Source organism: Arthrobacter sp. 10T44, from assembly GCF_056393885.1.
The window spans coordinates 397662-510077 of sequence record NZ_JBFTGT010000001.1; the positions used below are offsets into that span (position 1 = coordinate 397662).

At 68.3% G+C, this 112416-nt stretch carries 109 protein-coding genes and 4 tRNA genes (2 of these 113 running past the window's edge); 44 read left to right on the forward strand and 69 right to left on the reverse strand.

Annotation, left to right across the window (positions count from 1 at the left end):
- Positions 1–929 carry the 3' portion of an acetyl-CoA C-acetyltransferase gene (locus AC1DBL_RS01820; RefSeq protein WP_476892118.1) on the forward strand. 271 nt of this gene lie to the left of the window's left edge, so 929 of the gene's 1200 nt are visible here — the last part of the coding sequence; the start codon falls outside the window, past its left edge; its stop codon occupies positions 927–929.
- Positions 929–1441 carry an aminoacyl-tRNA deacylase gene (locus AC1DBL_RS01825; RefSeq protein WP_441417030.1) on the forward strand — a complete coding sequence of 171 codons (513 nt, stop codon included), beginning with the start codon at positions 929–931 and terminating at the stop codon, positions 1439–1441. The genes AC1DBL_RS01820 and AC1DBL_RS01825 overlap by 1 nt, the downstream gene beginning before the upstream one ends.
- A gap of 108 nt (positions 1442–1549) precedes the next feature.
- Here AC1DBL_RS01825 and AC1DBL_RS01830 read toward each other — a convergent pair whose 3' ends face one another.
- The 10 genes from AC1DBL_RS01830 to AC1DBL_RS01875 form a co-directional block, all read right to left on the reverse strand.
- On the reverse strand, positions 1550–3382 hold the full coding sequence (locus AC1DBL_RS01830) for a bifunctional metallophosphatase/5'-nucleotidase (RefSeq protein ID WP_476892116.1): 1833 nt from the start codon (positions 3380–3382) through the stop codon (positions 1550–1552).
- Positions 3383–3587: 205 nt separating this feature from the next.
- Positions 3588–3962, reverse strand: a complete 375-nt coding sequence (gene rplL / locus AC1DBL_RS01835; protein WP_441417028.1) for a 50S ribosomal protein L7/L12 — start codon at positions 3960–3962, stop codon at positions 3588–3590.
- A gap of 75 nt (positions 3963–4037) precedes the next feature.
- Positions 4038–4637 carry a 50S ribosomal protein L10 gene (gene rplJ, locus AC1DBL_RS01840; RefSeq protein WP_441417027.1) on the reverse strand — a complete coding sequence of 200 codons (600 nt, stop codon included), beginning with the start codon at positions 4635–4637 and terminating at the stop codon, positions 4038–4040.
- A 291-nt stretch (positions 4638–4928) separates the two neighbouring features.
- Positions 4929–6047 (reverse strand): GNAT family N-acetyltransferase, encoded by a 1119-nt coding sequence (locus tag AC1DBL_RS01845; RefSeq protein WP_476892115.1) that lies wholly within the window; start codon positions 6045–6047, stop codon positions 4929–4931.
- A 148-nt stretch (positions 6048–6195) separates the two neighbouring features.
- Positions 6196–7308, reverse strand: coding sequence for a GNAT family N-acetyltransferase (locus AC1DBL_RS01850; RefSeq protein ID WP_476892114.1), 1113 nt, complete (start codon positions 7306–7308; stop codon positions 6196–6198).
- A gap of 95 nt (positions 7309–7403) precedes the next feature.
- Positions 7404–8111 (reverse strand): 50S ribosomal protein L1, encoded by a 708-nt coding sequence (gene rplA / locus AC1DBL_RS01855; protein WP_441417024.1) that lies wholly within the window; start codon positions 8109–8111, stop codon positions 7404–7406.
- Positions 8112–8299: 188 nt separating this feature from the next.
- Positions 8300–8731 (reverse strand): 50S ribosomal protein L11, encoded by a 432-nt coding sequence (rplK, locus tag AC1DBL_RS01860; RefSeq protein WP_003803853.1) that lies wholly within the window; start codon positions 8729–8731, stop codon positions 8300–8302.
- A gap of 130 nt (positions 8732–8861) precedes the next feature.
- A complete protein-coding gene (gene nusG, locus AC1DBL_RS01865) occupies positions 8862–9668 on the reverse strand; it encodes a transcription termination/antitermination protein NusG (protein WP_441417023.1) in 807 nt (268 codons plus the stop codon).
- A gap of 112 nt (positions 9669–9780) precedes the next feature.
- The gene (gene secE, locus AC1DBL_RS01870; RefSeq protein WP_056738571.1) at positions 9781–10065 is read right to left on the reverse strand and encodes a preprotein translocase subunit SecE; all 285 of its coding nucleotides are present in this window, start codon (positions 10063–10065) and stop codon (positions 9781–9783) included.
- 79 nt (positions 10066–10144) lie between these two features.
- Positions 10145–10217, reverse strand: a tRNA-Trp gene (locus AC1DBL_RS01875).
- Between the two features lie 288 nt (positions 10218–10505).
- Between AC1DBL_RS01875 and AC1DBL_RS01880 the strand changes: the two genes are divergently transcribed.
- Positions 10506–11723 carry a pyridoxal phosphate-dependent aminotransferase gene (locus tag AC1DBL_RS01880; protein ID WP_476892113.1) on the forward strand — a complete coding sequence of 406 codons (1218 nt, stop codon included), beginning with the start codon at positions 10506–10508 and terminating at the stop codon, positions 11721–11723.
- 81 nt (positions 11724–11804) lie between these two features.
- On the opposite strand, the gene AC1DBL_RS01885 is transcribed toward AC1DBL_RS01880, so the two are convergent.
- Both AC1DBL_RS01885 and AC1DBL_RS01890 read right to left on the reverse strand, forming a co-directional pair.
- Complete coding sequence (locus tag AC1DBL_RS01885) at positions 11805–12494, reverse strand: LuxR C-terminal-related transcriptional regulator (protein ID WP_441417021.1); 690 nt, start codon at positions 12492–12494, stop codon at positions 11805–11807.
- Positions 12491–13855: an ATP-binding protein gene (locus AC1DBL_RS01890; protein WP_476892112.1), complete on the reverse strand. Its 1365-nt coding sequence runs from the start codon at positions 13853–13855 to the stop codon at positions 12491–12493. The genes AC1DBL_RS01885 and AC1DBL_RS01890 overlap by 4 nt, the downstream gene beginning before the upstream one ends.
- A gap of 125 nt (positions 13856–13980) precedes the next feature.
- On the opposite strand from AC1DBL_RS01890, the gene AC1DBL_RS01895 reads away from it, so the two are divergent.
- From AC1DBL_RS01895 to AC1DBL_RS01915, 5 genes are all read left to right on the forward strand, one after another.
- On the forward strand, positions 13981–15618 hold the full coding sequence (locus tag AC1DBL_RS01895; protein WP_441417019.1) for a PspC domain-containing protein: 1638 nt from the start codon (positions 13981–13983) through the stop codon (positions 15616–15618).
- A gap of 1 nt (position 15619) precedes the next feature.
- A complete protein-coding gene (locus tag AC1DBL_RS01900; protein WP_441417018.1) occupies positions 15620–15880 on the forward strand; it encodes a hypothetical protein in 261 nt (86 codons plus the stop codon).
- Positions 15881–15883: 3 nt separating this feature from the next.
- Positions 15884–16138: a PspC domain-containing protein gene (locus AC1DBL_RS01905; protein WP_441417017.1), complete on the forward strand. Its 255-nt coding sequence runs from the start codon at positions 15884–15886 to the stop codon at positions 16136–16138.
- Positions 16139–16325: 187 nt separating this feature from the next.
- Positions 16326–17351, forward strand: a complete 1026-nt coding sequence (locus tag AC1DBL_RS01910; protein WP_175321157.1) for a 6-phosphofructokinase — start codon at positions 16326–16328, stop codon at positions 17349–17351.
- A 56-nt stretch (positions 17352–17407) separates the two neighbouring features.
- Positions 17408–18118 (forward strand): GNAT family N-acetyltransferase, encoded by a 711-nt coding sequence (locus tag AC1DBL_RS01915; protein WP_441417016.1) that lies wholly within the window; start codon positions 17408–17410, stop codon positions 18116–18118.
- A 35-nt stretch (positions 18119–18153) separates the two neighbouring features.
- On the opposite strand, the gene AC1DBL_RS01920 is transcribed toward AC1DBL_RS01915, so the two are convergent.
- From AC1DBL_RS01920 to AC1DBL_RS01945, 6 genes are all read right to left on the reverse strand, one after another.
- Positions 18154–19707 (reverse strand): DHA2 family efflux MFS transporter permease subunit, encoded by a 1554-nt coding sequence (locus AC1DBL_RS01920; RefSeq protein ID WP_476892111.1) that lies wholly within the window; start codon positions 19705–19707, stop codon positions 18154–18156.
- Positions 19708–19737: 30 nt separating this feature from the next.
- Positions 19738–20154, reverse strand: a complete 417-nt coding sequence (locus AC1DBL_RS01925; RefSeq protein WP_476917465.1) for an ankyrin repeat domain-containing protein — start codon at positions 20152–20154, stop codon at positions 19738–19740.
- Entirely contained in the window at positions 20151–21233 is a 1083-nt protein-coding gene (gene ygfZ / locus AC1DBL_RS01930; RefSeq protein ID WP_476892109.1) for a CAF17-like 4Fe-4S cluster assembly/insertion protein YgfZ, read from the reverse strand. The genes AC1DBL_RS01925 and ygfZ overlap by 4 nt, the downstream gene beginning before the upstream one ends.
- Positions 21234–21255: 22 nt before the next feature.
- On the reverse strand, positions 21256–22014 hold the full coding sequence (locus AC1DBL_RS01935; protein ID WP_476892108.1) for a flavodoxin family protein: 759 nt from the start codon (positions 22012–22014) through the stop codon (positions 21256–21258).
- A gap of 71 nt (positions 22015–22085) precedes the next feature.
- Complete coding sequence (locus tag AC1DBL_RS01940; RefSeq protein ID WP_441417011.1) at positions 22086–22700, reverse strand: nitrobindin family protein; 615 nt, start codon at positions 22698–22700, stop codon at positions 22086–22088.
- 177 nt (positions 22701–22877) lie between these two features.
- Complete coding sequence (locus tag AC1DBL_RS01945; RefSeq protein ID WP_441417010.1) at positions 22878–23612, reverse strand: permease; 735 nt, start codon at positions 23610–23612, stop codon at positions 22878–22880.
- Positions 23613–23975: 363 nt separating this feature from the next.
- Between AC1DBL_RS01945 and AC1DBL_RS01950 the strand changes: the two genes are divergently transcribed.
- From AC1DBL_RS01950 to asd, 16 genes are all read left to right on the forward strand, one after another.
- Positions 23976–24674, forward strand: coding sequence for a winged helix-turn-helix transcriptional regulator (locus AC1DBL_RS01950; RefSeq protein WP_175321149.1), 699 nt, complete (start codon positions 23976–23978; stop codon positions 24672–24674).
- Between the two features lie 269 nt (positions 24675–24943).
- Complete coding sequence (gene mshD, locus AC1DBL_RS01955; protein ID WP_476917463.1) at positions 24944–25963, forward strand: mycothiol synthase; 1020 nt, start codon at positions 24944–24946, stop codon at positions 25961–25963.
- 103 nt (positions 25964–26066) lie between these two features.
- Positions 26067–28331 (forward strand): RNA degradosome polyphosphate kinase, encoded by a 2265-nt coding sequence (locus AC1DBL_RS01960; RefSeq protein ID WP_441417008.1) that lies wholly within the window; start codon positions 26067–26069, stop codon positions 28329–28331.
- Positions 28332–28342: 11 nt separating this feature from the next.
- Positions 28343–29308, forward strand: coding sequence for an NUDIX hydrolase (locus AC1DBL_RS01965; protein WP_441417007.1), 966 nt, complete (start codon positions 28343–28345; stop codon positions 29306–29308).
- Between the two features lie 79 nt (positions 29309–29387).
- Positions 29388–31046, forward strand: a complete 1659-nt coding sequence (locus AC1DBL_RS01970; RefSeq protein WP_476892105.1) for a hypothetical protein — start codon at positions 29388–29390, stop codon at positions 31044–31046.
- A complete protein-coding gene (locus AC1DBL_RS01975) occupies positions 31043–31492 on the forward strand; it encodes a GntR family transcriptional regulator (RefSeq protein ID WP_441417005.1) in 450 nt (149 codons plus the stop codon). The genes AC1DBL_RS01970 and AC1DBL_RS01975 overlap by 4 nt, the downstream gene beginning before the upstream one ends.
- Positions 31493–31501: 9 nt before the next feature.
- Entirely contained in the window at positions 31502–32305 is an 804-nt protein-coding gene (locus tag AC1DBL_RS01980) for a thymidylate synthase (protein WP_476892104.1), read from the forward strand.
- A complete protein-coding gene (locus tag AC1DBL_RS01985; protein WP_441417003.1) occupies positions 32302–32895 on the forward strand; it encodes a dihydrofolate reductase in 594 nt (197 codons plus the stop codon). Before AC1DBL_RS01980 ends, AC1DBL_RS01985 begins: the two co-directional genes overlap by 4 nt.
- A complete protein-coding gene (locus tag AC1DBL_RS01990) occupies positions 32895–33113 on the forward strand; it encodes an NF038396 family protein (RefSeq protein WP_441417002.1) in 219 nt (72 codons plus the stop codon). Before AC1DBL_RS01985 ends, AC1DBL_RS01990 begins: the two co-directional genes overlap by 1 nt.
- Positions 33114–33292: 179 nt before the next feature.
- Positions 33293–34375, forward strand: coding sequence for a WXG100 family type VII secretion target (locus AC1DBL_RS01995; protein ID WP_476892103.1), 1083 nt, complete (start codon positions 33293–33295; stop codon positions 34373–34375).
- A gap of 14 nt (positions 34376–34389) precedes the next feature.
- Complete coding sequence (locus AC1DBL_RS02000) at positions 34390–35043, forward strand: hypothetical protein (RefSeq protein WP_476892102.1); 654 nt, start codon at positions 34390–34392, stop codon at positions 35041–35043.
- The gene (locus AC1DBL_RS02005) at positions 35030–35449 is read left to right on the forward strand and encodes a hypothetical protein (RefSeq protein WP_441416999.1); all 420 of its coding nucleotides are present in this window, start codon (positions 35030–35032) and stop codon (positions 35447–35449) included. The genes AC1DBL_RS02000 and AC1DBL_RS02005 overlap by 14 nt, the downstream gene beginning before the upstream one ends.
- Before the next feature lie 161 nt (positions 35450–35610).
- Positions 35611–35991, forward strand: coding sequence for a hypothetical protein (locus AC1DBL_RS02010; RefSeq protein ID WP_476908451.1), 381 nt, complete (start codon positions 35611–35613; stop codon positions 35989–35991).
- Positions 35992–36101: 110 nt separating this feature from the next.
- Positions 36102–36518 (forward strand): hypothetical protein, encoded by a 417-nt coding sequence (locus AC1DBL_RS02015; RefSeq protein WP_476892100.1) that lies wholly within the window; start codon positions 36102–36104, stop codon positions 36516–36518.
- Between the two features lie 82 nt (positions 36519–36600).
- A complete protein-coding gene (locus AC1DBL_RS02020; RefSeq protein ID WP_476908450.1) occupies positions 36601–37017 on the forward strand; it encodes a hypothetical protein in 417 nt (138 codons plus the stop codon).
- A gap of 92 nt (positions 37018–37109) precedes the next feature.
- Positions 37110–38252: an aspartate-semialdehyde dehydrogenase gene (asd, locus tag AC1DBL_RS02025; protein WP_441416995.1), complete on the forward strand. Its 1143-nt coding sequence runs from the start codon at positions 37110–37112 to the stop codon at positions 38250–38252.
- A 15-nt stretch (positions 38253–38267) separates the two neighbouring features.
- On the opposite strand, the gene AC1DBL_RS02030 is transcribed toward asd, so the two are convergent.
- Complete coding sequence (locus AC1DBL_RS02030) at positions 38268–39383, reverse strand: winged helix DNA-binding domain-containing protein (RefSeq protein ID WP_476892098.1); 1116 nt, start codon at positions 39381–39383, stop codon at positions 38268–38270.
- Between the two features lie 109 nt (positions 39384–39492).
- On the opposite strand from AC1DBL_RS02030, the gene AC1DBL_RS02035 reads away from it, so the two are divergent.
- Together AC1DBL_RS02035 and AC1DBL_RS02040 are read left to right on the forward strand one after the other, a co-directional pair.
- Positions 39493–39978, forward strand: coding sequence for a hypothetical protein (locus AC1DBL_RS02035; RefSeq protein WP_476892097.1), 486 nt, complete (start codon positions 39493–39495; stop codon positions 39976–39978).
- A 37-nt stretch (positions 39979–40015) separates the two neighbouring features.
- On the forward strand, positions 40016–40498 hold the full coding sequence (locus AC1DBL_RS02040; protein ID WP_476892096.1) for a hypothetical protein: 483 nt from the start codon (positions 40016–40018) through the stop codon (positions 40496–40498).
- Between the two features lies 1 nt (position 40499).
- Here the strand turns inward: AC1DBL_RS02040 and AC1DBL_RS02045 are convergent, their stop codons facing one another.
- The 4 genes from AC1DBL_RS02045 to AC1DBL_RS02060 are packed head-to-tail and all read right to left on the reverse strand — an operon-like array spanning position 40500 to position 43825.
- Positions 40500–41567, reverse strand: coding sequence for a UDP-N-acetylmuramate dehydrogenase (locus AC1DBL_RS02045; protein WP_476925366.1), 1068 nt, complete (start codon positions 41565–41567; stop codon positions 40500–40502).
- A gap of 53 nt (positions 41568–41620) precedes the next feature.
- Positions 41621–42898 (reverse strand): MFS transporter, encoded by a 1278-nt coding sequence (locus AC1DBL_RS02050; RefSeq protein ID WP_476925367.1) that lies wholly within the window; start codon positions 42896–42898, stop codon positions 41621–41623.
- Positions 42899–42913: 15 nt separating this feature from the next.
- Complete coding sequence (locus AC1DBL_RS02055) at positions 42914–43351, reverse strand: MaoC family dehydratase (protein ID WP_441416990.1); 438 nt, start codon at positions 43349–43351, stop codon at positions 42914–42916.
- Between the two features lie 3 nt (positions 43352–43354).
- Positions 43355–43825, reverse strand: coding sequence for an FAS1-like dehydratase domain-containing protein (locus AC1DBL_RS02060; RefSeq protein WP_441416989.1), 471 nt, complete (start codon positions 43823–43825; stop codon positions 43355–43357).
- 149 nt (positions 43826–43974) lie between these two features.
- Between AC1DBL_RS02060 and AC1DBL_RS02065 the strand changes: the two genes are divergently transcribed.
- Both AC1DBL_RS02065 and AC1DBL_RS02070 read left to right on the forward strand, forming a co-directional pair.
- Complete coding sequence (locus AC1DBL_RS02065; protein WP_476908445.1) at positions 43975–44352, forward strand: ArsR/SmtB family transcription factor; 378 nt, start codon at positions 43975–43977, stop codon at positions 44350–44352.
- Complete coding sequence (locus AC1DBL_RS02070) at positions 44349–46037, forward strand: SulP family inorganic anion transporter (protein ID WP_476925368.1); 1689 nt, start codon at positions 44349–44351, stop codon at positions 46035–46037. Before AC1DBL_RS02065 ends, AC1DBL_RS02070 begins: the two co-directional genes overlap by 4 nt.
- Here AC1DBL_RS02070 and AC1DBL_RS02075 read toward each other — a convergent pair.
- The 5 genes from AC1DBL_RS02075 to AC1DBL_RS02095 form a co-directional block, all read right to left on the reverse strand.
- Positions 46027–46251, reverse strand: coding sequence for a DUF3188 domain-containing protein (locus tag AC1DBL_RS02075; RefSeq protein ID WP_441416986.1), 225 nt, complete (start codon positions 46249–46251; stop codon positions 46027–46029). The two genes, AC1DBL_RS02070 and AC1DBL_RS02075, sit on opposite strands and share 11 nt — an antisense overlap.
- A 52-nt stretch (positions 46252–46303) precedes the next feature.
- The gene (locus AC1DBL_RS02080) at positions 46304–47254 is read right to left on the reverse strand and encodes a DUF2797 domain-containing protein (protein ID WP_476925369.1); all 951 of its coding nucleotides are present in this window, start codon (positions 47252–47254) and stop codon (positions 46304–46306) included.
- 29 nt (positions 47255–47283) lie between these two features.
- Entirely contained in the window at positions 47284–48147 is an 864-nt protein-coding gene (locus AC1DBL_RS02085; protein ID WP_441416984.1) for an HpcH/HpaI aldolase/citrate lyase family protein, read from the reverse strand.
- 185 nt (positions 48148–48332) lie between these two features.
- On the reverse strand, positions 48333–49310 hold the full coding sequence (locus AC1DBL_RS02090) for an aldo/keto reductase (RefSeq protein WP_476925370.1): 978 nt from the start codon (positions 49308–49310) through the stop codon (positions 48333–48335).
- The gene (locus AC1DBL_RS02095; RefSeq protein ID WP_476917456.1) at positions 49307–51013 is read right to left on the reverse strand and encodes a glycoside hydrolase family 13 protein; all 1707 of its coding nucleotides are present in this window, start codon (positions 51011–51013) and stop codon (positions 49307–49309) included. Before AC1DBL_RS02095 ends, AC1DBL_RS02090 begins: the two co-directional genes overlap by 4 nt.
- A gap of 73 nt (positions 51014–51086) precedes the next feature.
- On the opposite strand from AC1DBL_RS02095, the gene AC1DBL_RS02100 reads away from it, so the two are divergent.
- Complete coding sequence (locus AC1DBL_RS02100) at positions 51087–52316, forward strand: ROK family protein (RefSeq protein WP_441416981.1); 1230 nt, start codon at positions 51087–51089, stop codon at positions 52314–52316.
- 191 nt (positions 52317–52507) lie between these two features.
- A complete protein-coding gene (locus AC1DBL_RS02105; RefSeq protein WP_476925371.1) occupies positions 52508–55366 on the forward strand; it encodes a M43 family zinc metalloprotease in 2859 nt (952 codons plus the stop codon).
- 24 nt (positions 55367–55390) lie between these two features.
- Here the strand turns inward: AC1DBL_RS02105 and AC1DBL_RS02110 are convergent, their stop codons facing one another.
- The 6 genes from AC1DBL_RS02110 to AC1DBL_RS02135 form a co-directional block, all read right to left on the reverse strand.
- A complete protein-coding gene (locus AC1DBL_RS02110; protein ID WP_476925372.1) occupies positions 55391–56962 on the reverse strand; it encodes a Na+/H+ antiporter in 1572 nt (523 codons plus the stop codon).
- Between the two features lie 132 nt (positions 56963–57094).
- On the reverse strand, positions 57095–57754 hold the full coding sequence (locus AC1DBL_RS02115) for an SDR family oxidoreductase (RefSeq protein ID WP_441416978.1): 660 nt from the start codon (positions 57752–57754) through the stop codon (positions 57095–57097).
- 264 nt (positions 57755–58018) lie between these two features.
- Positions 58019–58095: transfer RNA gene (locus tag AC1DBL_RS02120), tRNA-Met, on the reverse strand.
- Positions 58096–58157: 62 nt separating this feature from the next.
- Positions 58158–58229, reverse strand: a tRNA-Thr gene (locus AC1DBL_RS02125).
- A gap of 268 nt (positions 58230–58497) precedes the next feature.
- Positions 58498–60534, reverse strand: a complete 2037-nt coding sequence (locus AC1DBL_RS02130; protein ID WP_441416972.1) for a DEAD/DEAH box helicase — start codon at positions 60532–60534, stop codon at positions 58498–58500.
- A 426-nt stretch (positions 60535–60960) separates the two neighbouring features.
- Positions 60961–61608 carry an MOSC domain-containing protein gene (locus AC1DBL_RS02135; protein WP_441416971.1) on the reverse strand — a complete coding sequence of 216 codons (648 nt, stop codon included), beginning with the start codon at positions 61606–61608 and terminating at the stop codon, positions 60961–60963.
- A gap of 54 nt (positions 61609–61662) precedes the next feature.
- Between AC1DBL_RS02135 and AC1DBL_RS02140 the strand changes: the two genes are divergently transcribed.
- Entirely contained in the window at positions 61663–62850 is a 1188-nt protein-coding gene (locus tag AC1DBL_RS02140; RefSeq protein WP_476925373.1) for an acyl-CoA dehydrogenase family protein, read from the forward strand.
- A gap of 87 nt (positions 62851–62937) precedes the next feature.
- Here the strand turns inward: AC1DBL_RS02140 and AC1DBL_RS02145 are convergent, their stop codons facing one another.
- From AC1DBL_RS02145 to AC1DBL_RS02170, 6 genes are read right to left on the reverse strand one after another with little or no spacing between them, the layout of a single operon-like run.
- Positions 62938–63747 carry an SDR family oxidoreductase gene (locus AC1DBL_RS02145; RefSeq protein WP_476925374.1) on the reverse strand — a complete coding sequence of 270 codons (810 nt, stop codon included), beginning with the start codon at positions 63745–63747 and terminating at the stop codon, positions 62938–62940.
- Positions 63748–63769: 22 nt separating this feature from the next.
- Positions 63770–65104 carry an MFS transporter gene (locus tag AC1DBL_RS02150; RefSeq protein ID WP_476925375.1) on the reverse strand — a complete coding sequence of 445 codons (1335 nt, stop codon included), beginning with the start codon at positions 65102–65104 and terminating at the stop codon, positions 63770–63772.
- Positions 65101–65619 carry a winged helix-turn-helix transcriptional regulator gene (locus tag AC1DBL_RS02155; protein WP_441416967.1) on the reverse strand — a complete coding sequence of 173 codons (519 nt, stop codon included), beginning with the start codon at positions 65617–65619 and terminating at the stop codon, positions 65101–65103. The genes AC1DBL_RS02150 and AC1DBL_RS02155 overlap by 4 nt, the downstream gene beginning before the upstream one ends.
- Positions 65620–65674: 55 nt before the next feature.
- Complete coding sequence (locus tag AC1DBL_RS02160) at positions 65675–66952, reverse strand: glycosyltransferase family 87 protein (protein ID WP_476925376.1); 1278 nt, start codon at positions 66950–66952, stop codon at positions 65675–65677.
- A 6-nt stretch (positions 66953–66958) separates the two neighbouring features.
- Positions 66959–68173, reverse strand: coding sequence for a cystathionine gamma-synthase (locus AC1DBL_RS02165; protein ID WP_441416965.1), 1215 nt, complete (start codon positions 68171–68173; stop codon positions 66959–66961).
- Positions 68174–68190: 17 nt separating this feature from the next.
- On the reverse strand, positions 68191–69576 hold the full coding sequence (locus AC1DBL_RS02170) for a cystathionine beta-synthase (RefSeq protein WP_476925377.1): 1386 nt from the start codon (positions 69574–69576) through the stop codon (positions 68191–68193).
- Positions 69577–69707: 131 nt separating this feature from the next.
- Here AC1DBL_RS02170 and AC1DBL_RS02175 point away from each other — a divergent pair, with 131 nt between their 5' ends.
- Positions 69708–70841 (forward strand): SLC13 family permease, encoded by a 1134-nt coding sequence (locus AC1DBL_RS02175; protein WP_476892291.1) that lies wholly within the window; start codon positions 69708–69710, stop codon positions 70839–70841.
- A 7-nt stretch (positions 70842–70848) separates the two neighbouring features.
- Here AC1DBL_RS02175 and AC1DBL_RS02180 read toward each other — a convergent pair whose 3' ends face one another.
- Positions 70849–71286: a VOC family protein gene (locus AC1DBL_RS02180; RefSeq protein WP_476925378.1), complete on the reverse strand. Its 438-nt coding sequence runs from the start codon at positions 71284–71286 to the stop codon at positions 70849–70851.
- Positions 71287–71460: 174 nt separating this feature from the next.
- Here AC1DBL_RS02180 and AC1DBL_RS02185 point away from each other — a divergent pair, with 174 nt between their 5' ends.
- Positions 71461–72441, forward strand: coding sequence for a DNA-3-methyladenine glycosylase family protein (locus AC1DBL_RS02185; RefSeq protein WP_441416962.1), 981 nt, complete (start codon positions 71461–71463; stop codon positions 72439–72441).
- Between the two features lie 80 nt (positions 72442–72521).
- Here AC1DBL_RS02185 and AC1DBL_RS02190 read toward each other — a convergent pair whose 3' ends face one another.
- A complete protein-coding gene (locus AC1DBL_RS02190) occupies positions 72522–73442 on the reverse strand; it encodes a hypothetical protein (RefSeq protein WP_476925379.1) in 921 nt (306 codons plus the stop codon).
- 132 nt (positions 73443–73574) lie between these two features.
- Positions 73575–75251 carry an AMP-binding protein gene (locus AC1DBL_RS02195; protein ID WP_476925380.1) on the reverse strand — a complete coding sequence of 559 codons (1677 nt, stop codon included), beginning with the start codon at positions 75249–75251 and terminating at the stop codon, positions 73575–73577.
- A 112-nt stretch (positions 75252–75363) separates the two neighbouring features.
- Here AC1DBL_RS02195 and AC1DBL_RS02200 point away from each other — a divergent pair, with 112 nt between their 5' ends.
- The gene (locus AC1DBL_RS02200) at positions 75364–75642 is read left to right on the forward strand and encodes a putative quinol monooxygenase (RefSeq protein WP_441416959.1); all 279 of its coding nucleotides are present in this window, start codon (positions 75364–75366) and stop codon (positions 75640–75642) included.
- Between the two features lie 123 nt (positions 75643–75765).
- Here the strand turns inward: AC1DBL_RS02200 and trxA are convergent, their stop codons facing one another.
- The 8 genes from trxA to AC1DBL_RS02240 form a co-directional block, all read right to left on the reverse strand.
- A complete protein-coding gene (gene trxA / locus AC1DBL_RS02205) occupies positions 75766–76173 on the reverse strand; it encodes a thioredoxin (RefSeq protein ID WP_441416958.1) in 408 nt (135 codons plus the stop codon).
- Between the two features lie 79 nt (positions 76174–76252).
- Positions 76253–76798 (reverse strand): acyl-CoA thioesterase, encoded by a 546-nt coding sequence (locus tag AC1DBL_RS02210; RefSeq protein ID WP_441416957.1) that lies wholly within the window; start codon positions 76796–76798, stop codon positions 76253–76255.
- A gap of 49 nt (positions 76799–76847) precedes the next feature.
- A complete protein-coding gene (locus tag AC1DBL_RS02215; protein ID WP_476892079.1) occupies positions 76848–77576 on the reverse strand; it encodes a Type 1 glutamine amidotransferase-like domain-containing protein in 729 nt (242 codons plus the stop codon).
- Positions 77577–77606: 30 nt separating this feature from the next.
- The gene (locus AC1DBL_RS02220) at positions 77607–78011 is read right to left on the reverse strand and encodes a VOC family protein (RefSeq protein WP_476892078.1); all 405 of its coding nucleotides are present in this window, start codon (positions 78009–78011) and stop codon (positions 77607–77609) included.
- A gap of 21 nt (positions 78012–78032) precedes the next feature.
- A complete protein-coding gene (locus AC1DBL_RS02225; protein ID WP_476892077.1) occupies positions 78033–78590 on the reverse strand; it encodes a GNAT family N-acetyltransferase in 558 nt (185 codons plus the stop codon).
- Positions 78580–79743: an EAL domain-containing protein gene (locus AC1DBL_RS02230; RefSeq protein ID WP_441416953.1), complete on the reverse strand. Its 1164-nt coding sequence runs from the start codon at positions 79741–79743 to the stop codon at positions 78580–78582. The genes AC1DBL_RS02225 and AC1DBL_RS02230 overlap by 11 nt, the downstream gene beginning before the upstream one ends.
- A complete protein-coding gene (locus tag AC1DBL_RS02235; RefSeq protein ID WP_441416952.1) occupies positions 79740–79916 on the reverse strand; it encodes a DUF1059 domain-containing protein in 177 nt (58 codons plus the stop codon). Before AC1DBL_RS02235 ends, AC1DBL_RS02230 begins: the two co-directional genes overlap by 4 nt.
- A 111-nt stretch (positions 79917–80027) precedes the next feature.
- The gene (locus tag AC1DBL_RS02240; RefSeq protein ID WP_441416951.1) at positions 80028–80420 is read right to left on the reverse strand and encodes a DUF7793 family protein; all 393 of its coding nucleotides are present in this window, start codon (positions 80418–80420) and stop codon (positions 80028–80030) included.
- A gap of 146 nt (positions 80421–80566) precedes the next feature.
- On the opposite strand from AC1DBL_RS02240, the gene AC1DBL_RS02245 reads away from it, so the two are divergent.
- On the forward strand, positions 80567–81280 hold the full coding sequence (locus AC1DBL_RS02245; protein WP_441416950.1) for an alpha/beta fold hydrolase: 714 nt from the start codon (positions 80567–80569) through the stop codon (positions 81278–81280).
- Positions 81281–81378: 98 nt separating this feature from the next.
- Here AC1DBL_RS02245 and AC1DBL_RS02250 read toward each other — a convergent pair.
- Positions 81379–81460 (reverse strand) — tRNA-Tyr (locus tag AC1DBL_RS02250).
- 150 nt (positions 81461–81610) lie between these two features.
- Positions 81611–81865 (reverse strand): hypothetical protein, encoded by a 255-nt coding sequence (locus AC1DBL_RS02255; protein WP_441416949.1) that lies wholly within the window; start codon positions 81863–81865, stop codon positions 81611–81613.
- Between the two features lie 200 nt (positions 81866–82065).
- On the opposite strand from AC1DBL_RS02255, the gene AC1DBL_RS02260 reads away from it, so the two are divergent.
- On the forward strand, positions 82066–82557 hold the full coding sequence (locus AC1DBL_RS02260) for a YajQ family cyclic di-GMP-binding protein (RefSeq protein WP_138768479.1): 492 nt from the start codon (positions 82066–82068) through the stop codon (positions 82555–82557).
- A 120-nt stretch (positions 82558–82677) separates the two neighbouring features.
- Here AC1DBL_RS02260 and htpX read toward each other — a convergent pair whose 3' ends face one another.
- Complete coding sequence (htpX, locus tag AC1DBL_RS02265; protein WP_441416948.1) at positions 82678–83550, reverse strand: zinc metalloprotease HtpX; 873 nt, start codon at positions 83548–83550, stop codon at positions 82678–82680.
- A gap of 64 nt (positions 83551–83614) precedes the next feature.
- The gene (locus AC1DBL_RS02270) at positions 83615–84886 is read right to left on the reverse strand and encodes an MFS transporter (protein WP_441416947.1); all 1272 of its coding nucleotides are present in this window, start codon (positions 84884–84886) and stop codon (positions 83615–83617) included.
- A gap of 79 nt (positions 84887–84965) precedes the next feature.
- Here AC1DBL_RS02270 and AC1DBL_RS02275 point away from each other — a divergent pair, with 79 nt between their 5' ends.
- Together AC1DBL_RS02275 and AC1DBL_RS02280 are read left to right on the forward strand one after the other, a co-directional pair.
- Positions 84966–85433, forward strand: a complete 468-nt coding sequence (locus AC1DBL_RS02275) for a Fur family transcriptional regulator (RefSeq protein WP_476892074.1) — start codon at positions 84966–84968, stop codon at positions 85431–85433.
- 24 nt (positions 85434–85457) lie between these two features.
- Complete coding sequence (locus AC1DBL_RS02280; RefSeq protein ID WP_476892290.1) at positions 85458–86966, forward strand: catalase; 1509 nt, start codon at positions 85458–85460, stop codon at positions 86964–86966.
- Between the two features lie 85 nt (positions 86967–87051).
- Here AC1DBL_RS02280 and AC1DBL_RS02285 read toward each other — a convergent pair whose 3' ends face one another.
- The 7 genes from AC1DBL_RS02285 to exaC all read right to left on the reverse strand — a co-directional run bounded on the left by AC1DBL_RS02285 (position 87052) and on the right by exaC (position 94569).
- On the reverse strand, positions 87052–87948 hold the full coding sequence (locus AC1DBL_RS02285) for an ABC transporter ATP-binding protein (RefSeq protein ID WP_476892073.1): 897 nt from the start codon (positions 87946–87948) through the stop codon (positions 87052–87054).
- Positions 87938–88711 (reverse strand): ABC transporter permease, encoded by a 774-nt coding sequence (locus tag AC1DBL_RS02290; protein WP_441416943.1) that lies wholly within the window; start codon positions 88709–88711, stop codon positions 87938–87940. Before AC1DBL_RS02290 ends, AC1DBL_RS02285 begins: the two co-directional genes overlap by 11 nt.
- Positions 88708–89550, reverse strand: a complete 843-nt coding sequence (locus AC1DBL_RS02295) for an ABC transporter permease (protein ID WP_441416942.1) — start codon at positions 89548–89550, stop codon at positions 88708–88710. The genes AC1DBL_RS02290 and AC1DBL_RS02295 overlap by 4 nt, the downstream gene beginning before the upstream one ends.
- Positions 89551–89564: 14 nt before the next feature.
- Entirely contained in the window at positions 89565–90551 is a 987-nt protein-coding gene (locus AC1DBL_RS02300) for an ABC transporter substrate-binding protein (RefSeq protein ID WP_441416941.1), read from the reverse strand.
- A 273-nt stretch (positions 90552–90824) separates the two neighbouring features.
- On the reverse strand, positions 90825–92375 hold the full coding sequence (locus AC1DBL_RS02305; protein ID WP_476925381.1) for an amino acid permease: 1551 nt from the start codon (positions 92373–92375) through the stop codon (positions 90825–90827).
- Positions 92376–92550: 175 nt separating this feature from the next.
- A complete protein-coding gene (locus AC1DBL_RS02310) occupies positions 92551–92958 on the reverse strand; it encodes a DUF779 domain-containing protein (RefSeq protein WP_175321362.1) in 408 nt (135 codons plus the stop codon).
- Positions 92959–93045: 87 nt separating this feature from the next.
- Positions 93046–94569 (reverse strand): acetaldehyde dehydrogenase ExaC, encoded by a 1524-nt coding sequence (exaC, locus tag AC1DBL_RS02315; RefSeq protein WP_441416939.1) that lies wholly within the window; start codon positions 94567–94569, stop codon positions 93046–93048.
- A gap of 376 nt (positions 94570–94945) precedes the next feature.
- Here exaC and AC1DBL_RS02320 point away from each other — a divergent pair, with 376 nt between their 5' ends.
- Positions 94946–98296 carry a lamin tail domain-containing protein gene (locus tag AC1DBL_RS02320; protein ID WP_476925382.1) on the forward strand — a complete coding sequence of 1117 codons (3351 nt, stop codon included), beginning with the start codon at positions 94946–94948 and terminating at the stop codon, positions 98294–98296.
- 88 nt (positions 98297–98384) lie between these two features.
- Here the strand turns inward: AC1DBL_RS02320 and AC1DBL_RS02325 are convergent, their stop codons facing one another.
- Positions 98385–99839 carry a GAF domain-containing protein gene (locus tag AC1DBL_RS02325; RefSeq protein WP_476925383.1) on the reverse strand — a complete coding sequence of 485 codons (1455 nt, stop codon included), beginning with the start codon at positions 99837–99839 and terminating at the stop codon, positions 98385–98387.
- A 116-nt stretch (positions 99840–99955) separates the two neighbouring features.
- Positions 99956–101416 carry an FAD-dependent oxidoreductase gene (locus AC1DBL_RS02330; protein WP_476925384.1) on the reverse strand — a complete coding sequence of 487 codons (1461 nt, stop codon included), beginning with the start codon at positions 101414–101416 and terminating at the stop codon, positions 99956–99958.
- 180 nt (positions 101417–101596) lie between these two features.
- Here AC1DBL_RS02330 and rarD point away from each other — a divergent pair, with 180 nt between their 5' ends.
- Positions 101597–102646, forward strand: coding sequence for an EamA family transporter RarD (rarD, locus tag AC1DBL_RS02335; protein WP_441416934.1), 1050 nt, complete (start codon positions 101597–101599; stop codon positions 102644–102646).
- Between the two features lie 29 nt (positions 102647–102675).
- Here the strand turns inward: rarD and AC1DBL_RS02340 are convergent, their stop codons facing one another.
- Positions 102676–103548: a universal stress protein gene (locus AC1DBL_RS02340; RefSeq protein WP_441416933.1), complete on the reverse strand. Its 873-nt coding sequence runs from the start codon at positions 103546–103548 to the stop codon at positions 102676–102678.
- A 190-nt stretch (positions 103549–103738) separates the two neighbouring features.
- Between AC1DBL_RS02340 and AC1DBL_RS02345 the strand changes: the two genes are divergently transcribed.
- On the forward strand, positions 103739–104572 hold the full coding sequence (locus tag AC1DBL_RS02345; RefSeq protein WP_476925385.1) for an AMIN-like domain-containing (lipo)protein: 834 nt from the start codon (positions 103739–103741) through the stop codon (positions 104570–104572).
- A gap of 116 nt (positions 104573–104688) precedes the next feature.
- Here AC1DBL_RS02345 and gabT read toward each other — a convergent pair whose 3' ends face one another.
- Positions 104689–106044, reverse strand: a complete 1356-nt coding sequence (gabT, locus tag AC1DBL_RS02350) for a 4-aminobutyrate--2-oxoglutarate transaminase (RefSeq protein WP_476892064.1) — start codon at positions 106042–106044, stop codon at positions 104689–104691.
- 68 nt (positions 106045–106112) lie between these two features.
- Complete coding sequence (locus tag AC1DBL_RS02355; RefSeq protein WP_476892063.1) at positions 106113–107543, reverse strand: gamma-aminobutyraldehyde dehydrogenase; 1431 nt, start codon at positions 107541–107543, stop codon at positions 106113–106115.
- 160 nt (positions 107544–107703) lie between these two features.
- Between AC1DBL_RS02355 and AC1DBL_RS02360 the strand changes: the two genes are divergently transcribed.
- A complete protein-coding gene (locus AC1DBL_RS02360) occupies positions 107704–109146 on the forward strand; it encodes a PucR family transcriptional regulator (protein ID WP_476892062.1) in 1443 nt (480 codons plus the stop codon).
- A 100-nt stretch (positions 109147–109246) separates the two neighbouring features.
- Here the strand turns inward: AC1DBL_RS02360 and AC1DBL_RS02365 are convergent, their stop codons facing one another.
- Positions 109247–109783: a hypothetical protein gene (locus AC1DBL_RS02365; protein WP_441416928.1), complete on the reverse strand. Its 537-nt coding sequence runs from the start codon at positions 109781–109783 to the stop codon at positions 109247–109249.
- Positions 109784–109954: 171 nt separating this feature from the next.
- Between AC1DBL_RS02365 and AC1DBL_RS02370 the strand changes: the two genes are divergently transcribed.
- A complete protein-coding gene (locus AC1DBL_RS02370) occupies positions 109955–110821 on the forward strand; it encodes a DUF1206 domain-containing protein (protein WP_441416927.1) in 867 nt (288 codons plus the stop codon).
- A gap of 126 nt (positions 110822–110947) precedes the next feature.
- Positions 110948–111529, forward strand: a complete 582-nt coding sequence (locus tag AC1DBL_RS02375) for a hypothetical protein (protein ID WP_441416926.1) — start codon at positions 110948–110950, stop codon at positions 111527–111529.
- Between the two features lie 27 nt (positions 111530–111556).
- Here AC1DBL_RS02375 and AC1DBL_RS02380 read toward each other — a convergent pair whose 3' ends face one another.
- On the reverse strand, positions 111557–112416 hold the 3' portion of the coding sequence (locus AC1DBL_RS02380; RefSeq protein ID WP_441416925.1) for a DNA topoisomerase IB. 130 nt of this gene lie beyond the right edge of the window; the window shows 860 of its 990 coding nt (coding positions 131–990); its start codon lies beyond the right edge, outside the window; the stop codon is at positions 111557–111559.

The following is a 112416-nucleotide window of genomic DNA, read 5'->3' on the forward strand; positions in this document are numbered from 1 at the left end:
ACAAGGTCTGCCTCTCCGGCCTCACCGCCGTGATCGACGCGGCCCGGATGATCCGCAGCGGCGACGCCACGGTCGTCGTCGCCGGCGGCCAGGAATCCATGAGCCGGGCGCCGCACCTGCTGCCCGGCTCGCGGCAGGGCTGGACCTACGGCTCGGTCCAGGCACTCGACGCCGCCGCCCACGACGGCCTCACCGACGCCTTCGACGGGCAGTCGATGGGCCTGTCCACCGAGAGCAAGAACGTCACGCTCGGCATCGACCGCACCTCCCAGGACGAAGTGGCGGCGGCATCGCACCAGCGCGCCGCCACGGCGGCGAAGGACGGGGTGTTCGACGGCGAAATCGCCCCGATCAGCGTCAAGCAGCGCAAGGGCGACCCGATCGTGGTCGGCACCGACGAGGGGATCCGCCCGGACACCTCCGTCACATCCTTGGCGGCCCTGCGCGCCGCCTTCGCCACGGACGGCACGATCACCGCCGGCAACTCCTCCCCGCTCTCCGACGGCGCCGCGGCCCTGGTCCTCACCTCGCGGAAGTTCGCCGAGGACCACGGCCTGGACTACCTGGCCGTCGTCGGCAAGCCCGGGCAGGTCGCCGGACCGGACAATTCGCTGCACTCCCAGCCCTCAAATGCGATCAAGAACGCACTGGACAAGGCCGGCTGGTCCACCGGGGACCTGGACTTCATCGAGATCAACGAGGCCTTCGGTTCCGTGGCCGTGCAGTCGCTCAAGGACCTGGACTACCCGCTGGAACAGTGCAATATCCACGGCGGCGCCATCGCCCTGGGCCACCCGATCGGCGCCTCGGGGGCCCGGCTGGCCCTGCACGCGGCCCACGAGCTGAAGCGGCGCGGCACCGGCAAGGCCGCCGTGTCGCTCTGCGGCGGCGGCGGCCAGGGCGAAGCCCTGCTGCTGTACCGCGACTGATGAGCGAGCTCGTCTCGGGCCAGGACCGCGGCGGCGGTGCCGGCAGGAAGCGTTTCCTCGCCGACGCCGCCGCGCGCGGACTTGAGGTGGAGCTGGTTGAGCGGCTGGCCGCCAGCAGCCTGGAGGAGGCCGCCGGTATCCTCGGGATCGCCCCCGGCGACATCGTGAAGTCACTCGTGGTCAAACACAAGGACGGCAGCTTCCTCTTCGCCCTCGTTCCCGGCGACCGCCAGATCTCCTGGCCCAAGCTCCGCCAGCTGGTCGGCGTCAACAAGCTCTCGCTGCCTGGCGCCGACGTCGCCCTCGCGGCGACCGGCTACGAGCGCGGCACGATCACCCCGCTCGGCAGCACCTCCCCGTGGCCGGTCTACGCGGACAGCACCATCACCGGCCGGCGGATTTCGATGGGCGCCGGCGAACACGGCTACAGCGCGTTCGTCGACGCCGACGCGCTCACCGCGGCGCTTGGCGCCGTCGTCGCGGACATCACCGAGCCGATGCCGGCCGTCTAATACACCCGGGTTAAAACCAACGCGGGGTCACTTCCAGCCCATCCGAGGCCAAAGGATGGGCGAGAGGTGACCCCGCGTTGCTGTTTCCGGCGGAAGGGTCCGTAGGAATCAGGCGGTGACGGTCAGCGGCGCCCCGTTGACTGTGAGCCGCCAGTTGCTTTGGCTGAATACGGCCGCGTCCAGGGTGCCGAGGTCCACGACGTAGTCAATGATGCGCTGCCGGATTTCCTGCTGGCTGTTGGAGAGCACCGGCGCGGTCTTCACGGCCGGGAAGTTCCCTCCGCCGCTCTGCCGGTAGTTGTTGATCGCCATCGCGAATTCCTGGCCGGCCGGGACGGGCGCCCCGCCGTACGTCAGGTTCATGATCCGGTCCCCCACCGGGCGGGCGAGGTCGATCTCGTAGTCCAGCGGGGCGTCCAGGCCGTAGACGACGTCGTAGTTATAGTCCGGGGTGCCGTTCGGCGCCATCGCGGTGGCCGCGTTCGTGACGTCCTGGGCGCTGGCCGTTGTGCCGGAGACCGGCTTGAAGTACTGCGCGGACCATTCGAGGTAGGCCTTGACCTGGGCGCCGGTGACCTTGATGGACAACAGCGTGTTGTCGAAGATGTACAGCCCGGCCACGTCGCGGATGGTCAGCGGGCCCGCCTTGACGTCCACCGCCCGCGAGAACGCCGCCGCGATGGAGAGCACCGGGAGCCCGGCTGCCGGCCCGTTGGCCAGCTCCGCCTTGATAGTGCTCGCCTGGACATAGTTGATCGCGTCGATCGCGGCCGAGTCGCCCCAGCAGGCGGTCGCCGTGCTCAGCGGCGCGGTGGACGTGCCGATCACCTGGTTCACGTACTTCACGGTCGCCTGGTGGCCGGCCTGCACGGCGCTGACGACGGCGGCGTCGGCATCGACGGTCTTGGCGTCGAGGAGGTGGGAGTGCGCCGAGACGACGCTCCACTGCCCCCGGTCCTTGGCGAGCTGCAGGTCGATCACGGCGACGCGCATCCCCCACTTGAGGGGTTCAGTCAGGAGCACCTGCCGGCCGGTGGCCTTGTTGGTGACGAAGCGTTCCGGAATCTCCAGGTGGGCGTGCCCGACTAGGATCGCATCGATCCCGGGGACCTCCTCGGCGAGCTGGGTGGAGGCGTTCTCGGGGAACGGCAGCGCATCGCCGTAGGAAGAGCCCGGCGTCGCACCGGAGTGGCTGGAGACGATGACGACGTCGGCTCCGGCCGCCTTCATCTGCGGGATGACGGTCTTGGCCTCCTCGACGATCCCGTTGAAGTCGAGCTTGCCCTGGACGTTGTCGCGGTCCCAGAGCGCGCAGCCGGGGGTCACGAAGCCGACGAGTCCCACGGTCAGCCAGCCGTTCCCGGTCTTGACGCGCTTGAGGATGTACGGGGTGAAAGCGCGCTGGCCGGTGACGGCGTCGTGCACGTTCGCGCCGAGCAGCGGGAAATCCAGCTGCTTTTCCCAGGTCCGCAGCAACGGGATGCCGTAGTTGAATTCGTGGTTGCCGAGCGCGACGGCGTCGTAGCCCACGGCGTTCATGGCCAGTGCCATGGGGTGCTTGACGGTGTCGGAGATGGGGTTGACCTTGGCGAAGTAGTAGGCCAGCGGCGTGCCCTGGATCGTGTCCCCGGAGTCGATGGTGAGGGTGTTGCCGGCGCCGCGTTCTGCCCGGACCGCCTTGATCAGGGTGGCGGCCTGCGCGATGCCGATCTTGTTTCCTGCGTTGTCCGAATAAGGCACGTCCTTGAAGTAGTCCCAGTTGAAGACGTTGTTGTGCAGGTCGGTGGTGCCGAGCACGGTCAGCTGGAACTGCTTCTTCCCGTTGGCCGGCGCGGCCTGGGCCGCCGGGGCGCCGGAGAGGGCGGCAGCGGCAGCGCTGCCGCCGACGAAGGCCGCGGTGAGCATGGCGCGGCGGGAGAACGAAGGATTCGGATCGGTCATTGGGTGGACTCCTCAGGGTTTGGCGGCCGGTCGGCACAGAGCCAAAGTCTAGGGGCCGCGCACGCTCCTGAAAAGGAGAGCCCCCAATCATTTACAAAAGGTTCACCTGGGCCGTATCCGACCCGGAACGCAGGAAACCCCGCCCACCGGAGTGGACGGGGTTTCCCGAAGCTGGAAAGCTGAATGCCTTCCGGAGCTGAGAGTGTTACTTGAGGGTAACGGTGGCGCCGGCAGCCTCGAGCTGCTCCTTGGCCTTCTCTGCAGCTTCCTTGGTGGCGCCTTCGAGGACAGCCTTCGGTGCACCGTCGACCAGGTCCTTGGCTTCCTTGAGGCCGAGGGAGGTGATGGCGCGAACTTCCTTGATCACTGCGATCTTCTTGTCGCCAGCAGCTTCGAGGATGACGTCGAAGTCGGTCTTCTCTTCAACCTCTTCAGCGGCGCCGCCGGCGGGGCCAGCAACAGCAACCGCAGCAGCGGTAACTTCGAAGGTCTCTTCGAAGAGCTTGACGAACTCGGAGAGCTCGATGATGGTCAGTTCCTTGAAAGCTTCAATGAGCTCTTCGTTGGTGAGCTTCGCCATGGTTGGCGTCCTTCCTATAGTGGTGCTTGGCGGCCGGGGCCGTGCCTTCGCACCGGAGTCTGGTTTGAAAGAGAGTTAGTTCTCTTCGGCAGCTGCGGCTTCGGCCGGAGCTGCGGCTTCGGCGTTAGCCTCGGCTGCGGGGGCTTCTGCTTCTTCAGCGGCGGGCGCTTCGGCAGCTGCCGGTGCACCGTTCTCTTCTTCAAGCTTGAGGCGCAGTGCGTCGATGATGCGTACAGCAGCGGCAGCAGGAGCCTTGAGGACGCCTGCAACCTTGGCGAGCTGCAGCTCACGGGACTCGAGTGCTGCCAGGGCAGCAACTTCGCTGGCGTTCAGTGCCTTGCCTTCGAAGTAACCGGTCTTGATAACCAGCTGCTTGTTGGCCTTGGCAAAATCCGTCAGGCTCTTGGCAGCGGCAACTGCGTCACCCTTGATGAACGCGATTGCAGTGGGGCCGGCGAGCTGACCGTCGAATGCTTCGACACCAGCTTCCTTGGCTGCAATTGCGGTCAGGGTGTTCTTGACGACCGAGAACTTGGTTTCCTGGCCGAGAGAAACACGCAGCTGCTTGAGCTGTGCAACGGTGAGCCCACGGTATTCGGTCAGGACAGCGGCGTTCGATTCCTTGAAATCGTTAGTGATCTCAGCTACTGCTGAAACCTTGCTAGGCGTTGCCATAACCCTCCTTCCGGGGATAGTGCCGGTTTGTCCGGGTCCCCGCTCGGATGAGCTAAAACTAAAAACGCCCCGCGCAGATGCACGGGGCTTGGCTCAACGCGATCATGTCGCGGAGCTTTGCTTCGTTCACCTGCGCCGGCCGCCCTATGTCAGGGTCCTTCGTCTGGAGATCCACTGGCCCTCCCGGCGCAGCTGCAGAATTGAGCCTTGCTTGGGAGAGTGGATTTCCAACAACCGACGGTCTTTGGTCCCATCAGCTTACGGGAAGGGCACCGTGTGCTCCAAATCGGCTCAGCTGACACTGGGCCGGAAGTCCGGCAGCTCCTTTTGCCAGATGCCCGTCACGCCCGCGGTGGTGAACCCGAGCTGCTGGTTAACGGTGAGGAGGTAGCGGTTTTCCGGAGCGTTCCAGGTATAGAGCACACGCGCGTCCGGGAACTGTTCGGTCAGCCTTTCCATGTTCGCCACCTTAATCAGCAGGCCAAGCTTGTTGCCGCGGTGCTCGCGCAGCACAACGGTGTCGTCCTGGAAGACGACGTCGGGGCGCAGGGCCAGGACGCTGATGGTGGTCAACCCCACGAGCGTTCCGCTGGCGATGTGCTCGACGGCGGTGACCACCGTCCGACGTCCCTGCGCGATGGCGACGTCCTCCGCCTCACGGAGGATGCCGCCGTCGAACACCAGAGCCCCGTCGTCGGCGCCCGGGATACCATCCTCTCCGGCCTGGTTCTCCAGCGCGGCGACAGCCTCGAGCCACTGCTCCGGGCAGCGGTCCGTCCAGTGGTGCAGCCGGTAACGTCCGGCGTTGGCTTCTTCCGCCTCGGCCTGCAGCTCGGCGACCAGCTTGCTGTCCAGCGGAAGGGTGCAGGAGCTGAACTGTTCGATGTGCTGCAGGGTGTAGCCGGTGTGCTGCGCGAATTCCACCTCCCGGCTGTTCAGTGGCACGAACCCCATCCCGGTACCGGGAATCAGCTGCCCTGCCTTGCTGTCAGCGAGCGTCGCGCCGGGGTGGTTCGTGTCGATCAGGATGATGCGCCTGCCCTCCTCCCGGGCCAGGTGCTCCGCGGCTTCCAGCAACTGCCGCCCCACGCCGCGGCCCTGGAACTCCGGCAGGATGTCGAGGGTGAATTCGGCGAGGTCCAGGTTGTCCGCGAGCGGCAGGGCAATATCCACGGTTCCGACGATCTGGTTGTCGACCTTGGCCACCAGGATCACCTGGCGTTCATAGGGGTCCGCCAATTCCAGCAGCTTCTCCAGCGGCGCGTAGGCCAGGTCATCGCTCCCCCACGTCTGCATCCGGACTTTCCGCCCTACTTCGACGGCGGCAAGGAAATCTGCTGCATCCGGTCCGTCCAGCGAATCCGGGATCCAGAGCTGCTCGACCCGTACCTCGTGTGCCTTAGCGGGCATGTTCCCAGCCATCCTGCCGCCCAATGCTCTACCGCCCCATGCGTTGCCCGGCCCGCGCCGGGCTTTCAAGCGTCAGCATATGCCCGTTTGGGTCCGCATTCCATGGCCGGCACCGGGATGTTTGCGGGCAGCCTCGATGCAGGCGGGGTCACTCGGACGCCGCTGCTGTCCCGGACGTGACGGAGCGTTGCCATTCCCCGTCCCAGCCGGCCGGACGGAAGCCGAGGGCCACGTTGATGGCCAGCATGTGGTCGTTTTCGGCGGCGTTGAAGGTGGTGACGCGTTCGACGCGGGGGTAGTCCGCCAGACGGCGGAGGTTGGCGATCTTGACCAGCATGCCCAGGCGGTGGCCGCGGTGGTTGGCGGCCACCAAGGTGTCATCCTGCTCGGCAAGCCACGGCTTGCTGGGCGCCAGCTCGAGGACGGAGTAGGCGGCCAGTGCGCCGCTCTCCCGGTGCCGGGCCGCAGCCACGAGCGAGACGTTGCCGGCCTGTTTCCAAGTGTCCTCCACATGCCGGACGCGTGCGGCGTCCCAGGTTTCCTCGTCAAAGCTGAGGCCTCCCGTGGGCGCGTCCGTGCTCATCCGTGACATCAGCACGGCAAGCTGCTCCACGTGTTCGTCCGGGCAGCGGTCCGTCCAGGTCAGCAGCTCGTACCCGGCGGCCCTGGTCCGCGCGTCCCGCTCCAGGCCGTCCAGCGCCGGCGCCGCGGCAGCGAGGTCCAGGCTGCTGAACCGCTCCACCTGCTCGAGCTGGTAGCCTGCCGCCGCGGCGAAACGAACGCCGCGGGCCGCCGCCGGCAGGGCGCCGGTCCCGGTCAGCGGGGCGATCACGTCCGGGCCGTCGGCGTCGAAGTCCGCCGGGTGTTCCGTGAAACTCATCAGGACGCTGCGGCCGTCAGCGGCGGCCAGCTCCTCCGCGTGCTGCAGCAGCGCCCGGCCGATCCCGCGGCCGGCATACGCCCTGAGCACGGCGACGTGCAGGAGTGCCCGGCCAAGGTTCTCCTGCTGCTCGAAGCGGATCCAGGACTTCGCCGCCATCCGGCCGTCAACGCGGACAAAGAAGATCCGCATCCGGGTGTAGGCGTTGTCGCGCCAAAAGCGCAGCCGCGCCGGGGGCGCCGTCGCCCGGTCCAGGCTTCCCCAGGTTTCGAGGGTCAGCGCGTCACAGAGGCGACCGAATTCGTGGAAGTCCGCGGCGTCCGGGGCGTCGATGGTTTCCGGGAGGGTCAGGGGTTCGATGAGGTACGTCGCTGGAGTCACCGGGACAGCCTAACCGGGGTCCGGAATGCAGAAAAGACCGCCCCGCGGACGCGGGACGGTCTTTTCGCTGCTTACTACGGCAATCCGGGAGGGGATTAGACCTCGGTCAGGACCTTGGTGACGTTGGGGTCAACCGAGATGCCCGGGCCGAACGTGGTGGCGACGGTGGCCTTCTGGATGTAGCGGCCCTTGGAAGCGGACGGCTTGAGGCGAAGGACCTCTTCCAGAGCGGCTGCGTAGTTCTCGGCCAGCTTGATGGCGTCGAAGGAAACCTTGCCGATGATGAAGTGCAGGTTCGAGTGCTTGTCGACGCGGAAGTCGATCTTGCCGCCCTTGATGTCGTTGACAGCCTTGGCGACGTCAGCGGTCACGGTACCGGTCTTCGGGTTCGGCATCAGGTTGCGCGGGCCGAGGACCTTACCGAGGCGGCCAACCTTGCCCATGAGGTCAGGGGTGGCGACGGCGGCGTCGAAGTCGGTCCAGCCGCCGGAGATCTTCTCGATCAGGTCGTCGGAACCGACGAAGTCGGCGCCGGCTGCGATTGCGGCCTCAGCCTTGTCGCCCGTGGCGAAGACGAGGACGCGGGCGACCTTGCCGGTGCCGTGCGGCAGGTTGACGGTGCCGCGGACCATCTGGTCGGCCTTACGGGGGTCGACACCGAGGCGGAACGCGACCTCAACGGTGGCGTCGAACTTGGACGGGTTGGTGTCCTTGGCGAGGGTCACTGCCTCGAACGGCGCGTAGAACTTCTCCGCGTCGATCTTGGCGGCGGCTGCCTCATATGCTTTGCTGCGCTTTGCCATGCTGCTTATTCTCCTTGTGCAGTTGTGGTCTGCGGACCGCGCTGGGTCCTGCCACAGTCGGATGCCGAACGGTTGATCCGTTCCTGGTTCCCGACATTTCAATGTTTAGGTGGTGCCGGTCGCCCGGCGGTGCTGTCCGTCGTCGGTTTCGGTTTCCCGGACCCGGCGCCGCATCAGCGGTGGGGGAATTAACCCTCGACGGTGATACCCATGGAACGGGCGGTGCCGGCGATGATCTTCGCGGCGCCTTCCAGGCTGGTGGCGTTGAGGTCTTCCATCTTGGTGGAGGCGATCTCGTTGACCTGGGCCTGGGTCAGCTTCGCAACCTTGACGGTGTGCGGGGTAGCCGAACCCTTGGCGACGCCTGCAGCCTTCTTGATGAGCTCTGCAGCCGGCGGGGTCTTGGTGATGAACGTGAATGAACGGTCTTCGTAGACGGTGATTTCAACCGGAATAACGTTGCCGCGCTGGGCTTCCGTCGCAGCGTTGTACGCCTTGCAGAATTCCATGATGTTGACACCGTGCTGGCCAAGCGCAGGACCGATCGGCGGGGCCGGGTTAGCGGCACCTGCCTGGATCTGCAGCTTGATGAGGCCGGTGACCTTCTTCTTGGGAGCCAATGTAGGGTCCTTCTCTCAATTACGTCCTGGGACACAGGAGCGTGCCTCAGGTTGTTGGCCGCCATGGCGAGGCGGCCTGCCGCTCCAAGGCTGCTAAGCGGGCAGCCCGGGGCGAATTCTGTCGGTGTTGCTAGATCTTGCTGACCTGGTTGAACGCCAGCGTGACCGGGGTCTCGCGCTCGAAGATGGAGACCAGCACCACGAGGGTCTGCGAATCCACCTTGATCTCGGAGATCGTGGCGGGGAGGGTCTCGAAGGGACCTTCCTTGACGATAACGGATTCGCCGACCTCGAAGTCGACGTCGACCGCGGCGGCTGCGTGCTTGACCGGCTTGCCCTTCTCGGCCTGCTCTTCTTCGAAGACCGGGGCGAGCATGGAGAAGACCTCGTCGAGGCGCAGCGGCACGGGGTTGTGGGCGTTGCCCACGAAGCCGGTGACGCCGGGGGTGTGGCGGACGGCGCCCCACGAGGCGTCGGTCAGGTCCATGCGGACCAGTACGTAGCCGGGGATGCGGACGCGGTTGATGACCTTGCGCTGAGCGTTCTTAATCTCAACGACTTCCTCCATCGGGACCTGGATTTCGAAGATGTAATCTTCCATGTCCAGGGTCTGGATGCGGGTCTCAAGGTTTGCCTTGACGCGGTTTTCGTAGCCGGCATACGAGTGGATGACGTACCAGTCACCCTCCTGGCGGCGCAGCTTGGCCTTGAATTCGTCGGCGGGGTCGACCTCGGCCGCGGCGGCGGCAGCCGCGAGGGCGTCGCCTTCCTCGCCGGTTCCGGTTTCCTCGGCAGCTACGGCCTCGTCAGCAGTCTCATCGGCGGCGTCGGATTCGGGCGCAGCAGACACAGCCTCGGACTCTTCCGTGGCTTCCGCCGCGGCGTCCTGGCTCTTATCCAGCTCAGTCTCAGTTACCTCGAGCTCCTGCTCAGACACTTGGTCTCCTGCTTCCTCATTGCCTAACATGCCTATTTAAATGACTCAATTCCGCACACCCCGCGGAAGCTCCGGTTTCCCGGAGGTCCACGCAGTCTGCGGACCGGTCGCCTTAGCGGTCCGTGGCGCCTGTTCCGCCGAATACCCAGCTCACTCCGGTCCCGAAGGCCAGGTCCAGCAGGGTGACGATCACCATCATGATGACCACGAACACCAGCACCACGAGCGTGTAGTTGATCAGTTCCTTGCGGGTGGGTGCAACGACTTTCTTCAGTTCACCGATGACCTGGCGGACGAAGAGTGCAATCCGAGCGAAGAATCCTGCCTTAGGGGCATTCTTGGCGGGGCGGCCTTTGGAGCTGCTGGCAGCTGTTTCGGTCACCTGATCCTCACTCATCCTCGCGATGTCGGATACCCGGCTCTGGACTGAACCATGGTTGCTGCGCTGGTTCCGATAAACCCCGGAACAGCTTGCGCAGGGCAGACAGGACTCGAACCTGCAACCTGCGGTTTTGGAGACCGCTGCGCTACCAATTGCGCCACTACCCTATGGATCGAAAACCGGTCAGACCGCGCATTTCCGCAGGCTTCCCTGAGGCGCACGCCATCATCGTGTTTTCAACACCGGAGAACCAGTCTACGCAACAACTGCGTCCACGTCGAACCGGCTCCGTCCGGACCCCTGGCTGCCTGCGGAAACGGCGGACCCGAAAGCCGCTTTCCCGCTCTGGGTCACATTCATACCCGGCACCCCGGAGGATCCGCTGAACAGCATAGAGTAGATTTCGTCGAATCCCCTCATCCAGCCACGAGCTGAACGCGAAGAACGGACCCGCAATGCCTGCCGCCCGCATTTCCCAGCGCATTTCCGCCATAGCCGAATCCGCCACACTGGCTGTCGATGCCAAGGCGAAGGCGTTGAAGGCGGCCGGCCGGCCGGTGATCGGCTTCGGCGCCGGCGAACCCGATTTCCCGACTCCCGGCTACATCGTCCAGGCAGCCATCGAGGCCGCGGGCCAGCCGAAGTACCACCGGTACTCCCCCGCCGGCGGGCTGCCCGAGCTGAAGCAGGCCATCGCGGACAAGACCTTCCGGGACTCCGGCTACAAGGCCGAGGCATCCCAGGTGCTCGTCACCAACGGCGGCAAGCAGGCTGTCTACAACACCTTCGCCACGCTGCTGGATCCGGGCGACGAAGTGATCGTCCCTGCGCCGTTCTGGACCACTTACCCGGAGGCGATCCGGCTGGCCGGCGGCGTTCCGGTGGAGGTCTTCGCCGGCCCGGAACAGGGCTATCTGGTCACGGTGGAGCAGCTGGAAGCGGCCGTCACGGACCGCACCAAGATCCTGCTCTTCGTCTCCCCGTCCAACCCCACCGGCGCTGTCTACTCCCCGGAGCAGGTCCGCGAAATCGGCCAGTGGGCGGCCGCCAAGGGCCTCTGGGTGGTCACCGACGAGATCTACGAGCACCTGACGTACGACGGCGTGCCTTTCACCTCGATCGCCACGGCCGTCCCCGAGCTCGGCGACAAGGTGGTCATCCTCAACGGCGTCGCCAAGACCTACGCCATGACCGGCTGGCGGGTGGGCTGGATGATCGGCCCGGCCGACGTCATCAAGGCCGCCACCAACCTGCAGTCGCATGCCACCTCCAACGTTTCCAACATCATGCAGATCGCTGCCCTCGCGGCAGTTTCCGGCCCGCTCACGGCGGTCGATGAGATGAAGGTGGCCTTTGACCGCCGCCGGAAGGCCATCGTGGCCGGGCTCAACGCGATCGAGGGCGTGGACTGCCCCACGCCCAAGGGCGCCTTCTACGTCTACGCCGACGTCCGGGGGCTGCTGGGCAAGGAGTTCCCCACCGCGAACGGCCCGGTCCGGCCTTCGACGTCGGCCGAACTCGCCGCGCTGATCCTCGACGAGGTGGAAGTCGCTGTCGTGCCCGGCGAGGCCTTTGGCCCCTCCGGTTACCTGCGCTTGTCCTACGCACTGGGCGACGAGGACCTCGCCACCGGCGTCGGCCGCCTCCAGGACTTCCTCGGCAAGGCCAAGTAGCGGCCCGAACCTCTGATGCTCTCTCACATAGGGTCCCCAAGCCGCCGGCTTGGGGACCCTATGTGAAGGAGCATCTTAGGGTTAGAGGAGGCGGCGCTCCGCGGCCCAGCGGGTCAGCTCGTGCCGGCTGGAGAGCTGGAGCTTGCGCAGTACCGCCGAGACGTGGGTTTCTACTGTCTTGATCGAGATGAACAGCTCCTTGGCCACTTCCTTGTAGCTGTAGCCCCGCGCGATCAGCCGCATCACCTCAAGTTCGCGGGCCGACAGCCGGTCCAGTTCGTCGTCGGCGATGTCCGCCGGGGCGGTGCCGAAGGCGTCGAGGACAAAGCCCGCCAGCCGGGGTGAGAAGACGGCGTCGCCGCCCGCCACGCGGCGCACCGCGTCGCTGATCCCCGCCCCTGAAATGCTCTTGGTGACGTAGCCCCGCGCTCCGGCGCGGATTACGGAGACGACGTCCTCGGCGGCATCCGAAACGCTCAGCGCAAGGAACCTGGTGCTGCCCAGCAGCGCCGCGGAGCCGGCCAGGACCTCGCGTCCGCCGCCGCCCAGTCCGCCAGGAAGATGGACGTCCAGCAGCACGACGTCGGGACGCGCCTCGGCGATGACGGCGACGGCTTCTTCTACGGTGCCCGCCTCGCCGACCACGAGGATGCCGGGATCCAGGTCGGCCTTCAACCCGGAGCGGAAGATGGCGTGGTCATCGACGATCACCACGCGCGTGGCCACGGGAGGGGTCCCGGCCCCGCTGCTGGCCAAGGGCTGGGTGCTCATGGTTGGTCCTCTCCGTTGGTTCTGGTGCCGTTGCCGGCGGCTGTGTTGTTGGTGGTGGCAGCGAGCGGCAGCCTGAGCCGCACCTCGGTACCGTCGGGGCCGCTGGCGATGGCGGCGGTGCCTCCGTGGCGCCGCATCCGGCCGATGATGGATTCCCGGACGCCCAGGCGGTCGGCGGGGATCGCGCCCGGATCGAACCCCGGCCCCCGGTCCTTGACGAAGACCTCGGCGGCGTCATCGGTGACTTCCAGGTACACCGAGACGGCGCCGCCGCCGTGGCGGGCCGCGTTGAGCATGGCCTCGCGGGCTGCCTGGACGAGGGCCTCGCGGCGTTCTGTCATGGCGCAGTCCCCCACGGTCACGACTTCCACGGCGTGCCCCAGGGAGTCCTCGACGTCCGCGGCGGCAGCCTTGAGCCCGGCGGAGAGCTGGCCCGAGTCCGGCCCGGGGTCGCGGTAGAGCCAGCCCCGCAGCTCCCGTTCCTGGGCGCGGGCGAGGCGGACGACGTCGTGCTCGTTGGCGGCGCGACGCTGGATCAGCGCCAGCGTTTGGAGCACGGAGTCGTGCAGGTGGGCGGCGATCTCGGCCCGTTCGGTGGCACGCACCCGGCCGGCGCGCTCGGCCTCCAGATCACGCCAGAACTTCAGGCCCCAGGGCAGCAGCACCAGCGCCACGCCGCCCAGGACGGCCACGGAGGCCAGCAGCGCGAGCCAGGTCTGCTCCCAGGAGCCCGAGCCGGACACCATCAGCAGCACCCCGGCCACCACCAGGGCGAGCCCGGCCGCGAGCCTTGCCCAGCCCCCGGCTTGGTCGGCCTTGGTCTTGTCCACGAGGCCGGCCCGCCGCGTTTCATCCAGCTGCATCCAGGCGATGGCCGCGCCGCCCAGGATCGCGGCAACCGGGATAAGTGTGCCTAGCGGCACGTCCAGGCCAAAGAGCCGGGCGATCAGGATGCCGGCCGCCAGCAGCAGCCCGGCGCCGAGCAGGATTTCCTTGCCGTACGGCATGCCCGGGAACCGCGTCCGCCAGGCCCCTGCCGGGACGCCGGCGCCGGCATCCACGCCGACGCCGCTCCCCCCGCCTACCGCGGGACCGCCTACCGCGGGCGCGCTCACCGCGGGAGCGATCGGCGACGCCGGCTGACGGGCGTTGCGCTTAGAGTTCTCGTCCGCGGTGGGCACCATGATCCAAAGCCAGGCATAGAACGCGACCCCGGCGCCGCCCGCGAGCGCCGCCACCACCATGCCGATCCGGACCATCCGCACCGGCCAGCCCAGATGATGGGCCAGGCCCGCGCAGACGCCGGCGATCACGCGGTCGCTGCTGCGGACCAGCGGCGGGCGGGAAACGGCTGTCGTCATGGGTCAATCCAAACACGGACCGGGGTTTCCAGGAGCCGTTTTCGGACGGAACCGGGGACCGCTCAGGGGCCGTTCAGGGTCTTCCCCAGTAGAGCGCCGGGCCCCCTGGGCGGGAGGATCGAGGTATGAACCCGCACACTCCGCACCCAGATGAGGACCCGAACGCTTCGGGCCGTCCGGATAGCACTCCGGACGCCACTTCCGGCGGCCCCGCCGACACCACTGCGGCGGCCGGCGAACCAGCGCAGGAGGCTCCGCCGCTTTACCCGCCGGGCGGCCCGTACCCGTCCGGCCCCGGGGCCACCCCTCCCCCGTACACCGGCGCCCCGCCGGCCCCGGGCGTGCCGCCGCAGAACTTCTTTGACTGGATCCGCAGCCACGGGATCTACCGCGGCCGTCAGCGCTGGGTCGGCGGCGTCGCCAGCGGCATTGCCCAGCGGCTCGGCGTCGACCCCTTGATCGTGCGCGGCATCCTGATCGTTCTGACCGTGTTCGCCGGCGTCGGCGTCCTGTTCTACGGCCTGGCCTGGGCGCTGCTGCCGGAGCCGGACGGCCGGATCCACGTCCAGGAGGCGGCCGCCGGCCGCTGGAGCTCGGGCATGACCGGCGCCCTGATCACCACCATCATCGGGTTCCCCAGCCTGGGCAGCGGCGTCTGGGGCTGGGACCGCTACGGCTTCGGCGCCTTTGTCTGGACCGTGTTCTGGGTGGGCGGCGCCATCTACGTCATCTACTACCTGACGCAGCGCAACAAGGCCCGGGCCGGCGGACCCCCCGCGTCCCCAAGGCCGGGGACGGGAGGTGCCGGCTGGAGCGCGGCGGGCGCCGGCACCTACGGCACCATGTCCGGCACCGGCACCGGCACCGGCCCGGGCAACCCCGCCACACCCGGCGACAGCGCCCTCGACGGCACCTACGAGAGCACCTACGAGAGCACCTACGGCGGCACCGGACCGAACCCCACCGGCACCAACCAGACCCTCCCGCTGGAAGGACTCCCGGCGCGGAATTGGGAGGACCATTCCGGAGCTGCCCCCGGCTGGGCGGTACCGCCCGCCGCCGGCCTCACCCCGCCCTACGGCGGCGGTTACGGACCCGTGCCGCCGGCCGCGCCGGTGCCGGCCCCCAAGCCCCGCAACCTGGGCCCCGGCGCTTCTGCCGTGGCGGTAACCGCCGGCATCGCGCTCCTGGTCGGCGGCGGCATCAAGGCCCTCGACGCCGCCCACGCGATCAACCTCGGCACCGCGGGCAACGCCGTCGTATGGGCCAGCGCCGCGGCGGTGCTGGGTCTGGGGATCCTGGTCTCCGGGCTCCGGGGCCGGACGGCGGGCATCCTGGGGTTCTTCGCCGTCGTGGCACTGATCATCGGCGGGATCTTCAACCTGGTGCCCAACGCCGACCGGGCCCGCTTCCAGAACATCGACTGGGCCCCGGCGAGCATCGAGCAGGCCCGGGACGGCTTCGACATCACGGGCGGGACCGGCACGGTGGACCTGACCAAGCTCAACCTGAACCCGCCGCTGGGTTCCGACGTCGTGGTCCGGCTGGATGCCACGGCGAGCAATGTCACGGTGGCCATCCCCACCAGCGTCCCGGTCCAGGTCCAAGCGGACATGACGATGGGAAACCTCAGCGACAGCCGCGGCAACCACGGCGGCATGACCACCCAGCAGAACGACTACAACACGGACAAGCCCGGCAGCCGCCTGATCGTCAAGATCTCGGGGACCCTGAGCAACGTCACCGTGAAGGAAGGGAACTGACATGAGCAGCTACGACCCGGCGGACACGCCGGCGGGGCCCTCGACCGACGGCGGTCCGCGGGCCCGCGTGGGAACCGTGGTTTGGGGGCTGATCGTGCTGGCGCTGGCCGCGCTGATCATCATCTCCCGGCTGGGCCTCGTCGCCCTGAACGGAACCTATGTGCTGATCGGCCTGATGATCGGGGCCGGCGCCGCGCTGGTGGTCGGCGGATTACTGTCCGCCCGCAGACGTGACAAAGACACTACGACAGGGAAGTCTTGAACCATGGATAAGTTCTTCAGCATCGTCCGGGGCCTAGGCCTGAAACGCGGCCCGCAGCGCTGGCTGGGCGGCGTGTGCGGCGGGATCGCCGCCAAGCTGAACGTCGACGTCGCGTACGTCCGGATCGGATACCTGCTTTTCGCCCTCATCCCCGGCCCCGCCTTCGTGTTCTACCTGGCAGCCTGGCTGATCCTGCCGGACCAGCGGAACGCGATCATCCTCGAGTCCTTCCTGGAGAGGCGCGCCGGTCGGCCCTGAGCCGGCCCTGAGCCGCGGCGGCAGCCGCCTGCCCCACCACGAACGCGCAGTGCCCCCGCCGACTCCGGCGGGGGCACTGCGCGTGGGTCACCGTTTGTGTGCTGCCCCACATCCGCGATTACACTTCTAGGTGAGCTCAGCGTGGCGCTCTGCCTGTACCCCTTCGAACCAGGATTTGAGCCGAGACATGAAAATTGGAATCCTCACCAGCGGCGGAGACTGCCCCGGACTGAACGCCGTGATCCGCGGTGCCGTCCTGAAAGGCATCGCCGTCCACGGCCACGAATTCGTGGGGTTCCTGGACGGCTGGCGCGGCGTGGTCGAAGGCGACATCATCGACATCCCGCGCGCGCTGGTCCGCGGCATCGCCAAGCAGGGCGGGACCATCCTCGGCACCTCCCGGACCAACCCGTTCGAGAACAACGGCGGCCCCGAGGTCATCAAGGCGAACATGGACCGCCTCGGCATCGACGCCATCATCGCCATCGGCGGCGAAGGCACCCTCGCCGCCGCGAAGCGCCTGACCGACGCCGGGCTGAAGATTGTCGGCGTGCCCAAGACCGTCGACAACGACCTCGACGCCACCGACTACACCTTCGGATTCGACACCGCCGTCGAGATCGCCACCGAGGCCATCGACCGCCTGCGCACCACCGGGGAATCCCACCACCGGACCATGATCGCCGAGGTCATGGGCCGCCACGTCGGCTGGATCGCCCTGCACGCCGGCATGGCCTCCGGCGCCCACGCCATCCTGATCCCGGAGCAGAAGGCCTCCATGGAACAGATCACCGAATGGGTCATCTCGGCCCGCGACCGTGGCCGCGCGCCGCTGGTCGTCGTCGCGGAGGGCTTCGTCCCCGAGGGTCAGGAGTCCCCGCACTCCGAGCGCGGACTGGACACCTTCGGCCGGCCGCGCCTCGGCGGCATCGCCGAACTGCTGGCCCCCGAACTGGAGGCCCGCACCGGCATCGAGACCCGGGCCACGGTGCTGGGGCACATCCAGCGCGGCGGTGTCCCCACGGCTTTCGACCGGGTGCTGGCGACCCGCCTCGGCATGGCGGCGATCGATTCGGTGGTGGAGCAGCGCTGGGGAACCATGGTGTCGCTGAACGGCACCGACATCGTCCATGTCGGCTTCGACGCCGCCTTGGGCAACCTCAAGAGCGTGCCGCAGCACCGCTACGAGGAAGCGGCCGTTCTCTTCGGCTGAGGCGTCCCCGGGCTGGGCTTTCCCGGCTGGGCGTTGCCGCTGGGTAGGGTTGAGGCATGACTCTTGCGCCCGGTTCCGCTGAAATCATCCAGCTCGCGTGGGCCCGCCGGCTGGGGCTCGACGACGGCGCTTTTGCCACCGCCGCGGGTCGCCGCCTCACCCGGGTGGACGACGCGGCCCGTTCCCTGCAGTTCGTCCGCCTGTTCGGCAGCTCCGCCCTGGTCGGGCCGGGATGGGCCATCGACGCCGCGGCCGGGTACTCCGAGGAGGAGCTGGCGCAGCACGTCACGCTGCTGACCATCACGCGCGGGCACGGCGGCCACGGCCTGGGCGCCGCCGCACTCTTCTTCGCCGACGACCTGCCGCTGCAGCAGCCGGCCGAGGAGCTGACCGTCTCGCAAGGGAACCCGGAAGCGATCGAACTCGAAGCACTGTGCCCGCCGGACGACGTCAACGAGGTCGGCCTCGCGGACCTCGAACACCGCTTCACTATCATGCACGTCGAAGACGGCCGGCGGACGCCCGTGGCCTGCGGCGCCTACACCGAATGGGAAGGCATCTTGGCACAGCTTGGCGTGCTGGTGGCCCCCGAGTGGCGGCGCCGCGGCGTCGGCACCCTGGCCGCCTCGATTGCGGCCCATGAGGCGCTGGCCTCGGGGTTGACGCTGCAGTGGCGCTCCGATGTCAGCAACAAGGGCTCGCTGGCCCTGGCCCGGAGCCTGGGCTTCACCGCCGGCGGCATCCAGACCAGCGTGCTGCTGGGCTAGTCGGGCCGGGTCCGGTTGCGCCCGGCCGCGTTGCCCTAGCCCCGCTGGGCGTCGGCGTCCTCCGTGACGGTGGCCTCCGTGACGGTGGCCCCGCCGGTTGCTGCCGCCGGAACCGTGCCGGGGGTTCCCCAACCCTCGTGCGGCTGCGGCTTGGCGAAGAACAGCGCCACGGCAGCGCCGAGCAGGATCACCGCCGCGGGCAACAGGATGGACTGGCCCATCGCCGTCGAGAATCCCTCGTGCAGCGCCTCGGGCAGCCTGCCGCCGAACGCCATCGGGTTTGACTCCCCGGACGCACCCGGGGCTGCCGGGAGTTCCGCGGCAAGCCGGGCCTGGATCAGCACGGCGATGGCAGCGCTGCCCAGGACCGCACCGATCTGGCGGGTGGTGTTGTAGACGCCGGAGCCGGCCCCGGCCTGGCGCGGCGGCAGGTTCCGGGTGGCGGTGGAGCTCAGCGGCGCCCAGATGCCGGCGTTCGCGAATCCCAGCACGGCGCTGGGCAGCAGGAAGAGCCAGATGGGGGTGTCCGGGTGCATCAGCGAGGCGTTCCAGAACAGCGCCACTGACATCAGGACCAGGCCGCCGGCCGTGATGAACTTCGGGTTGACCCGGTCGATGATCTTGCCCACGACCGGTGCCAGGCCGCCGGAGATCACGGCCATCGGAACCATCATGAGCGCGGACTGCGTCGGGGTGAGGCCCCGGACCACCTGGTAGTAGAAAATCAGCGGCAGGCTGAAGGCGGTCACGGTGAAGCCAACCGTGGTGATGCCCACGTTGGCCAGCGAGAAGTTGCGGTCCTTGAACAGGCCGAGGGGCAGCAGCGGTTCGCCCTTGTTGAACCGCTGCCAGGCCACGAAGGCGACGAGGACAACGACGCCGCCTATGATCAGGCCCCAGACGGTGATGGGGCCGGTGATGGTGCCCCAGTTGTAGGTTTCGCCTTCTTGGATCCCGAACACCAGCAGGAACAGTCCGACGGCGCTGAGCAGCACGCCGGGGATGTCGAACTTGTGCGGGTGCGTACTCAGGGCCGGAACGAAGCGCAGGGCCAGGATAAAGCCGGTGATGCCGACCGGAATGTTGATGAAGAAGATCCACTCCCAGCCCAGGCCGTCCACCAGGACCCCGCCCAGGATCGGCCCCACCAGGGTGGCAACCCCGGCCGTGGCACCCCAGATGCCCATGGCGGCGCCGCGGCGGTCCGGCGGGAAGATCCGCGTGATGACGGCCATGGTCTGCGGTGTCATCATCGCGGCCCCGAGGCCCTGCAGCACCCGGGCCTCGATCAGGGTGTGCACGTCGCCGGAGAGCCCGCACCACAGCGAGGCAAGGGTGAAGACCACCAGTCCGGACAGGTACAGCTTCTTCGGACCAAAGCGGTCGCCCAGCCTGCCCGTGATCAGCAGCGGGACGGCATAGGCCAGCAGGTAGGCACTGGTTACCCAGATCACCGAATTGATGTCAGCGTTCAAGCCCTCCATGATCCGGGGGTTGGCCACCGAGACGATGGTGGTGTCGATCAGGATCATGAAGAATCCGATCACCAAAGACCAGAGGGCGGCCCACGGCCTCGCTACGTTTTCCATTCGGTTCCTTAGGGTGCGTGGGTGGCCGGTTCAGGCGAGGAGCGCCAGAATATCGTTCCGGGCAAACATTTGGGCGGCTGCCCGGGCGGAGGGACTTCCGGCGTCGGGGTCGGCGCCCGCGTCCACGAGGACCTGGACCACATCCGGGTAGCCCTTGAACACGGCCCCGGCCAGCGGTGTCTGGCCGCGGTCGTTGGCTGTGTTGGCGTCGCCGCCGTGCGCCAGGATCAGCCGGACGGAGTCCGCGTGGCCATGGTAGGCGGCAAGCATCAGCAGGGTATCGCCGGCCGCGGTGGTCAGCGTGGCGGGCGCCCCGGCGGCGAGGTAGCTGCCGAGCAGGGCGGAGTTGCCGTCGCGGGCGGCGTCGAACAGCGCGTGGGCGAGGGCGAGGGTCTCCTCGTCGGGGGCGGCCGGCTCGGAAGCGGCCGCTTCCGGCCCGCCGCTCACCGGGTCCCCCGGAGGAAGCCGGTCTGGCGTCCCACGACCTGACCGGCGTCGGGCGCCACAATGAGTTCCTGGGCGGCGGTGTACGCTTCGTCGCCGTCCATCACGGTGAGCACCTCGTCCGGGGCGACGGAGCGCTTGATGACGGCCAGGGCCACCGGACCCATTTCGTAGTGCTGCGCCACGGAAGTCAGCGTGCCGACCTTCCGCTCGCCGGCCCGGACTTCGCTGCCGACGGCGGGCAGCGTGTGCTGGGACCCGTCCAACTGGAGGAACACCAGCCGCCGCGGGGGATGACCCAGGTTGTGCACCCTGGCGACTGTTTCCTGTCCCTTGTAGCAGCCTTTCGCCAAGTGCACTGCCGTGCGCAGCAGGTCCAGTTCGTGCGGGATGGTCTTGTCGTCGGTCTCCGACCCCCAGCGGGGGCGCCACGCGGCGATGCGCAGCGCCTCGGCCGCCAGGACACCGGCCAGCGGGCGTTCCGCCACGGTGGCCTCAAGCTCTGCAGCCGGCACGAGGTATTCGAACCACGGCCGTTCCAGGCCAGGGTGGGTGTCCTCGCCCACCACGGCGTAGGAGTACCCGCCGGCGCCGACGTGCGGCCAGGGATCTTCCCAAACACGGAGACCGGACCACTCCGGAACCGGCCGGGTGGCGCCCAGCACAGCCCAGTCCGCCGAGACGTCGGCGACCTCGACCCGGAGCATGAACTTCATCCTGGTCAGCCATTCGGCCAGCGGCGCGGCCTCGGCCGCCTCCACGATCAGCCAGGTGGTCTCGCCGTCGTCCAGCACCCGCGCGTCGAACTCGATCCGGCCCTGCACGCTGAGCAGCAGCAGTTCGGTGGACTGGCCGGGGGCCAGGGCCGTGAGCTGCTGCGAGGACAGGGTGTTGAGCCAGCTCAACCGGTCCGGCCCGCTCACCGTGACCACGCCGCGCTGGGACAGATCGACGACGGCGGTGCCGGCAGCCAGGGCGCGCTGCTCGCGCAGCGGTTCGCCGTAATGGGCGGCGACGCCGGCGTCGGCACCGGCCGCGTCGACGGCGCCCGGGCGCGACAGCAGGGGGCTCTTGGTAGTCATATGAAGTAGAAGTCCTCAGCGCTCAGCGGTATTCCGGATTTTCGAAGTCGAATCGGGTGCCGGCTTTCCAGCCTTCGGGCAGGTTGCCGTACGCGGGGATGCCGCCGGCATCCTTGAGCATCCGGGCCAGGTGCAACAGGTTCCACGTCATGAAGGTGGTGTTGCGGTTGGTGAAGTCACTTTCCGGGCCGCCGGAGCCTTCGTCAAGGTAGCTCGGCCCCGGTCCCACAGCACCGATCCAGCCCGCATCAGCCTGCGGCGGGATGGTGAAGCCGATGTGCTGGAGGCTGTAGAGCACGTTCATGGCGCAGTGCTTGATGCCGTCCTCGTTGCCGGTGATGAGGCAGCCGCCCACCTTCGGATAGAACGCCCACTGGCCCTTGGAATTCAGCTCGCCGGAGTGCGCGTAGAGACGCTCGATCAGTTTTTTGGTCTGGGACGAGTTGTCCCCCAGCCAGATCGGGCCCGCCACCACCACAATGTCCGCTTCCTGCACCGCCGGGTACAGCGCGGGCCACTCGTCGCTCGCCCAGCCGTGCTCGCGCATGTCCGGGTAGACGCCGCTGGCAATGTCGTGGTCCACCGTCCGGATGACGCTGGTGGCGACGCCCTGCTTCTCCATGATCCTGCGGCTGATCTCGATCAGGCCCTGCGTGTTGGACGTCTCCGGGGATTTCTTCAGGGTGCCGTTGAAGAAGACTGCCTTGAGGTCGCCGTACGTGCCGGGTCTCGCCGCGTCAGTGCCGGTTTCATTTGCGGTGCCACTTGCTGTGTCGTTCACTGTGGTGCTCCCTGCGTTCGCTGCGGACAACGGAAATCCAGTGAGACCCCGGCTTCGGCCGGACGTGCGGTTCAGCCGACCTTGCTGAGGATGGCGGAGGCGTGCGCTTCCAGGCCGCCGCCCGGCGTCGAGCCCTTGCCGGCGGCGACGTCCCAGCGCCAGAGCAGCTTGCCGTCGACCAGGCCGAAAATCCGTGTTGCCGCGGTGTACTCCTTGGAGTGGCTGCCGCGCATCACCATGTCGGTGCTGAGCTGGATCTGCGGTCCCTTGATCTGGCCGTAGTAGAGCTCGGAGATCCCGCCCGGATGCGAGATGGAAACGGAAATGTCGAAACCGCCCTCGCTGTTGCGCAGTTCCTCGACCTCGTCGGCGCTCTTGAGCACCGGGACGATGTCGGCCGGAATGAGCCCGGGGCCGCCGTCCTCCTCGCGCTGCTTGCGCTCAAGGGCCCAGAAACCGGTCTCCACGGTCAGCGGCCGGAGTTTGGTTCCCTCGTCGTCCGTCAGCCACGATTCGGCCCGGTACTGCAGGTACGGCAGGCCGTTGTGGGTGAAGGAGACGTGCTGGAGGAAGTGCTCCGAGTCCTCTTCCCCGGCGCCGAGCCGGCCGCGGCCCTCCCACTCACCAATGAGCCAGGACAGCGGAACAAGTTCGGGGGTCAGATCTGTAGGAATTTCAATCGGCACAGCAGCTACCTCTGGAAACTACGGGTTCTGGACGCTTAGCGGCTTTTTACTTCTGGCCCTTGAAGAGCCGGTACACCACGAAGCCGGCAAACCAGGCCATGGAAAGGCCGGCGACGGCAAGCAGGACAAGGAAGAAGATCTCAAATGCAAGTACGGACATGATGCCATCCTAACGCGTTAGTGGAGGAGTAGTTTGTCTATGAAGTAAGCCAGCGAACCGACCGCGGAGACGGGCGCCAGGCCCATGCTCAGCACGGCCGGCAGGTTCAATGTAGCGCCCCGGATGATCACCAGCCGGCGGAAGCTGACCAGGACGGCCCCGACCACGATCCCGACGAGGGCGGCCGGCAGCACGGCGATGTCGGAGAGCACGAGGCCGGCCAGCGGGCCGGCAAGCCCTGCCCCGACGATGCCGAGCGGAGCGACGATCCGGTCCGGCCAGCGGATCAGGCCCGCCATCAGGGCGATCGCCGCGCTGATGGCGGCAACGAGCAGCATTTCCCTGACCCCGTTGAAACGCGAGCAGGCGATCCAGCCGGCGCCGAGGCAGGACAGCAGCACGCCGGCGCTGGACCCCAGGGTGGACTCCAGCCGCTGGGCCTGGCCCGTGCCGCGGATCAGCTGCATGACGAAGATGGCCATCACCCCGGCCGCCACGAATGCTGGCGTCCAGTTCAGGAACCCCGGCGCGGGCAGGTAGGTGGCGGCCACAGCGGAGCCGATTCCGGGGAGGCCGATCAGGGCGGCGAGGGTCTTCTTGGCCGGGATGCCGAGGAAGTGCGGCCAGCCAATGCCGACGCAGGCCGCGGTGAGCACCGCGACGGCCAGCAGGACCTCAGGCGCGGAGTAAGCCCCGGCAATGATCGCGGCGAGTCCGGCCAGGCCGATGACGCCGACACTCCAGGACTTCACAGTTCCCCCTCCAACGTCTGTCTCAAAGCCCTCCCCAGCAGGGCACCCGGAACGCGGTCCCCCACGATCAACTTAGCCACGATCAACCGGTACCTTCGCTCACTGCGGACCCGTTGGGCCTGCTCGACTCGCCGGGCTGGAGGCCCTGACGGATCAATCCTGCCCTATATGAACGTTTTGTGTCGCAAAAGGGCCAAGCTGGAGCGGCGGAACAGTGCCTGTCGGGGGCCGTTTGGGTATACTCAAAGCTCAGCTACGCTTCCTCCGGCAGCCGCAGGCAGGTCACCGTCCGGAAGCTCAGTACCGGCCGGTGAGAGCCCGGCTCAGACGCCCAATGATGCGCGGACACCCCTTGGAGGAACCATGTCGCACATCCTGCTACTGACGAACAGCACCGGGTCATCGGTGGATGTCCTGCCTGCGCTGGAACTGCTTAATCACCGCGTCCACATTCTTCCCGCCGAGCCCACGGCCCTGCTCGAGACCGACCCGTGCGACATCGTGCTCCTCGACGCCCGCAAGGACCTGGTCGGCGCCCGCTCCCTCACCCAGTTGCTCAAGGCGACCGGGCTGAGCGCACCCCTCATGCTGATCCTGACCGAAGGCGGCATGGCAGCGGTCTCCTCGGCCTGGGCCGTGGACGACATCCTGCTGGAGTCGGCCGGGCCCGCGGAAGTCGAAGCCCGCATCCGCCTCGGCGTCGCGCGTGCCCTGCCGGACCAGGACGACACCCCCACGGAGATCCGGGCGGCCGGCGTCGTCATCGATGAAGCCAGCTACACGGCCCGGGTCAACGGGGCGGCGCTCAACCTGACGTTCAAGGAATTTGAACTGCTCAAGTACCTCGCCCAGCACCCCGGCCGCGTCTTCACCCGGCAGCAGCTCCTGACCGAGGTCTGGGGCTACGACTACTACGGCGGCACCCGCACCGTGGACGTCCACGTCCGGAGGCTGCGGGCAAAGCTCGGCGCCGACCACGAGAACCTGATCAGCACCGTCCGCAATGTCGGATACCGCCTGACGCTGGTCCGGCAGCCGGATGAGGAACTCACCGAGGCCTGAGCGGCTCCGCCCACCGCGCTGGCCCGTTTCGAACACAGAAAAGCCCCGGACTCAACAGTCCGGGGCTTCCTTACGCCGCTTGGCGCTGCAGTGGAGGACATACGGGTCGAACGTATCGAGGCCACCCCAGTGGTGGATCCCCCTCGCATCCATTCAACGTTTCGAACCGTTGAGCCGGATGAGATAACGACTATACGTGCCCCGAACGGATGCATCAAATCGACGCGGCCCCCACCCGCCGGCGGGCAGCGGACGTATAGCCTTGCATCATGAGTCCTGCGCATCCGGAAAACTGGCCCGTACTCACCCTGCAGGGAGCTGTGGACGAACAGCTGCTGCGGGACGTCAAGACGCTCGTGGCGGCCGCCGAGGAGTCCGACGGCAACCCGCCGCTGTCCGAGCAGACCCTCGTGACGCTCCGCGCCGCGGGCGCGGGCCCGCATTCCGTGCTGGCCTTGGCCCTCTACTCCCCCGACTATTTCCGCGAGGACTCCGGCGTGGATGCCGCTGCCCCCGGCCACGCCGGATCACCACACCCGGGCCGGGGCAACGACTTGGCGGGCTTCGCCGTCGTCGTCGAGGAGGCGGACGGCACCGGGGTGCTGGAGGTGGCCGTCCATCCGAGCTACCGCAACCAGGGCGTCGCAGACCGGCTGGTCGGGGAACTCCGGAAGGTGCGCGGCTTCGCGGGCCTGAAGGCGTGGTCACACGGCAACCATGAGGCCGCCGCTGACCTGGCCGCCCGCTACGGCTACGCCCCGGTGCGCGAGCTGTGGAAGATGCGGCTCGCCACCGCGGCCTCGGAACTGCCCGACGTCGCCCTGCCCGACGGCGTGTCGCTGCGCAGTTTCGTGCCCGGCCGGGATGAGGAGGCCTGGCTGGCGGTCAACCGGGCCGCCTTCGCCCACCACCCGGAACAGGGAAATATGAGCCGCGCGGACCTGGACGCCCGTATGGCCGAGCCGTGGTTCGACCCGGCCGGTTTCCTGCTCGCGGTCGACGCCGACGGCCGGATCCTCGGCTTCCACTGGACCAAGGTGCACCCCCGTCACGGCGAGCACCCGGCAATCGGCGAGGTCTACGTGGTCGGCGTCGCCCCCGAGGCGCAGGGCACCGGCCTGGGCAAGGCCCTGACCGTGGCCGGCATCAAGCACCTGCAGCAGCAGGGCCTGCACGCCGTGATGCTCTACGTCGACGCCGACAACATTCCCGCCGTCGCACTGTACCGGCGTCTGGGCTTTTCACGCTGGGATGTGGACGTCATGTATGCCCCGCTGGAAGGGCAGTAGCCGGGCCGGCGGCCGGGCACCCGGCCGGGGTCGAAACCTGGGCTCATCCGGATCTGATTCCTTGTAAGGTTGAAGCTAAATCGCGCCAGCATTAGGAGAGACCATGCAACGGGAATCTGCCCGGACAGCCACGTCTGAAGCCGCTACGCCGGACAAGGCTGCGCGTCCCGTGCGGGCGCGGTTCGGTTCCTCCGAAGTGCCCGCCTCCCGCGCCACCCAGGACCGGATCGACATCCCCGAGTTCGCCCCCAACCTGGAACCGGAAGGCGACATCAGCCCGGACCGCTTCCTGGACCGGGAGCTGAGCTGGCTCGCGTTTAACTCACGCGTCCTGGAACTCGCCGAAGACCCCAACCTTTACCTGCTGGAACGCGTCAGTTTCCTCTCCATCTTTGCCTCCAACCTGGACGAGTTCTTCATGGTCCGCGTCGCCGGCCTCAAGCGCCGCATCGCCACCGGTCTGGCGGTGCCCTCCCCCGCCGGCCTGAGCCCAATGCAGGTCCTGGAACAGATCGGCGACGCCGCCCACCGGCTCCAGCAGCGCCACGCCAGGGTCTACGCGGAACAGATCCGCCCCGCGCTGGCCTACGAGCACATCCACCTGATGCACTGGGAAGAACTCGACGACCAGGCCAAGGACCAGCTCAGCGCCATGTTCGCGGAAAAGGTCTTCCCGATCCTGACGCCGCTGGCCGTGGATCCGGCCCACCCGTTCCCGTACATCTCCGGGCTCTCGCTGAACCTCGCCGTCGTGGTCCGCAACCCGGTCAGCGACAAGGAGCTCTTCGCCCGCGTCAAGGTCCCGGACCAGCTGCCGCGGCTGATCTCCATTGACGGCCCGCGCGCCGGCTCCGTGCCCGGGCGGGTGGCCCGCTTCATCGCGCTTGAGGAAGTCATTGCCGTCCACCTGGACCAGCTCTTCGCCGGAATGGAGGTGCTGGAACACCACACCTTCCGCGTTACCCGCAACGAGGACGTCGAGGTCGAAGAGGACGACGCCGAGAACCTGCTGCAGGCTCTGGAGAAGGAACTGCTGCGCCGCCGCTTCGGCCCGCCGGTCCGGCTCGAGGTCACCAACGACATCAACCCCAACATCCGGGCGCTGCTGATCCGCGAACTCGGCGTGGAGGAATCCGAGGTCTACTCCGTCCCGGCCCCGCTGGACCTGCGCGGGCTCTCCGTGATCGCGGGGATCGACCGCGCGGACCTGCACTACCCCAAGCATGTGCCGCACACGTCCCGGTACCTCAACGAGTCGGAGACCTCCAAGGCAGCGAACGTCTTCGCGGCCATGCGGCGCCGGGACATCCTCCTGCACCACCCCTACGATTCCTTCTCCACCTCCGTGCAGGCCTTCCTCGAGCAGGCCGCCGCGGACCCCAAGGTGCAGGCCATCAAACAGACCCTGTACCGCACCTCCGGCGACTCGCCCATCGTCGACGCCCTGATCGATGCCGCGGAGGCCGGCAAGCAGGTGCTCGCCCTTGTGGAGATCAAGGCCCGCTTCGATGAGCAGGCCAACATCTCCTGGGCCCGGAAGCTGGAGCAGGCAGGGGTGCACGTGGTCTACGGCATCGTGGGCCTCAAGACCCACTGCAAGCTCTCGCTCGTGGTCCGCCAGGAAGTCGACGGGCTGCGCCGCTACTGCCACATCGGCACCGGGAACTACCACCCGCGTACCGCGCGCTATTACGAGGATCTCGGCCTGCTGACGGCCAACGAGCAGGTGGGCGAAGATCTGTCGAAGCTGTTCAACCAGCTTTCCGGCTATGCACCCAAGTCCACCTTCAAGCGGCTGCTGGTTGCTCCAAGGTCGGTGCGCTCCGGGCTGATTGACCGGATTGAAACGGAAATCCGGAACGCCCGGGCGGGAATCGCCGCCCGCGTCCAGATCAAGGTGAACTCGATGGTGGACGAAGCCATCATCGATTCCCTCTACCGTGCCTCGCAGGCCGGGGTGCAGGTGGACGTCATTGTCCGCGGCATCTGCTCCCTGCGTCCCGGCGTCCCCGGACTCAGCGAGAACATCACTGTGCGCTCCGTCCTGGGCCGATTCCTGGAACACTCCCGCGTCTTCGCCTTCGCCAACGCCGGAGACCCGGTGGTCTACATCGGCTCGGCGGACATGATGCACCGCAACCTGGACCGACGGGTGGAGGCCCTGGTGCAGCTCAGCAGCGGGGACGACACCTCGTATGTCCTGGACATGCTCCGCCGCTACATGGATCCGGGTACCGCCAGCTGGCATCTGGACAACAGCGGCGAATGGGTCCGCCACCACCTCGCGGAGGACGGCACCGCCCTGCAGGACGTCCAGTCATGGCTGCTCGCATCGCGTTCGCGGCAGCGCTCGGCGAGCCTGCGCTAGGGCCTCCGGTTGTGAGCAGCGATTCACTGGTCGCGGACCAGACCGACCATCCCGGCGAGGCCATAGCCGTCGTCGCGGCCGGCGCCCTGCCGTGGCGCGTCAACAAAGACAAGCTTGAGGTCCTGCTGATCCACCGCCCGCGCTACGACGACTGGTCCTGGCCCAAGGGCAAGCTTGATCCGGGCGAGACCGTTCCCGAGTGCGCCGCCCGCGAGGTGGAAGAGGAAATCGGCCTCAAGGCTCCCCTGGGCATCCCGCTCCCGCCCATCCATTACCACGTGGCAGCAGGCCTGAAGGTGGTGCACTACTGGGCGGTCGACGTCGACGGCGCCCCGCTCCGCCCGGATGGCAAAGAGGTGGACAGCGTCATGTGGTGTTCGCCGGAGAAGGCCGCCGGCCTGCTCAGCAACCCCAGCGACCGGGCCCCGCTGGAGCACCTCGCGGCAGCACACTCCCGCGGCGAACTGGACACCTGGCCGCTGCTGGTGTTGCGTCATGCCAAAGCCAAGCCGCGCTCGTCCTGGTCAAAGGCCGAGGGCGACCGTCCGCTGGCTGCCACCGGGACACGCCAGGCCCAGGCCGTGGGCCGGCTGCTCCAGGCCTGGAGCCCGTCGCGGGTGGTGACGAGTCCCTGGCTACGCTGCGTAGCCACGGTCGCGCCCTATGCCAAGGCCGTCGACGCCAAGGTGAAGCTGCATGAATCACTGACCGAGCACCTGCACGGCCGGAGCCCGCACAAGACCGCCAACGTCGTCGAATCCCTGTTCGACAAGGGGCGCCCGGTGGCACTGTGCACGCACCGCCCCGCACTGCCCACGGTCTTTGCGCAACTGGGCAAGCACATGAACTCCCGGCTGCGGGCCCTGCTGCCCTCAAACGATCCATTCCTCTCGCCCGGGGAAATCATCGTCTGCCATGTCTCGCACAGCAAGGGCAAGGTCGTGGCCGTGGAGCAGTTCCGGCCCTTCGACGACTAGGGTCCTTGACCCCGGCGCCCCCCGGCCCTAGTTTGTATCAAGTACTTGGTACATAACTGCGGGATCTTTGGGGGATTTCATGCCGGGCGAGTTCTACTTTCCATCGATGCTGCTGTTCGGCCCGATCATCGCCGCCGTGCTGGTCTACGCCGTGCTGCGCTGGGTAATCTGGGCGCCGGATACAGGCACCTCCCCGGCATCGGTGTCGGAACACGCATTGTGGGTGGGGGTCATCGGCTGGCTGGCGAGCTCGCTGCAGGGCGCCATGAATCTGGGCATCATTCCGGCCGACCCTTCCGCCGGCGGCGCCATGACGACCCCCGCGACGATCCTGCCGGCCCTTACCTGGCCGATCCTGGGTTGCCTGGGCGTACACGCGCTCGGCCAGGTCAGCTATCCGGGGCCGCGGCGAATGCGGCGGCAGACCGTCCTGTCGGTCCGGCGGATCCGCGACTTCCTGCCGCACCGGCTGGCCGCGGTCACGGCGGCCGTCTTTGCCGCCGCCGGCGCGCTCATCGCGTGGACCGCCACGCTCCCGGGGTTCGCACCCGTGCCGCCCACAACCGGGGCGGACGGCCCGTACACCCGGCAGACGCTGGGCGTTGACGGCCGTATTCCCGGGGTTGAGCTAGCCGCCTGGCTGGGCGGAGCCCTGGCCGTCCTGGCCGCCGGGACGATGCTGGTGCTGTGGCTGATTGCCAGCCGCCGCCAGCTGGAGGCCCTCGACGCCGGCGACAATGCGGTGCTGCGCACCATCGCCATGAACCGCCTGCTGCGGACCGCTTCCATAGTGGCTGCGGGGCTGGGCGTGATCGCAGGCAACTTCGCAGCGCGGCCGGACCCGTCAACCGGCGTCTCGTCCTGGACGAATGCGGCCGGCCTGGCGGGCATGGGTGTCCTCTTGATGATGTGGTTTTGGGGGCCGCCGCGGCTCGCGGCCGCCGGGCTGGGCGCGCGCAACCGGCCGCCTGCAGGACTGCAGGCCGGCGGCCAGCACCCCGCGGCCCGGCTGGTCTCGTCGCTGGGTCCGCTGCTGGGACTCGCGGCGGCGGTGCCCCTGCTGGCGGGGGTCTTCATCGTCCCCGGATTGACCGCCGCCGCGGCGGGCTTCGGAATGGCGGGCTTCGCTACCCTGATGGCGGCCGCGGTGCTGGCGGTCATTGCGGCCGGCGAGCTGCTCCTGCAGCGCAACTACGGCGACCCGGGAGCGCCGCGCAACTGGCCGCGGCAGCCGGTTAGCCCGGCAATGCTGACCACCGCCGTCCTGGCCCTGCTGTCGTTCCTGCTGGCCCTGGCAGTCACGGCGGTCGGTCAGGAACGGCTCTATGGCGAGCCGGACTGGGTTCCGCCGGCCCTCCTCGCGGCCGGCGGCGCGCTTGCCTCGGTGCCGGCTTTCCTCGCCGCCAGGCACCGGCAGGGGGTCCCCGGTCTTGCCGCCGGCATGGACGCCGCGCTGCGCGCCGTCGCGATCCACCGGACCGTGCGGACCCTCGCGGCCCTGTTCACCGCCCAGGCCGCCGTGTTGCTGCTGACCCAGGGGCCCGCGTGGGCTGCCTTGTTTGCCGCCGAATCCTTCGGGGGACCATTCAATCCCGACGCCAACACGTGGTGGCCGGCGACCCTGGCCGGAGCGGTCCTCGGCACCCTTGCCACCATCATCGCCGTTATCCCCGTCGCCGGCCCCGCGCGCAGCCCGGCCGGACCCGTGCCGCGGCGGGACAAGGAGCCCGCCGCGTGACCGCGGGAATCTCCATCGACCTCCGCTCGGCCACACCGCCGTACGAGCAGATTCGGGCGCAGATCGCCTCGCTGATCGTCATCGGGGCGCTGCCGCCGGGAACCCGGTTGCCGACCGTCCGGCGCCTCGCCGCAGACCTCGGCATTGCGGCCGGAACCGTCGCACGTGCCTACAAGGAGCTCGAACAAGCCGGGCTGATCCAGACCGGGCGCCGCAACGGAACCGTCGTCGCCGGCCCGGTCGGCGGGGACGGCCCGGGTGGCGCCCTCGGTGATGCTGTCCCGGCGCGGCCGGCGGCCGGACCGAACGCCGCGGTGATCGCCGCCGTCGACCGCTGCATTGCCGCAGGCCGCGCGGCCGGCCTCGACGACGGCGCGTTGCTCGCCGTGATGCGCGCCCGGCTCGGCCAAAGCCATGAATACGGCGAGCAAGACTCTTCTCAGTAGACTGGGAGCGTGAGCATCCCAACGCCCTACGAAGACCTGCTGCGCGATGTCTTCGAGCACGGCACCCACAAATCGGACCGCACCGGGACGGGCACCCGCAGCGTGTTCGGCCGGCAACTCCGCTTCGACCTGGGCAAGAGCTTCCCGCTCATCACCACCAAGCGCGTGCACTTCAAGTCCGTCGCCGTGGAACTCTTGTGGTTCCTGCGCGGGGACAGCAACGTGAAGTGGATGCAGGACCAGGGCGTCACCATCTGGAACGAATGGGCCGACGCCGACGGCGAACTCGGCCCGGTCTACGGCGTCCAGTGGCGCTCCTGGCCCACGCCCGACGGCGGGCACATCGACCAGATCGCGGAACTGGTGGAGAACCTCAAAAGCAACCCCGATTCACGCCGCCACATCGTCTCGGCCTGGAACGTGGCAGAGCTCAAGAACATGGCCCTGCCCCCCTGCCACGCCTTCTTCCAGTTCTACGTCGCCGACGGCAAACTCTCCTGCCAGCTGTACCAGCGCTCCGCGGACACCTTCCTGGGTGTGCCCTTCAACATCGCCTCCTACGCCCTGCTGACCTGCATGCTGGCCCAGCAGACCGGGCTGGAACCGGGTGAGTTCGTCTGGACCGGCGGCGATGTCCACATCTACGAGAACCACCTGGACCAGGTCCTCACGCAGCTGGGCCGGGAGCCTTACGAATATCCGCAGCTGAGGATCACCCGCCAGCCGGAGTCCATCTTCGACTACACCCTCGAGGACTTCGAGGTCGTCGGCTACCAGCACCATCCAACGATTAAGGCCCCGATAGCCGTATGAGCAACGAGACCAGCAACCCCACGGATCCCGTCGATTTCACCGAGCAGCTCCGCGGCACCGTCACCGGCCTCGGCCTGGTGTGGGCGCAGACCAGCACGGGAGTGATCGGCCAGGCCGGGACCATGCCGTGGCACCTTCCAGAGGATATGAAGCACTTCAGCCGGCTCACGGCCGGGCACCCCGTCATCATGGGGCGCAAGACCTGGGATTCCTTCCCGGACAAGTACCGGCCGCTGCCCGGCCGGACGAACATTGTCATCACCCGGCAGGAAGGCTGGGGCGGGACCCCGGAGGCCGACGGCGCCTTGGCGGTCAAATCCCTCGACGACGCCTTGCTGGAGTCGCAGTTCGCGTCCGGTCCCGAGATGGTCTGGATCATCGGCGGCGGCGAGATCTTCACGCAGTCCCTCGACCTCGCCGACGTCGCCGTCGTGACGACCATCGACACCGCGACGGAGGGCGACACCTTCGCCCCGGAACTCGGCTACGACTGGACCGCGGAGGCCAGCCTCCCGCCCGACGGCTGGCTGACTGCGGCGAACGGCACGCGGTACCGCATCACCCTGTGGCGGCGGACGGAGGCCAAATAGTGCTGCGTAAACCGGAAATCCTCTTTGTCCTCGGCTACATGCTGCTGCCCCTGCTGGCGCTGCTGTCCGCGATCGTGGGACTGACCATGATCCTCGGCGGCAACAAGATCGCGGGCGCGATCGTGCTCGTCGTCGTCACGCAGCTGTTCGCTTTCGGCGCCATGTTCGCCCTGCGCCGGCGCAAGAGCGCACTGCTGGCGGAGCCCGACGGCGAGTAGCGGCACCGGCCGCGGCTCCCGCCGGTGCCGGCGGATGGGGAGACCACCCCATCGCGCGATCCCGGCGGCACGGCTAGATTGGGGCCGGTCAGATTCTTTGGTCTGGCTGTAATGAGCTGGAATGCACTTGGTCTTGGCAGTGGCCCGTTAGGCTGTTGCCTGTAAGGGGGGATGCCATCATGGCAGGTAACGTGTGGGGCGCCGACGTCGCCCAGCTTCGGTCGCTCGCGCAGCACTTCGGCAAGACGTCGGAAACGCTACTGCAGCAGTCCTCGGTCCTCACGTCCACGATCAACAACAACACCTCGTGGAAGGGCGCCGACGGCGCGCGCTTCAAGTCCGACTGGAACGACACCCACCGTGCCTTGATCCAGCAGACCGCCCGGGCGCTGAAGCAGCAGTCCAAGGCACTCCTGACCCAGGCCGACGAGCAGGAGAAGGCCAGCAACGCCGCCCCGGGCTCCGGCGGCGGCCCGCTGGGCCCCCTCGGCCACGGCGCCGGCCCCGGGGCGTGGGCCGTGGCCGGCGGCATCCTCGCCGGCGGAGCCGCCCGCCTCAAAATGTTCATGGGGATCCAGAAGAACTTCAAGACCCCGCTCACCCTGGCCAAGCACCTCGGACAGTACGGCTGGGTCTTGAAGAACGAGCGGGATGCACTGTCCAAGGCGTTCTTCACCACCGGCCGCCACCGGTTGGGGGGACCCGGATTCACCGCAAGCAACCTCTTGCGCAGCGACCCGCTCAAGGAGCTGCTCACGGCATCGACGAAGTCCAGCAGGGCCCTCGGCCTGATCGACAAGGCCTCGGACATCGCGTCGCTCAAGGACCTCAACAAGCACATACCCGGGCTGTCACGTCTGGCGCCGCTGCTCGAAGAGCGGCAGCTCTTCGGGGCCAACAAGAGCTGGGACTGGCTCGGGAAGTCCGGACTGTCCCGCACTCTCGGCTGGGCCGGAGTCGGATTCAACGCCGTGGACACAGTAAAGAGCTTCGCGGACGGCGACCTCAAGGGTGGTGCCGCCAGCCTTGGCAAAACGATGCTCGGCGTCGGATGCTTCATGCCGCCGCCTGCCGGGACCATCTGCCAGGTGGCGAGCGTGGGCGTAGCCGTTTACGAGAACTGGGACACCATCAGCAGCGTCGGCAAGAACGTCGGCGAAGGCATCGTCGACGCCGTCAAGGATCCGGGCAAGTTCGTCAGCGATGCCGCTGACAGCGTCAAGGATGCCGGCGAATCCGTGGCACACTTCTTCGGCTTCTAGATTAGGAGAATCACATGACAGTTCAGGATGAAACTGCCTACGAGCCCCGGCTCGGCGTCGATGTCATCGGCTTCGGCATCGGGGAAATCGCGTACCTGCTTGATGTTTTCGAGGGACCGGCCCGTGACCGTTCCGTCAGCGTCTTCCGGGCTGAAGAGATGGTGGACGACGTCACTCTGGCGACCGCCGGCGCCTCCTCGCTCCTTGCACGGGACCTGGCCACGGTCAACGAGGAGGGAGAGCTCGGCGTGACCGGTGTCGCCGCCGCCGTCGCGTCCGCTTTCGGCCACGCAACCCACTGGACGGAGGTGTCCCTCCTGGCACCCGAGTCGATGGACAACGTGTTGCTCATCGAAGCCCCCGACGTCGCGCTGATGCTGCAGCCCCGGCTGCTGGGCACCTGGTTCGTGTTCGCGCAGGACCCCGCCATCAGCTCGGCCGAGGCTACGCTGCGGCTGGTCAAGCAGCACGCCGCAGAAACCCCCGGCGGCTCTGCCTATTTCGTGTTCAAAACCCTCACTGCCGAGACCCGTCTGCTGGTGCGCCGGGAAGGCGAAACGTGGACGACCGGCGTGCCCGACTTCGAGACGGATGAGGTCGTGGAAACCGCAGGCCTGGACGACGCCGCGCTGCTGCGGGCGATTGAGGAGTCCCGTGGACAGGCATAATCAGAACACCCCCCAGGATCCCGCCCGCGACGGCGCGCAAGGAGAGCCTGAGCGGGGAGCCGGGCCAGAGCGCCCGATCCGCCGCAGGGCGGACAACGGGGATCTTGTCGCTTACAGCGCCGAAGAGTACGGGGTCCGCAAGGATGAAGGCCTCGGCGTGATCAAACCCGTCAATAGCGCCAACGGCATTCTCTTCCTGGCTATCCTGCTGACGATCGGAATGGGAGGGCTGGTCTACTTCGTCGTCCAGATCATCAGGCAGGACGCCTGGCACATCGCCGGCGAGGTCTGGTGGGTCTTTCCCGCCTGCATCTTCCCCTTCGCCGCTGCCTGGTTCAACTACTTCAAGGAACGCAAGGCCGAAAAGCTCCGCAAGGCCGGCAACCTGCCGCGGCCGGTCGAGTAGCGTGACGGAGGCACCGCCGCTCCCCTTTCAGTCGCGGAGCATGCTGAATTTTCCCGACGTCGCCGAGGGTCCGACGATCTCGTCGAATGCTGCGCAGGCCTACGGCACCGGAGGTAATCTCCTGAAGCCGCGAGGGTCCCGTGGCGAGGCGTAGCCGGGACGTGCCCCAGGAACGCGGTTACACACCGCCGCCGGCCCCGGAGGCGCCCGTGAAGCACCGGATGGCCGAAAATGGCGAAATTGTCAGCTATACCGACGAGGAATACGGCGTACGCAAAGACGACGGGCTGGGCATCATCAAGCCGTTGAACGCCTCCGGCGGCCTGCTGTTCCTGGCCCTGTTGATAACCGCCTTCTTCGGACTGATGCTCTACGGCGTGGTCCAGATGGCCGTCACCGACCAGTGGCACATCATGGGCGAGATCTGGTGGATGTACGTGCTGGTACTCTATCCACTGTTCGCCGGCTGGGCCGGCTACTTCAAGGAACGCAAAGCCGAGAAGCTGCGTAAGGCCCGCAACCTGCCGAGGCCGGTCAAGTAGCTTCTCCGCAGGTAAAAAGTTCCGTGGCCCGGTGGGCGCGACGGCGTCATCTGAAGGGCCGCTGGCAACCGTCTTCCCGAGCAGATCCGCACCGTTAGTCAGGACGAACTGTGAGCTTCGATCGCGAGCGTGAACGCCGCAACGACGACGTCAATGCCGAGCACAAGGAGGCGCTCGCGCGGGGCGAGAAGCGCGTGCTGCGAAAGACCGACACAGGCGAACTGCACAGTTACCCCGCGGACGAAATCGGGTTTTCCCCCGGCCGCGGCCAGGTGCAGGTCCGGTCCTGGTGGGGCATGGGAATCCTTACCGCCGTCATGGGGCTCTTAGTCATTCTTTCCGGGGTGATCCTGCTGGCCCCCGTGGGCCGCGGTGAGCAGCCTTTCTGGGGAGCACTGTTCCTGACGGCATTCGGCGGTTTCGGAGCCTGGTATACCTTCGGCATGGCAAGTGACGAGTACCGGGCCAAAAAGCTACGGACGGAGCGGCAGGCGCCCGAGCCTGGAGCCGGGCACATCTCGCAGTAGTTCGCAGGGCCGGGCATCGCTCGCTCGCATAACGTACCCGACTGCGAATGCGTCATCCACACCATCCAGAAGGTAGAACCACGTGCCTACAGACACTGACAACCACCAGCACGACGAAGAGATCCGGGCCCGCCATGAACGGGCAGTGGCTGCCGGGGAGAAACGGTTCCTGACCAGGACCATGGACCACGGGCGACTGCACTCCTACGCCGCGGACGAGATCGGCTTTGCCCGCGCCGGGTCCGGCCCGATCGTCGCCACGGCGTCCGGGATGGTCCTTCTGGCGGCCGTGTTCGCCGCGGTGACCGTGTTCTCGATTTTCCTCGTCGCCGCCCCTACCTCGCGGGGCGAAAGCCCGCTGTGGGGCGCTCTCGTGCTGACCGTGATCGGCGCCTCGGGTGTGCTCTACGCTGTTCGGCTCGCCGTCTCCGAATTCAAGGCCAGGCGCATCCGCCGCGAGCGCGGCCTTCCGGAGCCCAGCCCGCGCCAGCTGAACTGATACGGGACGTTGCCGAGCCCTGCGGGAGGGCCGACGTACCCACGTGACGTAACCGGCTGCGGGCCAGGCACCGCAAAGTCTAAACTGGCCCAATGACTACAGCAGCTACCCCGTCCGTCGGACTGGTCGGTTGGCGTGGCATGGTCGGTTCCGTCCTGATGCAGCGTATGCAGGACGAGGGCGACTTCGCCAACATCAACCCGGTCTTCTTCTCCACCTCGAACGCCGGAGGTGCCGCCCCGGCCATCGCCGGTGCGGCGGCAGGCGCTGCCGGCAAGCTCGAGGACGCGTTCGACGTCGAGACGCTGGCGAAGCTGCCGATCATTGTGACCGCCCAGGGCGGCGACTACACCAAGCGGGTGCACGGCGAGCTGCGCAGCCGCGGCTGGGACGGCCTGTGGATCGACGCCGCTTCCACCCTCCGCATGAACGACGACTCGATCATCGTGCTGGACCCGATCAACCGCGACGTCATCGACGCCGGCCTCTCCGGCGGCGTGAAGGACTACATCGGCGGCAACTGCACGGTCTCCTGCATGCTGATGGGCCTCGGCGGCCTGTTCAAGAACGGCCTCGTCGAATGGGGCACCTCGATGACCTACCAGGCCGCGTCCGGAGGTGGTGCCCGGCACATGCGTGAACTGCTGAGCCAGTTCGGCACGCTGAACGCCGAGGTCAGCAGCGAACTGGACGACCCGGCGTCGGCGATCCTGGAGATCGACCGCAAGGTCCTGGCCCACCAGCGCACCGACATCGACGCCACCCAGTTCGGTGTGCCGCTGGCGGGCTCCCTGATCCCCTGGATCGACGCGGACCTCGGCAACGGCCAGTCGAAGGAAGAGTGGAAGGCCGGGGTGGAAACCAACAAGATCCTGGGCACCACCGGCGCGGACCGCGTCATCATGGACGGCCTGTGCGTCCGGATCGGCGCCATGCGCTCCCACTCCCAGGCGCTCACGCTCAAGCTCCGCGAAGACCTCTCCGTCCCCGAGATTGAGAAGCTCCTGGACGCGGACAACGAATGGGCCACCGTGGTGCCCAACACCAAGGAAGCCTCGATGGCGGACCTGACCCCGGTGGCGGCGTCCGGCACCCTGGATATCCCGGTGGGCCGCATCCGCAAGCTCGAAATGGGCCCGGAGTACATCAGCGCGTTCACCGTCGGCGACCAGCTCCTCTGGGGCGCCGCGGAGCCGCTGCGGCGCATGCTCAAGATCGCCACCGGCACGCTCTAGGAACTGCGGGTCCGGTCAGGTTCGGTCGAGGCCGAGGAACCGGCGGTACTTCGCGGCCTGCAGCTCAAAGGATTTCCGAGCCGCAGGCCGCAGCCCGTTAACGCCGTCGAACGGTTCGGGCACGACGGCGCCGGACCGGCCGTTGCCGGGCGCCGCCCAGGTCCCGACCACGGCGCCCCCGGCCACGATCGTCTTCTTGAACACGCCGTTGCCGCCGGGGACGATCTTGTCCGCGTGCTGCGCGTGCAGCGCGATGGACCGGTCGGTGTAGCCCAGGAGGAACTCGTCGAATCCCGGCAGCGCCAGCACGGTGCGCTGGCCGGGGACGGCGCAGTCGAGCAGGGCCGCCGTCTGCGGGGAGAGCCAGTAGGTTTTTCCGTCAAATTCCAGCTCCGCCAGCCGGTCGCGCACGTCCGCCAGCGCAGCCCGGACCTCGGTCAGCGGGACGCCGGACCACCAGGCGAAGTCACGTTCGGTGGCAGGGCCGTGGCTGTAGAGGTAGCGCAGCAGCCACTCGGCGATCCCTTCCTCGCGGCCCAGCCGCCGCGAGTCCTTGATCCAGTCGTCAAACGCCACCACCAGCTGCTGGTTGCCGGCGAGCGGGCCCAGCACCAGCAGGCCGCGCTGGCACAGGGTCCCCAGGAGATGGATGCCGCGCTGGCCTGCCGTGGACTGGCCGGCTTGTTCGAAGGCCTGGAACAGCTCCGCCCGGCTGGCTGCTGCCCCGCCGGCGACCCGCTGCAGGGCGGCATCCGCGGCGGCGTCGACGTCCGCGGCAGAGATGCCCAGTTCCCGGTGCCGCCCCGCCAGGCCTTTGATGAGGCGGGCGGAGGTGATGTCCAGGACCCATTTCAAGTCCTCGGGCGCCAACAGGTGCAGCGTGCCGCGCATCGGCCAGGACCGGACGATTTCGCCGCGGTCCAGCGAAGCGCGGACATCGGCCGCGCGGGAGCCCGGCACGCGCTGTCCCACCGCCCACAGCGCAGCCTGGAGGTCCTGCGCCTGCATGGCGGTCATGCCCCGGACGGCGCCGGGAACAGACTCGAAAGCCGGGCCGGCAAGCCCTTGGGAGACCAAGCGGAGCCGGCCCATGACGCTCCGGCTCAGACGCGTGCGCACCACTGCTGCCATGACAACATCCTAGGCCGGGCTCAGCCGCCCCGGTGGAATCCGGCCGGTGCGCGGCCACCGCCCGGTCCTCTCCCAGCCTGCGTCCAGCCGGCTTCATTACCGTGGATGCATGACTTTGGGTGATGTGTGGCCTCTCCTGCGGCCCCTGTGCAGGAGGCTGGCCCTGCTGGGCTGGGCCTCCAGCGCGGCCGGCATGGCGGCAGGCCTGGCCGTCGCCATCGCCAGCGGCACCCGTCTCTCCCCCATGATGACAACGTTCCAGACGGTGTCCGCCGCGTCCATGGCGGTAGCCGTGGTCAGCTTTGTCACGGCTGCGATGATCCAGCCGCGGTCTCCGGCGTTGCAGAACGCCGACCGCGGGGAAGCCGACCCGGATCCCGGCGCGGAGTTTCCCGCCACGGTGCACAGTTTCCTCCTCGGTTCGCTGGCACTGCTGGCCGGGGCGGTGGCTTTCGCCTGCGCCGGGCTCCTGCTGCGGAGCGGGCCCAGCGCCCAGTCCGTGGCGTTCTGCCAGGTCTTCCTGCTGGGCGCCGCGGCGTCCGGCTTCACCTTCATGCTCTTCAGCAAGGTGGTCCCCCGCCGCGGGAGGAGCTAGTCCACAAGCACCGGACAGCCTCCGCTAGGCTGGCCGGATGACTTTGGGGAGTTTACTGAAAGTGCTGGACCGGGGCCGGCTCCGCTGGATGCTGCTGGCAAGCTTGGCTGTGCTGGCCGGAACTGCATCGATGGCGGGGGCCCTCCTCAGCCAGGCGACGGGCAAGGACGCCGAGCCTTACCTGACGGGTGGAGTCCTGGGACTAGCGGCCGGCTACGCAGTGTCAACCTTGGGAGCCCTCGCGGCAAGCAGCCTGGGAGTCAGGGTACGGCTGCTGCGCGACTGGGGCCGGTACCCGGCTGTCGTCCGGCTCGCGGTGGTGCTGACGGCCGTGGGGGCCCTGGCGTCTGCGGCATCCATGCTCATGTCGGCGACCGGCGTGCTCGGCCCACTGCGGCCCACGAGCCTGGCATCGGCCTTTTTCTATCCGACCATGGCCACTCTGGGTTGGGCCCAGGCGCTGGCCGCAGCGGCACTGCGCCAATCGGCCTCCGCCGTCAAGGCCTCCGTCGGCCCCTGACTTAGAGCTCGACGCCGATCAGCAGCGGCTCGGGGTGCAGCTCAATACCGAAGCGTTCGAGGACGCCGCGGCGCACCTCGCGGGCAACCGCCAGGAGATCTGCCGCGCTGGCGCCGCCCCGGTTGGTGATGGCCAGGGTGTGCTTGGTCGACAACGATGCGCGGCCGCCGGAGACGCTGCCCGGCTCAAGCCCGAAGCCCTTTCCGTAGCCGGCATGGTCGATCAGCCAGGCCGCGGAGAGTTTGGTCAGGCCCTCGGTGCCGCCCGGGTAGCGGGGGGCATCCTCGGGCAGCCCCGCGGCAACCTCGACGGGCACGATCGGGTTCGTGAAGAAGGATCCGGTGGAGTACGTATCCCGGTCCGCCGCATCCAGCACCATGCCCTTGGAGGCCCGGAGCCGGAGCACCTCGCGCCGGACGTCGTTGGAGTAGGCCCGCTGGCCGGTCTCGACGCCGAGAGCCCGGGCCAGTTCGGCGTAGCGGATCGGAGCGCTCATCCGGCCCAGCGGCAGCTGGAATTCGACCGTGAGCACCACGTACCGCGGAGAGCCGTTGGTGGTGGTCTGTTTCAGCACGGAGTCCCGGTAGCCGAACTTGAGCTCCGAATTGGTGAACGTCTGGACGGCATTGCGTTCCCGGTCCCAGGTGCGCACCGCGGCGATGGTTTGCGAGACGTCGGAGCCGTAGGCTCCGACGTTCTGCACCGGCGTCGCGCCGGTGGCGCCGGGGATCCCGGACAGGGCCTCTACGCCCGACCAGGCATGCTTGACGGCATGCTCCACGAGGGCGTCCCAGTTGTGCCCGGCCTGGACCACCACGGCGACTCCGCCGCAGGAATCCTCAGCATTGACGGTGAATCCTTCCGACGCGATTTTCACGACGGTTCCGGGGAAGCCTTGGTCGCCGACCAGCAGGTTGGAGCCCCCGCCGATGATCAGCAGCGGCTCGCCGGCGGCGTCGGCCGTGCGGACAGCGTCGATGATCTCCGCTTCGGTGCGGGCTTCGACGTAGTTGGCGGCGGGGCCGCCGACGCCGGCCGTGGTCAGGGCGGAAAGCAGTGTCTGGGTCACCCCACCAGCCTAGCCGGGTTCGGCGTATGCCCGGAAAGGCGGCAGGGCCGGGCCTAGGCGGCCTTGCGCGCCACCGGGGAGAGCAGGAAGCTGACGACGAGCATCACCATGACGGCCAGCAGCGAGTGCAGAATGCCGACGTGCTCGGCCAGCAGGCCGAGCAGGGGCGGTCCGCAGAGGAACGCCCCGTAGCCGATGGTGGAGACCACCGAAACGCGTGCGGCGGCCTTGACGGGGTCGTCCGCGGCGGCGGACATGCCGACCGGGAAGCCCAGCGAGGCGCCCAGCCCCCAGACGGCCAGGGCGACGTAGGCCAGCCAGGGAACCGGCGCGAAGACGAACAGGCCCAGTCCCGCCACGGCCAGCGCCGCGCACCAGCGCATCACCGGGACCCGGCCGTAACGGTCCAGCACCAGGGTGCCGGCGAAACGGCCCACGGTCATGAAAGTGACGAAGAGGCCGTAGCCGGCGGCTCCGGCGGCGTCGGACTGGCCGTGCCCGTCGGCGAGCGCCAGCGCCACCCAGTCCCCCGCCGCGCCCTCGGCCAGGGCGAGCCCGAGCACCAGGACGCCGAGCAGCAGGGTCCGGCGGTCCCGCCAGGCCTGCGCGATCTGCCGTTTGTTATCCAGCGGTTCTTCCGGGCCCTGTGTGGCCTGGCTGATGATGGGCAGCGGACCGGTGGAGGGATCCTCAAAGGTGTCCGGCCCGGACGGGGTGAAATCCTTCTCGGCCTCGACCGGGGTGATGTCGGCGCGGAACCAGCTGGCGGCCGTGGGCACGGAACCGGCGACGAGCAGTCCCACGGCGGCCAGGTGCCAGAAGACCGGCACGCCGGCGCCGGCAGCCCAGGCCCCCGCGCCCGCGCCCGCGACGGTGCCCAGGCTGAACGCGCCATGCAGCCGCGGCATGATGTGCCGGCGCACCGCGCGCTCGACGGCGGCGCCTTCCACGTTGGACGCCGTGTTCCAGCTGGCCGTGCCGAGGCCAACCACCACGAGCCCAGCCGCCACCGCCAGCGGGTTGACCAGAACCGAGGTTCCGAACCCGGCAAGGACCAGCCCGGCGCCCACCATGATGCTGCCGATCCGGATGGTCTGCTTGGAGCCGAAACGCAGCACGATCAGCCCCGACGCGGAGACCGAGACGAAGGAGCCCAGCGTCATGCAGAGCAGCAGCAGGCCGACGTTCCCGGGCGTGAGGTCGAGTCCGTCACGGATGGCCGGAAGCCGGGACACCCAGCTGGCGAAGGCTATCCCGCTGAAGGCATAGGCCGCCACGACGGCGTTGCGCCACCGGGTCACCTCGGCGGACTGGGCCACACGGACCCTCACGGCTGGATCATTCGGTCAGGCCAGCCTGACGACGGCCTGGGCCTTCATGAGGACCTTCTGCCCGCCTGCGACGACGGTGAGGTCCACGCGGGCGGTGCCCGCGTCGGCGTCGAGCGCCCCAATGGCGCCGCTGACTTCGATCACCGCGCCTGCGTCCGGGGTACCGGTGGTGTCGGCCACCGGGACCGGCTTGCTGAAGCGGGTCTGGAAGTCGACGACGGCGGCCGGGTCACCGGCCCAGTCGGTCACGAGCTGGACGGCGGCGCCCATCGTGAACATGCCGTGGGCGATCACGCCGGGGAGGCCGACGCCGGTGGCGAAGGCCTCGTTCCAGTGGATCGGGTTGAAGTCACCGGAGGCGCCGGCGTACTTGACGAGGTCTGTGCGTGTGACCTCGATGCTTCGGCTGCCGAGGTCCTGGCCGACCGTGAGCTCTGAAAATGTGGGGGCCATGGCTTACTGTCCCTCTCCGCGGACCAGGATGGACGAGGTGGTGGTGGCGACGGCTTCACGCGGAGCGGCCGCATCGCTGCCGGCGAGGGCGAAGATCTCGGAGCGGGTGGTGATCATGGCGCCTCCCCCCATGGCGCGGACGCCGTCGACGTGCAGTTCGGCCACGAGCCGGTCCCCGGCGACGATCGGGCGGTGGTGGACGAAGCGCTGGTCGGCGTGGACCACGCGGGAGAAGTCGATGCCGGAATCCGGGTCCTCGATCAGCTGCGCGTCGGCGCGCTGCGCGACGATGATCGCGAAGGTGGGCGGGGCCACGAGGTCGCCGTGGCCCAGGGCCCTGGCGGCGTCCACGTCGAAGTGGGCGGGGTGGGTGGCTTTGACCGCGCGCGCGAACTCGCGGATCTTCTCGCGGCCGACGTCGTACACCTCTGCGGCAGGGTAACTGCGGCCCTGCAGATCCGGATTGATAGTCATGGTTCCAGCCTAGCGCCCTGCCTTCGGATGGCTTTCCCCGTTACACGGCCCCGCGGCGCTTGCACCCGGACGATATGATGGAAACATCAATTCGTAAATCCACGGTGCGGGCGGTGCCCGTCCGCAGGCCAAGAGAGCGCAGGACCGCCATGATTTCCGCAGCGCAGACCCCCTTGTACGAAATCAAGGCCAACCTGTTCAAGGCCCTCGCCCACCCGGCGCGGATCCGGGTGCTGGAACTGCTGGCGGCGGCCCCGGACGGCTCGGCTCCGGTCAGCTACCTGCTGGCCGAGACCGGTCTGGAGGCCTCGCACCTGTCCCAGCACCTGGCCACGCTGCGCCGGCACCGGGTGGTGACCTCGGTCCGGACCGCCAACGCCGTGACCTACCGGCTGGCCCACCCGAAGATTGCCGAGCTGCTCGCCATTGCCCGGATCTTCCTGCTGGACAGCCTGGCGGATTCGGGCGAACAGCTCCGGCTCGCGCAGGAACTGCCGGCCGCGCACCTCCAGGGGTCCGCCTCGTGACCGCCGCGACGGCAACGACGGCGGCCCGCGGCGTCCGGGGCTACCTCGCCCGCTTCCTGCCCTCCCGCCGCGACTACGACGGGCTGCGCGGGTCGTGGCGGACGGACTTGCTGTCCGGCATCACGGTGGGCATCGTGGCCCTGCCGCTGGCCCTCGCCTTCGGGGTGAGTTCCGGGGTGGGTGCCGAGGCGGGGCTCATCACGGCAGTGGTCGCGGGACTGGTTGCCGCCGTCATGGGCGGCTCCCACGTCCAGGTTTCCGGGCCCACGGGCGCGATGGTGGTGGTCCTGGCCCCGGTGGTCGCCGCGCACGGCGCCGGCAGCATCGCCCTGGTCTCCGTGATGGCCGGGCTGCTGGTCATCATCCTCGGCGTCAGCGGCCTGGGCCGGGCGGTCGCGTTCATCCCGTGGCCCGTCGTGGAGGGCTTCACCCTGGGCATTGCCGCCATCATCTTCCTGCAGCAGGTGCCGATGGCCACCGGCACTGAGGGAGTACCGGGCCACAACACCATGCTGGCCGCCGTCGAGAGCGCCGCCACGGCGACGGCCCCCACGGTGCTGCAGACCCTGGCTATCGTGGCGGGCGTCGCCGCGGTGATGTTCCTGCTGCCCCGGCTGAACAAGGCCATCCCCGCCAGCCTGGCCGCCGTGTTGCTGGCCACCGTGGCCGCCGAACTCCTGGACCTGCAGATCCCGCGGATCGGCTCACTGCCGCATTCCCTCGCCGCACCGTCCATGCCGGCACTGGACCCGTCGGTGCTGGGTGGCCTGCTCATGCCCGCCGTCTCCATAGCCACGCTCGCGGCCATCGAATCGCTGCTGTCCGCGCGGGTGGCCGCCGGCATGGTCGGCCCCGACGGCCGGCCCACCGGGACCTACAGCCCGGACCGCGAACTCACCGGCCAGGGCCTGGCGTCGGTAGCGGCGGGTTTCTTCGGCGGCATGCCGGCCACGGGCGCGATCGCCCGGACCGCCGTTAACGTCCGCTCCGGGGCGAAGACCCGGCTCGCGGCGATCGTCCACGCCCTCGTGCTGCTGGCCATCATCTACCTGGCGGCGGGCCTGGTGGGCAGGATCCCGCTGGCGGTCTTGGCCGGGATCCTGATGGTCACGGCCACCCGCATGGTCTCACGGCAAACCGTGGCGGCGGTGATGCGCTCCACCCGGGCCGATGCCTTCGTCTTTGTCCTGACAGCACTGATCACCGTCGCGTTCGACCTGATCGTGGCGATTGAGATCGGGCTGGTCGCGGCGGCGGTGTTCACGCTGCGCAAGTTCGCCTCGCTCAGCGGGGTGCAGCGCGAAGACATCCCGGGCCCGGCTGAACCCGGTGACAGGCACATCGCCATCTTCCGGCTCGACGGCGCCATGTTCTTCGGGGCCGCGGAACGGGTCCTGCAGGAGATCAGCCAGGTCAAGGACATCCAGGTCGCGATCATCCGGCTCTCGCAGGTGCGGATGCTCGACGCGACCGGGGCCCACACGCTGGTGGACGTCATCTCGGCGCTGGAGCTGCGCGGAGTCACGGTGCTGCTCAAGGGCGTCCAGCCGCAGCATCTGGACCTGGTGACCAATGTCGGCGTGATCCGCTCGCTGCGGCACCACAAGCATTTGTTCGCCAGCCTGCCGGACGCCGTGGAGCACGCCCGCAGCCACGTGGTGCGGAACGCCGCCGCTAGCGCTTGAGGTTTTTCCGGATTGTCTGGCCGCGGACCACGATCCCGGCGATGTGCAGGATGAGACCGACGCCGATGACGGCCAGCGAGGCCAGGGCCAGGCCTTGGTTGCCCGTGTTGTTGCCGACCAGATTGAGGATGATGCCTGTGGCGATCAGGCCCATGGCGCTGAAGACGAGCACCTTGTAGGTGGTTGACGCGGTGGCCCAGAATTCGTTCAGCACCGTGCCAGTCTACCGGGGACCCCTGCACCCGCCGTCGTGGGCGGACCCGGGCTCAGAACAATGCCTCCTGGACAGCGGGGACCTCGGAGCCGTGGTCGCCAAGCTCGATGGTCCGCGCTTTCAGCTCGCCGAGGTTGACGACGAATTCAAGGTCGGCGCCGTCGAGGCTGGCCAGCGCGACGCTGCCGCTCAGCGACGCGAGCCGGAAGCCGTGGGCGTCCGAGCCGAGGTCGTGGGGGTAGGCGTGCCGGGCGCCCGGGGTGCAGGCCGCGTCGGCCAGCGCGGGACGCAGCCACCGTTCGTCCACGACCTCAAAGCCGTCCGTATTGGCACCGCCCAGCAGGTTCCGGACTCCGGCTGCGAGCCGGCTGTTGAGGGCCTCCAGTGCTGCGGCGGGCGGCGGCGCGGTGAGCCCGGCGGCCTTCGCCGCCGAGCGGACCTGCTGCGGCAGCCCGGCGTCGCGCGTGACCAGATCCTCCAGCACCCTGACCACCCGCCCGTCGTCGGCGCGGGCGACGTAGCGGGCGACGACGGCACCCTGCTCGGCAAGCCGGTGCCACTTGCGCAGGTTCGAGGCGGTGCCCACCTTGCTGGCGCCATTGGCGAAAGTCGCGACGTAAAGCCAGTGCGGCTGCATCAGGTAGGCGCGCAGCCCCGGCGGGACCCGGCCGCCGCGGTGGAAGTCATGGATCAGCCGCGAATCGTCGACGGCGAAGCACGGCCCGCACTGCTTTCCTCGGGCGGCCGGGGCACGGTCCGGGCAGACCATGTGGTCCCGGTCCGCGGGACCGTGCACTTTGTGGTGGCCCAGGCAGTGCTTCCCCCGCGAGGCGAGCCGGAAACCGAGGCGCGTACCGGCGTCGAGCACCAGTTCGGTGAACGCACCCGCGGGGTCCTGCAACCGCAGGACGGCCCGGCCGGCGTCGGGCTGGCCAGGAACCGGCGAGGCCGGCTGCAGACCATCCCAAAAGACCCCGTGGACCAGATAGCGGGTATCGGTCACGGGGTCTCCTTGCTTGGGCCGGGAACCGGCTACAGTGCCGGCTGCACCCCAAAGGCTACAGCGAGCTTCATGATCTTTTCGGCGCGGCCCAGGCGCGGCAGGTCGGAGCCGTCCCGGATGACGCGGCCGTTGGCCTCGAAGTCGGCCATGAAGTCGGTGGCCCAGGCGACGTCGGACGGCGTCGGGCTGATGACCTCATTGATGACGCTGGTCTGGTCGATCGCGAGGCAGAGCTTGCCGGTCATGCCCATCATCACGGTGATGCCGGTCTGCTCGCGCAGGATCGGGTGGTTGGTGCCGACGGTGGGGCCGTCGATCGGCCCGGGCAGGTTGCCGACGCGGCTGGCGACGACGAGCTTGGCGCGCGGGTAGGCCATGGCCTCCGGGGTGGCGGCCATGCCGGTGTCGCGGCGGAAGTCACCGGAGCCGAAGGCCAGCCGGAACGCGCCCTGGGCCTTGGCGATGTGGTTGGCTTCCTCGATGCCGACGGCGGACTCGACCAGCGGGATGACCGGGGTCTTGCCGTCCATGCGGTGGTAGCTCTCGGTGACCTGGTCCGCGGACTCGGTCTTGGCGAGCATCACGCCCAGCAGTCCCGGAGTGCCGCGCAGGCCGGCGAGGTCATCGGCCCAGAAGGGGCTCGTGGCGTCGTTGATCCGGACCCAGGCGCTGCCGCCGGCGGTCAGCCAGTCCACAACGTGCTCGCGGGCGGCATCCTTCTGCGAGGGATCCACCGCGTCTTCGATGTCCAGGATGATGGCGTCCGCGCGGGACTCCGCCGACTGGCCGAAGAGTTCCGGCTTCATGGCGTTGACCAGCAGCCAGGAGCGGGCGATTTCGGCCGGGACATTGCGCTGGGGCCGGACGATCCCGGCGGTGGTGGTAGAGGTCATGCCTCTACGCTAGCCGCCCGGGGCCGCCCGCCGCCAAGTAATACCCCTGTTTAGGGCGACCAATACGACCAAAATCACCCCGGCGCGCGAAACTGGCTCGCAGTTGTTGTCGTTTGAGGGAATCTAAACGACAACAACTGCGAGCCAGTTGGGCGGGCACGACGGCCGGCGCGGCCGGTGCGTGCCTAGGGGATGTTGCTGCCCCGGGCCGTGATCCAGAGCCGGTACCACTCGGTGCGCGTCATGGCCGAGGCCACCTTGGCGGCGCCGGCGCAGGCCCGGATCCGGTCCGGCTTGCCGGTGCCGATCACGGGGGCGATTCCGGCCGGGTGCTTCATCAGCCAGCCCAGCAGCACAGCCTCGCCCGTGGTGCCCTTCTCCGCGGCCAGCTCGGCGACGAGTGCCGCGGCGGCCTCCTCCGCGGCACTCGGGCTCGCCGCCGGCGCCCCGGTATAGAGCCCGCGGGAGAGCGCGCCGTAGGCCTGCAGGGTGATGCCGCGCCGGACGCAGTGCTCCACGGTGCCGTGCGGAAAGCTGTAGTCCGTACCCTCGGCGTGGTTGACCAGCACGGTGCTCTCCAGCCAGGCCCGCGCGGAGAGACTCATTTCCAGCTGGTTGGCCACCACAGGCACCTCGAGCCGGTCCTGCAGCAGCTCGATCTGCGGGGCCGACATGTTGGAGACCCCCACCGCGCGGACCTTGCCCTCGGCCATGAGCTGCCCGACGGCGGACGCCACCTCGACAGGGTCCAGCAACGGGTCCGGGCGGTGCAGCATCAGCACGTCCACGTAGTCCGTCCGCAGCCGGTCCAGGCTGTCGTTGACCCGGTCCAGAATGCCGTCCCGGCTCAGGTCGTAGAACGCATCGAGGCCCTGTTCGCCCAACCGGATGCCGCATTTGGTCTGCAGCCGGACCCGTTCCCGCAGGCCGGGCGTCTGCGCCAGCACCTCGCCGAAGACCGCCTCGGACTTGCCGTTGCGGTAAATGTCGGCGTGGTCGAACAGGGTGATGCCGGCGTCCAGGGCGGCGTCGACGGCCGCGGCCGCCTCGTCCACGTGCGCGGACGAGTACGGTTCCGCCGACCAGCTGCCGCCCAGGCCCATGCAGCCATAAATCAGTTCCTGGGTGGGGAACCCTCCGGGCTTAGGGGGCGCGGAATTCACCGAAGCCAGACGGTGGTGTTGCCCGGGAGCAGCTGGCCGTCCAGCGGGCCGCTGCTGACCAGCACCTCGCCGGCGGGCAGTTCGACGGCGTCGTCCCCGAAGTTGGTGACGGACTGCCAGCCGCCGTGGCGGCGGAAGTGCAGCACGTCGGCGCGGCCGGTCTCCAGCCACTCCAGTTCCTCCGAGGTCTGCAGCTCGCGGCGCAGCTTCAGGGCCTTGCGGTAGAACTCCAGCGTGGAGCCTTCGGTCCCGTCCTGGGCTGCAACGGCGTAGCGGCTGAACCATGCCGGCTGCGGCAGGTGGGCGCCGCCGTCGCCGAAGCCAAAGGAGGAGCCTTCCGGGGCCCAGGGCAGCGGCACCCGGCACCCGTCGCGGCCGATCTCGACACCCTTGTTGCGGAAGAAGGTGGGGTCCTGGCGTTCGGCGTCGGGGATCTCAGCGACCTCCTGCAGGCCCAGCTCCTCGCCCTGGTAGAGGTACGCGGAACCGGGGAGGGCCAGCATCAGCAGGGTCGCGGCACGGGCGCGGCGCAGGCCCAGTTCGACGTCGAGTTCCTCGGCCGGGGCGCCGGCCAGCAGCCAGCCCTTGCCGTCCTGGCCCTTGGCGTGCCGTCCGCCGCCCTTGGGCAGGCCGTAGCGGGTGGCGTGCCGGACGACGTCGTGGTTGGAGAAGACCCAGGTGGAGGAGGCGCCGGACTCGGTGGCTTCGGCGAGGTTGCGGGTGATGATTTCGCGGAACTCGTCGGCGTCGAAGTCGGCCTGCAGCAGGTCGAAGTTGAAGGCCTGGCCGAGCCCCTCCGGGCTGGCGTAGCGGGCGCGGCGGGACGCGTGCACCCAGGCCTCGGCGACGGCGGTGCGCGGCGGGTTGTACTCGTTGAAGACCTCGCGCCATTCGACGTAGATCTCGTGCACCTCGTCGCGGTCCCAGAACGGGTGCGAGCCGTCGTCGAAGCCGTCGGTGCCGGAGTTGGCCTCGCTCAGCTCGACCTTGGACAACAGCGGCTCGGTGAGGTCCTTGGTCAGGGCGTGCGCGACGTCGACGCGGAAGCCGTCCACCCCGCGGTCCGACCAGAAGCGCAGGGTCTTGAGGAAGTCGTCGCGGATCTCGCGGTTGGACCAGTTCAGGTCCGGCTGTTCCTTGGCGAAGATGTGCATGTACCACTGGCCGGGGGTGCCGTCCGGCTCGGTGATGCGCTCCCAGGCCGGGCCGCCGAAGACGGACTCCCAGTCCGACGGCGGGATCTCTCCGTTTTCGCCCTTGCCGTCGCGGAAGATGTAACGCTCGCGGGCAGCCGAGCCGCGCGGGGAGGCGAGGGCTTCCTTGAACCATTCGTGCCGGTTGGAGGAGTGGTTCGGGACGATGTCAGCGATCAACTTGATGCCTGCGGCATGCAGCGCGGCGGACATCTCGTCGAAGTCTTCCAGGGTGCCGAGCTTGGGGTCGACATCGCGGTAGTCGTCGACGTCATAGCCGCCGTCGGCGAGGGCCGAAGGGTAGAACGGGGAGAGCCAGACGGCGTCGATGCCGAGTTCCTTGAGGTACGGGACCTTGGCGGTGATGCCCTTGATGTCGCCCAGGCCGTCACCGTTGGAGTCGGCGAAGCTGCGCGGGTAGATCTGGTACACGGAGGCCTGGCGCCACCAGTTGGGGTCTGCGGCGAGGTCGGAACCGGACAGGGTTGCCAGCGTGGCGGTGTTCGACAAGGTGAATCCTTCGGGGCTGGGGAGCGGTGTCTGACAAAAGCGGGTCTGATAATTTAGATACAAGCTAAATCTATTGCAGGTTCAATTATGGGTCCGCACTTACAGGGAGGTCAAGATTCCGAAGCCGCAGGCAGCCGCCACCCCCCAACTGCTGCGCCGCGTCAACGCCCAGGCGGTGCTTGCCGCTATCCGGGGCACCGAGGTGGCCACCGGCACGGAACTGATGGCGGGAACCGGACTCACCCGGGCTTCGGTGATTGCCGTCTGCGAGGACCTGATCCGGCGCGGCTGGATCCGCGAACTGGACGCCCCGCGGAAGGACGCTCCCGCCGCCGGACACCCGCAGAAGGGACGGCCTGCCCGGCGTTTCGAGCTCCGGGCGAGGGCCGGCGTCGTACTCGGCATCGACATCGGCGCCGCCACCACCACCGCGGCCGTCGCGGACCTCCGGGGCACAGTCCTGGGCCGCGCCAGCGGGAGTTTCCGTGCCGCGGACATCCCCGCCGCGGAGCGGATCGGCGTCGTCGACCGGGCCTGCCGAGAGGCGCTGGAGGCCGCCGGCGAGGCCCCGGGCAAGGTTCTGGCTGTGGGTGCCGGCATTGCCGCTCCGGTGGACCGCGGCGGCAATGTGCTGGCCGCCCAGCACTTCTGGAGCCTGTTCGACGTCGGGCTCCGCTCGGCCCTGCAAGACCTCCACGGCTGGACCGTGCTGCTGGAGAACGATGCCAACCTGGCAGCACTCGGTGAACGCTGGCGTGGATCCGGCGCCGGCGTGGATGACCTCGTGGTGCTCCTGGCCGGCGAGCGGCTCGGCGCGGGCGTGCTGGAGTCCGGACGGCTGTTGCACGGCCGCGGCGGCGGCGCCGGTGAAATGGGCTTCCTGGACATGGTTGAGGGCGTCGGCTCCAGCGACGGCATCGCGAGCCTGGCCCGGCAGTGGCAGTCAGCGGGCGGCGGCCCGGCCGACGGCGGCGAAGCGAGCGCCCGGCGCGTATTTGAGGACGCCGCCGCGGGGGACGCCGCGGCCCTCGCGATCCTGGGCCGGCTCTCGGAGCGGATGGCCCGGGTCATCGCCGCCATCGCAAGCTTGATCAACCCGGAGCAGGTGGTGATCGGCGGCGCCGTCGCGGATTCGGCCGGCGCACTGGTGCCCGGCATCACCGCCGCGCTGCCGCGTTTCACCGCCACTCCCCCGCGTGTCACGGTCTCGCCGCTGGGCGACAAGATCGTTACGGTGGGAGCCATCCGGCACGCCCTGGATTTCGTCGAGGCCAACGCCCTGGAAGTGGAACTGGCCGGCTGACGGCCGCCCAAGCAGGCCACTTTTCCAAGGAGCCGAATCTCAAGATTCGGCAACGATTGGATACCCAAGTCGAAAGTTTGACGCAGGTTTCCTTTTATTCTTCTCTCTCATCCGTAGACTGGCGTCACTCTGGTCACTTGCGGCCGTCCAGCTGACCCGTCGGCCGGGCGGCGGTCTCATGAAAGATAAACGTGAACTCTTTACGGATGAAGGCCGCGTTCTTTGCCGCGCTTGTCCTTGCCCTGGCGTCGGTCCCAACAACCGGCACGGCACCTGCACACGCTGAGCTGACGCCGGCACCTGTCGCGACCGCCACGGCAACACCGACTCCTAGCGCTCCGGCCGCGGCAACGCAGACGGCGACCGCCACCCAGACGGCAACACAGACGCCGACGGCGGCGCCCACCGCGGAAGCCCTGACTCCGGGCGCGGACGCCGTCCAGCCGGCGCCGACCCCCTCCGCTACTGCCGGCACCAGCCCGTCCCTCACGACGGTCGAATCGCTGCCCCCGGAAAACTCGGGCGAGCCCTTTGTGGCACACACCTTTGAGAATCCGCCCCCGGCCGGCGTGAAGGGGGCTCCGGCCACGGCCAGCGCGGGCATGCTGTCCACGGAGTCCTATTCGCTTGCCCGCCAGGGTGACATCAAGGTTCGCCTCGTCCTGGTCCAGTTGGCCGACAAGAAGGCCACCATCTCGCAGACAGCGGCTAAGGCCTCCATCACCACCAGCAGCAATTACTGGAAGACCATGTCCAACGGCCGCCTGTCGATGAGCGTGGCGACGGTGGAGAGCCGCACCAGCAAGGCCACCTCGACGCAGCGCTACCCGGACATGATGAACACCATCGCCACCGAGCTCAAGTGGACGCCGAATCCCTACACCGCACTCGTCGTCTTCGTGTCCACGCCCACGCTCTCCGACGGGGCGTACGGCGCAGGCTGGAGTTACAGCGGCACGAGCGGGCGGGTCATCATGCCGCTCCCGGCCACCCTGACCAACAGCGTGCTGACACACGAATTCGGGCACGTGCTGGGCCTGATGCACGCCAACAGCTTGCAGTGCGGCAGCGGCGCGCAGGACGTCGCCACCAAGTCGGACGGAACGTTCGCCGACTCCACCTGCAGCATCCGTGAATACGGCGACAGCCTGGACCTGATGGGCGTCTCCCAGACCACCCAGCCCGCCATCAGCTCGACCCTCTGGACCTATGGAGGATTCGGCCGCGGGGACGAGGTTCTCGACGCCGGGATCCTCAAGGACGTCAAGAAATTCACCTTGAAGGCCTGGGCCGGCACCGATGCCAGACGCGCCGTGAAGTTCACCGACCCGGTGAGCGGCGAAGTCTATTTCCTCGAGTTGCGCCTGCCGGTCAGCTACGACACCGCGAAGGCCGTGAACCTCAACAGCGGCGTCAAGATTGTCCAGCAACTGGGGGCGGGCTCGCTGATCCTGCTGCCAGACTCACGACCCTTCTCCGGGTACTACAACCCCAGCCAAACCTGGCAGGCCGGCCAGACCTTCAGCACCCATGCCGGCACCCGGGTGAAAATTGATTCCATCTCGGCTACCGCCGCGGCCATCACCATCACCGCTGCCAACGCCGTGACCGGAGTGTTCCGGGACGCCTGGCTGCAGGCCGGCGGGGAAGCCAGCCTGGGCTACAGCACCAGCGACGTGACCTGCCCGTACGGCGCGGCGGCCACCACCACTTGCCACCAGACTTTCCAGCGCGGCGTGGTCTACAGCACCCCGGGCGTGGGCACCTATGCCGTCTCGAACACCTACATGTCCGGGTGGAAGGACGCCGGCTGGCAGCAGGGCATCGGCTACCCCACCGGGACCGCGAGCTGCGGCCTGTACGGCGGAGGCTGCTACCAGCCCTTCCAAAAGGGCAACATCTACTACTCCACAGCGTCGGGCGCCCACGCCGTCGTCGGCGTCTATTGGAATGCCTGGCGGGACGCCGGCTGGCAGCCCGGCATCGGCTACCCCACCGGAGCACCAAGCTGCGGACTCTACGGCGGCGGCTGCTTCCAGCCCTTCCAAAAGGGCAACATCTACTACTCCACAGCATCCGGCGCCCACGCGGTCATCGGCGCCTACTGGAACGCCTGGCGGGAAGCCGGCTGGCAGCCCGGCATCGGCTACCCGACAGGCGAACCCGTCTGCGGGCTCGCCGGCAGTGGCTGCTCCCAGTCGTTCCAAAAGGGCAATGTCTACTTCACCACCGCCACCGGCGCCCACGCCGTGAGCGGTGTTTACGCCACAGCCTGGGCAGCGGCCGGACTCCAGCCGGGCCTCGGCTACCCGACCGGCGCACCGGCGTGCGGGTTGTACGGCGGCGGCTGCTACCAGCCCTTCCAGAAGGGGAACATCTACTACTCCTCCGCCTCCGGCGCGCACGCGGTCATCGGCGTCTACTGGAACGCCTGGCGGGAAGCCGGCTGGCAGCCCGGCATCGGCTACCCCACGGGCGAACCCGCCTGCGGGCTCGCCGGCGGCGGCTGCTCCCAGCCGTTCCAAAAGGGCAACGTCTACTACACGCCCACCACCGGCGCCCACGCCGTGAGCGGCGTCTACGCCACGGCCTGGACGGCGGCCGGACTCCAGCCTGGCATCGGCTACCCCATCGGAGCTCCCAGCTGCGGGCTCTACGGCGGCGGCTGCTACCAGCCTTTCGAAAAGTCCAACATCTACTACTCCGCCGCGTCCGGCGCCCACGCCGTCACCAGCCGGTACTTCAACTCCTGGCGTGCGGCCGGATGGCAGAAGGGCGTGGGGTACCCCACGGGCCCGGAAAAGTGCGGGTTGTGGGGCGGCGGGTGCTACCAGCCCTTCCAGACCGGCAACAGCTATTACACCGCCGCGACCGGCGCGAACATGATCGGCCAGCCCTACCGGGAAGCCTGGCGGCTGGCCGGCTGGCAGTCCGGCGGACTGGGCTACCCGCTCGGCGCAGCTGTGGCCTACAACGGCTACCGGACGGTGCCGTTCCAGGGCGGTTCCATGATCTACAGCTCGACGGGAGTCAAGGTCGTCCGTAAGTAACGGACTTACCGGTGGGCCGGTGCGTCACTCCGGCATGATCATGGTGCGCAGATCCAGCTGCCGCAGCACCCGGTCCGCGACCTCCGGGTCCATGTCGGGTTCGTTCCGGGCCGCCACAACCTCCTGACGCGCGGCGTCGAGGGCGATGGTCTGGACGGCAATGGCCAGCTCGCGGCCGCGCTTGCGTTTTTCGGTGACGCTCTCGTTCCGCAGGCTGCCGTCCAGGAGTTCGGCGTGCAGCCGGGTCATCTTCTCCTTGACCAGGGCCACCTTTCCCTGCGGCAGCTCCTTCATAAGCTCGTGGTCCTTCAGCGCCGCAATGGCCGCCTGCTGCGCGCGGGAGGCCAGCAGCCGGGCGGCGTCGCGCTCCACGGACCCGTCCTCCGAGGCCTTCAGGACCCGCATCAGCCACGGCAATGTCAGACCCGGCAGCACGAGCGTGGCCAGCAGCACGGCGCACGCAATCACCAGCAGCTCGCTGCGGGCCGGGAACGGGGTCCCGTCGGCCAGCGTGGCCGGGAGGGCCAGCGCCAGCGCCAGGGTGGCCAAGCCGCGCATGCCGCACCAAGTCAGGATCAAGACCTCTTTCGCGGAGGTGGGACGCAGCGTGTTTTTCTTGCTCCGCGCCAGGCCCGACATCATCGCCAGCCAGCCGAACCGCACGGCGAAAACCAGCACGCAGACCACGGCGGCTGTTCCGGCCATTCCGATCACCGCGGTGCCCTCGTCGTGGATGACCTGGCGGATCTCCAGGCCCACCAGCCCGAAGGCGAGGCCCGTGGCGAGCAGCTCCACCACATCCCAGAACGCCGTGCGGGTGACCCGTTCGGCGGCCTCCTGCGGCCGTGAATGCCGCTGGATCTCCAAGGCCGTGACGACGACGGCGATCACGCCGGAGGCGTGCACCTCCTCAGCGAGGATGTAGGCGGCAAACGGGACCACTAGCGTGACCGCGCTGCGGGCCACCATCGAGTGCACCAGACGCGTGATGAGGCGCGTGAGCCAGCCCATCCCGATCCCGACGCCGACGGCAAGGGCCGCCCCGACGGCGAACTGGAGAACGACGTCGGGCCCCACCCTGCTGCCGGCAACGGAGGCCGCCACGGCCGCCTGGAAAATGACGATGGCGGCCGCGTCGTTGAACAGGCCCTCGCTCTGCAGGACCGTGATGAGCCGGCGCGGCATGTGGACCCTGCCTGCGATGGAGTCCACCGCCACGGGATCGGGCGGGGCCACCATGGCGCCCAGGGCGATCGCGGCCGGGATGCCGATACCCGGGATCATGAGCCAGGCGGCGCCTGCCACGACGGCGGTGGAAACCACCACAAGCGCTACGGCGAGCATCAGCAGCGTCCGCCAGCGCACCCGGAAGACGGCCCAGGAACTGCGCTGCGCGGTCGCGAAGAGCAGCGGCGGCAGGAAGATGGGCAGGATCAGTTCCGCCGGGATGTCCACCTCCGGAAAGCCCGGGATAAACGTCAGCGACGCGGCGAGGATCAGCATCAGGACCGGGTATGGCAGGCGGAGCCGGTCGCCCAGGCCCACCGCCACCACGGTGGCAAGAAGAAGTCCGATGATGAGGGCCAGCTGGTCCATGTGCACTCTTTCCCCGGGGTGACGGCGACCAGTCCCCGGTCATCGACGCGCCAGCCGCCCCCACCACCCTATCGGGGCACTGGTTCGCCGGGGCCGGCCCGGCCGACTACCTCACGGGTCCAGTTCGCCGGTTTAGCTCACGGGACCGAGGGCCGCGGCGAGCGGCAGGGTTCCGTCCCGGAACTCGATTGTCCGCCCTGCGGTCTGCGGCAGACCCAGCACCGCGGCGGCGACGAGCGCCACGTTGGAGCGCGAGGTGCCGGTGCCGTCAGAGGTATCGGTGGGGTTGACGTCCAGCAGACCGTTGCCGGGGCCGTCGGTCAAGGCTCCCGGGCCCAGGATGGTCCACTCCAGGCCGCTGCCACGCAGGTGGGCGTCCGCGGCAGCTTTGGCCTCGGCGTAGGCGTGGAAGCTGTTGTCCGCTGGGACGCCATGGTCCGGCCCGGCCCCGAGGTAGGAGACCATAACGTAGCGCCGGACGCCGGCGTCGCCCGCGGCGTCGATCGACCGGATGGCCGCGTCCCGGTCCACGGCATAGGTGCGTTCCGGGCTGCCGCCGCCCGCGCCGGCGGACCACACCACGGCGTCGTGGCCCTTCAACGCTTCGGCGATTTCCGCCGTCGTCGATTTCTCCACGTCGAGCACCAGCGGTGTGGCGCCGGTGGCGGCGACGTCGTCGCGATGGTCCGGGTTGCGGATGATGGAGGTCACCTCGGCCCCGTCCTTCGAGAGGATGCCGGACAGTTCCATAGCCACTTTTCCGTGGCCGCCGATGATTGCGATTCGCGTCATCGTCCCATTCTGTCCCACCGAGCCCCGTCCCCGCACCCGGACCGTGGCCATTCGAGCGCGATGCTCTATCACTTCGGGCCGTTATGGGCGCGGCAGAACAGCCATAAGTGACAGGGCAACGGCGGACAGGGACCAGGGCTCGGCGTCAATTGGCACGAAGTTCAGCGTGATGTGGGACGACGCGTTCGGCGCAGGGCGCAAGTGATGGCGAATACAGAGATACAGAAAAACCCCCGGAATCTCAAGGATTCCGGGGGCTTTATCTGGTAGCGGCGGGGAGGCTCGATCTCCCGACCTCACGATTATGAGTCGTGCGCTCTAACCAACTGAGCTACGCCGCCACGAATGAGAAAAACCTGCGTCAAGCCGGTCAAAAACCGCCTTGACGCAGGCCCTCATTCAGAGCCCCCCACCGGAATCGATCCGGTGACCTCGTTCTTACCAAGAACGCGCTCTACCACTGAGCTAGGGGGGCAACGAGTAAATACTCTACCGGAAGATTCGGCTCCCAACAAATCGGCTGGCCTCCCCTGCCGGCGGTGCCAAAATCCGCGCGATTTCGGGGGTATCCCGGGCCTTCGGGCATCCCCCGCGGGCCCATTCCGGCCGGTCCGCACCCGGGATGTGACGAAGGCGACTCACGGGTCCGGAGCGTTCCAGGAACTGCGCACGCTCCGGACCTTAAAGCAGGACGGGCCGGCTCAAAGAGAGCCGGCCCGTCCTGCTTGCCTAGGAACTAGTGGTTACCACTTGTTGCGGGGCTTGAAGCCGCCTTCGGTGCGGGGCTTGCGGGTGTCGGTGCCGACGCTGCGCTCGTTGCGATCGCTGAAGGAGCGGCCGCCGCGGTCAGCCGAGGAACGCTCGCCGTCGTTCTTGCGGAACTCGCGCTTGAAGCCGCCGTTGCCCTTGAAGTTGCCGCTGCCACCGGAGTAACCGCCGCGCTCGCCGCCACGGTTGCCCTGGTAGGCGCCCCGGTCGCCGGAGGGCTTGCGGCCGTTGTCCAGCTCGAGGTGGATCAGCTCGCCGCCGATCCGGGTGCGGGACAGTGCCTTCAGCTGATCCGGGCTCAGGTCCGCCGGGAGCTCCACGAGGGAGTGGTCCGAGCGGATGTCGATGCCGCCGATCTGGGCCGAGGAGATGCCGCCTTCGTTGGCAATGGCGCCCACGATGGAACCCGGCATGACGCGCTGGCGGCGTCCGACGGCGATCCGGTAGGTGGCGTTGCCCTCGGTCAGGGTGCGGGTCGGGCCACGGGAGCCGAACCCGTCCTTGGAGCGCTCGCGCTTCTGGAATTCCGGCGCGGCGGGCAGTTCCTTGACCAGGAGCGGCTGTCCGCCCTGCGCCATGACGGCCAGTGCGGCGGCAATCTCGGCGGCCGGAACGTTGTGCTCTTCCTCGTAGGAAGCGATCAGGTCACGGAACGCCGAGACGTCCTCAGATTCGAGGGTCTCGGTGATCTTCTCGGCGAACTTGCCCAGCCGCAGGGTGTTGACCGTTTCCGCGGTAGGCAGGTGCATCTGCTCCACCGGCTGGCGGGTGGCCTTCTCAATGGAACGCAGCAGGTACTTCTCCCGCGGGGTCATGAACAGCACGGCGTCGCCGGAACGGCCCGCGCGGCCGGTGCGGCCAATGCGGTGCACGTAGGACTCGGTGTCGTGCGGGATGTCGTAGTTGATCACGTGGCTGATGCGCTCGACGTCCAGGCCGCGGGCCGCGACGTCGGTGGCGACGAGGATGTCGATCCGACCCTCCTTCAGGGCCTCGACCGTGCGCTCACGCTGCTGCTGCGGGATGTCGCCGTTGATGGCCGCCGCCTGGAAGCCACGCGAGCGCAGCTTGTCGGCCAGGTCCTCGGTGGCCATCTTGGTGCGGACGAAGGCGATGACGCCGTCGAACTCTTCGACCTCGAGGATGCGGGTCAGTGCGTCGAGCTTGTGCGGGCCCATGACCTGCAGGTACCGCTGACGCGTGTTGGCGCCGGTGGTGGTCTTGGACTTGACCTGGATCTCGGCCGGGTTGTTCAGGTACTGCTTGGAGAGGCGACGGATCTGGCTCGGCATGGTGGCAGAGAACAGTGCAACCTGGCGGCCCTCGGGGGTCTGCTGGAAGATCTGCTCCACGTCATCGGCGAAGCCCATCCGCAGCATCTCGTCAGCCTCGTCCAGCACAAGGTACTGGAGTTCGGACAGGTCCAGGGAACCCTTGGCGATGTGGTCGATCACACGGCCGGGGGTACCGACGACGACCTGGGCACCGCGGCGCAGGCCGGCCAGCTGGGGTCCGTAGGCGGAGCCGCCGTAGACCGGCAGGACGGTGAAGTCGTCGATGTGCTTTGCGTAGGAGGTGAAGGCCTCCGCGACCTGGAGCGCAAGCTCGCGGGTCGGAGCCAGGACCAGGGCCTGCGTCTTGCGGGAGGGGCCGTTCAGGTCGTGGAGTTCGGCCAGCCGGGACAGTGCCGGTACTGCGAATGCTGCAGTCTTACCGGTACCGGTCTGGGCTAGGCCCACAACGTCGCGGCCTTCAAGCAGCACCGGGATGGTCGCTGCCTGGATCGGGGACGGCTTCTCGTAGCCGACGTCCTGCAGGGCGGCAAGGACGCGGGCATCAATGCCGAGGTCGACGAAGCGGAGACCGGTTTCGTCGTCACCGGCATCGTTCGGGGTGTTTTCGGCCGCGGTTTCCACCGGCGTGGTGGCTGCTTCGGCGGCAGGGGTTTCGGTGATCTCGACGTCGGCCTGGGTGTTTTCAGTGTCGACGGAGTTGTCCTGATTTTCGGGCATAGGGGAATCTTCCTCATCCATAGGGGCCAGGCGGCACAACCCGAGGTGAGCGGAGCCGCAGTACACGTGCCGTAATTGCCGGGCATACGTTGACCGGCCGGTCACATAGAAGCCCGGCGCTTTCGCAATCCCGTGGCAGGACTTCCCGCTGCAACTCTTGGCTGCTATCCCAGCAGTCTGTACAGCGTTTTCTTTAGCCGGCTCTCCCTATGAAAATGCCCGCATCACAGTAGCGGGCCCCAACACTTGCCAGTCCTGCCTCAAAAATTGGGCAGGAATAAGGGATTTCCGGAGTGGGGGATATTTCAAGTGTAAGGCATGCACACCTGCAGGTGGTAACGCAGGGGTCGACGGCGGCGGTGAGCTTGCGCACATGCCGCACCGCCCGGGCCTGTGCGGGCCCCGGACCGCGCTCCGGCGGGCGTGCTAGTCCGCCGGTTGCAGCTTCGCAAATTCCTGGTGGTACTCCGGCTGCAGCCGGATCAGGCCATCGGCGTCGGCATCCCGCAGCGCCTCCATGTCCTGGACCGTGGGGTCGGAGAACCATTTGCCGATCGTCACGCCGTGCGCCGGGACGTAGAGCCGGTGGATGTGGTCCCCCGCCTGGATGCTGCCGGTGCGCACCACGCGCAGATAGGTGCCTACAAGTCCGGCCTCGGTGAACCGCTTGACCCAGTGGGGTTCGTTCACGCGCCGCTGGAAGGTGCTGCACGGCCGGCGGGGCGAGGTGACTTCCACTTCGACGTCGAGCCCGATCTTCCAGCGTTCGCCGATCACCGCGTTGGTGGCGTCGATGCCGGCAACCCGGAGGTTCTCGCCAAAGTATCCGGGCGGGATGTCCCGTCCAAGTTCCGCGGCCCAGTAGTCGGCGTCGGCCTGGGAATAGGCGTACAGCGCCTGGTCTTCGCCGCCGTGGTCGATCCGGTCGGCCTGGATGTCACCGCGGAGGCCCAGCCGGTGGACTTTCACGGGTCCGTCCACGGGACGCTTGTCGATGGCGGTCACGCCCAGTCGTCCCTCGTCGCTGAGCAGCTGGTGCACCCGGCAGACGGCAAGCACAGAAGCGGTGTTCATGGCACCAGTGTAGGCCCGGGGCAGCGTCCGGGCGGCGGAACGTAGGATGCTCCCATGAGCAGTGTTGGAGCAACAGACGTGTCCGATGTCCTGGCGATCGATTCCCTGCTGAGCGCCGAAGAGCTGGCTGTTCGGGAAAGGGTCCGCGATTTCACCAGCCAGCGGATCCGGCCCGGGATCGCAGCCTGGTATGACGACGGCGTCTTCCCGCTCGAACTGGCAGCGGAACTGGGCGAGCTGGGCGTGCTCGGGATGCAGCTGGAGGGCTACGGCTGCCCGGGCCGCTCCGCCGTCGAGTACGGCCTGGCCGCGATGGAGCTCGAGGCCGGCGATTCCGGCATCCGCACCTTCGTCTCGGTGCAGGGTTCCCTCGCTATGACCGCCATCCACCTGTGGGGCTCGGAGGAGCAGAAGCAGGCGTGGCTGCCCCGGATGGCCGCGGGCGAAGCGATCGGCTGCTTCGCCTTGACCGAGCCCACCGCCGGGTCGGACCCGGCGGCGATGCAGACCTTCGCCCGGCGGGACGGTACGGGCGATGACGCCGGCTGGATCCTGGACGGGGCGAAGCGCTGGATCGGGCTCGCCTCCGTCGCGGACGTGCTGGTGGTGTGGGCAATGACCGACGACGGCGTGCGCGGCTTCCTGGTGCCTGCCGGCACGCCGGGGGTGACTGCCACGCCGATCGGGCAGAAGCTTTCGATGCGCGCCTCGATCCAGTGTGATGTGGGCTTCGACGGGGTCCGTCTGGGCCCCGAGGCGCAGCTGCCCGCCGCCCGCGGGCTGCGCGGACCGTTCAGCTGCCTGAACGAGGCACGCTACGGGATCGCCTGGGGCGCGATGGGCGCCGCCCGGGACTCCTACGAGGCTGCGCTGCGGTACTCGCAGGAGCGGCTGCAGTTCGGCAAGCCGCTGGCCGGGTACCAGCTCACCCAGGAGAAACTGGTGAACATGCTGCTGGAAATCCAGAAAGGCACCCTGCTGGCGCTGCAGCTGGGCCGGCTCAAGGACGCCGGGAAGCTGAGGCCGGAGCAAATTTCGCTGGGCAAACTGAACAACGTGCGGGAGGCAATCGCGATTGCCCGCGAGGCTCGCACCATCCTGGGCGGGAACGGCATCACGCTGGACTATTCACCGCTGCGGCACGCCGCCAACCTCGAGTCGGTGCGCACCTATGAGGGCACCGACGAGGTGCACACCCTGGTCCTGGGCCAGCACATCACCGGGCTGGCCGCCTTCCGCTAGCGGCGCGGGGTGAGATGACAGTTGGCGGCAGTGTTGCCGCACCACACTGCCGTAAAATGTCATCTCGACGGCGGCGATGGCGCGGCCTCAGGCGGAGAAGCCTCCGTCGGCCTTGACCAGCTGCCCGGACACCCAGCGGCCCTCGGGTGAGAGCAGGAACGCCACCGTCCCGGCCACGTCCGCGGGGGTGCCGATCCGGCCGCCTGGATGCCGGCGGGCCAGGTCCTCGCGCAGTTGCGGGTCCATCCAGCCGGTGTCCACCGGCCCCGGGTTGAGCACGTTGGCGCTGATGCTCTGCGGGCCCAACTCCCTCGCGGCCGCGATCACGATCCGGTCCAACGCGCCCTTGGACGCCCCGTACGGCAGGTTGAACGCGGTGTGGTCGCTGGTCAGCGCCACGATTGCACCGCCTTCAGCCGGCGCCTGCCGGGCAAATGCGGCGACCAGCTGCCAGCTGGCGCGGGTGTTGACGGCGAAGTGGCGCTCAAAGCTCTCCAGGGACGTGTCCAGGATGCCCGAGTCCACGGATTCGGCGTGGCTCAGCACCAGACCCTGCAGGGCGCCAGCCTCTTCCGCCACTGCGGCCATCAGCCGGTCCACGGCCTGCGGATCCTCGAAGTCGGCGGGCACGGCCAGCACGGCGGCGCCGGTCGCCTGAAGCTCGGCGGTGAGGCGTTCGACGTCGTCCGGCTGCACGCCCCAGGGCATCCGGGTGTCGTAGTCCTGCCAGTAGGTGAGCACCAGGTCCCAACCGTCCGCTGCGAGCCGCCGCGCAATGCCTGCACCGATGCCGGCGAGCCTTCCGACGCCGGTAACCAGGGCCGTCTTGCGCTGCACCGGCGGGGCATCGGCGGCCGGCGTGTCCGGGTTATCTGGCCTGGGCGGGGTGGAAACCATGGTGCCCAGCCTAACGTCCGGCCTAGGCCGGGACCGGGACGGCCGCCTGCTTTCCGGTGTCCTTGCGGATGGTCGCGCTGATGACGGCGGCGATGGTGCACATCGCCGCGGCGGCGAACCAGGCGTACGTGTACTGGCCGGTGGCGTCCCGGACGGCACCGGCCGCCAGCGCTGCCGCGGCGGCGCCGAGCTGGTGCGCGGCGAAGACCCAGCCGAACACGACACTGCCGTCCGCGCCGAACACCTGGCGGCAGATCGCGGCCGTCGGCGGGACGGTGGCTACCCAGTCCAGGCCGTAGATGATCACGAACACGATCATGCTGGGCTGGATCTCGGCGCTGAGCAGCAGCGGCAGCACCAGCAGCCCGATGCCCCGGAACTGGTAGTAGACGGCGAGCAGGATCCGTGGATTGAAGCGGTCCGTCAGCCAGCCCGAGGCGATGGTGCCGAGAATGTCGAAGATGCCGACGACGGCGAGCAGGCCGGCGGCCGTGGTTTCGGCCATGCCGTGGTCGTGGGCGGAGGGGATGAAGTGGGTGCCGATCAGTCCGTTGGTTGTGGCTCCGCAGATGGCGAAGCCGGCCACGAGTGCCCAGAACGTCCGGACCCTGCTGGCCCGCTTGAGCACCTGGAGTGCCCGGACGGCGGCATTCCGGCGGGGCCCGGCCGGGACCGCCTGCTCCCCCGGCGTTGCGGTCCCGCCGGCTGTAGCCCCACCCTCCGCGGACTCGGTCTCGGCGCCATACGGCAGCGCACCGACGTCGGCCGGTGAGTTCTTCAAGAACTTCAGCACCAGCGGCACCACCGCCAGGGCACCGGCGGCGATCAGCAGCGAGGCCTGCCGCCAGCCGGGGCTCTGCGCGAGGGCGGCGATGAAGGGCAGGAACACCAGTTGCCCGGCCGCGCTGCCCGCGGTGAGGATGCCGATCACCAGCCCGCGGCTCTTCACGAACCAGGTGTTGGCGACCGTGGCGGCGAACACCAGCGCCATCGATCCGGTGCCGAGTCCGATCAGCAGCCCCCAGGTCAGCAGGATCTGCCACGACTGGTTGACCAGGACGGTCAGGGCGCTGCCTGCCCCGATCAGCACCAGCGCCACGGCGGTCACGGCGCGGATGCCGAAGCGCTCCATCAGGGCCGCGGCGAACGGTGCCGTGAGGCCGAACAGCACCAGGTTGATGCTGACCGCGGCCGAGAGGACCGTGGTGGACCAGCCGAACTCGGTCTGCAGGGGCACCATGAGCACGCCCGGGGCGGCCCGGAAACCGGCAGCGCCGACCAGTGCCAGGAACGCGACGACGGCGACGATCCAGGCCGGATGGATGCGGCGCCGGGTGGAGGTGCGGGGCTCACTCATGCTGCGGTTCCGTTCTTCCGTGTCGCCGGAGCGGTGGCGAGGGGGACCGGGTCGGCGGTCCGGGTGAGGCTGTGCCAGCTGGTGTTTTCGGCCGTGAGCCGTTCGCCGCAGGCCGTGCAGCTGTCCGCAGAGGAGGTGCGCTGCCCGCAGCCGCTGTGGACCACAAACATGTGCGCCTGTTCGGACGGCGCGGCCAGGTGCTTCTCGGACCAGATCACGACGGCATTGAGCACCGGCAGGGCGTCCTCGCCTTTGGCGGTGAGCACGTACTCCTGGCGGCGGCGGCCGCCGCCGTCGTCGTAGGGGCGGCGGGTGAGCAGGCCGGCGTCGACGAGTGCTGCCAGCCGCCGGGTGAGGACCGAGTCAGCAGCGCCCAGCCGGGCCTTCATGGCGTCGAAGCGTCCGTTGCCGAAGAAGACTTCGCGCAGGACCAGCATGCCCCACGGGTCGCCGAGGATGTCCAGGCCGCGGGCCATGCTGCAGTTGCGCCGGGACCAGTCGGATCGAAGTGCCATACCGGCAGATTAGCTGGCTTTCTTCAAGATAGCTAGAGGCCGCAGCTGCCGGGACCTAGAGGTACGGCCGGAGCCCGGCGCGGGAGGGCCGGTAGGCCAGCGCCCAGTACACCAGCATCGCCATCCCGCAGACCACGCCGAGGCTGGCGACCGTGAGCTGCCACTGCGTAGTGGGATCCTTGCCCCACTCGTGTGCCCCGGCCATCACCGCGAGGTACTTGGGGGTGAGGTAGAAGGCGACGGCGGAGGCGGCGACGATGATCCAGCCGGCCAGCCGCATTTTGCCGTCACGCGAGGGGACTCGGTGGATGGCGAACCCCATGCACGGCAGCGCCACGGCCATCCAGACCCAGTGGTGGGACCAGGACACCGGGCTGATCAGCAGCATCAGCAGCGCGGTGGCGGACACCGCCACGAAGTTCTCCTCCGCGTCAACCGCCCACTTGATCACCAGCGCGGCGACGGCGGCGAGGCCCAGCGCGAGCACCAGCCAGACCACGGAGGTCAGGGACGAATCCGGCATCCCCAAGTGCAGCAGCAGGCCCTTGACCGAGAGGTTGTCCACGTAGGCCGGCCCACCGATCCGTCCGGTGTCCGGCAGGATCTTGGTCCAGAACGTCACCGAAGCGGTGGGCAGCATGGCCCAGGCCAGCGCGATCGAGCCGAAGAACCCCGCGGCCATCCAGCCCAGGGCCTTGAAGTCGCGGCGGACCAGGAAGTATAGGCCGAAGGCGAGCGGGGTCAGCTTGATCCCGGCCGCGATCCCGATCAGCAGGCCCGCCGGCCAACGGAACTCGCCGGCCCGGGATTTTCCGTAGAGTGCGAAGTCGGCCAGGATCAGGCCCATCAGGATGATGTTGATCTGGCCGAAGTCGAAGGTATCCCGCCACGGGCCCATCAGCAGGATCGCCGCGGTGCCGGCCAGGGCGACGGCCCGGAACCGCCAGTCCGCGACGGCGTCGCGCCAGCGGCCCAGCCCGAAGTAGTGCCGGGTCAGCCAGGCGGACACGACGGCTGCGCCGAGCAGCGCGGTGGCAGTGAAGACAAAGCCGCCGGCGCTTTGGCCCAGGGTGGCGAGGGCGGCGAAGATCAGCGCGGCGAACGGCGGGTAGGTGAACGGAAGCCCGTCGCGCGGGGCGTAGAGCTCGTTCACGCCGGCTTCGCCGGTCTGCAGCACCCGGTTTCCGCCGTAGAAATAGACCTCGAAGTCGTTCAGCAGCGGGATGTAGGCCGAGTACAGCACCACCAGGGCGGCGACGACGGCGGCCGCGCCGGCCGCCGTCGCGATCCAGCCGCGGATGGTGGAGCTGGCTGCCCTGGAAGTGCTGGTCACCGGAGGCTAGCTGCCCGTCTCAATGCGCGCGAAAGCCTGCTCGAGGTCCGCAATCAGGTCCTCGACGTCCTCGATGCCGCAGGAGAGCCGGATCAGGTTCTCCGGGACTGCCAGTTCGGTGCCCTTGACCGAGGCGTGGGTCATCTCGGAGGGGTAGTTCATCAGCGATTCGATGCCGCCCAGGGATTCCGCCAGCGTGAACACGGAGGTGGATTCGGCCACCTTGCGTGCCGCGGCCTCGCCGCCCTTGAACTGCACGGAGATCATCCCGCCGAACTTCTTCATCTGCTTCTTTGCCAGTTCGTGGCCCGGGTGGGAGGGCAGGCCCGGGTACAGCACGGCCTCCACCTCGGGGCGCTGCAGCAGCCATTCGGCCACGGCCTGGGCGTTGTCGCTGTGCCGGTCCATCCGCACGCCGAGCGTCTTGAGCCCTCGGGTGGTGAGGAACGCGTCCATCGGCCCGGACACGGCGCCGACGGCGAACTGCACGAAGCCGATCTTCTCGGCCAGCTCGGGGTCGTTGACGATGATCGCGCCGCCGACGACGTCGGAGTGCCCGCCGATGTACTTGGTGGTGGAGTGCACCACGACGTCGGCGCCGAGGGCCAGCGGGTTCTGCAGGTACGGCGAGGCGAAGGTGTTGTCCACCACGAGGAGGGCGCCGGCGTCGTGCGCCACCTTGGCGAGCGCCTCGATGTCGGTGATCTTCATCATCGGGTTCGACGGCGTCTCCACCCAGACCAGCCGGGTCTTGCCGCCGGCCGCGCCGCCGTTCGATCCGCCTGCGGCGACGGCCTTCGCGACGGCGTCAAGATCGGACATGTCCACCGGGGTGTTGCCGATCCCCCACTCGCCCAGGACGCGGCTGATCAGCCGGTACGTCCCGCCGTAGGCGTCGTTGCCGAGCACGATGTGGTCTCCGGGCCGGGTGAGGGCGCGGATCATGGAATCCTCGGCGGCCAGGCCGGAGCTGAAGGAGAACGCCGCTGCGCCGCCCTCCAGCGCGGCGAGCTGCTCCTGCAGGGCGTCGCGGGTGGGATTGGTGCCGCGGCCGTATTCGTAGCCTGCCCGGAGGCCGCCGATCCCGTCCTGCGCATAGGTGGAGGAGAAGTGCACCGGGGGCACCACGGCGCCGGTGCGCGGCTCGAAGGCCTGGCCGGCGTGCACGGCGCGGGTGTTGAAGCCGGCGTTGGCCGTGGAAGAGCTTTCTGGCTGGGACATGGGACTCCTTGAACTGGTCAGTTGCTGAGGTAGGCGAGGAGGTCGTGGCGGGTCAGGATCCCCACCGGAGCGCCGACGAACGTCACCATCAGGGTGTCGGTGTCGGAGAGGAGTTCGCGGGCCGTCGAGATCGATTCGAGCGAACCGATCACGGGCAGCCGGGCCTCCATGTGTTCGGAGATCTTGTCGGTGAGGTTCGCCTCGCCGCGGAAGAGCTTGGCGGTCAGGGTGCGCTCGTCGACGGCACCGAGCACCTCGCCCATCACGACCGGCGGTTCCTGGGACAGCACCGGGATGTGGGAGACGCCGTACTCGTTCATGATGTTGATGACGTCCCGCACGCTCTCGTTCGGGTGGATATGCACCAGGTCCGGCAGCTCGCCGGTCTTGGACTTGAGCACTTCTCCCACCGAGGCTTCGTCGCCGCCGGCGAGGAAGCCGTAGGAGCGCATCCACTGGTCGTTGAAGATCTTCGCCAGGTAGCCCCGGCCCGAATCGGGCAGGATCACGACGACGACGGCGGCGGCGGGCAGGTCCTTGGCGGCCTGCAGCGCGGCGACGACGGCCATGCCGGAGGAACCGCCCACCAGCAGGCCCTCTTCCCGGGCCAGGCGGCGGGTCATGGCGAAGGACTCGGCGTCGCTGACGGCTATGACCTCATCCGGAACGGCCTTGTCGTAGTTGGCGGGCCACATGTCCTCGCCGACGCCCTCGACGAAGTACGGCCGGCCGGTGCCGCCGGAGTAGACCGAACCGGCCGGGTCGGCCCCGATGATCTTGACCACGCCGCCGTCGGCCTCGGGCCGGTCCGCGGAGACTTCCTTGAGGTAGCGGCCGGTGCCGGTGATGGTGCCGCCGGTGCCGGCGCCGATCACGCAGTGCGTGACCAAGCCGTCCGTGTCCTTCCAGATCTCCGGGCCGGTCGACTCGTAGTGGCTGGCCGGCGCGGCCGGGTTGGAGAATTGGTCCGGCTTGTAGGCGCCCGGGATTTCAGTGACCAGGCGGTCCGAGACGCCGTAGTAGCTCTGCGGGCTGTCCGGCGCGACGGCGGTGGGGGTAACCACCACTTCGGCGCCGTAGGCCTGCAGCACGGCGCGCTTGTCTTCGCCGACCTTGTCCGGGACCACGAAGATGCAGCGGTAGCCCTTCTGCTGCGCCACGAGCGCCAGGCCCACACCCGTGTTGCCGGACGTGGGCTCCACGATGGTCCCGCCGGGCTGGAGCTTGCCGCTGCGTTCGGCCTCTTCGACCATCTTGGCGGCGATGCGGTCCTTGATCGAACCGCCGGGGTTCAGGTATTCCAGCTTCACCAGGACCGTGGCGGCGATGCCGTCGGTCACGTGATTGAGTTTGACGAGCGGCGTGTTGCCGATGAGGTCCAGGACGGACTGGGCGTACTTCATAGGTACAAAGTTACCGTCTCCGGGACGGCGGGCACGTCGCGTCGCCGGCGCCGCGGTCCGGGTGCGACGATAAGGCAGTGAAGCGAAGGACCTGGTTGAAGACGCTGAGGAGCTACCTCGTCCCCGGCGGGATGCTCCTCGCCGGGGTGGCGGTGCTGGGCACCGGGCTGTTGCCCTGGCCCGCATTCGAGGAGCTCACCGGCCGCACGGTGCCCGTACTGGGCTTCGTGGTGGCCATGTCCCTGGTGACGGAACTGGTGGACGACGCCGGGCTGTTCCGGGCCGTCACGGACCGACTGGCCGCCCTGGGCCGGGGCAGCGTGCTGCTGCTCTGGCTGCTGGTGATCGCGCTGGCAACGGTCTCCACCGTGTTCCTGTCGCTGGATACGACGGCGGTGCTGGTCACGCCCGTCGTCGTACTTCTGGCCGTCCACGCCCGGATCCCGCCGCTGCCCTTCGCGCTGACTACCATCTGGCTCGCGAACACGGCCTCGCTGCTGCTGCCGGTGTCCAACCTGACCAACCTGCTGGCCCAGTCCCGGCTGGGTCTCAGCCCGGCCGCCTTCGCCTCGCTGGTCTGGGCCCCCGCGCTGGTTGGGATCCTGCTCCCCCTGGCTCTGCTCTGGCTGGCCTTCCGGAAGGATCTGCGGGGCCGCTACGGCCCCCAGCCGGTCCACCGGGTGCGTGACAAGGTGCTGCTGTACGCCTCGGCTGGCGTGATGCTGCTCCTGCTCCCGGCCCTGGTGTCCGGAGTGCCGGTACAGATTCCCGCCGCTGCCGCGGCCGCGGTCCTCCTGGGGCTGTTCCTGTGGCGGCGCCGCTCGGCCCTCCGCTGGGCCATGGTCCCGTGGCGGCCGCTTATGCTCACCGTCGGCCTGTTCATGGTGGTCGAGGCGTTGCACGCCAACGGCCTGACCAAGGTCCTGGCGGGCGTCGCCGGGTCCGGGGAGAGCCTTCCCGCGCTGCTCCAACTGGCGGGGCTCGGCGTGGGAGCCGCGAACACCGTCAACAACCTGCCGGCCTACCTCGCGCTGGAACCGGCGGGCGGCTCGCCGGTGAGGCTCGCGGCCCTCCTGATCGGCGTGAACCTTGGCCCGCTGGTGAGCCCCTGGGCGTCCCTGGCGACCCTGCTCTGGCACGAGCGCCTGCGGGCCCTCAACGTCGAGATCCGCTGGGGCGGCTTCGCGCTGGCCGGCCTCGCCGCCGTCGTCCTCACGGTTCCCCTCGCGGTCGTGGCCCTCTGGCTGGCCAGCGGCATGCACTAGGCGCGGGTCAGGCCCCGATGTCGTTTGCGGCGGTTTCGCCGCTGCCGCCGGCCGGAGCCGGTGCCGCGGGCGCGGCGTTCTGCCACAGCCCCACTACGTTGCCCTCGGTGTCCGTGAAATACGCGTTCCAACCGGACCCCGGCACCTCCATCTTTGCCCGCTGCACCGAACCGCCCCGGGCCACGATCTGCTCCAAGGCGGCGTCGATGTCGTCGACGTCGACGGTCACCACCGGGGCGGTGAGCTCGCCGCGGCGGAACAGGCCGCCGTTGATCGACCCGGAGACCGCGGGCCGGCCCTCCTCGTCCATCGGGGTGGTCAGCGCCAGGCTGTATTCCATCTCCGGCATGACCTGGAAACCCCAGCCGAACACCGAACTGTAAAACTCACGCGCACGGTTCTCGTCGTCCGCGGGAAGCTCGAAGTGCACCACTCCACCAGCCATCACACTCTCCTGACCATCAAGGGATCCGATCCCGGGGCGGGCGCGGGAAGTCCGGGCCACAGCCGGAGTCTAGTCCCGTCCGGGGCCGCGGATAAGGGCCGTCCGGTTGCGCGCATCCCTCCGCCCAACAGCCCGGATGTGCCCGCCGTCGGCCGGGCGTGGGAACATATTCGAGTGACCACCGCAGAGCTCCCCGCCGGCGTGCCCGCCGCGGCGGACGCCTCGCTGCGGTGGCACCCGGGCGGCCCGTTCGATCTCCTGCAGACCCTCGGCACGCTCCGCCGGGGCCACGGCGATCCGTCCATCCGGGTCACTGCGGACGGCTTCTGGATGGCGTTCACGACGGCGGCCGGTCCGGCCACGCTGCGCCTGGCGTCCGCGGGTCCGGCGGCCGCGCCCTGGATCGAGGCGCGCGCCTGGGGGCCCGGGGCAGCCGCGGCGATCGAGGCCGTTCCGCGAATGCTGGGACGCGACGACGACTGGACGGCCTTCGACGAACCCGGCTTCCACGCCACGCTCCCCCGGATGGTTGTCGACGCACGACGCCGCAACCCCGCCCTCCGGCTGCCGGCCACCGGGCGGATGATCGATTCCCTGGTGCCTACGGTGCTCGAGCAGAAGGTCACGGTGATCGAGGCACGCCGCGGCTACCGCTACCTGATGTACCGCTTCGGGACAGCGGCGCCCGGCGCCGGCACCGTGGCCCCCGCCAACCTCCTGGTCCAGCCCACGCCCGAGCAGTGGCTGCGCATCCCGTCCTGGGAATGGCACAAGGCCGGAGTCGGCCCGCAACGATCGGACACCGTCATGCGGGCGCTGCGTTCCGCGGCCGCGCTGGAACGGCTGGCGGCGCTGCCGGCGGCCGAAGCGGCCGCGAAGCTGCAGACCCTTCCCGGGATCGGCGTCTGGACGGCGGCCGAGGTGGTGCAGCGCACGCACGGCTGTCCGGACTCGATCGCGGTGGGCGACTACCACCTCGCGGCCTACGTCGGCGCGGCCCTGACCGGGCGGCGGACCGACGACGCCGGGATGTTGAGGCTGCTGGCGCCCTGGGCCGGGCACCGCCAGCGGGTGGTGCGCATGATCGGCCTCAGCGGGTTCCGCAAGCCGGTTTTCGGGCCGCGGATGACCATCCAGGACCACCGCGGCCACTGACCGGCGCCGCTGAAGCAACGCGGGGTCACATCCGGCCCATCCGGGGCGCCTTTATAGGCGCGATCTGACCCCGCGTTGCGTTAGACCGAGCGGAGCCGGGTCTTCTTGATCCGGCCAACGAGGGCTTCGAAGCCATCGGCGAGGTCATCGGCGTTGGCCTTGAAGTACGCCCAGCCAGCGCCGCGGAACGCTTCGTCCCGCCGGATGTCCCTGGATTGTTGTTCCCGGGTGAGGTGGTGGACGCCCTCGTACTGGATGGCGATGCGGTACCTCCGGTAGCCCAGGTCTGCGGCCGGCGAGCGCCGGTCGTCAGGGTCCAGCCTGATCTGAAGCTCCGGCTCCGGTAATCGCGCGTCCATCAGCGCCAGCCGCAGAAAGGTCTCCGGGAACGAATCCGCCCCCACCCGCATCTCGTCCAGGGCCAGCCGGGCTTTCTCGACGCCCTTCATGTTGGGATGCTGGCGGATGAGTAGCCGCAGTCCGTCCTTGTACGCGTAGGGCTCTGAGCGCTGTTCCAGGCCAGGCCGGGGTATCCGAATGATCTGGTCGCCCAGTGCGATGAGGTAGTTGAGAGGCAGGCCCGAGGCGAGATCCAGCCAGGTCCGCGGCGGTGCCGTCACAGGGACGCCGTCGACGTCGGTCAGCTCGCCGGGGATACACCGCACGCGGTGTCCCGTAACCCCGGCCCGGCGGACGCGAGGCAGTTCGTGCGGCTTGCTGAGATGGATGGTGGAACACCCGCCCAGCCACGGCGGCAGCCCGAGCCGGGTGAGCACGGCGGCGGTCTCGTGGGACACCCAGGCGCCGGGCGTGGCTGCGCTGAGTACCCGGGCACGTTCGAAGATCTCCAGGTGCCTGCCGGCCGGCAGATAGATGAGACGGCCGCCGTCGGACAGGTCCTTCGCCCGGAGTCGCTTGGACGTAACGCCGACCGCACGGGATTCGTAGACCGTGAACGGCGTCTGGAAGAGACTTTCGGGGAGCGGCACAATGCGGACCATGGGCACCATTGTGGCCGCGGATTAGGCTCGCTGCCTGAGTTATCCACAGGCCTGCCTAACTCGAAGCATCGCGGGGTCACTTACGGCCCATCCACGGCCCCGCGATGGGCCGTAAGTGACCCCGCGTTGCGGTCAAAGATGCAGCCTGGCGACGGCTTCCTGGCGCATGTCCACCTTGCGGATCTTGCCGGACACGGTCATCGGGAAACTTTCCCGGACGTCCACGTAGCGCGGGATCTTGTAGTGCGCCAGCTTGCCCCGGCAGAATTCCGCCAGCCCCGCGGCGTCCAGCCTGCCGGCTCCGGGCTTGAGGATCACGCACGCCATCAGTTCCTCACCGTACGTGGCGTCAGGGACGCCGATCACCTGAACGTCCTGGATATCCGGGTGCGTGTAGAGAAACTCCTCGATCTCGCGCGGGTAGACGTTCTCGCCGCCGCGGATCACCATGTCCTTGATCCGGCCCTCGATCACCAGGTAGCCGTCCTCATCCATGCGCGCCAGGTCGCCGGTATGCATCCAGCCTTCGGCGTCGATCGCCTCGGCCGTCTTGTCCGGCTGGTTCCAGTAGCCCTGCATCACGGAGTACCCGCGGGTGCACAACTCGCCGATCTCGCCGCGCTGCAGCACCTCCCCGGTCATGGGGTCCACGATCCGGTTCTCCAGCTGCGGCATGGTGCGGCCGACGGTCTGCGTGCGCTGGGCCATGGTGTCCCCGTCTCGGGTCATGGTGGAGACCGGAGAGGTCTCGGTCATGCCGTAGCAAATGGCCACGTCGCGCATGTTCATTTCCGAGATCACCCGGTTCATGACCTCGATGGGGCACAGCGAACCGGCCATGACGCCGGTGCGCAGCGTCGAGAGGTCGTAAGAGGCGAAGTCCGGCAGCGCGAGTTCGGCGATGAACATGGTCGGCACGCCATAGAGCGACGTTCCGCCGAAGTCCTGCACTGCCTCCAGCGCGGCGGCCGGCGTGAACCCGCGGCCCGGAATGATGGTGGCGGCGCCGTGGCTGAAGGCGCCCAGGTTGCCGATCACCATTCCGAAGCAGTGGTAGAACGGCACCGGCAGCACCACCCGGTCGTGCTCGGTGTAAGCCAGCAGCTCGCCGATGGCGAAGCCATTGTTGAGCAGGTTGTGGTGAGTCAGGGTGGCGCCCTTGGGAAAACCGGTGGTGCCGGAGGTGTACTGCAGGTTGATCGCGTCGTGCGGGTCCAGTTCGGCCATCCGCGCCTTCAGGCCGGAGTGCGCGACGTCGTCGGCCCGCCTCAGCAGCTCGGCGAATGTCCGCTCCGCCTCACTTTCCGGGACCCCGGCGGTGAGGCCGGGCTGGCCGGAATCGGGCAGGAACACGACTTCGCGCAACTCGGGACATTCCGCCAGCGCCTGCCGGGCCATCACCGTGTAGTCGCTGTTCCGGTCCGACGGCGCCGCCACCAGCATCCGCATGCCGTTCTGCTTGACGACAAACTCCAGCTCGTGGCTGCGGTACGCCGGATTGACGTTGACCAGGATCGCCCCGATCTTCGCTGTGGCGTACTGCAGAATGGTCCATTCGGCGCAGTTCGGGCTCCAGATTCCGATCCGGTCTCCCTTGGCGACGCCGAGCGCCAGCAGCGAGCGGGCCAGCCGGTCGACGTCGTCGTTCATCTTGGTGTAGCTCCACCGCCGGGCCTCCCCGCCGGGAACCGCCGCGGCCTCGATCAGCGCGTCGTGGTACGGGAACCGGGCGACGATCCGCTCAAAGTGGTCGCCGATGGTTTCATCGATCAGCGGGACGTCAGTGTCCCCGGCTGTGTACGCAAGCATGGTGTGACGCTACCAACAGGCCGCCGGCAAGAGAAGGGCAAAGCGTGGAAGTCCTAGGAAATCTTCAGGACATCTTCCGACGCCGGGTCGGCCGCCCGGTAGGGTAAAACCCATGAGCGCACCCATTGACCTGCAGGCCACTTTCATTCCCAACGAGGGCGAATTCTTCCGCGTGAAGCTTGCCCTCGAAATCGCGATCGACGAGGTCGTCAACGAACCCGGCTGCATCCGCTATGAGCTGACCGAGGCGAGCGAGGACAAGCTGGTTCTGACCGAGCAGTGGGCTTCCCAGGCAGACTTGGACAAGCACTCCAAGGGCACCGCGGTCCAGGACCTGAACGAGTCCCTGAGCGCTTTGCTGGCCGAGCCGGTCAAGCTGGAAAAGCTCTAAGCCCGCCCCGCCTCCGAACACAAACGCGGGGTCACCTCGCGCCGGTAATCCCTCAAGGGATGGGCGCGAAGTGACCCCGCGTTGTTGTTTGTTGCGGCAGTCCGGGTGTTGCGGCAGTCCGGCTTAGATATCCGGAATCTGGCTACCGTCCTGCTGGGTTGTTGCGGCCTCGGCCTGGGAACGGGCCACGTGCGCGTGGACCTCCTCCATGTCGAGGGCCTTGACGGCGTCGACCACCTGCTCCAGCTGCTGGGCGTTCAGCGCACCGGGCTGGGAGAACACCAGTACCTTTTCGCGGAAGGCCATCAGCGTGGGGATCGAGGTGATACCGGCCTCGGCGGCAAGCTGCTGCTCCGCTTCGGTGTCCACCTTGGAGAAGACCACGTCCGGGTGCTTCTCTGAAACGGCCGAGTACGTGGGGCCAAACTGCTTGCACGGGCCGCACCATTCGGCCCAGAAGTCTACGAGGACAATGTCGTTGTCCTCGACGGTCGATGCGAACTGTTCACCTGTAATGTCTACGGTAGCCATGCGTCAACGGTACGCGAGCCGCCCGCGAAAGTCCCCTGCGTTTCGCTGATGGCACATCCCGGCGGGCACGGCGCGGAGGTCACGCCCAGACGTGCGGGGCGGGGCGGCGGGCGCCCGGCAGCGCGTTCGTTTCCCGCCACTCGTGGATCCATTCGGGCAGCTCCAGGTCCGCCGGCGGCGCCCCGAACTCGCGGATGATCTCTTCCTGGCTGACCGGCTTGCCCTTGCTGACCAGCCGGGTGGCGATGTGGGCGCGGGCGTAGATTTCGCCGTCGACCACCATGCGCTGCTCAAAGTAGATGGCCTTCTCATCCAGGCCGATGACCTTGGACTCGATGGTGTACTGCTGCCAGAGCTGCAGGGAGCGGCGGAAAGCGATCGTCTCCCCCGCCACCACTGGCGTCCAGCCGCGCCGGCGCATGGCCTTCCAGGTCCCGCTGCGTGCCATCAGGTCGAAGCGGCCCAGGTCCATCAGCGAGAGGTACATGCCGTTATTGACATGCATTGCGATGTCGATGTCTGTCGGGAGCACGCGGAGCGGCAGCGAGGACGTGTCCCAGATGCTCAGCGGCGAGCGCCGGGCGGACTTGATGAGCAGGAGGAGGGTGCGGAGCAGCAGGTGCATGGGACTATGTTACCCGCGGGTAACAAAGGTGCCAAGAAGGGTCGGCCGCTCAGCCGGCGGACAGCACCGCCACCGTGGCCTTGCGGCCGGAGCCGCGGATGGTCCAGCAGTTCCCGGTGCCGAGCACCTCAAGGTCCTCGAGGCCCGCGTGGCGCAGCACCAGCGCGGTGTTCTCGTCCACGGCCACGGCCCGGTCAACCAGGCCCTCCGCCACCGCCGCGACCGCGCGGCTCAGGGTTCCGGCCTGCGCGGTATGGACGTCGACGGCGAACGGCACCAGGCCCAGACCGTCGCGGACGTCGAGTTCGTCAAGGCCTTCGGAGCATTCCTCCGAGCACACCTCGATGCCCCGGACCCGGTATCCGCCCACAAGCGCCCGCTGCGGCGCGATCATCGCCCCCGCGGAGAACCCCAGATAAGGCACGCCCGAAGCGACCGCCTTCCGGATTGCCGCGGCCGAGGCCTGCAGGCCGGCCAGATAGTCCGGGGCGGGGCCGCCTCCGACGAGGATCCCGTCGACGTCGTCGAACGCCCCCGGGTCCGCCGGCTCGTGGGAGCGCAGCAGGATCGGTGTCAGCTGGCAGGGCGTGCGGCTCTGCAGCGGCTCCAGGTACGCGGGGAGGAAATACTCCGAGCTGCCTTCGCGGTCGAACAGCACGACGACGATCCGGGGAGGCCGGCTTCCCCCGCCGCGGTTCCGGACATCCTTGACGAAGCGGTCAAAGATAACCGGGGTGGTGACGGTATCGGGGCCCCCGCCCACCAGGATGATGCTCATGGGTATCACGGTACCCGCCCGGCCGCCGGGTCAGCCGGTGGCGACCAGCTCGACTTCGAAACCGTCCGAGTTCACCAGGTAGGCAGCGTAATGTCCGGGGCCGCCGGCGTGCGGATATTTTTCCGGAAACAGCTCGGTCCAGCCGTTGCCGGGGCCGTCCGCGGCCAGCGCGTCCACGTGCTCCGGCGTTCCGCCCCGGAACGCCAGATGGTTCAGCCCGGGCGCGGTGCGGTGGTGGTTCCGGCCGTCCAGGTCGGGTGACTCCTCGACGACGATGTACGTGGCGCCGCGCCGCCAGCTCCGCCCGCGGGGCCAGTCCTGGAACTGCCCGTAGCCGAGCCTGGTCAGCAGCCAGCCCCATTCGTCCCGGGCCCGCGCAAGGTCCGGCACCCAGAGCTCGACGTGGTGCAGGTCGCCGAAGGATTCGTCAGTCACTGTGTGAGTCTCGCACGTGCCTCAGTGCAGGATGCGCTGGAACAGGAGATGGTCCTGCCAGGCGCCCGCAATCTGCAGGTACTCCGGGGCATGTCCGATCTGCTGGAACCCGGCCCGCTGCAGCACCCGCTGGGAAGCGGCATTGTGCGGCAGCGTGGCCGCCTGGATCCGGTGCAGGCCCAGCGCGGTGCTGGCGGCTCCGACAACATGGGCGACGGCGGCCGATCCGATGCCCCGCCCGTTGAAGTCCTGATCCACCCAGTACCCGAGGTTGGCGCTGAGGAAAGGCCCGCGCACGATGCCGCTCAGCGTCATCGTCCCCACGGCCTCCCCGCCGGCCAGCAGGACCCACGGAACGCCGGTTCCGGCGCCGAACATGGCGAGTTTGCCGCCGATGTTGGCGCGCTGCCCCTCCGTGGTGAAGAACTCGGCGCTCCGGGCCGGTTCCCAAGGCGCAAGATGATCCCGGTTCCGCCGGTACGCGGCCCCCAGCCGTTCGGCGTCGGAACCGCGAAGCAGCCTGATGCGGAGACCGCCGGGCAGCTCTCCCGCCAGCGCGCTTGGGGCGTCAGTCGTCACGTGCCCCTGCCGTCCCGGTGAGCGCAATGATCATCCGCTCCATCCTGGCAACGCCGGCGAAACGCCCCGCGTTGTCCGTCACCAGGAGCGAGTCGAACCTCTGGTTCTTGGGCCTCGTCATGGCCCGGGCCAGGGCCTGGCTGAGCGGGGTATCGAGGTTCACGCGCATCCCGGGGCTGACCACGCCCAGTGCGGACGCTCCGGCGTCCAGCACCGCGACCGGCCGCAGGTGCTCGCCGAGCAGCACGACGGCCTCCAGCGCCGGGTTGGCCGCGAAGGCGTCAGCGGCCTGGGTGACGCTGCCGGCCGTCGTCGCCGGTTCGACGACGTCGCGGATGACCGTCTTGTGTGCCACCGGACGGGCGCTGGCGAGGCGGTGGGCCAGGTCAAGATCAATGCCGGCCCAGGGCGGGGCGGGCCGGGCGAGGTAGTAGCCCTGCACGAGCGGGACGCCCAGCGAGACCAGTGCCTCGAGCTCCTCCGCCCGTTCGACGCCCTCGGCCAGGATCCAGGCGTCGACCTGACTCGCAAACGCGCCGAGCATCCCGATGAGGGCACGCTTCGCCTCATCACGGTCGACGTCCTGGATCAGGTCCCGGTCGATCTTGATCAGGGCGGGGCGCAGGGCCAGCAGGTGGCGCAGTCCCGCGTAGCCGGCTCCGGCGTCGTCGACGGCGATCAGGGCACCGGCGGCGCGCAACTGGTTGAGGTCCGGTTCCAGCTCCACGTACGAGTCGATCGGTGTTTGCTCTGTCAGTTCGACGATCAGGCCGCCCAGTTTGCCCTCGTCGCGCCAGACGCTGCGGATGCATTCCGTGGTCAGCAGCTCCGGTGAGACGTTGAGGGTCAGGAAGCAGTTGGCCGGCAGGGCGGCGCGGGCCTTGAGCGCGGTGCGCAGCGCGGCCGCTTCGAGTTCAGCGGCTTTCCCGTGTTGACGCGCAGCGGCGAACCAGACTTCGGGGTTCTTCTCGGCATAGCCGGGAAACCTGGCGAGGGCTTCATAGCCCACCACCGCTCCCCGCGCGGTATCAACGATGGGCTGGTAGGCAGCCGCCAGGCCTTCGCCGCGGCAGGCCGAGGCCAGCAGCCCATCCCAGTCCGGCGGTGCAGTGGCGCCGGACCCGGAAGGTGGACCGCCCGCCGCAGGAATCAACTAACCGGGTGGATTGCTTTGTGCACCGAGTCGACGAGCTCGGCGGGAAGCTCGGTCAGGCCGTGCACGGACGCGGCATGGGCGCCGACCTGGACCAGGATTTCGTCATCGGTGCTGCAGACCCAGCGGGCTTCACAACCGGGAACAACGTCACCACATGCAAACGATTTCATGTCAACTCCTCAGGCTCATTCGATCAACGCGCCTAACCCTACTCCGCAGTAATGCCGGATCGGCCGATTATCCGCCCGGGTGTCGCCGGAGCCTCCGGTGCCGCGGAAGGATCAGCCGGCGACGCTCTGCGGTTCGTCGCTGGCGGCCAGCTCACCCAACCACTCCAGGGCGTCGGCGCGGGAGGTGAAGTAGCGTTGCGGGCAGTCGTTTCCGCGGCGCATCCACGCGGCGACAACCCGGTCCACGTTCGATTCGCCGACGAGTGCCACGGAGGAAACGAAGCGGCTCTCCAGGTAATGGTTGCGGGCTCCGGCGGTCAGCTTGACGTCGCTGATGTCGATCAGCAAGGGCAGCATCCGCCCGGCGCTGATTTTTGAAATGGCAACGACGGAATCGACGGCGTCCGCCGTATCGAGCATGGACCCGGAGGCCCAGGCCAGCCGAAGAATTCCGCTCTCATCCAGGTTGAGCGTCCCCTTGCCAGCTGCCAGGACTATCTCCATGTGATTCCCCCTCCTGCGACAGAGTAGCGCCTCAGCGGGCCAAGATGTGACGCCGGGCACGTTTTCGACCGGAAAATGACGTTCGACGGCGGAAACCCCCTGCGTTGCGCGCCTTCGCCAGCGGCCGGACCGCGTAGGGTGCCGTCATGGACATCATCCTGGTTCCCGGTTTCTGGTTGGACGCGTCGTCGTGGTCGGAGGTCACGCCGCCGCTGGTCGCCGCGGGGCATCGGGTCCACCCGCTCACGCTGCCCGGGCTGGAGTCGGCTGACGCACCGCGCGCCGGCATCGGCTTGCGCACCCACATCGACGCCGTCGTGGCCGCCGTAGACAGGGTGGATACCCCGGTGGTCCTGGTGGGCCACTCCGGCGGCGGGGCGATCATCCATGGCGCCGTGGATGCGCGACCGGACCGCGTTGCCCGCGCCATCTACGTGGACAGCGGCCCGCTGGGGGACGGCGGCGTCGTCAACGACCAGCTGCCGGCCGACGGCGACGAGGTGCCGCTGCCGCCATGGGAATTCTTCGAGGACGAGGACCTCGTTGACCTGGACGAGGAGCTCCGGTCCGCCTTCCGGGCCCGCGCCGTCCCGGAACCCAAGGGCGTTGCCTACGACCAGCAGAGGCTCCACGATGACCGCCGCTACGACGTTCCGGCAACTGTCATCGCCTGCGAATTTCCGACGTCGGTGCTGCTCGAATGGATTGCCGCGGAGCAGCCGTATGTCGCGGAGCTGGCACGGATCCGCGACGTCGAATACCTGGACCTGCCGACCGGGCATTGGCCGCAGTTCACCAGGCCCGCGGAACTGGGTGCTGCCATCGTCGCCGCCGTGGACCGAACGCCGATTGCTCCATAACTGCCGTTTTCACGTCCCGTAACGGCACCTACGGAGCAGTCGCGCAATAAAACAAAAAAGCCTCCGGAACCGTTTGGTTCCGGAGGCTTTCTCGAGGGTGGCAGATGAGGGATTCGAACCCCCGTAGGCGTTGCCAGCTGATTTACAGTCAGCCCCCTTTGGCCGCTCGGGTAATCTGCCGAACTTCAAAAGAAGATCACTCGCGGCTTCCATCTGCCGAACGCCTGTTTCCAGTCCGTTCCGCTTCCAGCAACCGCGGGCAAGACAACTTTACAGAACTTCCGCCGAAGAATCGAATCGGCGCCGCGTGGCCCCGGGTGGCCCGGAATATCAGGCTTCTCCGAGGATGCGGCCGGCGAGTTTGGCCTCGAACTTCGCCGCCTGCTCGGCGGTGACCTGGTTCAGCTGCACCGCCCGGGCCAGGTCCGCCTGCACGCCACCGAGGCGGGCGGAAGCGTCTGCGGCCGGGCTGAGGATGATGGAGGCCGCCAGGGCCGCGGCGGCCACCGACGTCACCGCCGTCGTGATGGAACCCGCGGCTGCGGCGGTGGTGCTGCTGACGTTACGGATGGCCCTGCGGTTCATGTGCCCTGCCTTTCAAGCGGCTCTTCCAACGGTCCCAACTCTCCCGGGCCAAGCTTCGTTCCCCCCGGGGTTCAGCTTTGAGCCAACTGTGAAGACCGGCCGCCCCGCGGCACCTTCACATCCGGAGCATCCGTACTAGGCTGGAATGCAGAAAACACCGCCCTCCAGCAGGGCGTCCGGACAACATCAGGAGGACAGTCATGGCAGGCGAATCCACATTCGACGTCGTCAGCAAGGTCGACAAGCAGGAAGTCGCCAACGCGCTGAACCAGGCGCAGAAAGAGCTGGCGCAGCGGTACGACTTCAAGGGCGTCGGCGCCGAGGTCGACTTCAGCGGCGAGAAGATCCTGATGAAGGCCAACTCCGAGGAGCGGGTGCTGGCCGTCCTCGACGTGCTGCAGTCCAAGCTGATCCGCCGCGGCATCTCGCTGAAGTCCCTCGACACGGGCGAGCCCTACCCTTCCGGCAAGGAATTCCGCCTCGAGGCCACCATCAAGGAAGGCATTGCCCAGGACCTCGCGAAGAAGATCAACAAGTTGATCCGCGACGAGGGCCCCAAGTCGGTCAAGTCCCAGATCCAGGGCGACGAGCTGCGCGTGACGTCCAAGTCCCGCGACGACCTCCAGGAAACCATGAACCTGCTGAAAGGCTTCGACGAGGCCGATCTCCAGTTCGTGAACTTCCGCAGCTAGCTGCGCTCCGCGTCGGGCACTACCCTGCGACGCACAAAAGGGCTGGCGCCACCGGTATTCCGGCAGCGTCAGCCCTTTTGTGCGTCATGGAACCAGGTGCGCGTCGTCGGGCCGGCGGGCCTAGCCCAGCTGACGCCCCGCCATCCGCTCAAGCCGGCCGATCCGTTCGCTCATCGGCGGGTGCGTGGAGAACATCCGCGCCATGCCGCCGCCGCGGAACGGGTTGGCGATCATCAGGTGCGAGGCGTTGACCAGCCGCTGGTCCTGCGGCAGCGGCGCGAGCTGGACGCCCTGCTCGATCTTGCGCAGGGCCGAGGCCAGCGCCAGCGGGTCGCCGGTGAGCGCCGAACCGTCCTCGTCGGCGTCGTACTCGCGGGTCCTGGAGATGGCCATCTGGATCAGCGACGCGGCAAACGGCGCCAGCAGGGCCATCGCGAGGAGGGCGAGGGGATTGCCGTTGCGGCGGTCGCCGCCCCCGCCGAAGAACAGCAGCATCTGGCCCACCGAGGTGATCACGCCCGCGACGGCGGCGGCCACCGACGAGGTGAGAATGTCCCGGTTGTAGACGTGCATCAGCTCGTGGCCGAGCACGCCGCGGAGTTCGCGGGCGTCGAGCAGCTGCAGGATGCCCTGCGTGCAGCAGACCGCGGCGTTTTGCGGATTCCGGCCGGTGGCGAAGGCGTTGGGTGCCATGGTCGGTGAGATGTAGATCCGCGGCATCGGCTGGTTGGCGCGGGCGGAGAGCTCCCGGACGATCTGGTGCAGCTCCGGCGCCTCGGCCTCGGTCACCGGATAGGCCTGCATGGACCGGATCGCGATCTTGTCGCTGTTCCAGTACCCGTAGGCGGTGGTGCCGACGCCGATCAGGGCCATGATCCAGATGGGCGCCGAACTCCGCATCCCGGATCCAATCACCGCGCCCAGGCCAAGCAGCACCGCCCAGAGCACGCCGAACAGGGCCGCCGTCTTCAAGCCGTTGTGATGGTTATGCACTGATCCTCCCAAGCCATGCCGTCGATCGGGTGTCCCACGGGTCACCCATCTAAGAAACGAACCGCTAGGGAACCGGGTTCCGCGCGTCGTACTTCAGGAACCCGGACTGCCAGCGCGCCACGAGCCAGGCCACCACCGCGCACAGCACCCCGCCGGCGAGCAGAACCCAGCCTTCACTGAGCAGCTTAGTCGCGCCGCCGGCCAGCATGTCCCCCACCCGGGGGCCGCCCGCGACGACGACCACGAAGACGCCCTGCAGCCGGCCGCGCAGGTGGTCCGGGGTGGCCGATTGCAGGATGGTGGTGCGGAAGACCGCGCTGACGGAGTCGGCGATACCGGCGAGCGCGCAGCACACGGCGGCAGGCACCAGCCAGGGGGTCACGCCCGCGGCGCCGGACCGGCCGGCGAGCACGACGACGAGGCCCAGCCCCGCGATGGAGGCGCCCCAGCCCATGACAGACCAGACCACCGCCGTGCCCTGCGCCCGGACCGCACCGAGCGGGCCGGAGAAGAGCCCGGCCAGGAACGCGCCGACGGCAGTTGAGGCCAGCAGCACGCCGACCGTGGCTTCGCCGCCACCGATCATGAGTGCGGCGATGGCCGGCAGCAGCGCCCGCGGTTGCGCCAGGATCATGGCCACGAGGTCGATCACGAAGGTCATACGCAGGTTCGGCCGCGTGCCGAGGAAGCGGAAGCCCTCGACGACGGAGCGCAGGCCGGCCCGGTGCGACTCATGCCCTGGCGGCATGGGCGGCAGCTTCAGCAGGGCCCAGACGACAAACGCGAAGCTGGCCACATCGATCGTGTAGGTCCAGGCGAAGCCGACCGTGGCCACCAGCACGCCGGCCAGCAGCGGACCGGCGGTCATGGTCAGGCCGAAGATCATCATGCTCAGGGCATTCGCCGCGGGCAGGAGCTCTTTCCGGACCAGGACCGGGATGATGGCGCTGCGGGCCGGCTGGTTGATGGCCTGCGCGCCGCTCTGCACCGCGACGAGCAGGTACAGCAGCCAGACGTTGCCCAAGTGCAGCCACGCCTGCAGCGCCAGGCCGACCGTAGTCAGCCACAGCACCGCGGAGGCGAGCAGCGCGACCTTGCGGCGGTCGTGGGCATCCGCGATGGAGCCGCCGAGGAGGCCGCCGAACACCAGCGGGACCAGGGCAAAAATGCTCAGCAGCCCCACGTACAGGCTGTCCTGGGTGAGCCGGTAGACCTCGAGGCTCACGGCCACGAGGGTGAGTTGGCTGCCCAACGCCGAGGCGGCGGATCCCAGCCACAGACGGCGGAAGGCCGGGCTTTCGCGTAACGGCGTGATGTCCGCCAGGAATTTCCCCACCCGGCAACTCTAGTGGGCCACAAAGGAAATAAGCCGAACCTTATTGTGACCAGCTCAAAATAAGTGCTTGAATGGGGCCATGACGGATTCGGTGGGCGGCAGCGAGGCATGGACCGCCGCCCTGCATGCCCACGGCCGCCGGGTCACTAAGCAGCGGCTGGCCGTGCTGGCCGCCGTCGAACGCCACCCGCATTCGCCGGCGGAGAGCATCCTTGCCGCAGCCCGCGAGGAGCTGCCCGAACTTACGGCGCAGTCCGTCTACGTGGTCCTCGGCGACCTGACCGAGCTGCAGATGCTGCGCCGCTTCGAACCCCCGCACTCGCCCGCGCTGTATGAGACGCGTGTGGGGGACAACCACCACCACGCCGTCTGCATCAGCTGCGGCCGTGTGGAGGACGTTGAATGCGCCGTCGGCCACGCGCCGTGCCTCACCCCGCACTGGGAGTCGGGCTCGAAGCCCATGACCATCCAGATCGCGGACGTCCTGTACCAGGGCATCTGCGAGGACTGCCAGCGCACCCAAAAACTCCCCGCCGACCGTAACTAAGTTAGAAACAGAAATAGGAGAATGATGACTCAGAACATCTCTGCGCCCGCAGTGTCCACGACACAGTCCGGTGCCCCCGTCACTTCCGACGCCCACTCGCAGTCCGTCGGTGCTGACGGCGCGATTATCCTGACCGACCACTACCTGGTGGAGAAGCTCGCCCAGTTCAACCGCGAGCGCGTGCCGGAGCGTGTCGTGCACGCCAAGGGCGGCGGCGCCTTCGGCACGTTCACGACCACGGGGGATGTCTCCCAGTACACCAAGGCCGCGCTGTTCCAGCCGGGCGCCGAGACGGACATGCTCATCCGTTTCTCCTCCGTCGCCGGCGAGGCAGGCTCCGCCGACACACTCCGCGACCCGCGCGGCTTCGCCGTGAAGTTCTACACCACCGAGGGCAACTACGACCTCGTCGGCAACAACACCCCGGTGTTCTTCATCCGCGACGGCATCAAGTTCCCGGACTTCATCCACTCGCAGAAGCGCCTCCCGGGCACCCACTTGCGGGACGCCGACATGCAGTGGGACTTCTGGACCCTCTCCCCCGAGTCCGCCCACCAGGTCACCTGGCTCATGGGCGACCGCGGCCTGCCGGCCTCCTGGCGTGAAATGCAGGGCTACGGCTCGCACACCTACCAGTGGATCAATGCAGCGGGCGAGCGCTTCTGGGTCAAGTACCACTTCAAGTCCAACCAGGGCGTCAAGTCCCTGACGGGCGACGAAGCGGAAGAGCTGGCCGGCGCGGACGCGGACTTCTACATCCGCGACCTGCAGGAGAACATCGACGCCGGCAACTTCCCCTCCTGGGACCTGCACGTCCAGGTGATGCCGTACGAGGACGCCAAGACGTACCGCTTCAACCCGTTCGACGTCACCAAGGTATGGCCGCACGGCGACTACCCGCTGGTCAAGGTCGGCACCATGGAGCTGAACAAGAACCCGGAGAACTACTTCGCGCAGATCGAGCAGGCCACCTTCGCGCCGTCGAACTTCGTGCCGGGCATCGCCGCCTCCCCGGACAAGATGCTGCAGGCCCGCATCTTCTCCTACGCCGACGCGCACCGCTACCGCGTGGGCACCAACCACGCCCAGCTCCCGGTGAACCTGCCCAAGAGCCAGGTCAACAACTACAGCCAGGACGGCGCGGCGCGGTACCACTTCAACGCCCCCTCGGTCCCGGTGTACGCGCCGAACTCCTTCGGCGGTCCCGCCGCCGTGGAACCGCAGAACCCGGCCGGCGGCTGGGAGAACGACGGCGAGCTGACGCTCTCCGCGCACTCCCTGCACGCTGAGGACGGCGACTTCGGCCAGGCCGGCACGCTGTACCGCGAGGTGTTCGACGACGGCGCCAAGGCCCGCCTGCTGGACACCCTCACCGGTGCGGTGGGCGGCGTCAAGGACGCTGGCATCAAGGAGCGCGCCATCCAGTACTGGACCAACGTCGACGCCGAGCTCGGCGCGAAGCTTCGGGCCAACCTGGGTGCCGCCGCCGGTGCTGCCACTTCGGACGCAGAGGCTGCCAACAAGATCGGCTAGCCTTTCCCGGCAATGAAAGAACACCCCGCCGCGGAGAACCGCGGCGGGGTGTTCTTTTCGTCCGGCGCCCGGACCGGCGGGACAGCTAGGCGCCGCTGGCGCCGGGGTCCGCCGCCGGGGCCGCCGGCGCCGACGCTGCCGCGGTAGCTGCTGCCGGCGCGCCCGCCGCTGCGGGGCGGTGGCCCCTCTTGGCGAGCTGGATCTGCTCGTAGACGTGGTGGCGGAGCTCGGTGAACCGGGGCAGGGAACGGGTCTCCAGCTGGTCCCGCTCGGCCGGAAGGTCGATCACGATGTCCTCCTGCACCACGGTCGGGGAGCTCGAGAGGATGATGACCCGTTCACCGAGGTAGACCGACTCGTCGATGTCGTGGGTCACGAAAAGCACGGTCACGCCGAGCTTCTTCCAGACCACCCGGATCAAGTCCTCGAGGTCCGCGCGGGTCTGCGCGTCGACGGCGGCAAACGGCTCGTCCATCAGCAGGACCTCGGGCTGGTATGCGATGGCACGGGCGATCGCCACGCGCTGCTGCATGCCGCCGGAAAGCTGCCAAGGGTAGGAGCGCGGCACGTGGGCCAGGCCCACGGCCTCCAGGGCCTCGTCGACGAGTCGGTCGCGTTCGGCCTTGGGCACGCCCTGGTTCTTCAGCGGCAGTTCCACGTTGTCCCTGACCCGCATCCAGGGGAACAGCGAGCGTCCGTATTCCTGGAAAACCACCGCCATCTTCTTCGGCGGCCCGGACACCCGCTTGCCGTCCAGGAGCACTTCCCCCTCGGTGGGGGTCATCAGGCCCGAGATGCACTTGAGCAGGGTGGTCTTGCCGGACCCCGAAGGGCCCACGAGGCAGGCCAGTTCACCGGCGCGGAGATCGAAGGTGAGGTTCCGCACCGCTTCGACGTCGCCGCCGTCGGTCTGGTAGACCTTCTTCAGTCCGCGGACGGAGAGCATCGCCTCCGGGGCCGCTTGCGCTGCACTAGGCTGCATTTTCTACCTCTTTCTGGCCGTGGTACCAGCGCAGGATGTTCCGCTCGGCCCACTGGAAGATGAATGACATGGCCACGCCCAGCAGTCCGAGGACCACGATGCCGGACCACATTTCGGGGATGGCGAAGGACCGCTGGAACTGGACAATCGTGAAGCCCAACCCGGAGGACGAGGCGAACATTTCGGAGATGACCATCAGGATCAGCCCCAGGGACAGCGACTGGCGCACGCCGGCGAGGATCTGCGGGCTGGCCGAGGGCAGCACCAGGTAACGCACACGGGCCCAGCCGTCGATGCCGTAGGTGTGGGCCGAATCCGAGAGGACCCCGTCCACGGCGCGGACGCCCTCAATGGTGTTCAGCAGCACCGGCCAGACACAGCCGGAGATGATGACCGCGATCTTCATCGAGTCGGTGATGCCCATCAGCAGGATCAGGACCGGGACCAGCACGGGCGGCGGGATGGCGCGGAAGAATTCGAGCGTCGGTTCCAGCAACGCCCGGAGCCATTTGACCGAGCCGATCAGCACCCCGCCCACGACGCCGATCACGATCGCCGCGACCACGCCGATCAGGAGCCGGGCGATGCTGGGCAGCACATCCGAGAAGAAGCGGGGGCCGAACCAGACCTCGCCGAACTTGTTGACCAGGGCGGCCGGGGTGGGGACGAAGAAATTGACCGTTCCGAGGGTGGAGGCCCACCAGGCCAGGACGAGCAGAACTGGCAGCGCGAGCAGGTAGGCCGCCGTTTTCAGTGCTTTCATACGATCACCTCAGAACGGACCGAGGAATGCCAGGACAGGGTCTTCTTTTCGATGAAGCGCATCAGGACGTTGATCAGCACACCGATCAGCCCGGTGGCGAGCACCAGGGCGTACATGCCCGAGATGGCGCCGCCGGATTGCGCGAGCGCGATTTCACGGCCTAGCCCCGGCGAACCGATCACGAGTTCCGCCGTGATGGCCAGGACCAGCGCCACCGTGGCTGCGAGCCGGACACCGGTCATCAGGTAGGGCAACGCGGTGGGGAACACGACGTAGCGGATCCGCGCCATCCACCCCAGCCCGTAGGTCTTGGCGGTGTTGTTGGCGACCATGTCGACGTCGGCCACCCCGTAGAGGACCTGAATGAGGACCTGCCAGAAGGCGGCATAGGTGATCAGCATCAGTGACGACTCGATCTTCACGCCGAAGAGCAACACGGCCAGCGGGATGAGGGCCACGGACGGAATCGGGCGCAGGAACTCGACGGTGGAGTTGGTGGCTTTGCGCAGGAAGCTGCTGGATCCGATGATGAAGCCCAGCAGCACGGCGAGGGCAACCGCGATGATGAGGCCCAGGAACCAGGCCTTCATGGTTTCACCGACCGAGACCCAAAACGCCGTCAGGCCGAAGTCGAGGGCCAGGGCGGAAATGACCTCGCTGGCGGGCGGAAGGTAACGTTCGTCGATAATTCCCAGACGCGGAATGAGCTCCCAGGTTCCCAGGAACCCAATTATCCCGACCACCCCGAGCAACTGCTTCACCGGAAGTTTGTGGCCGGACCGGCGGTTCCGCCTCCCGCCGGAGGCGGAACCGCCGGACGCCACAGCGTCGGAACTCATGGAACTTACCGAACTCACGGGAGGAGGTCGCCTGCGTTCGGGGCCTTGGACAGCGTCCCGTACTTGGCGGCAGCATCACCGAGGGTCTTGAAGGCGTCCTTGTTGAACTCCACACGGTAGCGGGGCAGGACAATCTTGGCCCGGGTGGCTTCGTCGATCTTGGTGTAGGTGCCCACGATGTCGCGGACTTCCTGCGGGTGCGCCTGGGCATATTCGAGCGACTTGTTCATGGCCCGGGTGAACTTCTGGGTCAGCTCGGCCTTGCCCTTGATGGTGTCCGCCTTGGTGAAGTAGCCGGCGATGTCCAGCTCAGGGCTCATGTCCACGAAGTTGGAGGAAATGATCTTGCCGCCCTCTGCGACGGCCTTGGACAGGAAGGGCTCCAAAATCCAGGCCGCGTCCACCTGCTTGTTGGCCAGCGCGGCGGGGGCGTCCGGGAAGGCCACCTCCACGAACTTCACGCTCGAGGGGTCGCCACCGGCCTTTTCGACGACCGACTTGATGGTGGTGTCCCCGATATTCGAGAGGTTGTTCACCGAGACGGTCTTGCCCGCAAGGTCCTTCGGGGACTGGATGCTGGACCCGGCGGGGACGACGACGCCGCCGATGTCCTTGCCCTTCTCGCCCGTGGTTGAGGCACCGTTGGCGACGAATTTCAGGTCAAGGCCCTTGTCCTTCGCCACCATGACAGAGATCAGGTTGGAGAAGGCGAAGTCGAAGCTGCCGCTCACCACGCCGGGTACGATCGCCGCACCGCCGGTGGCCGTCTGGATGTCCAACTGAAGGCCCTCGTCTTTGAAGAATCCCAGCTTGTTGCCCAGGTAGATGGGAGCGCAGTCGACGATCGGGATGACGCCGACGCTGACCTTGGTCAGATTTCCGCCGCCCGTGGCACCGCCGGATGCGCTGCCCCCGCCGGTGGAACTCGGCGATCCGCTGCCGCAGGCCGAGAGGGCCAGGACCGATGCGGCCGCCAGCACGGCGATAATACGACGTTTCATGTTCACTCCTATGTGCGCATTGGCGTGGGCGTGACAAGCCCCCAAGCCCCGAAGTTCGCTCTTCGAACAAGCGTTCAAAATCAAGTCTGACCTAAGGGTACTGTGAGGTCAAGCACATTAGGCGCATTGTTACAGCTCCGAGACGAGCGCGGAAGAGGCCGCGGCAATACCTCCCGCAACGCAGCAACGCGGGGCCCCTACGCCCGTCCGGACAGGCCGGACGGGCCGTAGTGACCCCGCGTTGACTAACCGCGTTGAAGTGCAGCGTTGCAGCTACGAGCGGGTGAGCGACTCCGCATCCTCGTCCGCCGCCGGCTCGGCGGCCGGGCCGTTGACGGCGGCCCTTGCCTCGGCGAACTTCTCGTTGAGCCGGGAGTGGCGCTGGCCGTAGGCGAAGTAGATCGCGATGCCGATGACCAGCCAGATCGCGAAGAAGATCCAGGTCTCCACCGCCAGGTTCGTCATCAGGTACAGGCACAGGACGGCCGAGACGACCGGGAGCACCTTGCCGAACGGCACGCGGAAGGCCGGCTTAAGGTCCGGCCGCTTCCGGCGCAGCACCAGGATGCCGAGGCTGACCATCACGAACGCGGAGAGCGTGCCGATGTTGATCATTTCCTCGAGCAGGTCCACGTTGGTCAGTCCGGCCACGACCGCCACGGCCGTGCCGCAGATGATCTGCAGGCGTGCGGGGGTCGCCCGGATGGTGCCGGTCTTGGAGAGCGAGCGCGGCAGCAGGCCGTCGCGGCTCATGGCCAGGACCACACGTGAGAGGCCCATCAGCAGCACCATGATCACCGTGGTGAGGCCCACGAGGGAGCCGAAGGCGATGACCTTTGCGGCGTCGGTGTTCCCCACGGCCTCGAAGGCAGTGGTCAGCGTCGGGTTCTTCGCCTCGGCCAGCTTGGTGTAGGACACCATGCCGGTCAGGGCCAGCGAGACCAGGATGTAGAGCACGGTGACGATCGCCAGGCCGCCGAAGATGCCGCGGGGCAGCGTCTTCTGCGGGTTCTTGACCTCCTCGGCGGAGGTGGCGACGACGTCGAAACCAATGAAGGCGAAGAACACCAGGGCGGCGCCGGCGAAGATGCCGAGCGTGCCGTACTGGGCCGGGGCCGCGCCGGTGAGGAAGCCGAAGAAGGACTGCTTGAGCACGTCCGTGGCGCCGGTACCGCCGGTGGGTTCGGAGGCAGGGACGAACGGGGCGTAGTTCTCAAACTTCACGTAGCTGAAGCCGACGACGATGACGAAAAGCACGACGGCGATCTTGATCAGCGTGAACACGTTGCCGACACGGGCGGACAGCTTTGTCCCCAGCACCAGCAGCACGGTGAACACGGCAACAATCAGGAAGGCGCCCCAGAAGAGGTCGACGCCGGCCACGGAGATCGACGGCGGGACGTCCAGTCCCATCAGCGCGAACACTTTGCTGAGGTAGATGCCCCAGTATTTGGCGATCACGGCGGCGGCGGTGAAGAGCTCGAGGATGAGGTTCCAACCGATGATCCAAGCGAGCACCTCCCCCATGGTGGCGTAGGTGAAGACATAGGCTGAGCCGGCCACCGGGATGGCGGTGGCGAATTCGGCATAGCACATGATCGCCAGGGCGCAGGTGACGGCTGCGATGGCGAACGAGATGGTGACGGCGGGGCCGGCGAAGTTGGCGGCAGCCTTGGCCCCGACCGAGAAAATGCCTGCGCCGACCGCAACGGCGACGCCCATGATCATCAGGTCCCAGGTGCTGAGCGAGCGTTTCAGCTTGCGTCCGGGCTCATCGGCGTCGGCGATCGACTGCTCGATGGATTTGGTCCGGAAAAGGTTCATAGGAAAGTCCAAAATCTCGGTAGCTGGTTGGAAACAGACCTATTAATAGTAGTGTCCATCCACTGGACGGCCGCTTTTATCCCACATCGTGAGACGCAAAAGAGCGCGAACATACCCTTGGGGGCCCCGGCCGCGGGGCCCCCAAGTGAACGTTCGCGCCTAGGGCTTCAGTGGCTCAGGCGGGCCAGTCCATCAGCGTCGAGCGGATCAGGAAGCGCTTGCCCTCGGGAGCCTCGACGGAGAAGCCGCTGCCGCGGCCGGGGACGACGTCGACCGTCAAGTGGGTGTGGCTCCAGTAGTTGAACTGCTCCTTGGACATCCAGAATTCCAGCGGCTGCGGCTGCAGGCCGTCCGAGATGTCGAACAGGCCCAGCAGCACATCGGAGTCTCCGGTGAGGAACTCCCCCGCCGGGTAGCACATGGGCGAGGAGCCGTCGCAGCAGCCGCCGGACTGGTGGAACATGAGCGGGCCGTGCTGGAGCCAGAGCTTGCGCAGCAGCTCAACGGCTTCGGGGGTGAGCGCCACGCGGGAAAAGTCCTCGCCGGCCTGTGTCACGGCGGCGTCGAGCCTGGTCTGGGTCATCGGAGCTTCTCCTGCAAGTAGGGACGGCTGTCACGGGCGGGACGGGAAGGCGGGGCGGACCGGTCCGGTCCGCCCCGCCGCAACGGCTTAGAAGAAGCCGAGCTTGTTCTCGTTGTAGCTGACCAGCAGGTTCTTGGTCTGCTGGTAGTGGTCCAGCATCATGGCGTGGTTCTCGCGGCCGATGCCGGAGGACTTGTACCCGCCGAACGCGGCGCCGGCCGGGTAGGCGTGGTAGTTGTTGACCCACACCCGGCCCGCCTGGATTTCGCGGCCGGCGCGGTAAGCGACGTTGCCGTTGCGGGACCAGACGCCGGCGCCCAGGCCGTAAAGGGTGTCGTTGGCGATGCCCATGGCGTCGTTGTAGTCGCTGAAGCGGGTCACCGAAACCACCGGCCCGAAGATCTCCTCCTGGAAGATCCGCATCTTGTTGTGTCCCTCGAAGATGGTGGGCTGGACGTAGTAGCCGCCGGCGAGGTCGCCGGACAGTTCGGCGCGGGCGCCGCCGGTAAGCGCTTTGGCGCCCTCCTGCTTTCCGATGTCGATGTAGGAGAGGATCTTCTCGAGCTGGTCGTTGGAGGCCTGCGCGCCGAGCTGCGTGTCGGTGTCCAGCGGGTTGCCCTGGATGATCTTCTGGGTGCGGGCCAGCGCGTCGGCCATGAAGGAGTCGTAGATGCCTTCCTGGACCAGGGCGCGGGAGGGGCAGGTGCAGACCTCGCCCTGGTTGAAGGCGAAGAGCGTGAAGCCCTCAAGAGCCTTGTCGTAGAAGGCGTCGTTGTTATCCGCGACGTCGTTGAAGAAGATGTTGGGGCTCTTGCCGCCGAGCTCCAGGGTGACCGGGATCAGGTTCTGGGACGCGTACTGGCTGATCAGGCGGCCGGTGGTGGTCTCGCCGGTGAAGGCGATCTTGCGGATTCGCGGGCTGGAGGCGAGCGGCTTGCCGGCTTCGACGCCGAAGCCGTTGACGACGTTGATGACGCCCGCCGGCAGCAGGTCGCTGATCAGCTCCATCAGCACCAGGATCGAGGACGGGGTCTGCTCGGCCGGCTTGAGGACGACGGCGTTGCCGGCGGCGAGTGCGGGGGCCAGCTTCCAGACGGCCATCAGGATCGGGAAGTTCCACGGGATGATCTGGCCGACGACGCCGAGCGGCTCGTGGTAGTGGTAGGCGGTGGTGTCGTCGTCGAGCTGGGACAGCCGGCCCTCCTGGGCGCGGACGGCGGAGGCGAAGTAGCGGAAGTGGTCCGCGGCGAGCGGGATGTCGGCGTTGAGGGTTTCGCGGATCGGCTTGCCGTTGTCCCAGGACTCGGCGACGGCGAGCATCTCGGTGTTCTCGTCGATCCGGTCGGCAATCTTGTTCAGGATGGCCGCGCGCTCGGCGACGGAGGTCTTCCCCCACGACGGGGCGACCTTGTGCGCGGCGTCCAGGGCCAGCTCGATGTCCTCGGCGGTGCCGCGGGCGACCTCGCAGAAGGCCTTGCCTGTCACCGGGGTGATGTTCTCGAAGTACTGGCCCTTGACCGGGGCAACCCATTCGCCGCCGATCCAGTTCTCGTAGCGGTCCTTGAAGGTGACCTTCGAGCCCTCGGTACCGGGCTGTGCGTAGACAGTCATTGCTAGCTCCTTTGCTGTGCAAGATTGGTGGCGGAAGCGGCCAGGATCTCTGCGGCCGCCGCTGGCACCAGCCTAGGAGCCGGGAGGTTGCGAGCAGGTTGCAACCATGTGAGCCGGATCACGCGGACTCTCATTGCGCTGGGCTCGTTCAGGAACGCGGCCACCATCCAGGCAATAGGGCCCGTGTTCTGGTACTTACCTCCACCCCGCAATACCTATGGACACCGCCGGAGCCCCCTCCGATACTCAGCGTGACGCCGCAGGCTGTTGCGGCGTGGGCGTCCAGCTGCTCACCAACGGCGCTCACACCTTCATTGAGGGGGCTCTTGGCATGGTGGTAAAAACGGCAACAAAAGCAGGAGGAAGAGGCTGGCGGATGGCGTCGGCCATTGCATTGGCTTCGGCGATGGCCAGCACCTTCGTGGTCTCGCAGGCTGTCCCGGCGAGTGCGGCGACGTCGGGCGGGATGGTGATCTCAGAACTCAACTACCATTCCGGATCGGATCTGGATACCGACGACTTCCTGGAACTGACCAACACATCAGGCGCTCCGCTGGACATCTCGGGATGGTCCTTCACCGCCGGCGTCACGGCCGTCTTCGCTGCGGGCACCGTGGTTCCCGCCAACGGCTACTTTGTGGTGGCGAAGGATGCCGCCCAGTTCCAGACCACATACGGGTTCGCCCCGAACGCCGTCTACGGCGGAAACCTCAGCAACGGCGGCGAAGCGGTCACGCTGGTCGATGCGGCGCTGAACGTCGTGGACACCGTCACTTACGCGGACGTCGCGCCCTGGCCATCGACGCCTGACGGGACGGGCCCCACCCTCGAACTGCGCGACCTGACCTTGGACAACACACAGCCCGACAGCTGGGGCGCGAGCCTGGCTGCGGGCGGCACCCCCGGGGCCAAGAACTCGCTCGACGGGACCGGGCCGGCGCCGGTCGTCGCTGAGCTGAAGGCGACCCCGGCGCGGCCGGCCGCCGGTCAGCCGGTGGCCGTTACGGCCCGGCTCCGGACCGGCTCCACAGCTCAGCTCACCTACAAGGTGATGTTCGGCGCCGACGTCGTGGTTCCGTTCGTAGATGATGCGGCCAGCCCCGGCGGGGCAGGCGACGGCGTGTATTCCGGAACCATCCCGGGTCAGAGCGCGGGCAACCTGATCCGCTACCGGGTCGATGCCTCCGCGGGCGGTACCGGCTACTCGGAACCTGCGGCCGGTGACTCGGTGCGCTACCGCGGCGTGGTGGTCCTGAACTCCGCGGTCAGCAGCTCGCTTCCTGTCATCGAGTGGTTCATGGATGACGCCGTGTACAACGACATTCTGGCCAACCACCGCTACGACGACTACCAGGGCGCGGCGGTCTGGGCCTACAACGGCCAGGTCATCGACGGCGCCCTGATGAACGTGCGCGGCAACACCTCCCGGAGCAATGCGAAGGTGAGCTGGAAGGTCGAGCTGCCCAAGGGTTACATCTTCGATCTTGGCGGCAAGCTGCCCTATCCGCTGGACGAATTTGCGCTCCAGAACTACGCGGACAACTTCGCCGACGTCGGCTGGGCGACCGTGAAGGCCGGTGGCGACCGGGCCCTGAACATCGTCCCGGTCCGTACGCAGCGCAATGGCACCTTCTGGAGCCTGGGCCGGATCATGGAGACCGAGGACGGCCGCTGGCGGGATGACCAGGGCGTGTCCAACTGGGCGATCTACAAGGGCGACGGCGGCAGCGTGGGCGCCACGTCGTCTCCGGCCGCGCTCCAGGCCTCGGGCTGGCTGGACAAGAAGACCCGCAAGGATGAGGACTTCTCCGACGTCTGGACCCTGTCCAACTCGGTCGACGCCTCGCCCTCAGCGGCGCAGCAGGCCTGGATCTACCAGAATGTGAACATGCCGGAGCTGGTCAACTATATGGCGATCAACTCGATCATCCGGCACCAGGACAGCGGCTGGTACAACTGGTGGCTGGCCCGCGACACCGACGGGACCGGCCGGTGGGAGATGTGGCAGTGGGACCTGAACTGGATCTTCACCACTCCCTCCTCGGACGGCAAGGGCCTCTTCCTGACCCCGGACACCTCCAACAATTTCACGCAGGCCATGCTGAGCTACCCGGAGATCAAGGAAATGTTCTACCGGCGGCTGCGTACCCTGGCCGACCAGTTCCTTCCGGCCGGGCAGTACGAGGCGCAGTGGGACGCGATATCGGCCCAGACCACGCCGGACTGGAACCTGGACCGCGCTAAGTGGGGCGGGTACACGCCGGCGTCGGCGCGGACCGCGTTCCTGGCCGGCCTGGCGGATCGCCGCAACACGATCAACGGCAACACGGGCCCGGGACTGCCGGTGCCCACCACACAAGCGGCCGACGCGAATGTGGTGGTCAATGAGATCCAGTACCACCCGGCCGGAAGCGGTGGGGAGTACATCGAGCTGGCGAACCCCGGCAGCACGGCCGTGGATATCTCGGGCTGGACGATCGATGCGGTCGGCCTGAAGATCCAGCCCGGCACGGTGATCCCGGCCGGCGGACGCGTGGTGTTCGTGGCGAATGACAAGGCGTTCCGCCTCGCCTACACCGGGGCGAACCGCTTTGTGGGCGGCACGTTCACGGGCACTCTCGACGACGCCGGCGAAGCCATAGTGCTGCGCGACGGCAGCCGGGTGGTGGACTCCGTCACCTACTCGAACGCGGCGCCGTGGCCGACTGCGGCAGACGGCACCGGCCCTTCGCTGGAGCTGACCTCGCCGACGGCGGACAACTCCGTTGCGTCGAACTGGACCGCGGTGTCCACCACCGGCGGCACACCGGGACTGGCAAACACGAAGGGGACTCCGCCGTCGAATGTGGCGCCTGTTGCGGCGTTCACGAGTGGGGTGAGCGGGTTGACGGCGAACGTGAACGGGGCCGGTTCAACGGACTCGGACGGCACGATCGCCTCGTACGCCTGGGACTTCGGTGACGGCGGGACCGGGACCGGGGTGACGGCGAGCCACACCTACGCTGCCGAGGGGACGTATACGGTCACCCTGACCGTRACGGATAACGGCGGCGCCAAGGGTACGGTCAGCCATTCGGTAAGYGTTGCCGCGCCGCCGGCGGGCAGTGTCCTGGCTCAGGACACGTTYACCCGCACGGTCACCGGCGGTCTGGGGACGGCGGAAACGGGCGGGCCCTGGACATTGTCCGGGACAGCCTCGAACTTCGCCGTCAACGGCAGTGCGGCCACGATTGCCAGCCCCGCTGCCGCCAACCGCTACGCCTACCTTGACGGTGTCTCCTCCACCGACACGGAGGTGCGGGCAACGATCGGCTTCAACCGGCCGACCGCCAGCAGCATCTACACCGGCCTGATCGGCCGCCGGGTGGGTGCGGATACCTACGGTGCACGGGTGGTGGTTAATTCCGCCGGCGCGGTGAGCCTGCACCTGACCCGCAGCACGAATACGAACATGAGTGCCGCGACAGTGTCCGGACTGACCTTCAATACCGGGGACCGGCTTCAGTTCCGGCTGCAGGTTACCGGAACCGCACCGACCACCATCCGGGCGAAGGTCTGGAAGGTGGGCACCGCGGAACCGGCGAACTGGCAACTGAGCACAACCGACAGCACGGCCACGCTGCAGAGCGCCGGTGGAATCGGCATCTACAGCTACCTCAGCACCACCGGAACGCCGACCCCGTTGACCGTCAGCTTCGACGACCTCTGGGCCGGGCGCACCAACTAGCGATACTCGGCAAAGAAGTCCCCGCCGGCGCAGACGACGCCGGCGGGGACTTCTTTGTGCGCCATGCAGCGCCGAGAGCGCGTCCTGCTCAGGCGCCGAATTCGGCTTCGAGCCGCTCCAGGTCCGCGACGACGGCGGCGCGTCTGGGCGAGCGCGGCGGCAGCAGCTTCAGCGCGGCGGTGCGGACCTCGACGTCGTCCCGCGCTTCCGGCAGTTCGGCATATTTCAGCAGCGATTCGGCGCTGCCGTCGGTCAGTACGGCCTCGCGCAGCAGGGACGAGACGCGGCTGCGGAGCTCGGTGATCCCCGGCGCCTCGGAGCGCGGCAGGACCGCGCCGCGGTAGATTTCCAGCGCGATCCGGTGCGCGCCGCGCTGCAGGCAGCTGAGGACCTGGCCGGAGTCCGGCACGAGGTCCACCGGGAGGCGGTACGGCCTGGACTCCGGGACGGCGTCCGGATTGAGCTGCTGCAGGACCTTGCGCAGCCGCACCATCTCGGCGCGCAACGTCATGGTGGAGCCGTCGCGCGGGTAGAGCAGCGAGCTCAGCTCCTCGGCGTTGAGGCCTTCCGGATGCGTGCTCAGCAGGGTGAGGATTTCGCTGTGCCGGGCCGAAAGCGTGACGGTGCGGCCGTCGATGCTCAATACGGCCTGGTCGCGGCCGAGCATCTGCAGGCTGTTGCGGTACAGGCTGCCGGGCGCCCTGGAGCCCGCCCGGGCGGGCCGCGCTCCGCCGGACGCGGCGTCGGACCCGGCGCGAGACGCGGCGGCGGTCTGCCGGCGTCGAACCGGGGCGGCCTGCCGGGCGGCGGTCTGCCGGCGTCGAACCGGGGCGGCCTGCCGGGCGGCGGCAAGCTGGAGGCGCTCCACCCGCAGGTGCGCCTGCGCGGCGGCGACGGTCGCCTCGACGAGGGACAGGGTGTGCGGCGCGACGGCGGATTCGGTGCCGGTGATGTCGACGACGCCCAGCAGGGCCCCGGAATCCGGGTCGTGGAACGGCACGGCCGTGCAGCTCCAGGGGTGGACGGAGCGTTTGTAGTGTTCGGCGCCGGCGATCTGGATGCCGCGACCAAGGGCGAGCGCGGTGCCGGGGGCGCTGGTGCCCACGGTGGCCTCGGACCAGTCTGCGCCGGGGACGAACATCATCCCCTCGGCGCGGCGCTGCATGGCGGGGTCCCCTTCGACCCAGAGCAGCCGGCCCACCTCGTCCCCGACGGCCACCAGCATGCCGCTGTCGTGGCTGGGCAGGACCAGCAGTTTGTGGATCACGGGCATGATCGCGGCCAGCGGGTGCTGCCGGCGGTATTCCTCGAGTTCCTCGCGGTCCATGGCCAGCGGGGCTTCGGGGTTGTCCGGGTTGGCGTGCAGTTGCGCGGAGCGCTGCCAGGATTCCCGGATCAGGCTGCGGAGCCCGGGCGGCTGCTCACCGCCCAGGCCCATGGAGTCCAGTTGCTCGTGCCCCGCGTAGGCATACTGCTGGCGCAGCTCCGGGCTCAGGCCGTGGCCGGAGCCGCGCGGGGCCGTCTGCTCGACCGGATTCCTCATTGAACTCCCACCTGGCTGGCACACTCTTCAGCGCGCGACGGCATGCCGGAGGCAGCGTCGTTTCATCGAGTGTACGGTGAGTTCCGGACCCCCGCCAGAGGGTCGGCCAGCGCCGTTCAGTCCCGGGAAATCCGGATCATCTCTTCCCGCGGCACGACCTTGATGCGTTCGCGCACCACGCCGTCGTCCGGATGGGAAGCGGTCCACGCCGCGCCGAGGGCCAGCTCGTGGGCGTCCAGCTTGTTCCAGCCTTCCCAGGTGGTGTACTGGATGCCGCGCTCTTCGAGCAGGTCGATGATGGCCTGCGGATCCGGGTTCTGGGCCGGCGGAAGGGTGAGCCGGTCCTCGAGCAGGAAGCCGATGGTCTCCAGCGCATCTCCCTTGGTGTGGCCGATCAGGCCGACCGGGCCGCGCTTGATCCAACCCGTGGCGTAGATGCCGGGCACGGGCTTGCCGTCGGCGCCGAGCACGCGGCCGCCTTCGTTGGGGATGACGCCGCGCCGCGCGTCGTACTCCAGCTCGTCGAGCTGGGAGCCGTGGTACCCGATGGCGCGGTAGACGGCCTGGACCGGGTAATCGACGAACTCGCCGGTGCCCTTGACGTTGCCTGTGCCGTCCAGCCGCATGCGCTCGAACTTGATGCCCGTCACCTTGCCGGGATGCGCAGCGTCGCCTGTTTTTTCGCCGAGGATCTCGACCGGATTGTGCAGGAAGTGCAGGTGCAGCCGGCGGGAGGACGGTTCCTCGGCCTCGGCGTGCTCCTCGACGAGCCAGTTGCCGAGGGTGCTCACCATGGTCTTGATCTGGTTGTTCGTGCGGATGGCCTCGTCGGAGGCTTCGTCGAATTCGAAGTCCTCCGGGTAGAGCACGATGTCCACATCCTTCGCGTGGCTGAGCTCGCGCAGCTCCAGCGGCGTGAACTTCACCTGCGCCGGTCCACGGCGGCCGAAGACGTGCACGTCCGTCACCGGCGAGTTCTTCAGCCCCTGGTAGACGTTGTCCGGAATCTCGGTAACCAGCAGGTCATCTGCGTGCTTGACCAGCATCCGGGCGACGTCCAGGGCCACGTTGCCGTTGCCGATCACCGCGATTTCTTTGGCCTCCAGCGGCCAGTCGCGGGGAACGTCCGGGTGCCCGTCGTACCAGGAGACGAAGTCGGCCCCGCCGAACGAGCCTTCGAGCCCGACTCCCGGAATGTCCAGGTCCGCGTCCTTGATGGCGCCGGTAGCGAAGATCACGGCGTCGTAGAAAGCGCGGAAGTCGTGCAGGGTCAGGTCCCGGCCGTAGCTGACGTTGCCGAGGAAGCGGATATCGCCGCGGTCCAGCACCCTGTGCAGGGCGTTCACGATCCCCTTGATCCGCGGGTGGTCCGGCGCCACGCCGTAGCGGATAAGCCCGTAGGGCGCCGGGTAGGCCTCGAACAGGTCGATGCTGACCTCGAAGTCGCCGTCCTTGACCTCGTTGGACTTGGTCAGGATGTCCGCGGCGTAGACACCGGCCGGTCCGGCGCCGACAATCGCAACGCGGAGGGGACGTTTGGTCGTTCTTTCAGGCGAGGTTTCGGCCGAGTTGGACACCGGGAGCCCTTCTGAGTCTTGGCGGGTGCGCCGGCAGATACAGCGCACAGTCCCCTATTCTAAATGCCCCCGCGGTGGGGTGGTCCCCGGGTGAGGGAGAACGCAGGTGACGGACATCGCAGACGCCGCGGCCGCCCTGCCGGGCTCCGCGGCAGGAATAGCCGCGCCGGGGGTGGTGTTATGGGTCTTGTGCCTATCTCCGACGGATCCCCCGCTCCCGCATCCCTGACTTCCCCGGGCGGCGTTGCCCCCGCTACCGGAGCCGCCGGTGACGCCGCTGGCCCCGCTGCGGCACCTGGACTCAAGGCAGTGGACAAGGACACGACGGCGGGGATCCTGTTCGGCATCGGCGCCTACGGCTTATGGGGCCTGCTCCCGCTGTACTTCTTCGTGCTGCACCCGGCCAGCGCCGTCGAGATCGTGGCCAACCGCGTGGTCTGGTCCCTGCTCTTCTGCGTCCTGCTGATCACCGTCACCCGCGCCTGGCGGGTGATCGGCGCCGCGTTCCGGAACCGTACCGTGATCGGTCCGCTGGCCCTCGCGGCCGTCCTGATCGCGATCAACTGGCTGACCTACACCTACGGCGTGACCACCGGCCAGGCCGTCGAAACATCGCTGGGCTACTTCATCAACCCGCTCGTGTCCGTGCTGCTGGGCGTCTTTGTCCTGAAGGAAAAACTGCGGCCGCTGCAGTGGGCCGCCGTCGTCGTCGGTTTCATCGCGGTGGGCGTACTGACATATTCCTACGGCAAGCTCCCGTGGATCGCCCTGACCCTGGCGTTCAGTTTCGGCCTCTACGGCTTCGTCAAGAAACGTGTGGGTCCGCGGGCGGACGCGATCACCAGCCTGTCGGTGGAAACCATCGTGCTGGCGCCGATCGCCGGCGTGACCATGATCGTCCTGGCCCTGACCGGCGCCGCCTCGCTCACCACCAACGGCGCCGGACACTTCTGGCTGCTTGCCGCGTCCGGCGTCATCACCGCTGTCCCGCTGCTGTTCTTCGGCGCCTCCGCGCGGCGGCTGCCGATGACCACGATCGGGCTGCTGCAGTACTTCGCCCCGGTACTGCAGTTCATCGTGGCGCTGGTGGTGTTCAAGGAGGCCATGACCCCGGAGCGCTGGATCGGCTTCAGCGTCGTCTGGCTCGCGCTGTTGCTGCTCACGGCGGACATGCTGCGGACGGCCCGGAAGAACTCCGTCACCCGCAGGCTGGCCCGCGCCGCCGCCTAGGGCAGACCAGCCCAGGCGGCGGCGCCGGCTTAGTCGTCCGGGCTGGTGTCGATGCGCACGTAGTCGCGCGGCACTACGACCATGGGGACCGGCAGGGCGCGGAGCACCTTGTTGGCCGTGCTGCCGATGAAGAGCTTGTTCTTCTCCGCCAGGCGGGACGAACCGACAATCATAATCTCCGCGTCGTCCCAGTCGAGGTCATCGATGGCTTCCTCAATGGTCCGGCCGTGCGCGACCTCCACGGTGACGTGGTGTCCCGCCGGCAGGCGCTCGGCCGCGGCCTTCAGGACGGTGTTCGCGTGGACATGCGCGGCGTTGACGTTTTCGCCGCCGTCGCCCTCGGCGTCCAGTTCGACGAGCGAGACCAGCCGCAGCGGCACGCCGCGGCGCTCGGCCGACTCAATCGCGACGTCGATCGCCGCCTCCGCGCCGGTACGCTGGCCGACGGCGAGGGTCAGCCGGGTGATGGGGTCGGTGTTGCGGTAGCCGCGGGGCGCCAGCGCAACCGGCACCGGTGAGGCATGCAGCAGGGCGTTGGCCACGCTGCCAACGCTGTACCGCTTGAACAGGCCGCTGTTCGCGGCACCCACGACGATCAGGCCGGCGCGGTATTCCTTGGCGGCGTCGATCAGTCCCGCGGCGAAGGAATCAGCCTGGCGCACGTGGAACCTGGCCTCCAGGCCCTCCGGAACCAGGGACAGGCCCTGCCGCTCCGCCGTCAGCACGGACTGCTCCGCGGCACTGACGCGGTTTCCCTGCGGGTTCAGCGCGACATAGGGTGTGTTCCGGTCCACCACATGAACCAGGTCCAGGTGCGCGCCCTGGGCGCGGGCCATGGCGGAAGCCAGGGCGACGGCGTCGGCGCCGCGGTCGTTGGGTGTGTAGCCAACTACGTATCGCATGTAAGAACCCCTTATGGGTCTGGGGCAGAATCCAGCTTGGCTCCGGGGTTCCGGGCGACGTCGGCCGGTCTGCGTTCCTGCAGTGGTAGGAACGACTCTAGCCCAGCGTTGCGGGGAATAGTGGGTGACTTTTGGCCCTGCGGCACGCAAATTTCCGCGACTACGCTGAAGCCGTGGAGGGGAGCTCACCATGAGTCTGACCAGGAACACCGGGTTCGCGGCAAAAACGAGCGGGCTGGGAGTGCTGATCTTCCTGTTCGCGCTGACCGGCTGCACCCCTTCTTCGCCCCAACCCTCCGGGAGCAGCCCCGCGTCGGCGACGGAATCAGCGACGGCATCGGCGACGTCGACCTCCACACCTTCCGGCGCTGCGACGCCCTCATCCACCGCCTCGGCGACGCCGTCGGCCTCCGCGACGCCGTCTCCGGATTCCGACGAGACCAAAGCCCCGCAGGACGGCGACCGCGTGATCTCCTCGACCATTACCCATGACTGGGCCTGGCCTGGAGCGAAGTCGCCGTTCAAGACCACGCACAGCAATCCCGTACCGTTGGCCCCGCCGCCGGCGGAGCCCCTGCCCACGCTGTACGCCATTGGCGCCGGCCAGCACCCCTCGGACACCCCGCCCTATGACCAGCTGAGCTTCCGGTTCAACGGCGCCTTTCCCAGTTACGACATCTCGTTCGTCCCCGAACTGATCGCCGACGGCAGCGGCCTGCCCGTGCCGATGCCCGGGACGGGCGCCATCCTGAAAGTTGTCTTCCACGGCGCCCAGGCGCACACCGCAGACGGGAAGGGCAGCACCGTCAAGAGCAGCCCTGCCCCGTCGATCGGCTACCGGGCACTCACCCGCTACGCCCCGGCCGGGGACTTCGAAGGGGTCCTTAGTTATGGGATCGGCGTCGGCCGCCCGGGTACCGCCGTGCAGCAGACCAAGGTGCGGGTCTACGAGGTGGAGAAGATCGAACAGGGCCGGCACCTGTACGTCGTCGCGATCCAGCTCGACGCCAGCTCCTGGATGTAGGCCCGGACGCGAACGAGCCGCGGACTTCTCGGTCCGCGGCTCGTTCATGTTGCTCTGTGTTGTCCCGCTGGGGGTGTCCCGCCGGGGTTGTCCCGCTGGGGTTGTCCCGCCGGCGCTTAGGCGTTGGCGCGGACCGCCGCGGCCAGCACCTCGAGTCCGTCCAGCAGCAGCTCGTCGCTGATCACCAGCGGCGGCAGCAGCCGGATCACGTTGCCGTAGGTGCCGCAGGTGAGGATGATGACACCCTCTTTGAGGCAGGCAGCGGCAACGGCCTTGGTCAGTTCCGGGTTCGGTTCCTTGGAGCCGGCCTGGACCAGTTCGATCGCGAGCATGGCGCCGCGGCCACGGATGTCACCGACCACGGTGAGCTCGGACGCGAGCTCCCGCAGCTTGCCCAGGGCAAGTTCCTCGATGTGGCGGGCCCGGGCGTTCAGGTCGTACTGCTCCATCGAGCCGATGGCCGCCAGCGCCGCGGCACAGGCCACCGGGTTGCCTCCGTAGGTGCCGCCGAGTCCGCCCGGGTGGACGGCGTCGAGCAAGTCGGCGCGGCCGGTGATGGCGGAGAGCGGCATGCCGCCGGCGATTCCCTTGGCCATGGTGACGATGTCCGGGATGACACCCTCGTGATTCACGGCGAACCATTCGCCGGTGCGGCAGAACCCGGACTGGACCTCGTCGGCAATGAAGACGATGCCCTTCTCCTTGGCCCAGGCGGCAAGGGCCGGCAGGAAGCCCTCGGCCGGGACGATGAAGCCGCCCTCGCCCTGGATGGGTTCGATGATGATCGCGGCCACCGACTCGCCACCGATCTGCTTCTCGATCATGGTGATGGCACGCTTGGCGGCCTCGGCGCCGGTGATCTCCGGGTTTTCCTCGCGGTACGGGTAGCTCATCGGCATCCGGTATACCTCGGGCGCGAACGGGCCGAAGTTGGTCTTGTACGGCATCGCCTTGGCGGTCAGCGCCATGGTGAGGTTGGTCCGGCCGTGGTAGGCGTGGTCGAAGGCGACGACGGCGTCCCGGCCGGTGGCGAGGCGGGCCACCTTGACGGCGTTCTCCACGGCTTCGGCGCCCGAGTTGAACAGCACGGTCCGCTTCTCGTGGTCGCCCGGGGTGAGCCGGTTCAGCTGCTCGGCGACGGCGACGTAGCCCTCGTAGGGCGTCACCATGAAGCAGGTGTGGGTGAAGTGCTCCACGGCTTCCTTCACCGCGCCGACGACGGCGGGATCCGAGGCGCCGACGCTGGTCACGGCGATGCCGGAGCCGAGGTCGATGAAGGAGTTGCCGTCGACGTCCTGGATGATGCCGCCGTCGGCGTCGGCGACGTAGACCGGAACGCTGGAGGCGACGCCGGACGCGACGACCGCCTTGCGGCGCTCGGTCAGGGCCACGGACTTGGGGCCGGGGAAGTCGGCCTGGACGCGGCGCTTCTGCTCCAGACGGTAGGTGAGGTCGTTTGCTGTGGTGGTCATGGGGAAGGCCTTTCTAAACGTGTAAGGGTCGGCGGGGCCGGGTCTGGCGGGAGCGTTAGGCAGCCGCGTCAGGCATCGAGCGCACTCATGACGTGCTTGATGCGGGTGTAGTCCTCGACGCCGTACATCGAGAGGTCCTTGCCGTAGCCGGACTGCTTGAAGCCGCCGTGCGGCATCTCGGCGGTGAGCAGGATGTGGGTGTTGATCCAGACGGCACCGAAGTCCAGGTCGCGGCTGACCCGCATGGCGGTGCCGTGGTCCGTGGTCCAGACGCTGGAGGCGAGGGCGTATTCGACGTCGTTGGCCAGTTCGATCGCCTCGGCCTCGGTGCTGAACTTCTGCACCGTGATGACCGGGCCGAACGTCTCCTTCTGGACAATGTCGTCGGTCTGCTTGGCGCCGGTGACAATGGTGGGCTCGAAGAAGAAGCCCTTCTCCCCCGCCCGGTGGCCGCCGGTCTCAATCTTGCAGTTCGCCGGCAGGTGCTCAACAACGTTGGTGACCGCGTTGAAATGGTTGACGTTGTTCAGCGGGCCGAAGTAGTTGTCTTCGTCGTTCTGCGAGCCGGTGTGCAGGGTCTTGGTGTGTTCCACCATGGCGGCGACGACGTCGTCGTGCACGGAATCCTCGACCAGGACCCGGGTGATTGCCGTGCAGTCCTGGCCGGCGTTGAAGAAGGCGAACTCGGCGATGGCCGCGGCGCTCTTCTTGATGTCTGCGTCCTTGAACACGATCGCCGGTGCCTTGCCGCCGAGCTCCAGGTGCGCGCGCTTGAGCCCTTTGGCGGCGCCGGTGGCGACAGCAATGCCGGCCCGGACGGAACCGGTGATGGAGACCAGGCCCGGGACCTTGTGCTCCACCATCATGGCGCCGGTCTCGCCGGTGCCGAGGACGACGTTGAGCACGCCGGCGGGGAGGATCTCGCCGGCGAGGCGGGCCAGGACCAGGGTGGATTCCGGCGTGGTGTCGGAAGGCTTGAGCACCACGGTGTTGCCGGCGGCCAGTGCGGGGCCGATCTTCCAGATCGCCATCAGGAACGGGTAGTTCCAGGGGGCAACCTGCGCTACGACGCCGATCGGTTCGCGGCGCACGTAGGAGGTGTGGCCCTCGAGGTATTCACCGGCGGACTTGCCCTCCAGGATCCGGGCGGCACCGGCGAAGAAGCGCAGCTGGTCTGCCCCCGCGGCAACCTCCTCGGCTGCGATCAGGGAGCGGACCTGGCCGGTGTTGCGGTGCTGGGCCTCGACGAGTTCGTCACTGTTGGCTTCGACGGCGTCGGCGAGCTTGAGGAGCATGAGCTGGCGCTGGCCGGGGGTGACGTGCTTCCAGCTGGCGAAGGCGTCCTTCGCGGCGGTCATGGCGGCGTCGACGTCGGCCTGCACCGAGACCGGCGACTTGGCCACCACCTCCCCGTTGGTGGGATTGACAATGTCCAGCAGGGCGGTCCCGGCGGGGGTGACGAACTCGCCGTTGATGAAGTTCTGCAAGGTTTGAACCACGGTGTACAACCTCTTTCGTGCTGGCCTCGGAAAGGCAGGTATGAGGGGATCTGCGACTGCTCCGAGCCTATGCCAGGCACGCAAGGCAGGGAATAGGCAGCTGCACACCGAAGCAGCGCGACTTTAGTGCGGTTGACCAGCCCCCGGCTATCCTGATTCCATGGCAATTTCACTCGCGGCCCTGCTGGGGGTTCCGTCCCTCAAGCTGACGAAATCGGGCCTCGCGGAGACCACCTGGCACCAGGACATCCACTGGGTCGCGGTGACGGAGCAGGAAGACCCGCAGCGCTTCCTCAACGGCGGGGAACTGGTCCTCACCACCGGGATGCGGCTCAGGACCGCCCCGGAGCAGCGCCGCTTCGTCCGCCAGGTCCAACGCGCCGGCGCCGTGGGCATCGGTTTCGGGATCGGGCTGACACACGACGCGGTGCCGCCGGCCCTGATCGCCGAGGCCAACCGCTGGGGCCTTCCGGTGGTGGAAGTGCCCTACGAGACACCCTTCATCGCCATCGGCAAGCTCGTGGCCGACGCCCAGTCCGCGGACCACTACGCCAAGCTGGAGCGCCTGATCGCGGGGCACCAGGTCTTGGCCCGCGCCCTGCTGACCGGCGGCGGCCTCGCCGAGCTGCTCAGGCACCTCGGCTCCATGCTGCGCACCGAGATCGTCCTGACCCAGTTCACCGCGCAGCTCTACAACAGCGCCGCCGGCAACCCCTCCCCCACGTCGGACGGCTGGGCCTCGTACCCGATCCCGACCGGCCGCCGCGACGCCTGCACGCTGTGGGTCAGGCACCCGTTCGAAGACTCCGGAATCATCGGCTATGCGCAGAACCTGATCAGCGTCGAGCTCAACAACATGGTCAAGCAACGCCAGTCGCAGCGCGCCCTGGCCGGGCAAGTGCTTGAGGACGTGATCCACGGGACCCTCGATGCCACCGAAGCCACCCGCCGGCTCGCCGGCATCGGCGTCAACAGCACCCGCAAGAACGTGGTCCTGCTGGCGGAATCGGCCGCCCACGCCAAGCAGCTGGGCAGCTCCTCGCTGCCTCAGCCGCTGGCGGCGGCGGTGACCGCCGTCGTCGGCAAGGACCTGGTGGTGCTGGTGCACGACGACGGCAGCGGCGCCGGCGCCCTGGCCCGGAGCCTCAGCGACCACCTCGCCGAGGCGGGCATCCACGCCACGATCGGCATCGGCGGGGCGTACACGAAGCCGAACGGCCTGCGCTGGAGCTACTTCGAGGCCCGCGACGCCGCCAGCCACGGACTGCCGGTCAACGAGCCGGAGCGGCTGAGCCTGACCTCGCTGCTGCTGGCCAGCGAGGACGTTCCGCTGGCGGACATGGCGAACGAGTCGCTGAACCCGCTCCGGAACTTCGACGCCGCGCACGGCGCCGAACTGATGACCACACTGGAGAGTTACCTGAGCAACAACGGTTCGGTCGCCGCCGTCGCCGAGGAGCTCACCCTGCACCGCAACACGGTCCGCTACCGGCTGGCGCAAATCACCGAATTGACCGGCTACGACCCGGCGCAGACCGCGGACCGGGTCCAGCTCTGGCTGGCGCTGGCCGTGCAGCGGCTCAGCGCCCGGCAGCCGCGCTGACGCACCAGCCCCCGCCTCCAACAACGCGGGGTCAGACCGCGCCCATCCGGCAATTGCCGTGGGAACGTTCTGACCCCGCGTCGGAGTGGAACCAGCGCGGCTAGCGGGAGAGGCCCTTGAAGACGTTCTTCGGCCGCTGCATTTCGCCGTGCTTGGCGCCCAGGACGATCACCCACCCTGCGAAGACCGGGATGGCCCACTGCAGGATCTTCAGCTGCTGCTGGGCAGAGCGAAGTTCCTCCGAGGCGCCCGGCTTGGGCTCGGTGGCGCCCTCGGCACCCTCGGCGGCGAGCTTGTCCACCTTCGCGCCCTGCAGTCCGGCGTACAGGGTCACGGCTGCACCGGCCAGGGTGACGATCGACTTGTAGATGCTCAGCCGGGTCACGCCGTCCTGCTTGGTCATCCGGCCCTTGTTCTCCCACATGATGGCGAGGCCGGAAAGGAAGTGCGCGCCGAATGCGGCCGTCTGGTACGGGGCCCACTTCTTCCAGCCCAGGCTGGACAGACGGGTGCGCTCGGCGGGATCCTTGGCCTCCGCCGTCGCGCCGTTCAGCCCGATGGCGCCCATCAGCGAACCGCCAAACCACGCGCCGGCGGTCAGGTCGTGGATGGATCGGGCAACAAGATTACCTGCCATGGTGAGCTTCCTATCGTGTGAATTCGAATCCGGAATGGTGCGGCCACATGCGACGCCGCACCCCGGACATAGTAAGCACACTTACCAACAAGTTGGTAGTCCCGGTTTCGGGCCGCCGACCGCCGGACGGAGCTTCCAGGCAGCCGATCCGTTACGCGTAAGCTCGAAGCAATGGAAGAAATCAGCAGGGAGCTCCCGCAAGGGCAGGCCGTGCCGCGCCACGCGGCTGGCATCGGCGAAGCCGCCGATGCCGCAGAGGCCGCCTCAAACAGCAGGGTGCTCGACGTCGTCGCGCGGTGGGGGTTCGCCGTGATGGCGTTGCTCCACATTGTCATCGGCGTGATCGCCGTCGCGCTGGTCCTGGGGGCGCCGGGCCAGGCCGAGCCCACCGGAGCGATCGAGCAGCTCGCCGCCAACCCCTGGGGTCCGGCGGTGTTGTGGCTCTGCTTCACCGGCTGCGCCGGACTCGCCCTGTGGCAGCTGAGCGAGGCGACCCTGCGGGCCAGGCACCTGCCCCGCGGTGAACGGCTGGGCAAGCTGGTCTCCTCGGGCTTCCTGGCCATCGCCTACGGCAGCGTCGGCTTCACCTTTGCCAGCTTCGCCCTGGGTTTCCGCAGCGACTCGGGGGATTCCACCGCGGCCTTCAGCGAAGCCCTGATGAACCGGCCGCTGGGCGCACCACTGCTGATCGGACTGGGACTGACCGTGGGTGGGATCGGCGTTTTCTTCGTGGTCAAGGGCCTGGGCAAGAAGTTCAAGGAGGAGCTGCGCCACTTCGAAGGCACGCACCGCGGCCACCTCATCAGCGGCCTGGGCGTGGCCGGCCACGTGGCCAAAGGCCTGGCGCTGGTCCTGACCGGTCTGCTGTTCGTGATGGCCGCGGCCACCAATGACCCTGGCTCGTCCACCGGGCTGGACGGAAGCCTCAAGGCGCTGCAGCACCACCCGTTCGGGCCATACTTGCTGCTGGCCATTGGCGCAGGGTTTATGGCCTACGGGGTTTTCGCCCTGATCCGCGCCCGGTTCGGCCGGATGTAGCGCAGGTTTCCTCCCTTGTTGCCGAGCGGAGCCGGGGATATCGTTTTAGCTACCCGGCACGGCGTTCCCTTCTCTTCCGACAAGTGCCGCGCACGCCCCCGGTGGTCGGTTCTTCGAGGTATGGCCATGAGCTACGTCCCAGTCAGCAGGCGCACCATCCGGCGCCACCGTGAGTCCGAGCGGTCCACCCGGCGCCTGGTGATCGTCCTGTCCGCGGCGGCGGCAGTGGCGTGGCTGCTTTCGGTCACGATGTCCACGGCGGTCCGGGTGGGCGGCTACGCCCACGACCTGGCCGTCGTCCTGCACGTCCTGTCCCTGGTGGTGTCTTTCGGCGCCATCATCCTGGTCGACTGGCACGGCTTCCTGTGGCTTGTCGGCCGCCGCAAACTGGCTGAAACCATCCGGCTCGACGGCGCTGCCACGCCGCTGATCTGGGCCGGTCTCGCCGGCCTGCTGGCCACCGGCGTGTTCCTGAACCCGCACCTGACCAACCCGATGACAGACGTCAAACTGGCCGCCGTGCTGGTTCTCAGTCTGAACGGCATCATGCTGATCCCGCTGATGCGGCGGCTGGTTCATCTTCCTCCGGAAACCCCGTTCCGGGGCCTAAGCGCCGGTCAGCGGACCCACCTGCTGGTCTGCCTGGTTATCTCGCAGGCGTGCTGGTGGACGGCGATAATCATCGGATTCATCAACGCCGAGTTCTGACGCGCCGGGTCCTGAGCGTCACACCGGTCAGCGCAGCGGGACGACCGCACCCTCCTGGTACAGCAGCGCCCGGATCTCCGATTCGGCCGAATCCAGCCGCTTCGGATCGATGGTCTCCCCCGCCGCGAAGTGGTCCAGCAGGCGCGGATCGACGTAGCTCTTTCGGGCGATCGACGGCGTGTTGCCCAGCACCGCCGCGGCGTCGACCATGGCGCGGCTCACGGCGCGCTTCCGGGCCGAGACCTTGGCCTGCGGGCCGCTCTTCGCCAGGCTCACGGCCGCCGCGACGGTGCCGCGCAGGGTGCGGAAGTCCTTCGCGGTGAAGTCCGCGCCGGTTCGTTCCTTGACGTACTCGTTGATCTCGGCGCTGGTGACCGGATGCCAGCTGCGGCCGTTCTTGTAGGCCAACAGCCGGGCGTTGCCGCCGCGGCGCTTGAGCGAGCGCACGACGGCGGCGAGGTCGGCGTCGTCGATCCGGGACTCCCAGGTCTTGCCGCTCTTGGCCGGGAAGCTGAGCCGGAGTTCGTCTTTGCGCACGTTCACGTGGGCGCAGAGCAGGGTGGCCAGTCCGTGGCTGCCGTTCTCGTTGGTGTACCGCTCGGAGCCCACGCGCAGCGATCCGCTATCCAGCATCCTGAAGGCGGCCGCGAGCACGCGCTCCCGCGTGAGTCCTTCGGAGCGCAGGTCCAAGGTCACCAGGCGGCGCGCGGACGGCAGGGTTTCCGCGAGTTGGAGCGAACGGTCGAACTTCAGCCGGTCCTTCCGCTCCCGCCAGCTTGGGTGGTAGATGTACTGGCGCCGGCCGACGGCGTCGACCCCGGTGGCCTGGATATGCCCGTTCTCATACGGCGCGATCCAGACGTCGGTCCAGGCCGGCGGGATCCCGA

Excerpts from the sequence above, each read along its gene's own strand:
- AC1DBL_RS01825 (WP_441417030.1), top strand. The coding sequence starts at position 929 with ATGAGCGAGCTCGTCTCGGGCCAGGACCGCGGCGGCGGTGCCGGCAGG.
- AC1DBL_RS01830 (WP_476892116.1), bottom strand. The coding sequence starts at position 3,382 with ATGACCGATCCGAATCCTTCGTTCTCCCGCCGCGCCATGCTCACCGCG.
- rplL (WP_441417028.1), bottom strand. The coding sequence starts at position 3,962 with ATGGCGAAGCTCACCAACGAAGAGCTCATTGAAGCTTTCAAGGAACTG.
- rplJ (WP_441417027.1), bottom strand. The coding sequence starts at position 4,637 with ATGGCAACGCCTAGCAAGGTTTCAGCAGTAGCTGAGATCACTAACGAT.
- AC1DBL_RS01845 (WP_476892115.1), bottom strand. The coding sequence starts at position 6,047 with ATGCCCGCTAAGGCACACGAGGTACGGGTCGAGCAGCTCTGGATCCCG.
- rplA (WP_441417024.1), bottom strand. The coding sequence starts at position 8,111 with ATGGCAAAGCGCAGCAAAGCATATGAGGCAGCCGCCGCCAAGATCGAC.
- secE (WP_056738571.1), bottom strand. The coding sequence starts at position 10,065 with ATGAGTGAGGATCAGGTGACCGAAACAGCTGCCAGCAGCTCCAAAGGC.
- AC1DBL_RS01880 (WP_476892113.1), top strand. The coding sequence starts at position 10,506 with ATGCCTGCCGCCCGCATTTCCCAGCGCATTTCCGCCATAGCCGAATCC.
- AC1DBL_RS01885 (WP_441417021.1), bottom strand. The coding sequence starts at position 12,494 with ATGAGCACCCAGCCCTTGGCCAGCAGCGGGGCCGGGACCCCTCCCGTG.
- AC1DBL_RS01890 (WP_476892112.1), bottom strand. The coding sequence starts at position 13,855 with ATGACGACAGCCGTTTCCCGCCCGCCGCTGGTCCGCAGCAGCGACCGC.
- AC1DBL_RS01895 (WP_441417019.1), top strand. The coding sequence starts at position 13,981 with ATGAACCCGCACACTCCGCACCCAGATGAGGACCCGAACGCTTCGGGC.
- AC1DBL_RS01900 (WP_441417018.1), top strand. The coding sequence starts at position 15,620 with ATGAGCAGCTACGACCCGGCGGACACGCCGGCGGGGCCCTCGACCGAC.
- AC1DBL_RS01905 (WP_441417017.1), top strand. The coding sequence starts at position 15,884 with ATGGATAAGTTCTTCAGCATCGTCCGGGGCCTAGGCCTGAAACGCGGC.
- AC1DBL_RS01910 (WP_175321157.1), top strand. The coding sequence starts at position 16,326 with ATGAAAATTGGAATCCTCACCAGCGGCGGAGACTGCCCCGGACTGAAC.
- AC1DBL_RS01915 (WP_441417016.1), top strand. The coding sequence starts at position 17,408 with ATGACTCTTGCGCCCGGTTCCGCTGAAATCATCCAGCTCGCGTGGGCC.
- AC1DBL_RS01920 (WP_476892111.1), bottom strand. The coding sequence starts at position 19,707 with ATGGAAAACGTAGCGAGGCCGTGGGCCGCCCTCTGGTCTTTGGTGATC.
- ygfZ (WP_476892109.1), bottom strand. The coding sequence starts at position 21,233 with ATGACTACCAAGAGCCCCCTGCTGTCGCGCCCGGGCGCCGTCGACGCG.
- AC1DBL_RS01950 (WP_175321149.1), top strand. The coding sequence starts at position 23,976 with ATGTCGCACATCCTGCTACTGACGAACAGCACCGGGTCATCGGTGGAT.
- mshD (WP_476917463.1), top strand. The coding sequence starts at position 24,944 with ATGAGTCCTGCGCATCCGGAAAACTGGCCCGTACTCACCCTGCAGGGA.
- AC1DBL_RS01960 (WP_441417008.1), top strand. The coding sequence starts at position 26,067 with ATGCAACGGGAATCTGCCCGGACAGCCACGTCTGAAGCCGCTACGCCG.
- AC1DBL_RS01970 (WP_476892105.1), top strand. The coding sequence starts at position 29,388 with ATGCCGGGCGAGTTCTACTTTCCATCGATGCTGCTGTTCGGCCCGATC.
- AC1DBL_RS01985 (WP_441417003.1), top strand. The coding sequence starts at position 32,302 with ATGAGCAACGAGACCAGCAACCCCACGGATCCCGTCGATTTCACCGAG.
- AC1DBL_RS01995 (WP_476892103.1), top strand. The coding sequence starts at position 33,293 with ATGGCAGGTAACGTGTGGGGCGCCGACGTCGCCCAGCTTCGGTCGCTC.
- AC1DBL_RS02000 (WP_476892102.1), top strand. The coding sequence starts at position 34,390 with ATGACAGTTCAGGATGAAACTGCCTACGAGCCCCGGCTCGGCGTCGAT.
- asd (WP_441416995.1), top strand. The coding sequence starts at position 37,110 with ATGACTACAGCAGCTACCCCGTCCGTCGGACTGGTCGGTTGGCGTGGC.
- AC1DBL_RS02030 (WP_476892098.1), bottom strand. The coding sequence starts at position 39,383 with ATGGCAGCAGTGGTGCGCACGCGTCTGAGCCGGAGCGTCATGGGCCGG.
- AC1DBL_RS02035 (WP_476892097.1), top strand. The coding sequence starts at position 39,493 with ATGACTTTGGGTGATGTGTGGCCTCTCCTGCGGCCCCTGTGCAGGAGG.
- AC1DBL_RS02040 (WP_476892096.1), top strand. The coding sequence starts at position 40,016 with ATGACTTTGGGGAGTTTACTGAAAGTGCTGGACCGGGGCCGGCTCCGC.
- AC1DBL_RS02055 (WP_441416990.1), bottom strand. The coding sequence starts at position 43,351 with ATGGCCCCCACATTTTCAGAGCTCACGGTCGGCCAGGACCTCGGCAGC.
- AC1DBL_RS02060 (WP_441416989.1), bottom strand. The coding sequence starts at position 43,825 with ATGACTATCAATCCGGATCTGCAGGGCCGCAGTTACCCTGCCGCAGAG.
- AC1DBL_RS02065 (WP_476908445.1), top strand. The coding sequence starts at position 43,975 with ATGATTTCCGCAGCGCAGACCCCCTTGTACGAAATCAAGGCCAACCTG.
- AC1DBL_RS02085 (WP_441416984.1), bottom strand. The coding sequence starts at position 48,147 with ATGACCTCTACCACCACCGCCGGGATCGTCCGGCCCCAGCGCAATGTC.
- AC1DBL_RS02110 (WP_476925372.1), bottom strand. The coding sequence starts at position 56,962 with ATGGACCAGCTGGCCCTCATCATCGGACTTCTTCTTGCCACCGTGGTG.
- AC1DBL_RS02115 (WP_441416978.1), bottom strand. The coding sequence starts at position 57,754 with ATGACGCGAATCGCAATCATCGGCGGCCACGGAAAAGTGGCTATGGAA.
- AC1DBL_RS02130 (WP_441416972.1), bottom strand. The coding sequence starts at position 60,534 with ATGCCCGAAAATCAGGACAACTCCGTCGACACTGAAAACACCCAGGCC.
- AC1DBL_RS02135 (WP_441416971.1), bottom strand. The coding sequence starts at position 61,608 with ATGAACACCGCTTCTGTGCTTGCCGTCTGCCGGGTGCACCAGCTGCTC.
- AC1DBL_RS02140 (WP_476925373.1), top strand. The coding sequence starts at position 61,663 with ATGAGCAGTGTTGGAGCAACAGACGTGTCCGATGTCCTGGCGATCGAT.
- AC1DBL_RS02145 (WP_476925374.1), bottom strand. The coding sequence starts at position 63,747 with ATGGTTTCCACCCCGCCCAGGCCAGATAACCCGGACACGCCGGCCGCC.
- AC1DBL_RS02150 (WP_476925375.1), bottom strand. The coding sequence starts at position 65,104 with ATGAGTGAGCCCCGCACCTCCACCCGGCGCCGCATCCATCCGGCCTGG.
- AC1DBL_RS02155 (WP_441416967.1), bottom strand. The coding sequence starts at position 65,619 with ATGGCACTTCGATCCGACTGGTCCCGGCGCAACTGCAGCATGGCCCGC.
- AC1DBL_RS02165 (WP_441416965.1), bottom strand. The coding sequence starts at position 68,173 with ATGTCCCAGCCAGAAAGCTCTTCCACGGCCAACGCCGGCTTCAACACC.
- AC1DBL_RS02170 (WP_476925377.1), bottom strand. The coding sequence starts at position 69,576 with ATGAAGTACGCCCAGTCCGTCCTGGACCTCATCGGCAACACGCCGCTC.
- AC1DBL_RS02175 (WP_476892291.1), top strand. The coding sequence starts at position 69,708 with ATGCTCCTCGCCGGGGTGGCGGTGCTGGGCACCGGGCTGTTGCCCTGG.
- AC1DBL_RS02180 (WP_476925378.1), bottom strand. The coding sequence starts at position 71,286 with ATGGCTGGTGGAGTGGTGCACTTCGAGCTTCCCGCGGACGACGAGAAC.
- AC1DBL_RS02190 (WP_476925379.1), bottom strand. The coding sequence starts at position 73,442 with ATGGTCCGCATTGTGCCGCTCCCCGAAAGTCTCTTCCAGACGCCGTTC.
- AC1DBL_RS02195 (WP_476925380.1), bottom strand. The coding sequence starts at position 75,251 with ATGCTTGCGTACACAGCCGGGGACACTGACGTCCCGCTGATCGATGAA.
- AC1DBL_RS02200 (WP_441416959.1), top strand. The coding sequence starts at position 75,364 with ATGAGCGCACCCATTGACCTGCAGGCCACTTTCATTCCCAACGAGGGC.
- trxA (WP_441416958.1), bottom strand. The coding sequence starts at position 76,173 with ATGGCTACCGTAGACATTACAGGTGAACAGTTCGCATCGACCGTCGAG.
- AC1DBL_RS02210 (WP_441416957.1), bottom strand. The coding sequence starts at position 76,798 with ATGCACCTGCTGCTCCGCACCCTCCTCCTGCTCATCAAGTCCGCCCGG.
- AC1DBL_RS02215 (WP_476892079.1), bottom strand. The coding sequence starts at position 77,576 with ATGAGCATCATCCTGGTGGGCGGGGGCCCCGATACCGTCACCACCCCG.
- AC1DBL_RS02235 (WP_441416952.1), bottom strand. The coding sequence starts at position 79,916 with ATGAAATCGTTTGCATGTGGTGACGTTGTTCCCGGTTGTGAAGCCCGC.
- AC1DBL_RS02240 (WP_441416951.1), bottom strand. The coding sequence starts at position 80,420 with ATGGAGATAGTCCTGGCAGCTGGCAAGGGGACGCTCAACCTGGATGAG.
- AC1DBL_RS02245 (WP_441416950.1), top strand. The coding sequence starts at position 80,567 with ATGGACATCATCCTGGTTCCCGGTTTCTGGTTGGACGCGTCGTCGTGG.
- AC1DBL_RS02255 (WP_441416949.1), bottom strand. The coding sequence starts at position 81,865 with ATGAACCGCAGGGCCATCCGTAACGTCAGCAGCACCACCGCCGCAGCC.
- AC1DBL_RS02260 (WP_138768479.1), top strand. The coding sequence starts at position 82,066 with ATGGCAGGCGAATCCACATTCGACGTCGTCAGCAAGGTCGACAAGCAG.
- AC1DBL_RS02275 (WP_476892074.1), top strand. The coding sequence starts at position 84,966 with ATGACGGATTCGGTGGGCGGCAGCGAGGCATGGACCGCCGCCCTGCAT.
- AC1DBL_RS02280 (WP_476892290.1), top strand. The coding sequence starts at position 85,458 with ATGACTCAGAACATCTCTGCGCCCGCAGTGTCCACGACACAGTCCGGT.
- AC1DBL_RS02285 (WP_476892073.1), bottom strand. The coding sequence starts at position 87,948 with ATGCAGCCTAGTGCAGCGCAAGCGGCCCCGGAGGCGATGCTCTCCGTC.
- AC1DBL_RS02290 (WP_441416943.1), bottom strand. The coding sequence starts at position 88,711 with ATGAAAGCACTGAAAACGGCGGCCTACCTGCTCGCGCTGCCAGTTCTG.
- AC1DBL_RS02295 (WP_441416942.1), bottom strand. The coding sequence starts at position 89,550 with ATGAGTTCCGACGCTGTGGCGTCCGGCGGTTCCGCCTCCGGCGGGAGG.
- AC1DBL_RS02300 (WP_441416941.1), bottom strand. The coding sequence starts at position 90,551 with ATGAAACGTCGTATTATCGCCGTGCTGGCGGCCGCATCGGTCCTGGCC.
- AC1DBL_RS02305 (WP_476925381.1), bottom strand. The coding sequence starts at position 92,375 with ATGAACCTTTTCCGGACCAAATCCATCGAGCAGTCGATCGCCGACGCC.
- AC1DBL_RS02310 (WP_175321362.1), bottom strand. The coding sequence starts at position 92,958 with ATGACCCAGACCAGGCTCGACGCCGCCGTGACACAGGCCGGCGAGGAC.
- exaC (WP_441416939.1), bottom strand. The coding sequence starts at position 94,569 with ATGACTGTCTACGCACAGCCCGGTACCGAGGGCTCGAAGGTCACCTTC.
- AC1DBL_RS02325 (WP_476925383.1), bottom strand. The coding sequence starts at position 99,839 with ATGAGGAATCCGGTCGAGCAGACGGCCCCGCGCGGCTCCGGCCACGGC.
- rarD (WP_441416934.1), top strand. The coding sequence starts at position 101,597 with ATGGGTCTTGTGCCTATCTCCGACGGATCCCCCGCTCCCGCATCCCTG.
- AC1DBL_RS02340 (WP_441416933.1), bottom strand. The coding sequence starts at position 103,548 with ATGCGATACGTAGTTGGCTACACACCCAACGACCGCGGCGCCGACGCC.
- AC1DBL_RS02345 (WP_476925385.1), top strand. The coding sequence starts at position 103,739 with ATGAGTCTGACCAGGAACACCGGGTTCGCGGCAAAAACGAGCGGGCTG.
- gabT (WP_476892064.1), bottom strand. The coding sequence starts at position 106,044 with ATGACCACCACAGCAAACGACCTCACCTACCGTCTGGAGCAGAAGCGC.
- AC1DBL_RS02360 (WP_476892062.1), top strand. The coding sequence starts at position 107,704 with ATGGCAATTTCACTCGCGGCCCTGCTGGGGGTTCCGTCCCTCAAGCTG.
- AC1DBL_RS02365 (WP_441416928.1), bottom strand. The coding sequence starts at position 109,783 with ATGGCAGGTAATCTTGTTGCCCGATCCATCCACGACCTGACCGCCGGC.
- AC1DBL_RS02370 (WP_441416927.1), top strand. The coding sequence starts at position 109,955 with ATGGAAGAAATCAGCAGGGAGCTCCCGCAAGGGCAGGCCGTGCCGCGC.
- AC1DBL_RS02375 (WP_441416926.1), top strand. The coding sequence starts at position 110,948 with ATGAGCTACGTCCCAGTCAGCAGGCGCACCATCCGGCGCCACCGTGAG.